Source organism: Chitinibacter sp. GC72 (assembly GCF_009760905.1).
GTDB lineage: Bacteria > Pseudomonadota > Gammaproteobacteria > Burkholderiales > Chitinibacteraceae > Chitinibacter.
This window is the reverse complement of record NZ_VIRW01000003.1, coordinates 169960-284587: the sequence shown is the minus strand read 5'-3', so window position 1 is coordinate 284587 and position 114628 is coordinate 169960. Positions and strand designations below refer to the sequence as shown.

Annotated in this window: 114 protein-coding genes, 1 tRNA gene, 1 pseudogene and 1 riboswitch (2 of these 117 running past the window's edge); of the genes and pseudogenes, 32 read left to right on the top strand and 84 right to left on the bottom strand. The window is 54.4% G+C overall.

Annotated elements, in window-relative coordinates:
* A protein-coding gene (locus tag FLS37_RS04765; RefSeq protein WP_157314796.1) for a fumarate hydratase crosses the window boundary here: on the bottom strand, nt 1-275 show its 5' end (the start). 1246 nt of this gene lie to the left of the window's left edge; only the first 275 of its 1521 coding nucleotides appear in the window; the start codon lies at nt 273-275; its stop codon lies off the left edge, out of view.
* 159 nt (nt 276-434) lie between these two features.
* Between FLS37_RS04765 and FLS37_RS04760 the strand changes: the two genes are divergently transcribed.
* The 4 genes from FLS37_RS04760 to FLS37_RS04745 all read left to right on the top strand — a co-directional run bounded on the left by FLS37_RS04760 (nt 435) and on the right by FLS37_RS04745 (nt 3815).
* Nucleotides 435-1253, top strand: a complete 819-nt coding sequence (locus FLS37_RS04760) for an NUDIX hydrolase family protein (RefSeq protein WP_157314794.1) — start codon at nt 435-437, stop codon at nt 1251-1253.
* A gap of 168 nt (nt 1254-1421) precedes the next feature.
* A complete protein-coding gene (yegQ, locus tag FLS37_RS04755; protein ID WP_157314826.1) occupies nt 1422-2792 on the top strand; it encodes a tRNA 5-hydroxyuridine modification protein YegQ in 1371 nt (456 codons plus the stop codon).
* A gap of 33 nt (nt 2793-2825) precedes the next feature.
* Complete coding sequence (locus FLS37_RS04750) at nt 2826-3065, top strand: hypothetical protein (RefSeq protein ID WP_157314792.1); 240 nt, start codon at nt 2826-2828, stop codon at nt 3063-3065.
* Nucleotides 3066-3182: 117 nt separating this feature from the next.
* Nucleotides 3183-3815, top strand: coding sequence for an SMI1/KNR4 family protein (locus FLS37_RS04745; RefSeq protein WP_157314790.1), 633 nt, complete (start codon nt 3183-3185; stop codon nt 3813-3815).
* Nucleotides 3816-4007: 192 nt separating this feature from the next.
* Here FLS37_RS04745 and FLS37_RS04740 read toward each other — a convergent pair whose 3' ends face one another.
* The 7 genes from FLS37_RS04740 to rmuC all read right to left on the bottom strand — a co-directional run bounded on the left by FLS37_RS04740 (nt 4008) and on the right by rmuC (nt 13989).
* The gene (locus FLS37_RS04740) at nt 4008-6077 is read right to left on the bottom strand and encodes a prolyl oligopeptidase family protein (protein WP_157314788.1); all 2070 of its coding nucleotides are present in this window, start codon (nt 6075-6077) and stop codon (nt 4008-4010) included.
* An 82-nt stretch (nt 6078-6159) separates the two neighbouring features.
* Complete coding sequence (locus FLS37_RS04735) at nt 6160-6987, bottom strand: hypothetical protein (protein ID WP_157314786.1); 828 nt, start codon at nt 6985-6987, stop codon at nt 6160-6162.
* A 114-nt stretch (nt 6988-7101) separates the two neighbouring features.
* Nucleotides 7102-7175 (bottom strand) — tRNA-Gly (locus FLS37_RS04730).
* A gap of 180 nt (nt 7176-7355) precedes the next feature.
* Nucleotides 7356-9941: a bifunctional aconitate hydratase 2/2-methylisocitrate dehydratase gene (gene acnB, locus FLS37_RS04725; RefSeq protein ID WP_157314784.1), complete on the bottom strand. Its 2586-nt coding sequence runs from the start codon at nt 9939-9941 to the stop codon at nt 7356-7358.
* A gap of 201 nt (nt 9942-10142) precedes the next feature.
* A complete protein-coding gene (locus tag FLS37_RS04720) occupies nt 10143-10997 on the bottom strand; it encodes a class I SAM-dependent methyltransferase (RefSeq protein WP_157314783.1) in 855 nt (284 codons plus the stop codon).
* Between the two features lie 10 nt (nt 10998-11007).
* Complete coding sequence (locus FLS37_RS04715; RefSeq protein WP_198314485.1) at nt 11008-12411, bottom strand: FAD-binding protein; 1404 nt, start codon at nt 12409-12411, stop codon at nt 11008-11010.
* Nucleotides 12412-12510: 99 nt separating this feature from the next.
* The gene (rmuC, locus tag FLS37_RS04710; RefSeq protein WP_157314779.1) at nt 12511-13989 is read right to left on the bottom strand and encodes a DNA recombination protein RmuC; all 1479 of its coding nucleotides are present in this window, start codon (nt 13987-13989) and stop codon (nt 12511-12513) included.
* 72 nt (nt 13990-14061) lie between these two features.
* On the opposite strand from rmuC, the gene flgA reads away from it, so the two are divergent.
* The 6 genes from flgA (at nt 14062) to FLS37_RS04680 (ending at nt 22104) form a co-directional block, all read left to right on the top strand.
* A complete protein-coding gene (gene flgA, locus FLS37_RS04705; protein ID WP_157314777.1) occupies nt 14062-14772 on the top strand; it encodes a flagellar basal body P-ring formation chaperone FlgA in 711 nt (236 codons plus the stop codon).
* Between the two features lie 209 nt (nt 14773-14981).
* The gene (locus FLS37_RS04700; RefSeq protein WP_157314776.1) at nt 14982-15902 is read left to right on the top strand and encodes a bifunctional riboflavin kinase/FAD synthetase; all 921 of its coding nucleotides are present in this window, start codon (nt 14982-14984) and stop codon (nt 15900-15902) included.
* 40 nt (nt 15903-15942) lie between these two features.
* Complete coding sequence (gene ileS / locus FLS37_RS04695; protein WP_157314775.1) at nt 15943-18825, top strand: isoleucine--tRNA ligase; 2883 nt, start codon at nt 15943-15945, stop codon at nt 18823-18825.
* On the top strand, nt 18818-19303 hold the full coding sequence (gene lspA / locus FLS37_RS04690) for a signal peptidase II (RefSeq protein ID WP_232522488.1): 486 nt from the start codon (nt 18818-18820) through the stop codon (nt 19301-19303). The genes ileS and lspA overlap by 8 nt, the downstream gene beginning before the upstream one ends.
* Nucleotides 19296-20228 (top strand): 4-hydroxy-3-methylbut-2-enyl diphosphate reductase, encoded by a 933-nt coding sequence (gene ispH, locus FLS37_RS04685; protein WP_157314773.1) that lies wholly within the window; start codon nt 19296-19298, stop codon nt 20226-20228. The genes lspA and ispH overlap by 8 nt, the downstream gene beginning before the upstream one ends.
* Nucleotides 20229-20328: 100 nt before the next feature.
* Entirely contained in the window at nt 20329-22104 is a 1776-nt protein-coding gene (locus FLS37_RS04680; protein ID WP_157314772.1) for a GGDEF domain-containing protein, read from the top strand.
* Between the two features lie 61 nt (nt 22105-22165).
* Here the strand turns inward: FLS37_RS04680 and rfaE1 are convergent, their stop codons facing one another.
* The 18 genes from rfaE1 to hemH all read right to left on the bottom strand — a co-directional run bounded on the left by rfaE1 (nt 22166) and on the right by hemH (nt 40113).
* On the bottom strand, nt 22166-23089 hold the full coding sequence (rfaE1, locus tag FLS37_RS04675; protein WP_157314771.1) for a D-glycero-beta-D-manno-heptose-7-phosphate kinase: 924 nt from the start codon (nt 23087-23089) through the stop codon (nt 22166-22168).
* 13 nt (nt 23090-23102) lie between these two features.
* On the bottom strand, nt 23103-23801 hold the full coding sequence (pyrF, locus tag FLS37_RS04670; protein WP_157314770.1) for an orotidine-5'-phosphate decarboxylase: 699 nt from the start codon (nt 23799-23801) through the stop codon (nt 23103-23105).
* Nucleotides 23802-23892: 91 nt separating this feature from the next.
* The gene (lapB, locus tag FLS37_RS04665; protein ID WP_157314769.1) at nt 23893-25068 is read right to left on the bottom strand and encodes a lipopolysaccharide assembly protein LapB; all 1176 of its coding nucleotides are present in this window, start codon (nt 25066-25068) and stop codon (nt 23893-23895) included.
* Nucleotides 25069-25371, bottom strand: a complete 303-nt coding sequence (locus tag FLS37_RS04660; protein WP_157314768.1) for a lipopolysaccharide assembly LapA domain-containing protein — start codon at nt 25369-25371, stop codon at nt 25069-25071.
* Between the two features lie 115 nt (nt 25372-25486).
* The gene (locus FLS37_RS04655; RefSeq protein WP_157314767.1) at nt 25487-25771 is read right to left on the bottom strand and encodes an integration host factor subunit beta; all 285 of its coding nucleotides are present in this window, start codon (nt 25769-25771) and stop codon (nt 25487-25489) included.
* Between the two features lie 22 nt (nt 25772-25793).
* Nucleotides 25794-27488, bottom strand: coding sequence for a 30S ribosomal protein S1 (gene rpsA / locus FLS37_RS04650; protein ID WP_232522487.1), 1695 nt, complete (start codon nt 27486-27488; stop codon nt 25794-25796).
* Between the two features lie 202 nt (nt 27489-27690).
* The gene (gene cmk / locus FLS37_RS04645; protein ID WP_157314766.1) at nt 27691-28359 is read right to left on the bottom strand and encodes a (d)CMP kinase; all 669 of its coding nucleotides are present in this window, start codon (nt 28357-28359) and stop codon (nt 27691-27693) included.
* 84 nt (nt 28360-28443) lie between these two features.
* Nucleotides 28444-29433 carry an L-glyceraldehyde 3-phosphate reductase gene (mgrA, locus tag FLS37_RS04640; protein WP_157314765.1) on the bottom strand — a complete coding sequence of 330 codons (990 nt, stop codon included), beginning with the start codon at nt 29431-29433 and terminating at the stop codon, nt 28444-28446.
* Between the two features lie 19 nt (nt 29434-29452).
* A complete protein-coding gene (locus FLS37_RS04635) occupies nt 29453-30331 on the bottom strand; it encodes a prephenate dehydrogenase/arogenate dehydrogenase family protein (RefSeq protein WP_157314764.1) in 879 nt (292 codons plus the stop codon).
* Nucleotides 30328-31008, bottom strand: coding sequence for an META and DUF4377 domain-containing protein (locus FLS37_RS04630; protein WP_198314484.1), 681 nt, complete (start codon nt 31006-31008; stop codon nt 30328-30330). The genes FLS37_RS04635 and FLS37_RS04630 overlap by 4 nt, the downstream gene beginning before the upstream one ends.
* A gap of 168 nt (nt 31009-31176) precedes the next feature.
* Nucleotides 31177-32193, bottom strand: coding sequence for a 3-deoxy-7-phosphoheptulonate synthase (aroF, locus tag FLS37_RS04625; RefSeq protein WP_157314762.1), 1017 nt, complete (start codon nt 32191-32193; stop codon nt 31177-31179).
* 67 nt (nt 32194-32260) lie between these two features.
* Nucleotides 32261-33409, bottom strand: a complete 1149-nt coding sequence (locus FLS37_RS04620) for an MFS transporter (protein WP_157314761.1) — start codon at nt 33407-33409, stop codon at nt 32261-32263.
* Nucleotides 33410-33484: 75 nt separating this feature from the next.
* Complete coding sequence (gene pgsA, locus FLS37_RS04615; RefSeq protein ID WP_157314760.1) at nt 33485-34054, bottom strand: CDP-diacylglycerol--glycerol-3-phosphate 3-phosphatidyltransferase; 570 nt, start codon at nt 34052-34054, stop codon at nt 33485-33487.
* A gap of 294 nt (nt 34055-34348) precedes the next feature.
* The gene (locus tag FLS37_RS04610; protein ID WP_157314759.1) at nt 34349-35683 is read right to left on the bottom strand and encodes a DUF3422 family protein; all 1335 of its coding nucleotides are present in this window, start codon (nt 35681-35683) and stop codon (nt 34349-34351) included.
* A gap of 180 nt (nt 35684-35863) precedes the next feature.
* Complete coding sequence (gene rlmB / locus FLS37_RS04605) at nt 35864-36628, bottom strand: 23S rRNA (guanosine(2251)-2'-O)-methyltransferase RlmB (protein WP_157314824.1); 765 nt, start codon at nt 36626-36628, stop codon at nt 35864-35866.
* A gap of 202 nt (nt 36629-36830) precedes the next feature.
* Nucleotides 36831-38195 (bottom strand): ATP-binding protein, encoded by a 1365-nt coding sequence (locus tag FLS37_RS04600; protein WP_198314483.1) that lies wholly within the window; start codon nt 38193-38195, stop codon nt 36831-36833.
* A gap of 43 nt (nt 38196-38238) precedes the next feature.
* Entirely contained in the window at nt 38239-38937 is a 699-nt protein-coding gene (locus FLS37_RS04595; protein WP_157314757.1) for a response regulator transcription factor, read from the bottom strand.
* A 69-nt stretch (nt 38938-39006) separates the two neighbouring features.
* Nucleotides 39007-40113: a ferrochelatase gene (hemH, locus tag FLS37_RS04590; protein ID WP_157314756.1), complete on the bottom strand. Its 1107-nt coding sequence runs from the start codon at nt 40111-40113 to the stop codon at nt 39007-39009.
* 189 nt (nt 40114-40302) lie between these two features.
* On the opposite strand from hemH, the gene pgk reads away from it, so the two are divergent.
* Nucleotides 40303-41535: a phosphoglycerate kinase gene (gene pgk, locus FLS37_RS04585; RefSeq protein WP_157314755.1), complete on the top strand. Its 1233-nt coding sequence runs from the start codon at nt 40303-40305 to the stop codon at nt 41533-41535.
* Between the two features lie 323 nt (nt 41536-41858).
* Here pgk and FLS37_RS04580 read toward each other — a convergent pair whose 3' ends face one another.
* The 6 genes and pseudogenes from FLS37_RS04580 to FLS37_RS04555 all read right to left on the bottom strand — a co-directional run bounded on the left by FLS37_RS04580 (nt 41859) and on the right by FLS37_RS04555 (nt 48191).
* Nucleotides 41859-42689 (bottom strand): RHS repeat-associated core domain-containing protein, encoded by an 831-nt coding sequence (locus FLS37_RS04580; RefSeq protein ID WP_157314823.1) that lies wholly within the window; start codon nt 42687-42689, stop codon nt 41859-41861.
* A 146-nt stretch (nt 42690-42835) separates the two neighbouring features.
* A complete protein-coding gene (locus FLS37_RS04575) occupies nt 42836-43138 on the bottom strand; it encodes a DUF2218 domain-containing protein (RefSeq protein ID WP_198314482.1) in 303 nt (100 codons plus the stop codon).
* 296 nt (nt 43139-43434) lie between these two features.
* Nucleotides 43435-43932: pseudogene (locus tag FLS37_RS17095) on the bottom strand (ABC transporter ATP-binding protein); the annotation flags it as partial.
* A 3-nt stretch (nt 43933-43935) separates the two neighbouring features.
* The gene (locus FLS37_RS04565; protein ID WP_157314753.1) at nt 43936-45018 is read right to left on the bottom strand and encodes an iron ABC transporter permease; all 1083 of its coding nucleotides are present in this window, start codon (nt 45016-45018) and stop codon (nt 43936-43938) included.
* Complete coding sequence (locus FLS37_RS04560; RefSeq protein WP_157314752.1) at nt 45015-46136, bottom strand: ABC transporter substrate-binding protein; 1122 nt, start codon at nt 46134-46136, stop codon at nt 45015-45017. Before FLS37_RS04560 ends, FLS37_RS04565 begins: the two co-directional genes overlap by 4 nt.
* 78 nt (nt 46137-46214) lie before the next feature.
* Nucleotides 46215-48191, bottom strand: coding sequence for a TonB-dependent receptor domain-containing protein (locus FLS37_RS04555; protein WP_157314751.1), 1977 nt, complete (start codon nt 48189-48191; stop codon nt 46215-46217).
* A gap of 160 nt (nt 48192-48351) precedes the next feature.
* On the opposite strand from FLS37_RS04555, the gene FLS37_RS04550 reads away from it, so the two are divergent.
* The 8 genes from FLS37_RS04550 to ntrC all read left to right on the top strand — a co-directional run bounded on the left by FLS37_RS04550 (nt 48352) and on the right by ntrC (nt 55264).
* Nucleotides 48352-49293, top strand: a complete 942-nt coding sequence (locus FLS37_RS04550; protein ID WP_157314750.1) for an AraC family transcriptional regulator — start codon at nt 48352-48354, stop codon at nt 49291-49293.
* A gap of 233 nt (nt 49294-49526) precedes the next feature.
* Nucleotides 49527-50207 carry a hypothetical protein gene (locus FLS37_RS04545; protein WP_157314749.1) on the top strand — a complete coding sequence of 227 codons (681 nt, stop codon included), beginning with the start codon at nt 49527-49529 and terminating at the stop codon, nt 50205-50207.
* Nucleotides 50197-50847, top strand: a complete 651-nt coding sequence (locus FLS37_RS04540; RefSeq protein WP_198314481.1) for a GGDEF domain-containing protein — start codon at nt 50197-50199, stop codon at nt 50845-50847. Before FLS37_RS04545 ends, FLS37_RS04540 begins: the two co-directional genes overlap by 11 nt.
* A gap of 122 nt (nt 50848-50969) precedes the next feature.
* Complete coding sequence (locus tag FLS37_RS04535) at nt 50970-51647, top strand: HAD family phosphatase (protein WP_232522486.1); 678 nt, start codon at nt 50970-50972, stop codon at nt 51645-51647.
* A gap of 24 nt (nt 51648-51671) precedes the next feature.
* Nucleotides 51672-51971, top strand: a complete 300-nt coding sequence (locus tag FLS37_RS04530; RefSeq protein ID WP_157314747.1) for a SelT/SelW/SelH family protein — start codon at nt 51672-51674, stop codon at nt 51969-51971.
* Between the two features lie 37 nt (nt 51972-52008).
* Nucleotides 52009-52500, top strand: a complete 492-nt coding sequence (locus FLS37_RS04525; protein ID WP_157314746.1) for a DUF4124 domain-containing protein — start codon at nt 52009-52011, stop codon at nt 52498-52500.
* 299 nt (nt 52501-52799) lie between these two features.
* Nucleotides 52800-53849, top strand: a complete 1050-nt coding sequence (gene glnL, locus FLS37_RS04520) for a nitrogen regulation protein NR(II) (RefSeq protein ID WP_157314745.1) — start codon at nt 52800-52802, stop codon at nt 53847-53849.
* A gap of 17 nt (nt 53850-53866) precedes the next feature.
* Nucleotides 53867-55264 (top strand): nitrogen regulation protein NR(I), encoded by a 1398-nt coding sequence (gene ntrC / locus FLS37_RS04515; protein ID WP_157314744.1) that lies wholly within the window; start codon nt 53867-53869, stop codon nt 55262-55264.
* A gap of 436 nt (nt 55265-55700) precedes the next feature.
* Here ntrC and FLS37_RS04510 read toward each other — a convergent pair whose 3' ends face one another.
* The 4 genes from FLS37_RS04510 to FLS37_RS04495 all read right to left on the bottom strand — a co-directional run bounded on the left by FLS37_RS04510 (nt 55701) and on the right by FLS37_RS04495 (nt 58611).
* On the bottom strand, nt 55701-56000 hold the full coding sequence (locus FLS37_RS04510) for an STAS domain-containing protein (RefSeq protein ID WP_157314743.1): 300 nt from the start codon (nt 55998-56000) through the stop codon (nt 55701-55703).
* Between the two features lie 130 nt (nt 56001-56130).
* Nucleotides 56131-56907, bottom strand: a complete 777-nt coding sequence (locus tag FLS37_RS04505) for a ferredoxin--NADP reductase (RefSeq protein ID WP_157314742.1) — start codon at nt 56905-56907, stop codon at nt 56131-56133.
* 19 nt (nt 56908-56926) lie between these two features.
* The gene (locus FLS37_RS04500; protein ID WP_157314741.1) at nt 56927-57865 is read right to left on the bottom strand and encodes an electron transfer flavoprotein subunit alpha/FixB family protein; all 939 of its coding nucleotides are present in this window, start codon (nt 57863-57865) and stop codon (nt 56927-56929) included.
* Nucleotides 57862-58611, bottom strand: coding sequence for an electron transfer flavoprotein subunit beta/FixA family protein (locus tag FLS37_RS04495; RefSeq protein WP_157314740.1), 750 nt, complete (start codon nt 58609-58611; stop codon nt 57862-57864). Before FLS37_RS04495 ends, FLS37_RS04500 begins: the two co-directional genes overlap by 4 nt.
* 151 nt (nt 58612-58762) lie before the next feature.
* On the opposite strand from FLS37_RS04495, the gene FLS37_RS04490 reads away from it, so the two are divergent.
* From FLS37_RS04490 to FLS37_RS04480, 3 genes are all read left to right on the top strand, one after another.
* Nucleotides 58763-60403, top strand: a complete 1641-nt coding sequence (locus FLS37_RS04490; protein ID WP_157314739.1) for an electron transfer flavoprotein-ubiquinone oxidoreductase — start codon at nt 58763-58765, stop codon at nt 60401-60403.
* Nucleotides 60404-60611: 208 nt separating this feature from the next.
* Nucleotides 60612-60842: a hypothetical protein gene (locus tag FLS37_RS04485; RefSeq protein ID WP_157314738.1), complete on the top strand. Its 231-nt coding sequence runs from the start codon at nt 60612-60614 to the stop codon at nt 60840-60842.
* A gap of 17 nt (nt 60843-60859) precedes the next feature.
* On the top strand, nt 60860-61999 hold the full coding sequence (locus tag FLS37_RS04480) for a DUF3616 domain-containing protein (protein WP_157314737.1): 1140 nt from the start codon (nt 60860-60862) through the stop codon (nt 61997-61999).
* A gap of 30 nt (nt 62000-62029) precedes the next feature.
* Here FLS37_RS04480 and FLS37_RS04475 read toward each other — a convergent pair whose 3' ends face one another.
* Nucleotides 62030-62263 (bottom strand): DUF1289 domain-containing protein, encoded by a 234-nt coding sequence (locus FLS37_RS04475; RefSeq protein ID WP_157314736.1) that lies wholly within the window; start codon nt 62261-62263, stop codon nt 62030-62032.
* Nucleotides 62264-62375: 112 nt separating this feature from the next.
* Between FLS37_RS04475 and FLS37_RS04470 the strand changes: the two genes are divergently transcribed.
* Nucleotides 62376-63206: a UDP-2,3-diacylglucosamine diphosphatase gene (locus tag FLS37_RS04470; protein WP_198314480.1), complete on the top strand. Its 831-nt coding sequence runs from the start codon at nt 62376-62378 to the stop codon at nt 63204-63206.
* The gene (locus tag FLS37_RS04465) at nt 63203-64261 is read left to right on the top strand and encodes a glycosyltransferase family 1 protein (RefSeq protein ID WP_157314734.1); all 1059 of its coding nucleotides are present in this window, start codon (nt 63203-63205) and stop codon (nt 64259-64261) included. The genes FLS37_RS04470 and FLS37_RS04465 overlap by 4 nt, the downstream gene beginning before the upstream one ends.
* 107 nt (nt 64262-64368) lie before the next feature.
* Here the strand turns inward: FLS37_RS04465 and FLS37_RS04460 are convergent, their stop codons facing one another.
* From FLS37_RS04460 to metE, 4 genes are all read right to left on the bottom strand, one after another.
* A complete protein-coding gene (locus tag FLS37_RS04460; RefSeq protein ID WP_232522485.1) occupies nt 64369-65070 on the bottom strand; it encodes a peptidoglycan DD-metalloendopeptidase family protein in 702 nt (233 codons plus the stop codon).
* 8 nt (nt 65071-65078) lie between these two features.
* Nucleotides 65079-65630 carry a DUF1415 domain-containing protein gene (locus tag FLS37_RS04455; protein WP_157314733.1) on the bottom strand — a complete coding sequence of 184 codons (552 nt, stop codon included), beginning with the start codon at nt 65628-65630 and terminating at the stop codon, nt 65079-65081.
* 122 nt (nt 65631-65752) lie between these two features.
* On the bottom strand, nt 65753-66247 hold the full coding sequence (locus tag FLS37_RS04450) for a GAF domain-containing protein (RefSeq protein ID WP_157314732.1): 495 nt from the start codon (nt 66245-66247) through the stop codon (nt 65753-65755).
* A 61-nt stretch (nt 66248-66308) separates the two neighbouring features.
* Complete coding sequence (gene metE / locus FLS37_RS04445) at nt 66309-68702, bottom strand: 5-methyltetrahydropteroyltriglutamate--homocysteine S-methyltransferase (RefSeq protein WP_157314731.1); 2394 nt, start codon at nt 68700-68702, stop codon at nt 66309-66311.
* Nucleotides 68703-68814: 112 nt separating this feature from the next.
* Between metE and FLS37_RS04440 the strand changes: the two genes are divergently transcribed.
* On the top strand, nt 68815-69735 hold the full coding sequence (locus FLS37_RS04440; protein WP_157314730.1) for a LysR family transcriptional regulator: 921 nt from the start codon (nt 68815-68817) through the stop codon (nt 69733-69735).
* Here the strand turns inward: FLS37_RS04440 and FLS37_RS04435 are convergent.
* From FLS37_RS04435 to FLS37_RS04420, 4 genes are all read right to left on the bottom strand, one after another.
* Nucleotides 69727-70605 carry a mechanosensitive ion channel family protein gene (locus FLS37_RS04435; RefSeq protein WP_157314729.1) on the bottom strand — a complete coding sequence of 293 codons (879 nt, stop codon included), beginning with the start codon at nt 70603-70605 and terminating at the stop codon, nt 69727-69729. The two genes, FLS37_RS04440 and FLS37_RS04435, sit on opposite strands and share 9 nt — an antisense overlap.
* A gap of 85 nt (nt 70606-70690) precedes the next feature.
* Nucleotides 70691-70861: a hypothetical protein gene (locus FLS37_RS04430; protein WP_157314728.1), complete on the bottom strand. Its 171-nt coding sequence runs from the start codon at nt 70859-70861 to the stop codon at nt 70691-70693.
* Between the two features lie 30 nt (nt 70862-70891).
* Nucleotides 70892-71599: a DUF502 domain-containing protein gene (locus FLS37_RS04425; RefSeq protein WP_157314727.1), complete on the bottom strand. Its 708-nt coding sequence runs from the start codon at nt 71597-71599 to the stop codon at nt 70892-70894.
* Nucleotides 71600-71743: 144 nt separating this feature from the next.
* The gene (locus FLS37_RS04420; RefSeq protein ID WP_374756830.1) at nt 71744-72280 is read right to left on the bottom strand and encodes a gamma carbonic anhydrase family protein; all 537 of its coding nucleotides are present in this window, start codon (nt 72278-72280) and stop codon (nt 71744-71746) included.
* An 81-nt stretch (nt 72281-72361) separates the two neighbouring features.
* On the opposite strand from FLS37_RS04420, the gene FLS37_RS04415 reads away from it, so the two are divergent.
* Together FLS37_RS04415 and FLS37_RS04410 are read left to right on the top strand one after the other, a co-directional pair.
* Nucleotides 72362-74419 carry a M3 family metallopeptidase gene (locus FLS37_RS04415; RefSeq protein ID WP_157314725.1) on the top strand — a complete coding sequence of 686 codons (2058 nt, stop codon included), beginning with the start codon at nt 72362-72364 and terminating at the stop codon, nt 74417-74419.
* Nucleotides 74420-74563: 144 nt separating this feature from the next.
* Nucleotides 74564-75112: a superoxide dismutase family protein gene (locus tag FLS37_RS04410; RefSeq protein WP_198314479.1), complete on the top strand. Its 549-nt coding sequence runs from the start codon at nt 74564-74566 to the stop codon at nt 75110-75112.
* Nucleotides 75113-75163: 51 nt separating this feature from the next.
* Here the strand turns inward: FLS37_RS04410 and FLS37_RS04405 are convergent, their stop codons facing one another.
* The 25 genes from FLS37_RS04405 to FLS37_RS04285 all read right to left on the bottom strand — a co-directional run bounded on the left by FLS37_RS04405 (nt 75164) and on the right by FLS37_RS04285 (nt 96138).
* Complete coding sequence (locus tag FLS37_RS04405; RefSeq protein WP_157314724.1) at nt 75164-75877, bottom strand: ABC transporter ATP-binding protein; 714 nt, start codon at nt 75875-75877, stop codon at nt 75164-75166.
* Nucleotides 75874-76644, bottom strand: a complete 771-nt coding sequence (locus FLS37_RS04400; protein ID WP_157314723.1) for an ABC transporter ATP-binding protein — start codon at nt 76642-76644, stop codon at nt 75874-75876. The genes FLS37_RS04405 and FLS37_RS04400 overlap by 4 nt, the downstream gene beginning before the upstream one ends.
* Nucleotides 76637-77791, bottom strand: a complete 1155-nt coding sequence (locus FLS37_RS04395; protein WP_157314722.1) for a branched-chain amino acid ABC transporter permease — start codon at nt 77789-77791, stop codon at nt 76637-76639. Before FLS37_RS04395 ends, FLS37_RS04400 begins: the two co-directional genes overlap by 8 nt.
* Before the next feature lie 15 nt (nt 77792-77806).
* Nucleotides 77807-78736 (bottom strand): branched-chain amino acid ABC transporter permease, encoded by a 930-nt coding sequence (locus tag FLS37_RS04390; RefSeq protein WP_157314721.1) that lies wholly within the window; start codon nt 78734-78736, stop codon nt 77807-77809.
* Between the two features lie 445 nt (nt 78737-79181).
* The gene (locus FLS37_RS04385) at nt 79182-80384 is read right to left on the bottom strand and encodes an aspartate aminotransferase family protein (protein ID WP_157314720.1); all 1203 of its coding nucleotides are present in this window, start codon (nt 80382-80384) and stop codon (nt 79182-79184) included.
* A gap of 249 nt (nt 80385-80633) precedes the next feature.
* Nucleotides 80634-81014 (bottom strand): hypothetical protein, encoded by a 381-nt coding sequence (locus tag FLS37_RS04380; protein ID WP_157314719.1) that lies wholly within the window; start codon nt 81012-81014, stop codon nt 80634-80636.
* Nucleotides 81015-81036: 22 nt separating this feature from the next.
* Nucleotides 81037-81681, bottom strand: a complete 645-nt coding sequence (locus FLS37_RS04375) for a site-2 protease family protein (protein WP_157314718.1) — start codon at nt 81679-81681, stop codon at nt 81037-81039.
* Nucleotides 81682-81768: 87 nt separating this feature from the next.
* A complete protein-coding gene (locus FLS37_RS04370) occupies nt 81769-82392 on the bottom strand; it encodes an L-threonylcarbamoyladenylate synthase (protein WP_157314717.1) in 624 nt (207 codons plus the stop codon).
* Between the two features lie 19 nt (nt 82393-82411).
* A complete protein-coding gene (locus FLS37_RS04365) occupies nt 82412-83275 on the bottom strand; it encodes a 3',5'-nucleoside bisphosphate phosphatase (protein ID WP_157314716.1) in 864 nt (287 codons plus the stop codon).
* On the bottom strand, nt 83262-83555 hold the full coding sequence (locus FLS37_RS04360; protein ID WP_157314715.1) for a SemiSWEET transporter: 294 nt from the start codon (nt 83553-83555) through the stop codon (nt 83262-83264). The genes FLS37_RS04365 and FLS37_RS04360 overlap by 14 nt, the downstream gene beginning before the upstream one ends.
* Nucleotides 83552-84430: a cysteine synthase CysM gene (cysM, locus tag FLS37_RS04355; RefSeq protein ID WP_157314714.1), complete on the bottom strand. Its 879-nt coding sequence runs from the start codon at nt 84428-84430 to the stop codon at nt 83552-83554. The genes FLS37_RS04360 and cysM overlap by 4 nt, the downstream gene beginning before the upstream one ends.
* A gap of 142 nt (nt 84431-84572) precedes the next feature.
* Nucleotides 84573-84827, bottom strand: coding sequence for a hypothetical protein (locus FLS37_RS04350; protein WP_157314713.1), 255 nt, complete (start codon nt 84825-84827; stop codon nt 84573-84575).
* The gene (locus FLS37_RS04345; protein ID WP_157314712.1) at nt 84817-85206 is read right to left on the bottom strand and encodes a phage holin family protein; all 390 of its coding nucleotides are present in this window, start codon (nt 85204-85206) and stop codon (nt 84817-84819) included. Before FLS37_RS04345 ends, FLS37_RS04350 begins: the two co-directional genes overlap by 11 nt.
* The gene (locus tag FLS37_RS04340) at nt 85206-85508 is read right to left on the bottom strand and encodes a YqjD family protein (protein ID WP_157314711.1); all 303 of its coding nucleotides are present in this window, start codon (nt 85506-85508) and stop codon (nt 85206-85208) included. The genes FLS37_RS04345 and FLS37_RS04340 overlap by 1 nt, the downstream gene beginning before the upstream one ends.
* 156 nt (nt 85509-85664) lie before the next feature.
* Nucleotides 85665-86432, bottom strand: coding sequence for an ABC transporter ATP-binding protein (locus FLS37_RS04335; RefSeq protein ID WP_157314710.1), 768 nt, complete (start codon nt 86430-86432; stop codon nt 85665-85667).
* The gene (locus tag FLS37_RS04330; protein WP_157314709.1) at nt 86429-87439 is read right to left on the bottom strand and encodes an iron ABC transporter permease; all 1011 of its coding nucleotides are present in this window, start codon (nt 87437-87439) and stop codon (nt 86429-86431) included. Before FLS37_RS04330 ends, FLS37_RS04335 begins: the two co-directional genes overlap by 4 nt.
* Nucleotides 87436-88302: a cobalamin-binding protein gene (locus FLS37_RS04325; protein WP_157314708.1), complete on the bottom strand. Its 867-nt coding sequence runs from the start codon at nt 88300-88302 to the stop codon at nt 87436-87438. The genes FLS37_RS04330 and FLS37_RS04325 overlap by 4 nt, the downstream gene beginning before the upstream one ends.
* Nucleotides 88299-89606: a cobyrinate a,c-diamide synthase gene (locus FLS37_RS04320; protein ID WP_157314707.1), complete on the bottom strand. Its 1308-nt coding sequence runs from the start codon at nt 89604-89606 to the stop codon at nt 88299-88301. The genes FLS37_RS04325 and FLS37_RS04320 overlap by 4 nt, the downstream gene beginning before the upstream one ends.
* Entirely contained in the window at nt 89607-90110 is a 504-nt protein-coding gene (locus FLS37_RS04315) for a DUF2867 domain-containing protein (RefSeq protein WP_157314706.1), read from the bottom strand.
* A gap of 9 nt (nt 90111-90119) precedes the next feature.
* Nucleotides 90120-90566, bottom strand: coding sequence for a YiiD C-terminal domain-containing protein (locus tag FLS37_RS04310; protein ID WP_157314705.1), 447 nt, complete (start codon nt 90564-90566; stop codon nt 90120-90122).
* 258 nt (nt 90567-90824) lie between these two features.
* A complete protein-coding gene (cobO, locus tag FLS37_RS04305) occupies nt 90825-91427 on the bottom strand; it encodes a cob(I)yrinic acid a,c-diamide adenosyltransferase (RefSeq protein WP_157314704.1) in 603 nt (200 codons plus the stop codon).
* Entirely contained in the window at nt 91424-92221 is a 798-nt protein-coding gene (locus FLS37_RS04300; RefSeq protein ID WP_157314703.1) for an ABC transporter substrate-binding protein, read from the bottom strand. Before FLS37_RS04300 ends, cobO begins: the two co-directional genes overlap by 4 nt.
* 17 nt (nt 92222-92238) lie before the next feature.
* Nucleotides 92239-93270, bottom strand: a complete 1032-nt coding sequence (gene cobD / locus FLS37_RS04295) for a threonine-phosphate decarboxylase CobD (protein ID WP_157314702.1) — start codon at nt 93268-93270, stop codon at nt 92239-92241.
* A 15-nt stretch (nt 93271-93285) separates the two neighbouring features.
* A complete protein-coding gene (cbiB, locus tag FLS37_RS04290; protein WP_157314701.1) occupies nt 93286-94305 on the bottom strand; it encodes an adenosylcobinamide-phosphate synthase CbiB in 1020 nt (339 codons plus the stop codon).
* Between the two features lie 3 nt (nt 94306-94308).
* Nucleotides 94309-96138 (bottom strand): TonB-dependent receptor domain-containing protein, encoded by a 1830-nt coding sequence (locus FLS37_RS04285; RefSeq protein WP_198314478.1) that lies wholly within the window; start codon nt 96136-96138, stop codon nt 94309-94311.
* A gap of 146 nt (nt 96139-96284) precedes the next feature.
* Nucleotides 96285-96542, bottom strand: a riboswitch (cobalamin riboswitch).
* 176 nt (nt 96543-96718) lie between these two features.
* On the opposite strand from FLS37_RS04285, the gene FLS37_RS04280 reads away from it, so the two are divergent.
* The 5 genes from FLS37_RS04280 (at nt 96719) to FLS37_RS04260 (ending at nt 100772) form a co-directional block, all read left to right on the top strand.
* The gene (locus tag FLS37_RS04280) at nt 96719-97303 is read left to right on the top strand and encodes a GbsR/MarR family transcriptional regulator (RefSeq protein WP_157314699.1); all 585 of its coding nucleotides are present in this window, start codon (nt 96719-96721) and stop codon (nt 97301-97303) included.
* Nucleotides 97304-97305: 2 nt separating this feature from the next.
* Entirely contained in the window at nt 97306-98637 is a 1332-nt protein-coding gene (locus FLS37_RS04275; protein ID WP_157314698.1) for a cytochrome ubiquinol oxidase subunit I, read from the top strand.
* A 2-nt stretch (nt 98638-98639) separates the two neighbouring features.
* Nucleotides 98640-99665 (top strand): cytochrome d ubiquinol oxidase subunit II, encoded by a 1026-nt coding sequence (locus FLS37_RS04270; protein ID WP_157314697.1) that lies wholly within the window; start codon nt 98640-98642, stop codon nt 99663-99665.
* Nucleotides 99666-99827: 162 nt separating this feature from the next.
* The gene (locus tag FLS37_RS04265) at nt 99828-100310 is read left to right on the top strand and encodes a DUF4231 domain-containing protein (protein ID WP_157314696.1); all 483 of its coding nucleotides are present in this window, start codon (nt 99828-99830) and stop codon (nt 100308-100310) included.
* Nucleotides 100311-100316: 6 nt separating this feature from the next.
* The gene (locus tag FLS37_RS04260) at nt 100317-100772 is read left to right on the top strand and encodes a hypothetical protein (RefSeq protein ID WP_157314695.1); all 456 of its coding nucleotides are present in this window, start codon (nt 100317-100319) and stop codon (nt 100770-100772) included.
* 37 nt (nt 100773-100809) lie between these two features.
* Here the strand turns inward: FLS37_RS04260 and FLS37_RS04255 are convergent, their stop codons facing one another.
* From FLS37_RS04255 to ispC, 14 genes are all read right to left on the bottom strand, one after another.
* On the bottom strand, nt 100810-101592 hold the full coding sequence (locus FLS37_RS04255; protein ID WP_157314694.1) for an RNA methyltransferase: 783 nt from the start codon (nt 101590-101592) through the stop codon (nt 100810-100812).
* A gap of 108 nt (nt 101593-101700) precedes the next feature.
* Nucleotides 101701-103083, bottom strand: coding sequence for an HDOD domain-containing protein (locus FLS37_RS04250; RefSeq protein WP_157314693.1), 1383 nt, complete (start codon nt 103081-103083; stop codon nt 101701-101703).
* Nucleotides 103071-103790, bottom strand: a complete 720-nt coding sequence (locus tag FLS37_RS04245; protein ID WP_157314692.1) for a class I SAM-dependent methyltransferase — start codon at nt 103788-103790, stop codon at nt 103071-103073. Before FLS37_RS04245 ends, FLS37_RS04250 begins: the two co-directional genes overlap by 13 nt.
* A 27-nt stretch (nt 103791-103817) precedes the next feature.
* A complete protein-coding gene (gene motB, locus FLS37_RS04240; RefSeq protein WP_157314691.1) occupies nt 103818-104711 on the bottom strand; it encodes a flagellar motor protein MotB in 894 nt (297 codons plus the stop codon).
* Between the two features lie 37 nt (nt 104712-104748).
* Nucleotides 104749-105609 carry a flagellar motor stator protein MotA gene (motA, locus tag FLS37_RS04235; protein ID WP_157314690.1) on the bottom strand — a complete coding sequence of 287 codons (861 nt, stop codon included), beginning with the start codon at nt 105607-105609 and terminating at the stop codon, nt 104749-104751.
* Nucleotides 105610-105714: 105 nt separating this feature from the next.
* The gene (gene rnhB, locus FLS37_RS04230) at nt 105715-106290 is read right to left on the bottom strand and encodes a ribonuclease HII (protein WP_157314689.1); all 576 of its coding nucleotides are present in this window, start codon (nt 106288-106290) and stop codon (nt 105715-105717) included.
* Nucleotides 106291-106292: 2 nt separating this feature from the next.
* A complete protein-coding gene (gene lpxB, locus FLS37_RS04225) occupies nt 106293-107468 on the bottom strand; it encodes a lipid-A-disaccharide synthase (RefSeq protein WP_157314688.1) in 1176 nt (391 codons plus the stop codon).
* Between the two features lie 6 nt (nt 107469-107474).
* Nucleotides 107475-108251 (bottom strand): acyl-ACP--UDP-N-acetylglucosamine O-acyltransferase, encoded by a 777-nt coding sequence (gene lpxA, locus FLS37_RS04220; RefSeq protein WP_157314687.1) that lies wholly within the window; start codon nt 108249-108251, stop codon nt 107475-107477.
* 13 nt (nt 108252-108264) lie between these two features.
* Entirely contained in the window at nt 108265-108681 is a 417-nt protein-coding gene (fabZ, locus tag FLS37_RS04215; protein ID WP_232522494.1) for a 3-hydroxyacyl-ACP dehydratase FabZ, read from the bottom strand.
* A gap of 13 nt (nt 108682-108694) precedes the next feature.
* Nucleotides 108695-109750, bottom strand: coding sequence for a UDP-3-O-(3-hydroxymyristoyl)glucosamine N-acyltransferase (gene lpxD / locus FLS37_RS04210; protein WP_157314686.1), 1056 nt, complete (start codon nt 109748-109750; stop codon nt 108695-108697).
* Complete coding sequence (locus FLS37_RS04205) at nt 109750-110256, bottom strand: OmpH family outer membrane protein (RefSeq protein ID WP_232522484.1); 507 nt, start codon at nt 110254-110256, stop codon at nt 109750-109752. The genes lpxD and FLS37_RS04205 overlap by 1 nt, the downstream gene beginning before the upstream one ends.
* Before the next feature lies 1 nt (nt 110257).
* On the bottom strand, nt 110258-112549 hold the full coding sequence (gene bamA / locus FLS37_RS04200) for an outer membrane protein assembly factor BamA (protein WP_232522483.1): 2292 nt from the start codon (nt 112547-112549) through the stop codon (nt 110258-110260).
* Between the two features lie 27 nt (nt 112550-112576).
* Nucleotides 112577-113917 carry an RIP metalloprotease RseP gene (gene rseP, locus FLS37_RS04195; protein ID WP_157314685.1) on the bottom strand — a complete coding sequence of 447 codons (1341 nt, stop codon included), beginning with the start codon at nt 113915-113917 and terminating at the stop codon, nt 112577-112579.
* Nucleotides 113911-114628, bottom strand: partial view of a 1-deoxy-D-xylulose-5-phosphate reductoisomerase gene (gene ispC / locus FLS37_RS04190; protein WP_157314684.1) — the 3' portion only. 503 nt of this gene lie beyond the right edge of the window; only the last 718 of its 1221 coding nucleotides appear in the window; its start codon lies beyond the right edge, outside the window — the gene reads right to left on this strand; its stop codon occupies nt 113911-113913. The genes rseP and ispC overlap by 7 nt, the downstream gene beginning before the upstream one ends.

Genomic DNA, 114628 nt, shown 5'->3' with positions numbered 1-114628 from the left:
GTCACGCTCATGGTCGCGCCTTCCCACTGCACATCCATACCTACGCGTACGAACACCGTTACGATGCCGGTGTCTTGGCAAATCGGGCGATGGCCTTCGGCACACATGCGGCTATTGGTCAGAATTTGCGCAATCGCGTCTTTGGCGGCGGGGCTTTCTTCCAGCTCGTAAGCGCGGCCCAAGGCCTGGATATAATCTTTCGGGTGGTAATAGCTGATGTATTGCAGGCTATCTGCGATACTGGCGATCAGATCGTCTTGGCGAATCTTGCTCATCGTGTAGGCTCCATCGGTGTAGTGGCGCGATTGTAGCAACAAGCGCGCGCAATCAACAGCGCCAATCGCAGCAAAATCGCGCAGGCGAAGGCCAAAACGAATACGCCCTGCTTCGCCTTACGGCTATTTTTAATCACTTACCCGCCACAGGTTTCGGATATGTCAGCCAACCCACCTCTGATTGCCAGCTATCTGCGCAGCCAGCCCCAGTTTGATTCGCGCCATCTGCTGCGGCTGATGGTGGATCAGCAGCAAATCGGCTGGCTGGAGCCACGTATTGCGCAGATTTTGCAGCAATTTGACGCCCGCTTTGCGATTGCGGCGCATACCATCACGCTGCAACTGCCGCCTCATGCACTGCAAACACTGATGAATGCTGCCGCGCTGCATTTGCGCGAGCTGGGCGAAATCCGCGTCTGGCGTGATGAGCTGTATGCGGTGCATCCGCACGTAGAATGCGGCGCATTTGGAATAGACACGGCGAACACGCTGTTTACGCTGGAGCGTGGTGCGTTTCGCCGCTTTGGTCTGTGCAGCCAGGCGGTGCACATCAATGGCCTAACGGATCGCGCCGGATTGCCCCAGATCTGGTTGGGGCAACGCGCAGCAACCAAGGGTATAGACCCCAACTGCTTGGATAATCTGGCTGCTGGCGGCATACCCCATAATGAAACACCCGCGCAATGTGTCATTCGCGAGCTGGCCGAGGAAGCTGGAATTAGCCAGCACATTGCACAGCAAGCAGTCTATATCGAGCAAATCCGCAGCACGCGCAATGAGATCGACGGCACGCACGACGAGATTTTGTATTGCTACGATTTGCAACTGCCTGCCGAGGTGATTCCGCGCAATACCGACGGCGAAGTCGCCGCCTTTCATCGCGTCAGCGTGGCCGAGTGTGCCGCGCGGCTGCCGGAAATGACCTGGGATGCCGGGCTGGTGACTGCGCGGCTACTGGCTCGATTGGCAAGCACCTAGCCCAGTAGCCACACCACTGATAAAGCATCGCATCGACCGCGCGTCTGAAGCCTTGGGCAAAACTTGATCTGGATCAAACTCCGGGAGTTTCACCAGTGGCTGGCTGGGTGATGGGCGATAAAATCGCGCCCATTACGATAAACCTGCCACCAGAGCCACACCACGATGCTGAAAGCCCCCGAACTCCTCCTCCCCGCTGGCACGCTAGAGCGGATGCGCGCCGCCTATGATTTTGGCGCCGACGCCGTTTACGCCGGTCAGCCGCGCTACAGCCTGCGCGCACGCAATAATGAATTTGGTCTGGAAGAAATCGCGCTCGGCATCGATGAAGCGCACGCGCGTGGCAAAAAATTCTTTGTCGCCAGTAATATCCTGCCGCACAACTCAAAAGTAAAAACCTACCTCGCCGACATGGAGCCGGTGATCGCGATGAAGCCCGACGCGCTGATTATGGCCGACCCCGGGCTGATTATGATGGTGCGCGAAAAGTGGCCCGAGCAGGTGATTCATCTGTCGGTGCAGGCCAATACGGTGAACTACGCTGGCGTCAAATTCTGGCAGTCGCTCGGTCTGGAGCGCGTTATTCTGTCGCGCGAGTTGAGCCTCGATGAAATCGAAGAAATCCGCCAGCTTTGCCCCGATATGGAGCTGGAAGTGTTTGTCCACGGCGCGCTGTGCATCGCCTACTCAGGCCGCTGCCTGCTGTCAGGCTATTTCAACCACCGCGACCCGAACCAAGGCACCTGCACCAACGCCTGCCGCTGGGATTACAAAACGCACGACACGGTGGAAGACGACGCTGGCGACGTACAACGACTGGATTCAAATAATGGGTCCCAAGTCATCCAGTTCGACTTCAATAAAGCCATGTCCGAGGGCAACCAGAACTTCGCGGCTTGTGGCGGAGCCGAGCGCCACCCGTTAGCCGACAAGACCTACCTGATCGAAGAAGGCAACCGCCCAGGCGAGCTGATGCCGATTATGGAAGACGAGCACGGCACCTACATCATGAACAGTAAAGATCTGCGCGCTGTGCAGCATATCGAGCGGCTGGTCAAAATGGGCGTTGATTCGCTGAAAATCGAAGGCCGAACCAAATCACTGTACTACGTCGCCCGTACCGCACAGGTATATCGCCAGGCGATTGACGACGCCGTTGCTGGCCGTCCATTCAACCCCGCCCTGCTTGCCGACCTGGATGGCCTGGCCAATCGCGGCTACACCGACGGTTTCTACCAGCGCCACTACACGCACGAAGCGCAAAACTACCTCGACGGCCATTCCAAAGCCAAACGCAGCCAATTTGTCGGCGAAATCATAGCCAATACCGATGGCTGGGCGCGGATTGAAGTGAAAAACAAATTCTCACTCGGCGACACGCTGGAAATCATCCACCCAAGCGGCAATATCGAAGTCAAGATTGAGGTTATGCGCGATAAAAACGGTAAAGAAATCACCGTCGCGCCGGGCAATGGCATACAGGTGCAGATTCCGCTTGAATCGCAGTACGACAAGGCTTTGCTGGCAAGGTTGTTTTGATCGTTAATTAAATGAAAAAGGCCATCCGCTTGGATGGCCTTTTTCAATTTTGGGTGTTTGGAAATGTTGGGCTGCGCAGGCTTAGCCCAACTTACCATGCTGCCCGCCAATGTGACCCCGCACAACACCGACGACGAAGTTGCCGCCTTTTATTGCGTCAGCATCGGCGAATGTACTGCGCGGTTGGCAGACGTGAGCTGGGATGCGGGGCTGGTGACTGCATGGCTATTAGCGCGGATATCAGACCTTCTTTTTTTATTGGATTTTGTGTAATATATTTGGCATCTTTATGTCAGAATTATTTGGGTAAGGTATACTGGGTCACAGAGCTAATTTACACTATTCAGCCTCGTCATAGCGGTGACCTCTTCTATTTGAAAGGTGAAAACAATGAAAATCAGCGAAATGCTGGAGAATTTCAATCAACGCCTTGTTGCAGAACTCGGCGAAGATGAGGCTGTATCGTTGCAATTGCATCCCTCTGCCCCCGCCACTGAGGCGCAATTAGCTCAATTACAAGGGTTTTCCAATCTGCCTATCCCTGCAGAGTTACTACAGTTGTACCGCCAGCTCGGCGGTATCACGTTTAATGATTATGAAGAATCGTACATTGAGATTTTCAGCCCTCCTGAATTACTGTCTTTACTTGTAAATCGCTCGCCAAAACTACCTGCGGACAGCCTTGGATTGATCGATACCATCCGCCGCTCTTGGGCTTATGATCGCAAGGAGCTAGATCCTGAGGCGTATTTTGATGAAGACACATTGCGCAGCCTGAACGAAGACTACAAATGCTTTGGTATTTACCGGGAAGATCTTGAAGCCGCTTACTATTTCTACTTCGACAAGAACGGCCAGTTTGGCGAGGTTTATTACCATCAGGATGAATTTAACGTTCTAGAATGTGCGTTGAGCCAAATGGTGGATGAAAGCGCCGCCGACAACTCACTAGCCACGCTGCTGGAACAAGGCTTTGAAGACTTGGCCGCCTTTCACATCGATGGCAAATATCGAGGGTGGTAAAGTTACGATAGCTAGGTTCAAATAATTTGGAGCAATGTGCCTGTTTTGTGTTGATGTTCTTGCTTTTGCTCCTCTTTTCGCCTGTACCCCTGTGGTATTGAGGGAACAGCGCCGTAGGGCGTAGTCGCCTTCGGCACTACGCCGCATAAGACCGCCACTTCCGGCGTATTGCCGCTACGCGTCGAATACGCCCTACACATCGCAAATACTCTGCCGCAAAAACACCAGCACTCGCACTAGCTCTTCGGCGGTGTGTTGCTGCCGAGTTTGCCCAGTGTGGCCGCCGCTTTGGCTTTCGAAAAACAGTGCATCGTGGCCGAGTTCCTGCAACCTCGCGGTCATTTTTCTGGCGTGCGCCGGGTGAACGCGATCGTCTTCCAATGAGGTGGTGAGCAATACTCTGGGGTAGTGTTGCTCTGTAGCTGGCTTTGCATTTTGGTACGGTGAATATACCCCAAGGTGTTCTTCGTCCGGCTTGCCATATTCGGCAATCCAGCTTGCACCAGCGCCGAGCTGGTCGAAGCGCAGCATGTCCAGAATCGGCACTTCGCACACCACCGCGCCAAATAGCTCCGGCCTTTGCACCATGCACGCGGCGACGAGCAGGCCGCCGTTGCTGCCGCCCTGAATTGCGAGCTTGCTTGGTTGTGTGATGCCGCGCGCGATCAGGTCTTCGGCAATCGCGATAAAGTCGTCAAAGCTGTTTTGTCGGTTTTTGCCCCGCCCGGCTTCGTGCCACGCCGGTCCAAATTCGCCGCCGCCGCGAATATTTGCGACAACATACGCGCCACCTTGTGCCAGCCAGTGTTCGCCCAGATTATCGAGATAGTACGGCAGCAGCGGAACAGCAAAGCCGCCGTAGCCATACATTAGTACCGGGGTATTGCCATCTAGATCAATGAGGGAATGACTTACAAGGAAATACGGTATGGTAGTATCATCCTTGCTGATGGCGTGATATTGCTGGACTTGCAGATGACTCGAATCAAACGCTGCTGGTTGTGCGCGCAGCAACTGCGGTGGCCGGGTGTCGCCAAGTTCATGGCAATACAAGCTGGCAGGTGTGAGAAAATCGCTGTACAGATAGTAAAACTGATCACTGCGCCACGGCTGCGCAACGATTTCGATCACCCCGCCGGTGTGGATGGCATTGCTGAGCTGTTGCCATTCTCCGCCCTCTTCACCGTCATTCCAGCGCATTGAGATAACGCGACTTGTCACATTATCTAGAATGATAATCAGCAAGCCATGCAGCGTTGCTTCCAGCATTTGGACTGATTGAGCTGGGGATTGCGTTGCAGTCGGCGCAAACAGCAGCTGTGCCCTGCCCAGCTCGCCAGCATCGCAAGCAAGCGCGATCAGGCTGCCTGCAGGGAAAGTTTCGCCTTCGTATTGCCATGCGGTGTCCAGCCGGATCAGCAGATCACCGTGGCTGTAGGCTTCGATGACGCAGCGCGTCGGCAACGGCAAATGCAGTGGCTCGGCTTCGCCACCCTCTAGCGAATTGAGATAAAAATAGCTGCGGCGGTAAAAATCCTGTGCGACTTCGATCAGATCAAATGGTGTAATCGCCTCGCCACCGGCTGCATCGAGAAAACGCCATGCGACCACTTTCAAAATCTGCGGAGGCAACACAATCATCGACGCGGCATCTTCCCACGCTTGCCCGCGCTCCAGTAGTACAACTTCGCGCGAATAGCCTGCAGTGCTGATCTGGTCTTCATCCCAAGCCGGGCAGACAAAAACGCTATCGGCGTCGCGCCAGCTGACCTGGCTTTTGCCGTAGGGAAAGGCAAAACCGTTGTTCACAAAGCTTTGCGTCGCTAGGTCGTATTCGCGAATCACGCAGGCGTCGCTACCGCCGATGTTCAGGCTGACCAGGCAGCGTGTCGGTAGCAAGGTGCAGTGGTCAACGCCAGCCAGGTACCAGTCATAGCCTTCAACTTCGGCCAGCGCATCAATATCCAGCAGGACTTGCCAGCCGGTTTCTGCTTGCGTGTATTCATTCAGCGTCGTCGCGCGATATACGCCGCGTGGCTGCGCGGCATCCTGATGAAAGTTGTACAGCACGTCGTCATGGACGGAAAAGAGCGGAATTTGCCGCGTGTCCTGCATATTGCGCAAAATGGCGTCGCGCAAGGGCGCAAAGCGCGGGTCGCTATCGAGTTTTTGTGCGGTGTGTGCGTTTTGCCCGGCGATCCAGTGTGCGACTTGAGGGGTTTCGCTGGATTCAAGCCAGAGATAAGGGTCCTGGTGTGACATGCGGTGTCTTGATTGGTGGCAATAAGGCGCGATTATAGGCCAATGCGCGATGACGGTTTGGATTGCGCCGGATCTCGGCTTTTTAGCGTGGCGATACAGCAGGCTCGAGGCCTTTGAGTATCCAGTCCGGGTAGGTGTTTTTGTATTGCTGCCAGAACGCAGGGGATTGGAATTGGCGGCTAAGGGCCGTGTGAAGTAGTGCGTGATCGGCTGGCACAAGGCGGGTTTTGGATAAATACGCCCCTGCCAGCACCGGTGGAATTTGCGTCAGCAAGGTGATCTGCACCAGTTTGGGGTCAAGGCGGTTTTCCAGCATGGCTTGATAAAATGTCGTTGGCGGCATAATGGCGGCGTGAATTCTGCCCGCCTGCAATTTGCGCGCAATAATATTGGGTTCGGCCACATCCTCCAGCGCGCCTTGCTGACGCAGTCGCTGGATCAGCTCGATATAGGCTGAGCTGGCATAAGGTGCGCCGCGCACGATATTGATTTTCAGCTCGCCACGTTCCATGGCATTGATGGGATCGGTGTGCGCGCTGCCGTAGGTGATGAGCGCAATGCGCGATTTGACGATCGGAATAAAATCGCCAGCCTGATCCAGCTGCGTGCGCTGGATGGCAATCGGAATCAGATCGACCTCGTGGCTAACGCCGAACATATGCAGAGAACGAACGAATGGCGCTTCAATAAAATCGAATTTGCAGCCCGTCTTGCGGCTCACCTCGCGTAGCGCATCAATATAGATGCCGCCCTGTACTTGCTCCTTGCTCACGATCAGCGACTGGGTAATTGGGCTAACCCCAACCTGAATAGTGCGCGAGCAGGCCTGCAAATCAGGCGGAAACAAGATCGCCCAGAGAGCAATAAGCGAAAAGTATTTAAGGGCGGAGCGACGGAAAATCAGGGGCATGGCGGAGGAGCGATCAGCTGGAGTACTCCAGCACAGCCAATCGGTGCGAACTTTGTGTGAATGCGGCTAAGGTGCAATAAAAAACGGCACATTGCTGTGCCGTTTTTTGCTATCTGGAGCGGGCGATGGGAATCGAACCCACGGCTCGTGCTTGGGAAGCACGGGTATTACCATTATACGACGCCCGCAGAGCCGCAACTATAACACGGTTTGCCATGGCAAATCAAAATACCTGCCTGTTGATTCAATGAGCACACCGCAGGGGTATTGCCCTGTAAGGCAATGGTGTCAAGTACTACAGAGCAATACCCTTCTGGTCAATAAAAAAGCCCCGCACGATAGCGGGGCTTTGCCTTGCAGCTAGACGCTTATACTTTTACCGAATCAGCTTCAGCTTGGTAAGTGTCGATCTGGTTGAAGTTCAGGTATTTATAAACTTCAGCCGATTTGCTATCGAGCACGCCGACGTCAGCCATGTATTCTTCAACCGTCGGGATGCGGCCCAGACGTGAAGCAATCGCCGCCAACTCAGCCGATGACAAGAACACATTGGTGTTTTTGCCCAAACGGTTCGGGAAGTTACGCGTTGACGTTGAAACCACGGTCGCGCCTTCACGAACTTGCGCCTGATTACCCATGCACAATGAGCAACCTGGCATTTCGGTACGCGCGCCAGCTGCGCCGAAGGTGCCGTAGTAGCCTTCTTCGGTCAGTTGCTGAGCGTCCATCTTCGTTGGAGGAGCAATCCACAATTTAGTTGGCAGATCACGTTTGCCTTCTAGCAATTTACCCGCTGCGCGGAAGTGACCGATATTGGTCATGCAAGAGCCGATAAACACTTCATCGATCTTGGTGCCAGCCACTTCAGACAATACTTTCACATCGTCCGGATCGTTCGGGCAAGCCAGGATAGGCTCTTTCACATCGGCCAAGTCGATTTCGATCACTGCAGCGTATACAGCATCGGCATCCGGCTCGATCAGGCTTGGATTAGCCAACCAGCTTTCCATGCTCTTCACGCGACGCGCCAAGGTTTTCGCGTCGCCGTAACCGTTAGCGATCATTGATTTAAGCAAGACGATATTCGATTGCAGGTATTCAATGATTGGTTCTTTGTTCAGACGAACTGAACAACCCGCTGCTGAACGCTCAGCAGACGCATCAGTCAACTCAAACGCTTGCTCAACTTTCAGATCTGGCAGACCTTCAATTTCGAGGATACGGCCAGAGAAAATGTTTTTCTTGCCGGCTTTAGCAACAGTCAACAGACCCGCTTTGATTGCGTACAACGGAATCGCGTTCACCAAGTCACGCAAAGTGATACCTGGCTGTAGTGTGCCTTTGAAGCGAACCAGAACCGACTCAGGCATATCGAGTGGCATCACGCCAGTCGCAGCAGCAAACGCGACCAAGCCGGAACCCGCTGGGAAAGAAATACCGATTGGGAAACGAGTATGCGAATCGCCACCAGTACCCACGGTATCTGGCATCAACATACGGTTCAGCCAAGAGTGAATAACGCCATCACCTGGCTGCAAAGAAACACCACCGCGGTTGCGGATGAATTCTGGCAATGTGTGGTGCGTTTTCACGTCAACTGGTTTTGGATACGCGGCAGTGTGGCAGAACGATTGCATTACCAGATCAGCCGAGAAGCCCAGACATGCCAAGTCTTTCAACTCGTCGCGCGTCATTGGGCCGGTGGTATCTTGCGAGCCAACCGAAGTCATTTTCGGCTCGCAGTATGTACCTGGACGAACGCCTTGGCCTTCTGGCAAGCCGCATGCGCGACCGACCATTTTCTGTGCCTGCGTAAAGCCTTTACTAGATGCGGCAGGATCTTGCGGCAGACGGAAGATCGTCGAAGCTGGCAAGCCCAATGCTTCGCGCGCTTTTGAAGTCAAACCGCGACCAATAATCAGGTTAATACGGCCACCGGCGCGCACTTCGTCGAGCAAAACTTCGGTTTTCAGGCTGAAAGTGGTAACAACTTGGCCGTCTTTTTCAACTTTACCGTCGTATGGGTAGATCGTGATCACGTCGCCCATGTTCAGGTTCGTTACGTCGAACTCGATTGGCAATGCGCCCGCGTCTTCCATTGTATTGAAGAAGATCGGAGCGATCTTGCCGCCAACGCAGTAGCCGCCAAAGCGTTTGTTTGGCACGAATGGAATGTCTTCACCCGTCCACCACAATACCGAGTTGGTCGCTGATTTACGTGATGAGCCAGTACCTACCACGTCGCCCACATAAGCGATTGGGTGGCCTTTTTTCTGCAGCTCGACGATTTGTTTCATTGGGCCGACTTGGCCTGGCACGTCAGCTTCAATGCCTTCGCGCGGGTTTTTCAGCATCGCCAAAGCGTGCAATGGAATATCTGGACGCGACCAAGCGTCTGGTGCTGGCGACAAGTCGTCGGTATTGGTCTCACCAGTTACTTTAAATACGGTCACAGTCACTTGTGCTGGTACTTCTGGACGGCTAGTGAACCACTCGGCGTCAGCCCAAGATTGCAGAACTGCTTTGGCGTTGGCATTGCCTGCGTCAGCGAGTTCTTTCACATCGTGGAAGTAGTCGAACATCAACAAGGTTTTTTTCAGGCCTTCGGCAGCAATGCCACCGACTTCAGCGTCACCGAGCAAGTCGATCTGTGGCTTAATGTTAAAGCCACCCAGCATTGTGCCAAGCAATTCAGTTGCTTTCGCGCGAGAGATCAAAGCACAGGCTTCTGTGCCATTGGCAACGGCAGCCAGAAAAGCCGCTTTGACTTTGGCCGCATCGTCCACACCAGCAGGTACGCGGTGAGTGAGCAGCTCAACCAGGAAGGCTTCTTCGCCAGCTGGCGGGTTTTGCAGCAATGAAATCAGATCGGCAGTCTGTTGTGCAGACAGTGGCAGTGGTGCGATGCCTTGCGCGGCGCGCTCGGCTACATGTTGACGGTAGGCTTCTAACACGGCGATACCCTTTTTTAGCTATGGATGGGGGCGTTACTCGACCAAATTCTTGATCAAAAGCAAATCCTAGCCATTTTACCCCCAGAAGGCCTTGCTGTGAACCAAGAAGTAAGTGGAAACACCAAGACTACATTCCGCTGCCATATGCAGTACAGCCTGGTGCCAGAGGCGCGCCCTGGAGATGGGGCCGCCGGATCACGATCAGATTCGCTGGCAGTGCACCAGATTCTCGCCTTCCAGCATGGACTCGGGATTGCTGGCCAATTGCCGTGTCGTTGCCGTTTCCAGCTGCTCAAATCCGCGTTCTGCCAGAAAATCAGCCATAGCTGCCTCAGGCAAAGCCCAGGCAAAGGGTTCACCCCGCCAGGCTAGCCAGCGCTCGACCCAGCGGCTACGCGGGCGAAAGCCCGCTTTGCCATCCGGCCACTGATTCATAAAACTGAACACAAACTGCAGGCGCTCGCCAGGGGCGCGCTGCAAGCAGGCAAATAGCTGCTCAATCGCCGCTGGCGACAAATACATCAGTACGCCTTCGGCAATCACCAGCGTTGCTTTGTTGCTGAAGATCGGCAATCCATCCAGACCATCAGCGTTTAAATCGCAGGCAATAAACTGGACCGACTGCGCATCCGGCCCCAGCGCTACCTGTTTGGCACTTTGCGTTGCCGGATGGTCGATCTCAAGCCAGCTGATCTGCGGCATTTCCAGCGACAAGCGCAATGCCAGCGTGTCAAATCCGGCGCCCAGCACAATTACACGCTCAAAGCCCTGAGCGATGGCCAGGCGGCAGCGCGCTTCAATCCAGCGTTTGCGCTGCCAGTAATGCAACAGAATACCGGGCAAGGTATGTTGCTCTAGCCATTTCCAGACCATTGCTGTGGGCCTATACCCTGCCGAGCTGGCCAGCAGCCGATCTGCCCACGACCTTGACAGCAGCCTTTTGCACCACATGGCGGCACCGGGCGCGACCCGATGCGCGGTAGCGGGCTCGCTGGCGAGCAAGATCGTGCTGGCGGCAATCAGTTTGGCGGTGCTGCTCGGGGTTTCTGCTTTCATTCGGTGCCTTTCAAAGGGCTGCATGCCGCGCAAATTCGTCGCGATAATGGCAATACCAGTCGCTGCGAAACAGCTCATCGGGGTCGTACTGTTTTTTGAGTTGCAGCCACTGCGCAAACTGCGGATAGGCGCGACTCACTTGCGCTGCCGAGGCGTAGCGGTGGTAGGTCAGGAAAAAACTGCCGTCCAGAGCGGAACTGGCGTCGATCAAGTCGCGAAACGCTTGTGCCGTGCGCTGCAAACCGGCTTCGCTGTGTTGGGTGCGCAGATTGAAAATCACGCAGGCGAAATCGGCCTTGGCCCACGGTAGAAACGACACTGTGTCGCGCATAATGGCGCGGATCGTGCCATACACCACTTCCACGCCCAGCCGGCGCAAAATGCCTTTGGCTTGCCGCATAAAAGCGAGCAAGTGCTCGCGCGGCACATAATGCTCGCCGATCACCAGACTTTCCGGTTCGGCGTCCGCTGCGCGCTCGCCCGCCAGAAACTCGGCATAACTCGGGATGTAGGTGCTGAGCTGCATGGTATCGGCCCAGTATTGCTGGCCGTCGGTGTTCAGATAGTGCTGCGAATAGAGGCGGAACGCCTGCTGCTTGTCATCGTGCGCGAGTTTGAGCAGCTTGAGCCACGCTGCAGGCGGCAAATCGGCACTCGGCTCGGGGGCGGTTGACGATGTAGCTTTGTAGCAGGCAAAGACGCCGCGCTGCAAAAAGCGCTCGTCGCTGTGGTCAATTGCAAATTGAAAATCGCCATACAAGCAGCCTTCGTCGGCTCGCCGAAAGACCGCATTGATGGCGTCGTCCAGATCGATAATATCGACGATGCGCTTGACGCACTGCCGCTGCATCAGCCGCAAAGTCGCCGCATAAATCACGCCAAACAAGCCATAACCGCCGACCACCAGCGCAAATAATTCGGCGTTCTGCTGACGGTTGCAAAAGAGCAATTCGCCGTGCGCGTTGATCAGGGTTAGGTCTTCAATATCATCCCCCAGGGGCTGCATTTGCAGGCCGCGACCGTGGGCATTGGCGGAAATCGAACCACCCAGCGTGACGCTATCGACACCGGTTTGTTTCTGCCGGATTGCCCAGCTGCCACCTTGCGGGTGAGGCATGGTGTGCGTCGCCGCGATAATCGCAGGCCAATCAGCGCCCGCTTCGATCTGCAGCAAGCCATGCTCGGCGTCGTGACTCAGTACGCGATTGAGGCCGCGCAAATCAAGATGCAGCGCCCCGCTCGCCATTTGCTGCCCGCCCATCGCATGCAGACCACCAGAGACGGAAATATAGCGCTGCTCGCGTCGTGCGCGGCGGATGATTGTTTGCAGTTGCGCGCAATCTGCTGGCTGCTCGATGGCGGCCAGCTGCGTCGGATTCAGTCGGGAATGCACGTCGTTCAGCAATGTCGTCATTGCATGCTCCTTGAGCTTGAGTCGGGCGGCAACACTGAACGAAAATAATTTAGGTATATGGCTACAGATCATATTTAAATTGGCCTGCAGCCATATACCCTACTCGTTCAATGCCAACGTTTCGATGGCTTCACCTTCAAGCCGCACCTGCTCGATATTGTTGAACTGTTTGGAGATTTTTTCACTGGTAATACTCACGTCCTGCGCGTCTTCATGCGCCTGGCGGATATGCGTGGCAAGTTTTTTCATTCGCGTGTCAAAGCGGTTAAATTCCTGCCCCAGCTTGCCCAGCGCCTCCTTGATAATATGCACCTGCTTGCGCGTTTCAACGTCCTTGATCACTGCGCGCGCGGTATTGAGCACGGCCATCAGCGTCGTTGGCGACACAATCCAGACCCGTCGCGCCATCGCGTGCTGCACCAGCTCGGGGTGGTAGGCATGAATTTCGGCAAAGACCGCTTCGGCCGGAATAAACATCACCGCGCCATCGGCAGTGACATTGGGCACGATGTATTTATTGGCAATATCGTCGATGTGTTTTTTAACGTCGGCTTTAAACAGCCGTGTTGCCTGTACTTTGTCGACTTCGGTGCTGAACATGCGGTGGTAGTTTTCCAGCGGGAATTTCGAATCGACCGCCACGGTACCGGTCGGCTCAGGCAATTTGAGCAGGCAGTCAACACGCACACCGCCGGGCAAGCTGGCTTGCAACTCGTAGACTTGCTGCGGCAGTACATTGCTGATCAGATGCTCCAGCTGCACCTCGCCAAAAGCACCACGACTGCGTTTGTCGCCCAGCAATTCCTGCAGACTCACGACATTAGTCGTCAAGCCGTCGATTTTTTTCTGCGCCTCATCGATGGTTGCCAAGCGCGCCATCACGCTGGCAAAGGTTTCATTGGTCTTTTTAAAGCCCTCGTCGAGCCGCTCGGTAACTTTGCCGGAAATCTCGCCCAGCCGCGTATCGGTGGCCTTGGTCAGCTCGCCCACACTGGCGGTCAGCGTTTGCGATGATTGCTGCAGTGCGGCTTGAAGTTGTTCCATTTCGCGCTTCGATTGTTCGGCGAGCATGGTCGAGAGTTTGAGCAGCATGTCTTCGCGCAGCGCGTCCTGCTTGCTTTGCAGTGCGCTGGAAATATCGCCGAGTTGTTTTAAAACTTGCTCTCGGGTGTCGCCCTGGCTGGCCGTCAGCGACAGACGCAGTGTGGCCAGCGCATCGCTTTGCGCGCTCTGCAGCCGCGCCATAGCTTCGCGGCTTTCTTTCATTTCACTGTTGACGCCGCTGCGCAGGCGCTCGAAGGACTCGCTCATACCGTCACGCAAACGGTCGCCCGAGCGATTCACCGCCTCGTGCAGCAAAGCACCATGCTGCGCCAGGCCGGAATTCAAGGCCTCCGCCTGTTTGCTCAACCCCTGATGCAGATCGGAGAGCATTTGCCGGTGCTTGGCTTCCAGCTCCTGCATTAAAGTGTCGAGCACTTCGCGCTGATTGCTGGCCAATTGCTGCAAACGGCTTACCACCAGCACCCCAGCCAGCAAGACCACTAGGGTAGAAATTCCAAACAGCAACTCCAGCATTGTGCAAATCCGCTTAGTTCTAACAAAACGCCGATTGTAGGCGATGCGGGCAGATGCGCATATAATTTGCGGATGCAAAAATTAATCGCACTCTTTCTGGCGCTGCTGCTCGGCTCGGCGGGGCTAGTGGTCTCGCCGCTGGCGCACGCCTCGTCTGGTAAGCAGGATTTGCAGCTATTGCAAAAAGAGCTGGCAAACTGGCTCGATCAGGCGCTGCTCAATAGCCCCGGCACGGCGTCATATACCATCAGCAAGCTCGATCCGCGTTTGCAGCTTGATGAGTGTGCTGCCATCGAGGTGAGTTTGCCCCAGGGCTATCGGCTGATTGGCAAAACCATGTTGCGAGCCAAGTGCATGCAAGGGGCCAACTGGAGCGTGAATACGCCGGTGCAAATCACCATGCTGGTGCAGTATCTGGTCGCAGCGCGGCCAGTGGGCGCCAATCAGACCCTCGCCGAGTCCGATCTGATGTTCCAGCGCGGCGATCTGGGTACTTTGCCCGGCTCGGTACTGATGGATGCCACGCAGGCCATTGGCCGTACGCTCAATACGGCAATTGCCGCCGGCCAGCCGATACGCAAAGAACATTTGCGCGCAGCAATGGTGATTCAGCAGAATCAGCGAGTGCGGATTGTATACCGCGAAGACGGCCTTGAAATTCGCAACGAAGGTATCGCGCTGAACAACGCAGCGGAAGGCGCTACTGTGCGGGTACGGGTGGGGCGTAATATGATACTGACCGGCATCGCCCAGGCTGGCGGTGTCGTCGAAGTCAGCCCCTGAGTAACAAGCTGGCCAGCGCCGGACTGCTTCGGGCCATGCAAGGCGGAAGGCAAAAACCCTCGCATGCGATTGCTACGGCTGATGTGAAAACTTTTGTTTAGCCACTCACCCCTTCTGGCGTTAGAATACGCGCTTGCGCAAGGCTGGCGATGCTGCCCGCCTTGCAATTATTTCACCCTAGAAACGGTTCGCTAGAGCACCTTATTGGCATGCAAGTTTTTCGTGGCACACCGCCTCAACCCCTTTCTCCTTCCGCGCTGACCATCGGCAATTTTGACGGCCTGCATCTGGGGCATCAGGCGATGCTGGCGCAGCTCAAGCAAGCGGCCAAAGCGCGTGGTCTGGCCAGTGTGGTGATGACGTTCGAGCCGCATCCGCGCGAAGTATTTACCCCAGCCACCGCGCCTGCCCGCCTGACCAGCTTGCGCGAGAAAATCGAGCTGCTCGCCGCCAGCGGGGTTGATTGCCTGATCGTGCAGCGCTTTAACACGGCCTTTGCCGCATCCAGCCCCGAGTTTTTCCGCGACCATATCGTTGCGCAGCAAATCAATGCCCGCTACGTGCTGGTGGGCGATGATTTCCGCTTTGGCGCCAAAAGAGCGGGTGATTTTGCGCTGTTGTGCCAGCACCCCGATCTGGAGTGCCACAGTCTGCCTACGCAGGATGTACAGGGTGAGCGTGTGTCTTCCACCGCCGTTCGCAATGCCTTGCAAGCCGGGCAGATGCAGCACGCTTCGCAATTGCTTGGCAGGCCATATTCAATATCTGGCCGCGTAGTCGGCGGCGATCGGCTGGGGCGGCAATTCGGTTTTCCCACCGCCAATATCCAGCTCAAACACAACCGCCCGCCACTGTTGGGGATATTCGTCGTTGAAATTCATGGGCTTGAGCGCACCTATCAAGGCGTGGCCAGCTTGGGATTTCGACCCACCATTCATGGCGGCGATTTAAGCCCGAAGCTGGAAGTGCATATTTTTGACTTCCAGCGCGAAATTTACCGTCAGCATTTGCGCATTGATTTTCTGCACAAATTGCGTGACGAAGAGAAATACCCCGATTTTGACACACTGATCGCACAGATTGGCGTCGATTGCCAGCAAGCCAAAGACTGGTTTGCGGCTCATAGATAACATCACTGAATACCGACATTAAATTAAAGTAGAGATTGCAATGAGCGACAAACCCGCAAATAAATACCCGGTTAATCTACTGGACACGCCGTTTCCAATGCGTGGCGATCTGGCAAAACGCGAACCGGGCTTTTTGAAACAATGGCAAGACGGCCAGATTTACCAGAAACTACGCGCCAAAGCGAAAGAACAAAATCGTCCGAAATTCATTCTGCACGACGGCCCTCCGTACGCCAACGGTGACATTCATATCGGCCATGCGATGAATAAAGTCCTCAAGGACATCATCCTCAAATCAAAATCGCTCGCCGGATTTGACGCTCCCTATGTACCGGGTTGGGATTGCCACGGCATGCCGATTGAGCACCAGATCGAAAAACTGGTGAAATCGGACAAAGACGCGATCAAAGCCAATCCGGTGATCCACTCGCGCATTGTTGAATATCGCAAAGCCAACGGTTTAGATGAAAAAGAAATCCATCTGCCAAGCAGCTTCATCCGCGAATTGTGCCGCGAATATGCGGCGATTCAGGTTGAGCGCCAGAAAGTCGACTTTATCCGCCTGGGCGTTCTGGGTGACTGGGATAATCCATACCTGACGATGAATTTTAAAACCGAAGCCGACATCGTTCGCACTTTGGGCAAAATTCATGGCAACGGTTACCTGGTAAAAGGCCAGAAACCGGTTCACTGGTGCGTGGACTGTGGCTCAGCGCTGGCCGAGGCTGAAGTTGAATATGAAGACAAAGTATCGGCAGCGATTGATGTCGGCTTTGAAGTCGTCGACAAAGCCGCACTATCCGCGGCCTTTGGTGGAGTAGCCGTTGGCGACTTGAGCGCCAAAGCCGTGATCTGGACGACGACACCGTGGACGCTGCCAGCCAATCAGGCGGTATCGGTTCATCCTGATTTTACGTACGATTTGATCGCAACCGAACGCGGCTTGTTGATCTTGGTGCGCGAGCTGGCCGAAGCTGCACTCAAACGCTACGACATCGACAGCAATGAAGTGATCGCGCAAGCCAAAGGCGCAGCGCTCAATGGCCTGTTGCTACAACACCCATTTTTAAATCGCCAGGTGCCGATTATTTGCGGCGAGCACGTAACCGCAGAAGCGGGTACTGGCTTAGTGCACACCGCTCCAGCGCATGGCTTGGAAGACTACCAAGTTGGCTTGAAGTATCACCTGCCAGTTGATAATCCAGTAGCGAACGATGGCCGCTATATCTCTACGACCGAACATTTCGCCGGTGAAACCGTATGGAAAGCCAATCCGAAAGTCGTAGCTTTGCTTGAAGAGCGCGGCGCCTTGCTGGCGAACAAAAAGTTGGAACACAGCTACCCGCATTGCTGGCGCCACAAAACTCCGCTGATTTTCCGCGCGACGACGCAGTGGTTTATCGGCATGGATAAGCAAGTTGGCTCTGAGACTTTGCGTGACAAAGCGAATCGTGCGGTGGATGCCACCGAGTTTTTCCCGGCCTGGGGCCGCGCTCGCTTGGAAGCGATGATCAAAAACAGCCCGGACTGGTGCGTTTCACGCCAACGGACTTGGGGCGTGCCGATGACGTTCTTTATCCATAAAGAAACGGCTGAATTGCACCCACGCTCGACCGAATTGCTCGAACAAGTTGCGCAGCGTATCGAGAAAGAAGGCATTGAAGCCTGGTTCAAGCTCGATGCGGCCGAATTGCTTGGCGATGATGCAGCTCACTACGAAAAACTGAAAGACACCATCGACGTCTGGTTTGATTCGGGCTCGACGCACTTTGCCGTGGTAAAACAGCGCGAAGACCTTAACCACGGTGATGACAGCCGCCCCGCTGCTGATTTGTATCTGGAAGGCTCGGACCAGCACCGTGGCTGGTTCCAGTCCTCACTGAAAACGGCCTGCGCAACGGTTGGCCACGCGCCGTACAAACAATTGTTGACGCATGGTTTCGTTGTTGATGGCAAAGGCATGAAAATGTCGAAATCCAAAGGCAATGTCGTTGCGCCTCAGCAAGTGATCAACCAAATGGGCGCGGATATGCTGCGCTTGTGGACGGCGAGCACCGATTACTCTGGTGAGGTATCGATCTCTGACGAAATCCTGAAGCGGACTGCAGACGCATACCGTCGTATTCGCAATACTTTGCGTTTCTTGCTGGCCAATCTTAGCGACTTCAACGCGAGCAATGCTCTGCCAGTTGAACAACTTGCCACGTTGGATCGCTATGCGCTGGTGCAACTGGCCGCGTTCCAGGAGCGTGTGACGGGTTTCTACGACAAGTACGAGTTCCACCTGGCCGTACAGGAAATGACGGCCTATGCGTCAGAAGAGCTGGGCTCTTTCTATCTGGACATCATTAAAGATCGTCTCTACACCATGGCCGCCGATAGCCAGGGCCGCCGCTCGGCGCAGACTGCGCTGTGGCATATCACGCAAGCGCTGGTGCGCCTGCTGGCTCCGATTACCTCATTCACCGCGCATGAGGTGTGGGAAATATTGAACGGCAAGGATGACAGCGTATTCCTTGACGCTTGGTACGATATCCCTGCCGTTAGCGATGCTGCAGCATTGAGCGCCCAGTTTGCGCTGGTACGCGAAGTACGCGCACAGGCACAAAAAGACATCGAAGTGCTGCGCGCAGCGGGGGCGCTGGGCTCCAGCCTCCAAGCCGAAATCACCATCAGCGCTGAAGGCGAGCAGTTCGCAGCGCTCAACGCACTGGGCGATGAATTGAAGTTTGTGATGATCACCTCGCAAGCCAAACTCAAACAAGGTGCATTTGACATTGAGGTATCGGCCTCTAGCGAACAAAAATGCGAGCGTTGCTGGCATTACCACCCTACCGTATCTACGGTAGTGGGCTATGAAACGCTGTGCGCACGCTGTGATGACAATCTACACGGCGCAGGCGAGGTTCGCTCGCATGCCTAAGCAATTTAAAGGCTATCTGGGTCTGGCTTTGATCGTTTTGATTCTTGATCAGATCACCAAACACTGGATTGAATTTGTGTTTGAAATGCATCAAATCAAACCGGTGATTCCAGGCTTTTTTAACCTCACTTTGGCGTACAACCCCGGCGCCGCGTTTTCCTTTTTGGCTGACGCGGGCGGCTGGCAGCGGCATTTCTTTACTGGTTTAGCGCTAGTGGTATCGGTTGTGATCGTGTTTTTGCTCAAAAAACACGAGGCCGAACCGCGCTATGCCACATCGTTGTCGTTGATTTTAGGTGGCGCGCTAGGCAATGCGATTGATCGCATCGTGTTTGGCCACGTGATCGATTTTCTGCAGTTTTACTATCAAAATTGGTACTACCCATCGTTCAATATCGCCGACTCGGCCATTTGCATCGGTGCCGCTCTGATGGTGATTGATAGCTTCAAAAAGGATAAACAGGCCAATCATGAATAAACCCATGAATATCATCCTCGCTCAGCCACGCGGCTTTTGTGCTGGCGTGGATCGCGCTATTGCGATTGTTGAGCGCGCCCTAGAAAAATTTGGCGCACCAATTTATGTCCGCCACGAAGTGGTACATAACAAATTTGTGATTGAAGATCTGAAAGCCAAGGGCGCGATCTTTATCGAAGATCTCAGCGATGTGCCTTCTGGTAATACGCTGATTTTTTCGGCACACGGCGTATCGCAAGCAGTGCGCGCTGAAGCTGCCGAGCGTGGCCTGCATATTTTCGATGCCACCTGTCCACTGGTGACCAAGGTGCACTTGGAAGTGAAACGTCTGCGCGAGCAAGGCTATGAAATCATCATGATCGGCCACAAAGGACATCCCGAAGTGGAAGGCACAATGGGACAAGCTGCAGGTGGGATGTATCTGGTCGAGGATGAAAAAGACGTGCTGGCGCTGCAAGTGCGTGATGAGCATAAGCTCGCTTACGTGACGCAAACCACGCTTTCCGTTGACGATGCACAAGTGGTGATCAATGCCTTGCGCGCACGCTTTCCTGAGATTGTCGGGCCGAAAAAAGACGATATTTGCTACGCCACACAGAACCGGCAGGATGCAGTCAAGCAGTTGGCTAAAGAGATTGATATTCTGGTAGTGGTCGGCTCGCCCAATAGCTCCAACTCCAACCGCCTGCGTGAAGTAGGTGCTGGCCTCGGCATTGATGCCTATATGGTCGACAATGAGACTGAACTCAAAGAGGAGTGGTTTGCCAGCAAAGGCAAAGTGGGTATTACCGCCGGTGCATCAGCGCCGGATGTACTGGTTCGTCGCGTGATTGCCAAAATTGAAGAATTTGGCGCCAAATCGGTCGAGTCCATGTCCGGAGTCGAAGAAAACGTGATATTTGCCCTCCCGAAAGGGCTGGTCTGAGCACTTTGAATATTCAGCCTGACGCCACATGATGTGGCGTTTTTTATATCTGCTTTTTCAACCTATACTCTGCATACTCTCTGTCTGCGTGATGTGAGCCATGGAAAAATTGACCAACCCCACCGATATTGCGCGTGAAACCCTAAAGCAGCTGGCGATGCGGCGTATCGTGCCCTCGCCCGATCATTACGAATCGATTTACCATGAAATTGCGCAAACCAGCGAAGCCGACCGTCAACACCCGGGGCTAAAGGAGCTGATCGCCGCTCTGGAGCGCACTACGCCGCAGTCGCACGAAGCCAAACGACAGCTGGAGCAACTCAAACGGGCCATCAAGCGTGAAGAATGGGCCGCCCTGTATGACCAGCTGATCCGCTGCATTCAAAGCCAGGGCACCACATCAGAGCTGAGTAAAAGCTGGGGCGAACTGATTCGTGAACTGATTTTACAGTGGGATTTACGCAACCCGGCTTACCCGCCGAGCCGGAAAAAAGAGGCTCTGGACAGAGTGCTGGCCAATTTTGGCAATAACGCCAACGAGCTCAATCAGAAGATGGTTGGCCTGATCAACTCCTGGTCGGAAACCGGAGTAGAAAATACCCAGATCAGCAGCCTGGAGAATATGTCCGCGGAGGCGATTACGCCAAGTGCACCCTCTCCAGCTGGCACAGAGTCGATTAATTGGCAAGATTGGCGTGATTCAACCGTAACGGCACTTGAGCTGGGTTTGGCCGCCCGCCTGTTGCACAATCCGGATTTGCAGCAGGAAACGCTCGTGATCGCCAGAGAAGCCAAGGCTGTCGGCAATCGGGCCGAGATGGAAAAATGGCTGCCGCGCTTGCGCAAATTCTGGCTCAAACTCGAGCTGCAGAACGATCAGGAAGACCGGCTTGCCGATGGCCTGATGAAACTGCTGCGCCTACTAACCGACAATATGGCGGAAATTGTCATTGACGATGAATGGGTGCGTGGCCAGATTGCCGTGGTGCAAACCATCATGTCACAACCCCTGGATATGCGGGTTTTATACGACGCCGAGGCTGGGCTCAAGGAAGTGATGTTCAAGCAAAGTCAGGTGAAACATAGCCTGGTTCAGGCGCAAACTGCCTTGAAAAACATGCTGGCTTCATTTATCGACCGGCTGGGTTTAATGTCGCAAAGTACGGACAATTACCACACCAAAATCACGCAGTACGCCGGCAAGATTGAAGAAGCCAACGATCTGGTCAGTATCCGCCACGTTATGGAAGACCTGATGCAGGATACGCGCAGCATGCAACTTGATGTGATGCGCTCGCGCGATGATTTGCTGGAGGCCAGAAAAAAAGCCGATCAGGCCCATTTGCGCGTGCTTGAGCTGGAAAAAGAGCTAACAGCTCTGAGCGATAAAGTGCGTGAAGATCAGTTAACCGGTGCTTTAAACCGCCGCGGGTTAGAGGACGCCTATCAGGTCGAGCTGGCACGCGCGCAACGCAGCAATGTGCCCTTCGCGGTCTCGCTACTCGATATTGATAACTTCAAAAAACTGAATGATTCACTAGGGCATGCAGCGGGTGATACGGCGTTGAAGCACCTGGTGCAGGTGGTCAAGGATTTGCTGCGCCCTACCGATACCGTGGCACGATACGGTGGCGAAGAGTTTGTCATTCTGATGCCGGGCACGGCAATTGAAGAAGGTTTGCAGGCCATGCAGCGCGTACAGCGCGAGCTGACCAAGCGCTTCTTTATGCATGAAAATGAAAAGGTTTTGATTACTTTTAGCGCTGGTTTGACCCTGGCGGGGCTGGATGAATCACGCGATGCGGTCATTACCCGTGCTGATGCGGCGATGTATAAGGCGAAAAAGAGCGGGAAAAACCGCGTAGAAACGGTGTAGAAAGTGCGTAAGCAAACTCAAAGGCTGGCATTAGCCTGCCTTTGAGTGGGGGTATAGTCCGCTAGAACAGCTCCTCTGCGCTCGCCACGGCAGTACCCAGCTTGGCAACGACAATGCCGGCCGCTTTGTTTGACCAGTCCATCGCCTCAGGCAAATCAAGTCCAGCCGCCAGCATCAACCCCAAAGTGGCGATCACCGTATCACCTGCCCCAGAAACATCAAACACTTCACGTGCCTGCGTGGGTTTGTGAACGACTTCGCCTTCCTTAAACAGCGTCATCCCCTCTTCGCTGCGCGTAACCAGCAAGGCAGTCAAGTCCAGCTGCTGGCGTAGTGCCTGTGCCTTTTCTGCCAGCTCGGTATCGCCTTTCCATGTGCCCGCCACTTGGCGGAATTCGCTGCGATTCGGGGTGAGCAAGGTCGCACCACGATAGGCCTGATACTCATCACCTTTGGGGTCTACCAGCACAGGTTTGCCTGCCGCTCGGGCGATCTGGATCATATCCTGCACATGGGTCAGGCTGCCTTTGCCGTAATCGGACAAAATTACAACGTCGGCATCAAGCAGTGATGTTTTGAACTCGTCCAGTTTGGCTGCCAGTATTTCGTGCCCCGGCAAGTCTTCAAAGTCAATGCGCAGTAACTGTTGCTGCCGGGCCAGGACGCGCAATTTCACCGTGGTTGAAATATCCGGATCGCGATGAAAGCCCGTTTCAACGCCTGCAGCCAGCAGTAGTCGTTCCAGACTATTTCCGGCTTCATCGGCCCCGATCACGGACAGCAATTTGGCTTGCCCACCCAGCGAGACGATATTACGTGCCACATTGGCGGCGCCGCCAGCACGCTCGTCGGTTTTATTGATTTTGGCTACGGGTACGGGGGCCTCGGGCGAGATGCGCTCCACATCGCCAAACCAGTAACGATCCAGCATCACGTCGCCTACCACCAGCACCCTGGCGGATCTAACTCGGTCTTTCAGTGACATTCAATTACCTCGATTAGCCATGCAAAGTGGCATTGATGGCCTGCAAGGTAGCGACCGGATCGGCGCTTTGCGTAATTGGGCGACCAATCACCAGATAATCCGATCCCGCCACGATGGCTGCTGCCGGCGTCATAATGCGGGTTTGATCGTCGGCAGCGGCGTCGGCAGGGCGAATTCCTGGTGTAATCAGCTTGAAATCCTGACCGCAGGCGGCTTTCAATAGTGCAGATTCTTGTGCCGAGCATACAACACCATCCAAACCGCAAGACTGGGTCAGGCGCGCCAGCCGCTCGACCTGCTGCGCTGGCGTTACATTCAAGCCCAATTCGGCTAGCTCGTCGCCGCCCATGCTGGTCAACACAGTAACCGCAATCAGCAGTGGCCGCTGAGGTAGCTTTTCCAGCGTCTCGCGCGTCGTTTCCATCATTTTTCGACCTCCAGAGGCGTGAACGTTCACCATCCAGACGCCCAGCTCAGCGGCCATTTTGCAGGCCTGAGCAACCGTATTGGGAATGTCGTGAAATTTCAAATCCAGAAAAACATCAAAGCCTTGTGCAACCAAAGCTTCAACCAGTTGCGGGCCTGAGGCCGTGAACAACTCTTTGCCCACTTTCAGGCGACACAATTGCGGCGTCACCGTTTTGGCAAAGGCCAAAGCAGCAGCGGCATCAGGATAGTCAAGCGCGACAACAACGCGTGGATCTAAAGACATACTCAATTACTCTTTTCAAATTTAATGAGCCAGACAAAATTGACCATGCACGGTTTGAGTAACACTGCCACAGAGCCGTGCAAAGCCATATTTATTCGCTTTGATTTCGACGTTTTCCGCGGATAGGCGCATACGTTTCCCAGCCATTGCAGCCGGGGCAGTGCCAGAAAAACTGCCGGGTTTTAAAGCCGCATTCACGGCAGTAATACATGCTGTGCTCGCGCGTATTATCGTGCAGTAGCTTGCCGATCAACTCGATTTCGGGTTTCTGATCATCCGGGGCAACCAATAAGTGGGCTTCAAGCAGCTTGCGCAAACCCGGCATCGACGGCGAATCACGCAGGCGCTCACGAACAAACAGATGCGCCGCTTCCACGCCGTTCGAGGCGATCAGATGCTCGTAGATCAAATCAATCACATCGAGTTCCGGGTAGCGCTGCAGATAGCGAATCAGTAGTGCGATACCCTCTTGCTGCTGGTCGAGCCTCTCGTAGGCGTTAAGCAGGTTACGGGCAACCAGTGACAAATAGCTGGCGTCTTGCGCCTCAATCAGTAGCCATTGATCAATCGCGCCCTGATAGTCCAGCTTGCCAAATAGGATTTCGCCCAGCATGAGTCGAGCCCTGACGCAGGGGCGATGCACGTTGAGTGCGTTTTCCAGATAATTCTGTGCCTGTTCGGTTTGATTGCGAATCAAAGCTGCAGCGGCAAGCTCGCATTTGAACTGCGCAATTTCATGCTGGTAGGTGTGACTTTCATCGCGCAGCTGCTCAGCAATCTCGATCGCTTTTTGCCACTCATGTTCCTGCTGATAAATCGCGAGCAGCTCAACACGGGCCGCTTTGGCGGCATTTGTACCTGATAGCTCGTGCAGCAGATTTTCCGCCCGATCAAACAGGCCTGACTTGATAAAATCAATCGCCAGATCAAGTTGCGCTTGCTCTTTTTGCGGAATGGTCAAATCTCTGCGTGCCAGAAGCTTTTGGTGCATGCGAATAGCGCGCTCGAGCTCACCCCGTCGCCGGAAAAGATGGCCCAAGGTAAATTGCAGCTCGATTGTTTCTTCGTGCTGTTTGGCGATATCAACATAGACTTCAATCGCCTTGTTGGTTTCACCCGATAATAAGTGATTCAGCCCTTTGAAATAGGCACTAGGCAGTGATTTACTCTGGGCAATGACGTGCTTGATATCGACCCGGGCAGCAAGCCAGCCCAGACCAAAAAATAGCGGCAGAATAATCAGCCACCAGAATTGAATTTCGATCATTTAAATAGCGTCTTTGGGTTGTTCAAGGGCTTGATCTGCTTGGACAGGGTGAGGATTCACCCGGCTTTTTAATTCTTTGCGCAATTGAACCAATTCGCGACGTAAGCGAAAAACTTGCCCTAGGCTGGCGAGCAAGCCAAAAGTGGCACCAACAACAAAAAACACCAGCAAAATCATTGCCAGTGGCGCATTCCAGGAATACCCCAGAAAAAAGTGCAAATCAATGGGCGCCGCGTTATGCATTGCAAAGCCAAATAGCATGGTAAAAATTAGAAATTTAAGAGCCCAGCCTAAATAATGCATTCGTCAAACTCCTGTTGTTTTGCCAATATTGTAGCTTATATTTGCTTTGCGCCTGAGTTAGAGCCAATAAAAAAGGCGACATCCAAGATGTCGCCTTTTTATTTAGCACTTGCGTTTACGCTTCCGAATCGACGCGCTCACGTAGTTCTTTGCCTGCCTTGAAGTGTGGCACAAACTTCTCAGGTACCGATACTTTGGTGCCTGATTTCGGGTTGCGCCCCACTCGTGGCGGGCGGTAGTTCAGGTCGAAGCTGCCAAATCCGCGGATTTCGATACGTTGACCCTGAGCGAGGCTACGCGCCATCGCATCGAGCATCGTCTTCACGGCTAACTCCGCATCTTTGGCTACCAGCTGTGGATAGCGTTCGGCCAGTTTTGCGATGAGTTCTGACTTGGTCATGTTCCGCTGTAATCCTTAAGAATTATTCAGCAGAGCCTGACAATTTTGCTTTCAACAATGCGCCCAGGCTAGTTGTGCCTGCGTTGCCTTCGATAGTCGAAGACAATTTGCTCATCGCCTCTGATTGATCAGCGCTGTCTTTTGCTTTGATAGACAGGTTGATTGAGCGAGTTTTGCGATCAACATTGATGATCAGCGCTTCAACTTCATCACCTTCTTTCAGAACGGTACGGATGTCTTCAACGCGGTCACGTGAAACTTCAGTAGAACGCAGGTAGCCTTCAACTTCTTCAGACAGTGTAACAATCGCGCCTTTAGCATCGAGAGACTTCACGATACCCTTAACGATTGCACCTTTGTCTGATTGAGAGATGAAGTTGTTGAATGGATCACCTTCCATCTGTTTGATGCCGAGGCTGATGCGCTCTTTCTCAACGTCGATAGACAGAACCATGGCTTCAACTTCGTCGCCTTTCTTAAAGTTGCGAACAGCTTCTTCGCCTGGAACGTTCCAAGACAGGTCAGACAAGTGAACCAGACCGTCGATGCCGCCAGCCAAGCCAACAAATACGCCGAAGTCGGTGATCGATTTGATCGCGCCTTTCAGTTTGTCGCCTTTCTTGAAGTTAGCAGCGAAATCATCCCATGGATTAGCCATGCACTGTTTCATGCCCAGGCTGATACGACGTTTGTCTTCGTCGATATCCAGGATCATCACTTCAACTTCGTCGCCCAAAGACACAACTTTAGATGGGTGAACGTTTTTGTTAGTCCAATCCATTTCAGAAACGTGTACCAGACCTTCGATGCCTTGTTCGATTTCTACGAATGAACCGTAGTCAGTCAGGTTAGTGACTTTACCGAACATGCGAGTGCCTGATGGGTAACGACGTGACAGACCCACCCATGGATCTTCGCCCAATTGTTTCAGGCCGAGAGATACGCGGTTTTTGTCTTGATCGAATTTCAGAACTTTAGCTTCAAGTTCATCACCCACTGCCAATACTTCAGATGGGTGTTTAACACGGCGCCAAGCCAGGTCAGTGATGTGGAGCAAACCATCAATACCGCCCAGATCAACGAATGCACCGTAGTCAGTGATATTTTTAACGATACCCTTAACGATTGAACCTTCTTTCAAGGTTTCCAACAGTTTCTGACGCTCTTCGCCCAGAGAATCTTCCAGAACGGCGCGACGAGAAACTACTACGTTGTTACGTTTGCGATCAAGTTTGATTACTTTGAATTCAACTTGTTTGCCTTCGTAAGGAGTCGTGTCTTTTACTGGACGAATGTCAACCAGTGAGCCTGGCAAGAAAGCGCGCAGACCGTTAACCATTACAGTCAAGCCGCCTTTAACTTTACCGGAAATAACGCCAGACATGATTTCGCCACGTTCCAGGCAGTCTTCCAATTCGATCCAAGAAGCCAGACGTTTGGCTTTTTCGCGAGAAAGCTTCGTTTCGCCGTAACCGTTTTCGAGGCTATCGATTGCAACTGGTACGAAATCACCGATCTTAACGTCAACTTCGCCGTTGTCGTTTTTGAACTCTTCCAGAGGAATCAGTGATTCAGATTTCAGGCCTGCATTTACAGTAACAAAGTTGCTGTCGATGCCTACAACCTCGGCAGTAATCACTTCACCCGAACGCATTTCTTGACGGGTGAGGCTTTCCTCAAACAGGGCTGCAAAGCTTTCCATAGTAGCGGTAGTCATTAGTGGAAAATTCCATTTGCTGTCGGACTTTAGTACCACAAGCCACAGCGGGTTAGTTAGTAAAAGCCAAACCACAAAAGGTGGATGGCCAAAGTAAAAGCCCGTCAGAACAACGGGCAAGCATCAAATTTAGCAAAAGCCAAATTTGAATTGGAGCATTCTAAAGAAAAAAACGACTTTGATCAAGCGCTTAAGTATTGTTTTACTTAAGTTTTTTCGTCCACCAGGTCAAAACTTGTTTCACCGCCGAATCAATATCCATTTCAGTTGTATCAAGTAAATAAGCATCGGGCGCCTGCGCCAACGGTGCAACGCTGCGCGCACGATCACGCGCATCGCGCGCCTCCAGATCGGCCGTGATCACTGCCAAATTAGCGGTTTCACCGCGAGCGATCAATTGCTTATAACGCCGCTCGGCACGCGCTGCGGCGCTGGCGGTCAGGAAAATCTTCAGCGGTGCCGCCGGAAAAACGACCGAAGCCATATCGCGTCCGTCGGCGACCAGACCCGGCACTTTGGCAAAGGCCTGCTGGCGCGCCAGCAATGCGGCACGCACTTTGGGTAAGGCGGCGATCTGCGAAGCGCCCGAGCCGATTTCTTCGCTGCGGATCGTGTTGCTGACATCGACGCCTGCCAGCAAAATGGCTTCCCCGTCAAATACTACATCTAGGTATTGCGCTACAGACGATACTGCATCTTCATCAGACCAAGATACCCCTTGCTGCTGAGCAGCTAATGCAGTCAGGCGATAAATTGCACCCGAATCCAGATAATGAAAACCTAGCGCATCTGCGACGCGCTGGGCAACGGTACCCTTGCCGGAAGCGGATGGGCCGTCGATGGCAATTACAGGAATCAGGTTCTGCGTCATATCGGTCTCGTCGTATTAAGTTCGTCGCAAATAAAAAGGCCGGAAAACATTCCGGCCGTCATTGTATCGATTTAAATGGCGCGCTTAAACCTGCTGCAGAATCAATTCAATCTGTTTTAGCTCGTCAGCATTGAAGTCCAGATTATTCACCGCCCCCACATTTTCCTCAATTTGTGCCACCCGGCTTGCACCAATGATCACCGATGTGACCGTTTGCAAAGCCCATGCCAGCGACATTTGCGCCAGCGACTGACCACGAGCAAGAGCAATCTCGTTCAGAGCCTTGATTTGCGCCAGTCGCAACTGGACTTTATCACTATTGAGAAAATGGTTTTGTGTGTCAGCCGCGCGCGAATCAGCTGGAATGCCGTTCAGATAACGATCGGTCAATAACCCCTGCGCCAAGGGGCAAAATGCGATGCTACCGATTTGCTCCTGGCGCAATACATCGGTTAAGCCATTTTCTATCCAGCGATCAAACATCGAGTACGAAGGCTGATGAATCAGGCATGGTGTGCCGAGCTCTTTTAAGACTTTGGCCGCAATTGCGGTTTCCTCGGCCGAGTAGGAGGAAATGCCAACGTACAGCGCCTTGCCTTGGCGCACCAGGCTATCAAGCGCGCCCATTGTTTCTTCAATCGGCGTATCCGGATCTGGCCGATGCGAATAGAAAATATCAACGTAATCGAGCCCCATGCGTTTCAGGCTTTGATCACAGCTGGCGATCAGGTATTTACGACTCCCCAAATCGCCGTAGGGGCCCGGCCACATTTCCCAGCCCGCCTTGCTGCTGATGATCAGCTCGTCGCGATAGCCAGCCAGATCGGTTTTTAGCAAACGCCCCATCGTTTCTTCGGCTGCACCGGGCCTGGGGCCATAATTGTTTGCCAGATCAAAATGCGTAATGCCCAGATCGAAAGCCTTAAGCACCATCGCGCGACTATTGTCGAATGGTTTATTGTCGCCAAAATTGTGCCACATGCCCAAAGACAGGGCTGGCAGTTTCAAGCCGCTGCGACCACAGCGACGGTAAGGCATCGTTTCATAGCGATTTGCAGCAGCTTGATAAGTCATCACAATCCTCGGTGGGTAGTCAAATGCGTTTTTTGCCCCAGGCACTACGCGCCTGACTGGCCTGATTGATGTATTCGGTTAATGCGCCCGCCTCACCCGCCTCAATGAGCGCAACCAGCGACTGCAGCTGAGCCACATTGGCGCGCAAATCAGCCAGGATTGCATCCCGATTGGCCAGTGTAATATCGCGCCACATTTCCGGGTGCGATCCAGCAATGCGCGTGAAGTCACGAAAACCGGTACCCGCAAAATCCAAACACTGCTCGCCATTATCCTTGCCCAGCACGGCATTCATATAGGCGAAAGACACTAGATGCGGTACATGGCTAACCGCAGCAAAAACGCCATCGTGCGTTGCGGCGTCCATTTCATAGACAATCGCCCCGCAGGCCTGCCATAGCGCACGCACTGTTGCCAGCGTCTCGGCCGAGGTTTCGGCCAAAGGCGTTAAAACAATGCGACGACCTTCATAGAGGCCGTAGGTAGCCGCGCTTGCGCCCGACAAATCAGAACCCGCAATTGGATGCCCCGGCACGCAGCTTGCCAGCTGATTGGGCAGAAACTGCCGGTAGAGCGCGCAAACATCCTGCTTGGTCGAGCCGCCATCAGTCACAATACAATGCGACGGCAAATGCGGCGCAATCTGTGCCATCAACGCGCCCATCTGGCCGACTGGGGTGCCCAGAAACACCAGGTCAGCGCCCTGCACTGCCTGCGCTGCGTCATGGCTGGCGACATCAATCACCCGCAACTCAATCGCACGAGCCAGATTAGCCGCATTGCGACCGACGCCGACCACTTCGCCAACCAATCGCGCCCGCTTAAGCGCCAGCGAGAAAGAGCCACCGATCAAGCCTGTACCCAGCAGAACCAGTTTGTTGATTTTTTGGGCGCTCATCGGCTGGATAACACTTTGACTAGACTGGTTTTGATGCTACTAGCATCGGCCGGTGGATTGGCAATCTGCTCTTCACGCACCTTTAGCTTGTAGCGCTTGCCTTCTTGCCAGTCAAAACCGGCGATCTCGCCATAAAAATTGAGCCACTGGCTATTCTTACTGGTTTTATATTGCAGACACTGCGTTTTCATCACGCCAGCGACACAATCTTTCTTGCGTGGCCCCACCCAGATTACCTTCTCAACAGGCTTGGCAAACAACATAAACTGCAGCGATTGATTCGCTTGGGCCCGCAAAATCAGGCCAGATGGCGCTATGCGCTCGAGCGCGCTGGCCTGATTTAAAGCATTCAGAAAAGCCTGCTCCTGCTGCATCACCGCCGGGTCAGCGCACAGCTTGCGCGTGCTGGCGACAGGGCCAATGCGCAGTGGCTCGGCAGTTAATTTTCCGTGAAATTGGTTGCAGCCGGCAAAACCGGACAGCTTGCCATCGGCCGAAATCGTGAGCGTAATGGCTGCTCGGTCAAATGATGAAACGGGCCGAGCATTTAGCTCGACCAATTGATAATCACCAGCCAGCCGAGTCGCCGCCGTTGCACTTGTGTCACCGGTAGTCTCGGCGGCATGCGCAAGATGAAAGCCGCCCAGCCCCACCAAAATCAATATTAATTTATTCATATGTTTTCCTTGCATATATTCAGAGCCTGTTCACAATCTGCTGCGCTTGAGCGATGCGGCGTTAAAAACGCCTTCGGCATTCTCATTGACAATGCGTAAGTCTCGCTTCCTTCGCCGTTTTGGCCTTGCCTCGCTCTAGCTTCGCTAGATCGTGAACACTTCTTCGGCTTAGATGCAACGTCCCACGGCCTGCGCAATGGCGCCCAAAGTAGTTATCAGCTCGTTCAGTTGCGGCGGCGACAGCGCCTGATCGGCGTCGCACCAGGCCTCGGCCGGATTGGGGTGCATTTCGATCAGCAGCCCATCCGCACCAGCAGCAACCGCGGCTTGCGCCAGCGCAGGCACCATCCACGCCTTACCGCCCGCATGGCTTGGGTCAACAATCACCGGCAGATGCGTTTCGCGCTTTAAAACCGGTATCGCGGTGACATCGAGGACATTACGGTAGGCCGTTTCAAACGTGCGGATGCCGCGCTCGCAGAAAATGATATTGTGATTGCCCCCCGCAGCAATGTACTCGGCGGCCATCAGCCATTCGTTAATCGTTGCCGACAGGCCGCGCTTCAAAATAATGGGTTTATTAACGCGCCCGACTTCTTTGAGCAAGTCAAAATTCTGCATATTGCGCGCGCCGATCTGAATGACGTCAACGTCGTACTCCATAAAAGTGTCGAGCATGCGCACGTCCATCAGCTCGGTCACGATAGGCAGATTGTGTCGCCTGGCGGCAGTCTGGAACATCTCCAGCCCTTCAACGCCCAAGCCCTGAAATGCATACGGGCTCGTCCGCGGCTTGAAAGCACCGCCGCGCATCAACCGGCAGCCTGCCGCGGCCACACCCGCCGCCGCTTCGTCCATTTGCGCCTGCGTTTCAATCGAGCAAGGCCCGCCAATCACCTGAATCTGCTTGCCACCTAGCGGGATGCCGCGAATCTGGATAATCGATCCCGCCGGATGCGTGTCACGCGACACGATTTTGTACTGCTTCATGATCCGCGTTACACGCTCGACACCGGCCAGAATTTCAAAGCGCGATGCATCCAGCAAATCTTCGTCGCCCATCGCACCAATAATCACCAGCTCCGAGCCACGCGAAACGTGCTCTTTGAGGCCGGACTCACGAATCAGCCCCACCACGGCGGCTACCTGTGCGTCGGTCGCCGAAAGTTTCATTACGATAATCATTGTACGTCCTTTTTCCGGAGTATATGCCGCTAGCCTAGGCCTGATCAGCCACGCAAGCCAATACCGTTTACTCAATCTTTGGCAGGCCGCGCCAGGCAATTATGCAACCCAGAAGACACGATAGTGCGGCCAAACTAAACACCCATTCACCACCCAGTGGCTGCCAGGCCAGCCCTGCCAGTATGCCACCCAGACTGCCACCAATGCCAAACGACATCGCAATATACAGCGCCTGCCCTTTGGCCTGATGTCGGCCGGCAAAGTAGCGGTGAATATAGGCCATATTCACCGCGTGATTACTACCAAAAGTGAAAGCATGTGCCAATTGGGTCAGCAAGAGCAATGGCAGCGAGGCAATCCCCCACGCAATGACCCCGAAGCGTGCCGCACCAATGGCCAGACCAAACAGCAGGATCAATTTCTGACTAAAGCGCAGATTCAGCCGTGGCATCAGCCAGAAGATTGCGATTTCAGCCAGTACGCCCAGCGTCCAGAACCAGGCGATGGTGCTCTTGCTATACCCCTGATCGGCTACGTAAATCGAGTAAAAGCTGTAATAAGGTCCGTGTGCCAAGGCCATCAGAAAGCACGAGGCCAGCAGCGATTGCACTTCACGCTGACGCAAAATCTCGCCAAACCCGGTCTGTGCATACTGGGCGGCTGGCGTGGACGGCGCCTCGGGCACCCACCAGCAATACAGCGCCAGACTGGCCATAATCGCAATCACCGATATGGGCAATACGGCAACGCCTTGCGCCTCGATCAGATAGCCCGCCGTCATGGTGGCGACCACAAAGCCGATCGAGCCCCAGATGCGCAAGCGCGAATACAGGCCCGAATCGCCTTTGAGCAAGCTCATCGCTGTGGCTTCAACCAGCGGCAGCGCGGCGCTCCAGAAAAAGCTACCTAAAAAGACGGCGATAAAAATCGGCCAGAAGCTTTGCGCCACCAGCAGCGGAATAAAAAACAGCAGCCCACACGCGCCCGCCAGCCGCAAAATCAGCTGCCGTTTGCCGCTACGATCGGCCAGCCAGCCCCAGAGGGCGGGCGCATAAATCCGGTTGATTTGCGTCAGGCTGGTCAGAATGCCGATCTGCCAGGCAGGAAAAGCCAGCCCCGCCAAATACAGCCCCCAGTAAGGGGAAAAAATGCCGTTAAATGCGAAATAGCAGAAGTAAAAGCCGGCAATAGCCAGCAAGGCAAAGTTTTTGGCCATTTATACCCTATGGGGTATCTTTATCAAGCTCAATCTGTGTATTGCCAGCAGGGCAATACATCAAATATCAGCGGTTTACTGATTTTTAAATTGCTCGGCAGCGACGCGCAGATAGTAAAACATCGACACAATGGTCAGAATGCCAGCCAGATACAGCGCGATGGTGCCCAGGAGTGGCGTTGAAACATGCGGCACCAGCGGCTCCCACCACAACAAGAGCAAAATGGCGACCATTTGTGCAGTGGTTTTCAGCTTGCCAATCATATTGACCGCGACGGATTTGGATTTGCCCAGTTGCGCCATCCACTCGCGCAACGCCGAAATGGTGATTTCGCGGCCAATAATAATCACCGCCAGCCACGATGGCGCGCGATCGATTTCAACCAGCAGGATCAGGGCGGCGGCGACCATCAGCTTGTCAGCAACCGGATCAAGAAACGCGCCAAACTGGCTGGTCTGATTCCAGCGTCGCGCCAGAAAGCCATCAAACCAGTCCGTGACTGCCGCCAGCGCAAACAGTAGCGTGCCAACGATATTTTGCCAAACCAGCGGATATTCGGCTTGCGGCAGATAAAACACGCCAACAAACACGGGAATCAGCGCGACGCGCAGCCAGGTTAGAATGATCGGTAAATTTAAAGGCATAGTTGGCTACTGTTGGGGCCGCAGCGCGGCGCGGTATGAATATCGTGGCCAGCCCCGAGCAGCAGGGTGACAAAAGCCGGATTGTAACTGTTTTCGCCTGTTCTTGCTCCGGGCATTTGCGGTATTTGAGTCGTAGGAGTGAGCTTGCTCGCGAACAGCAAGGCTTCGCGAGCAAGCTCGCTCCTACGGAAATTCAATCTTCAGAAAGCCGGATCAATAAGCAGCCCGCTTCTGGGCAGGAGCCTGCTTCGCTGATGTCGGTGACAATCAGATACACCCAAGCCACGGTGGTGGTCAGCAATGCGTATCTGAAGAGCTTGAGTGATGAACCAGTCGCCGGACCCGGCGCATTCCCAACACAAGCACGCCCACCACCACGGGAATCAATAGCGCGCTGCTCAGCTCGACATTCAGATGCACACCTGCCGCTTTTAGCCCTTTCAAGCCATATACCAGCAGCCCGATGACGTAGTAGCTGATGGCGGCCACCGACAAGCCCTCCACCGTTTCCTGCAAGCGCAATTGCAAATCGGCGCGTTGCGACATGGCCGAGAGGATGCCCTGATTTTGCTGCTCCAGTGTCACATCGACGCGGGTGCGTAGCAGCAAGGTGGCGCGGCTAACACGCTCGGCCAGCTCACGTTGCCGCCGCGCAACCACCTGGCAATGCTCAAGTGCCGGCGTCAGCCGTCTTGTTAGAAACTGTGTAAAAGGCTGCAAGCCCTGAATGCGGAACTCGCGTAATTCACCCAGCCGCCGCAGCACAATTTCGTAATAAGCGTGCGAAGCGCTAAAGCGATAGTCGGTTTGCGACAAAGCGCTTTCGATTTGCGCCGAGAGCTGCGTCAGGCGATCGAGCAATTGCGGCTCGTCTGCGGCTCTGGCGTGCGAAATGCTACTGGTCAATTCGGCCAGCTCGCGATCCGCCGCCATCAGTTCAGGCGCAATGCTGTCAGCCAAGGGCGGCGCCAACATGGCCAGGCTGCGATAGCTTTCAATATCAAACAAGCGCTGCAGCATGCGCCCGGCTTGACGTCGCCCCATAAAGCGATCAGCCAGCAGATAGCGGACAAAACCGTTTTCATCTTGCTGGAAATCGCTATACACCCTGCCCGCGCCGTCGCCAATCTCTGCGCCAATAAGCTCATTGCCAGCAAAATAATGCCTAGCCAGCAATGGCAAAGTGGGGGGCAAAGCCGTATGTGGTAACACCAGTGCATGGATTGCCACCAGCGTATTGCCCGGCAGTTGCCCCAGCCAGTCGGCGGGCAGCTCGGCGAGCGCCGGGCACGCAAACGGCACCTCGCCTTCAGGGAGTGCTGCGCTGACACTCAGGCTGGAAAACTCGCTATAGCGCATCCACAGCAAGCGGCAATGACCCAGATCAAGGGTGAAATGATTAGCATGCGGTTCTGGCGACGACTGGCCATAATGCCGCGCCAACTGGCCGATCAGCCATTGCTCGTTGGCCAGACTTAAGTGGTGATTCAAGTAAGCCAGATGACTGATGCGCCCTGGTGTAGGCAAGTGCGGATAGGGCGAGGCATGCGTTTCGCGTGCCATGGCGCGCCGTTGCGAATGCTCGCGCACGCGAAATTCAAATCGGGTGCTTGCAGTGGTGCTTGGCATCTTACCCTCCAGAATGGTGTAGTGCTGACAATCTGGATTTAGCACAAGGCATGCCAAGTTATAACTAAGGGGTATTTCCATGTAGATCAATATCCAATTGAGCTACAGGGCAATACCCCTTTATTATAAACTGGATGAAATTGCTTGCGCACCGAGTTGGCGCGCCAAAGTGAAACAATATTACGTAGTTGGTGCGCTTTTCTTCGCCGCCGCGAGGCGTTGACGACGGCTTTCCGACAGTACAATCCCCGTCGCCACTGACACATTCAGGCTTTCAACCGAACCGAACATCGGAATCGACACCAGCGTATCGCACAATTCGCGCGTCAGGCGGCGCATGCCGTCACCCTCGTTACCGAGTACCCACGCCACTGGGCCAGTCTGATCATAACTAAAGAGATCGCAAGAGCCTTCGGCATCGGTGCCGACAATCCAGATGCCGCGCTCTTTCAGATCACGGATCGTCCGCGCCAGATTCGTCACCATCACATACGGAACGACTTCGGCAGCACCGCAGGCCACTTTCGACACCGTTGCGTTAATGCCGACGCATTTGTCTTTCGGTGCAATCACCGCGTGCACGCCCATTGCATCCGCAACGCGCAGGCAGGCACCCAGATTGTGCGGATCAGTAATGCCGTCCAGAATCAGCAAAAATGCCGGTTCGTCCAAATCGTCGAGCACATCTTCAATCGACAGATAGCTGCGCTCGGTATCGATCATCGCCGCCACGCCCTGATGGCGCACGTGGCCAGCCAAACCATCGAGACGGTCGGACGACATTGGTGTGACTTTCTGGTCAGCGTCTTTGGCGGCTTTGAGCAGATCTTTCATCCGCGGATCGGTACGCTCGCTGCTGACATACAACTCCAGCACGCTATCGGGAAAGCGGCGCAAACGGGCGGTAACGGCGTGAAAGCCGTGGATGATTTTCTTTTGCATAATGGACAAAGCCGGACATTCTAAAAGCTGCGATTTTACGAGGTTTTAGCCAAAAAATCCTGAATAGATTTGGATCAGAGCCAATAAGCTGCTGGCGTTCAACCGAGTGCCAGCACTTACAGGGGCGCGGCAGGCTGGCATGGCACGTCAAATCAAGCGCAGCACTGAGCCCCACTGAAAACTTTGATGCACCAGCCGATGTGGGTCAAGCCGTGGCGAGATTTTTTGGCAGAACGACGTGGACAATCAGGCCATGCGGCACCGCATCTTTCAGCTCGACCTTGCCGCTGTGGCGCTCGACAATCTCGCGCACAATCGCCATCCCCAAGCCGCAACCGTTGCCGGTTTGTTCACGGCGGAAGAAGCGCTCGAAAACCCGTTGCTTGTCGGCATCGGGAATGCCGGCGCCATTGTCTTCCACGTCAACGATATACTGCTGCTCGTTTTCTGTTAGCCGCACTGTCACACTGCCATCGCGCGGGATATATTTGATGGCGTTTTCCACGAGATTGATAAATAGCTCACGCAGCAAGGCTGAATTGCCTTCAATCCACGCTTCGCTGACCAGGCAATCGCAACCCAGATCGATGCGCGCAGCCAGCGCGCGCGGCACCAGCTCGCCAGTCAGATCACGAATCAGGCGCGCCAGATCCATTTTGACTTTCGGAATACCATTGAGGCTGCCAGGCTCGGAGCGCGCCAGTGTGAGCAACTGATTCACCAGATGAATACTGCGTGTTGCACTGGTGTGCACCATATTCAGCCGGTCGCGCAGCCCTTCTGGGCTGTTCTCACGCATGGCCAGCTCGGTCTGCGATTTCAAACCTGCCAGCGGTGTACGCAGCTGATGCGCCGCGTCGGCAATAAAACGACGCTGGCGATTCATGCTCTCTTCAGTGCTGGCCAGCAATTGATTGAGCGCGCTGGATAATGCGTTTAATTCTTCGGGCGCATTGTCCAGCGACAAAGGCGATAAATCCTGCGCCTGCCGGGTTTCCACCAGCAGCTTGAGGGTGCGTAGTGGTTTTAGACTGTGGCGAACACCAAACCAGACCAGCACGCTGACCAGTAAGAGCATCGGCACCAGCGGCAGCGCCATATTCAGCAGGTAGCGCTGAAAAGCCTTCGACTGGGCGGCGGTATCTCTGGCGATTTCGATCTGTATAGCGGGCAGATTGCGGTTAGCGAGTTGCTGGATATGCAGTACACGATGCGGCTCATTCGCAACGGTCACTTCATGAACTTCATGAATAGTAGCGGTGTTTTCGCTCACTTCGCTGGCAAACGCGTGCAGCGGCTGCCCCAGAATCGTCTCCTCGCCCACTTTTACGGCCAGATGTACATTTTCATCGGCTACGGCAGCAAAGAGCTGGCGACTTTGTGCAGTCAGCGCTGCAAGATCTAGGCTCTGTTGCTTGTCGGGAGCTGATTGTGCAATTTGTAGCGATTGTGAAATCTGCTGGGCGATGACGCGGCCAAGGCGCATCAGCGCCGCGTCATTGCTTTCATTGGCAAAATGAAATGAGGCCAGATAAATGACCGCTGCCCCTGCTGACCATAAGGCAAGCAAGGGCAACACGGTCCATAACAAAATCTGGCGCTGTAAAGATTGCTTAGTTACTTGCATCCGCGGCCAAAGGTTGCTGTTTTTCAAGGAGGTAGCCCAGACCACGAATTGTGCGGATTACAACACCACATGGTTCCAGTTTCTTGCGCAAGCGGTGTACGTACACCTCGATAGCATTCAGACCCACTTCGGCATTTTCATTGCCCAGCTCGCTTACGATTTGTTCTTTGGTCACGACACGGTCGATATTGGACATCAGAATTTCCAGTACCGTTAGTTCGCGAGCGGACAAATCGAGCGGAGAATCATTGCACCATGCGCGCTGACCTGCGCGATCCAGGCGCAGATTGCCCAGCTGCTGTACCGATTGCGGCAAGATCTGGCTACGGCGCAACAAAGCACGCAGACGCGCTTCCAGCTCGGAAAACTCGAAAGGTTTGGTGAGGTAATCGTCCGCACCAGCATCCAGGCCTGCAACGCGCTCGTCCAGGCCATCCAGCGCCGTCAAGATCAGGATAGGCAAGGAAGGTTTATGCTGGCGCACATTGCGCAATACAGTCAGACCATCCATATTGGGTAGGCCAATATCGAGCACCACGGCGTCGTAGTCGTTGTGCAGCAAGATTTGCAGGGCCAGAGCGCCATCATTCACGCAATCGCACTGAAATTCGGCTTGTGACAAGCTGGTTTTCAGCGCATCGGCCAGAATCAGATCGTCTTCAGCCAGAAATAGACGTGTAGCCATTGGTAATTCCCCTTTTTGTAAGAATAAACTTACCGCAGAGTGTAGCGTTAATTTCTGTAAAGCCCAAGATCATTTTTGTAAGCCTAAAGACCTGGCTGCGATATCCCTTTGTTCCAAAAGGGTTTTGTCATTTCTGGTAGATTTACCGTTTGTCAGCCAACTTGTCAGCTCGCGGGAAATCAGCCCGGAAAGACCGGAAATCCACGCGGGATGATCATTCAAACACGGAATGAAAGCATACTTCTGCCCACCAGCGGCCAGATAATCGTCGCGCCCTTCCATGGCAATTTCTTCCAGCGTTTCTAGACAATCGGCTACAAAGCCGGGGCAAATGACGTCAAGCTGACCCAATTTCTGTTTGGCCAGCTGGTGCAGCACGGCGCTCGTATAGGGCTTTAACCATTCGGCCTTGCCAAAGCGCGACTGGAACGCCACCGTGTACTGCCCTTTTTCCAGCTGCAGCGCCTCTGCGAGTAAGCGCCCTGTTTTGTAGGCGTGGCAATGGTAAGGGTCACCCTTGTCCAGCGTATAGCGAGGAACACCATGAAAGCTCATCAGCAAATGATCGCCCCGGCCATTACGCTGCCAATGCTCGCGTACGCTTTGCGCCAGCGCATCAATATAAGCCGCATCATCATAAAATGGTGCAACCATGCGCAGAGCGGGTTGAAAACGGGTTTTCTGCAATACGCGCGCCACTTCGTCAAACACACTGGCGCTGGTACTGGCCGCGTATTGCGGATACATCGGCACCACGACCAGATGCTGGCAGTTTTGCGCCTTCATTTTCAGAATCTGTGCTTCAATCGATGGATTGCCGTAACGCATTGCGTAATCAACGAACAATTCGCCTTTGAATTGTTCGCCCAAAGTCCCTTTGACCAGCTTGGCCTGCTTTTCAGTCCAGACGCGCAGCGGCGAGCCATCCTTGGTCCAGATACTGGCGTACTTGGCTGCGCTTTTTTTGGGGCGGATATTCAGAATGATGCCATTCAGAATCAGCCACCAAATCGGCCTGGGGATTTCAACCACGCGCGGATCGGATAAAAACTGCTTTAAATACGGACGGACAGCTTTGGCCGTGGGCGCGTCGGGCGACCCCAGATTCACCAACAGGACGCCAATCTTGCTTGGGTTGGCGTGCGAAAATTCCGGCTCAGGATAAAAACGGGGCATAAAGCGTCTCGGGGCAAGTCAGAAGTGTTCGCTATCATAGTGGATTTTAAGGCTTGGGTTTTCAGTCCACGCCGTTTTTGCCCGCAATAAAAGCCAAAACACTGCAGAAACTTTAATCCGCGTCAGCTTCAATCCCTGCAGACACGGTACAATTGGCTTTTGTTCACTTCACCATTTTTTGGGGACTCTATGGCTAAGCTGTTTATTGAAGATCTCGATCTCGCAGGCAAACGTGTACTGATTCGTGTTGACTTTAACGTGCCGGTAAAAAATGGCGTGGTGGAAAGCGACAAACGTATCCGTGCGGCGCTGCCAACGATTCGCTACGCCCTTGCGCAAGGCGCCTCTGTGGTTCTGATGTCGCATCTGGGCCGCCCAAATGGTCAGAAAGTAGAGAAATACAGCCTGGCTCCGGTTGCCACCCGTCTGCAAGAATTGCTCGGCAGCCCGGTCACTTTCCTGGCCGATTGTGTGGGCGCCGAAGTGGAAGCCGCTTGTGCCAATCTGGCTGCGGGTCAAGTAGTCTTGCTCGAAAACGTGCGTTTCCATATCGAAGAAGAAGGCAAAGCCAAAGATGCAGATGGCAACTCGGTGAAAGCCAACCCAGCCCAAGTCGCCGCTTTCCGCGCAAGCTTGTCAAAACTGGGCGATGTGTTTGTGAATGATGCCTTTGGTACGGCGCATCGTGCCCACTCTTCAATGGTCGGTGTAGATCTGCCGCGCGCGGCTGGCTACTTGCTGAAAAAAGAGCTCGACTTCCTTGGCGAAGCAGTGAATAAGCCAGTTCGTCCATTGGTGGCGATTATTGGCGGCTCAAAAATCTCCGGCAAAATCGACGTAATTCAAGCCCTGCTGCCTAAAGTGGACAAGCTGATTATCGGCGGCGGCATGGCGTTTACTTTCCTGAAAGCGCAAGGCTATGAAATCGGCCAATCGCTGTGCGAAAACGACAAAGTTGATCTGGCGCGTGAATTGATGGCGCAAGCGGGCGACAAACTCGTTCTGCCAAGCGACACCATGGTGACGCGCGCGCTGAATTTTGATGCACGTACTTTGGATGGCTTGGTAGAAGTAAAATCCACCGCAATTCCAGCCGATCAGGAAGGCGTTGATATTGGCTCAGCCACGCGCGCTGCGTATGCTGAGATCATCAAATCAGCTAAAACTGTGTTGTGGAACGGCCCGATGGGCGTGTTTGAGATCGACGCATCTGCTGAAGGCACATTCGCGGTAGCACACGCACTGGTGGATGCGACTGCCAATGGCGCGATCACCGTGGTCGGTGGCGGTGATTCAGTCGCTGCAGTTGAAAAAGCCGGTCTAGAAGATAAAGTCAGCCATGTTTCAACTGGCGGTGGCGCTTCGCTGGAATTCCTGGAAGGCAAGGCGTTGCCAGGCGTTGAAGCGCTGAGCGAAAAATAATCACCATCACTCGTCTTCAATCCGTCGTAGTAAATAGCAATGAAAAACCTCGCCAATGCGATAATGCCGTTCACTTAAGGTCTGTTTTTATGATTTTTCGTGCCGGATAGCGCTTCGCTAGGGCTTTGACAACACGGGGGCATTTACGCTCCCGTCGTTGTTTGGGTAGTAATAATTCCCCCAGACGTTCACGAAGATGATGCAATTGTTTCGGAATCTTGCCCGGACTATTGGTCGCCAGCCAACCCCATTCATCCTTCTGTTGGCTTCCACCCCTGTTGTGGCGCATACGGATCAGGCAGCCCACTACCACCACCATGCACTCATCTGTATCGAGTACCTGTCGTACGTAATTTGGCGGTTCCAAATGGATTACCAAGTTTGCCTCGCTGGCAGTATGTAACTTGCCCATGGTATGGCGTATCTGCATTTTTTGCATGAGCAGCTCTTGTAACATCGTTACGACTTGGAATCTCCAAATAGGACGATGGATTTTGAGGATCATAGAATGTTGTTTTACCGCCGCCCATATCTGTAAGTACAACAGCTGGGCCTGTAGCTTGGCGATCTAGCCCCAAAGGATCTGTGTAGCCAATCGGATCTCCACCCACATAGGCATACGTATTAATCCCCCCCGCCAGCCCAATCGGATCTGACTGCACATACCTTCCCGTCGCTGGATCGTAGTCGCGGTAGTAGTTGTAATGCTTGCCGGTTTCCTTGTCAAAGTACTGGCCGGGGAAGCGCAGGTTGTAGACGTATTGGCCTTTGCCGCTCGGGTTTTCATTGGCGAGGTCGGCGCCAAAGGGTTCGCCGTCCCAGCGCCACAGGATGGCTTGGCTGGCGGGGTCGCTGATCTGGCGCGGGGTGTTCAGGTGGTCGGCCCAGATATAGCCGATCTGCGGGTTGGCCGGGTCGGCGGTGGGCTTGACGACCGCAACGGGCGAGTCACCCAGCCAGACGGTTTCCTGAATGGCTTTGCCGTCGGTGTAGTATTCGCCGAGCAGGTGGCCTGCGGTGTCGTAAACAAAGTAGGAGGTGACGCCGCCGCTGGTTTTGCTGACGCGCTGACCGAGCGCGTTGTAGCGATACGTTACAGTGGTATTGCCCTTCACGCTTTGAATCAAGCGGCCTGCATTGCTATACGTCTGCACCCAGCTATTGTCATTGCTGCGATTACCAGCGGCATCGTAGCTGTAGCTGGCCGAACTGGCCTCGGTGCTACTACGTAGATCCGAATTCGCTACGCTCTTTCGGACCTACGAGCTGGTGCGGATTTTCAATTGCCCGGATTTTTCAGTTAATCGGCAATAATCGGCGCATCGCCCACCACCTGCCATGGCAATGCAGGATCGGTGCTGCGGGTCATCAGTTGCAGATGATGCTCGACGACGCTTTTCAGTATTTCCAGCTGGGCTGCCTCCTGGGCACAGAGGCGCAAACGCAGCTGGTTTTCGCTGGCGGCCAGCTGCAGCTCGCCGAAGTCAAAATATGCCACGCCGTGTTCGGTATCAAAATCGACGCGGATTTTGCGGGCAAAGTGCTTGCACAGTTTAAAAAGGTATTGCTTCGCAAGGCTTGTATCTACTTGGGTTTCAACCATTACCATATCTGGGTATCTCATCATTAAGCCCGAACCAGCTGGTCGAGCACAAAAATTGGGCGGCCTTGCGAGCATTGCTCGACCCGGCCAGTAATGCCATACACTTGCGCGAGCAAATCCGGCGTGAGTACCGCCAGCGGCGCACCATCGGCGGCGCATTGGCCGTGATGCAGCACGATAATGCGGTCGCAACAGCGCAGCGCCAGATTCAGATCGTGCAGCGCCAGCAGTGCAATGCTGTTGCGCTCGCGCACATCGCGGCGGATGGCCTCCACCAGCGCTAGCTGCCAGTGCAGATCAAGCGCACTATTGGGCTCGTCCAGCAGCATGAGCTCGGGTTGGCGGGCCAGCAATTGCGCCAGCGCCACCATCTGCCGCTGCCCGCCCGACAAGGTAGAGAGCGGCCGCATTGCCAGCGCGCTCAGTTGCAATTGCGCCAGATAGCTGGCGATCCGCGCTTCAGCCTCGCGCAGTGGCAAACCCAGCGTGAGCAAACCGCCCAGCAGCAACTCGTACACCGTGAGCCCCGCAGCCTGCGGCAAGCTCTGCGGCAGCAAGGCGATACGGCGGCAGCGCTCGTCGTGCGACAAACCGGCAATGGCCTGCCCGTGCAGACTGATCTGCCCTTGTGCGCGCAGCAGGCCAGCGATGGCATGAATCAGTGTTGATTTGCCCGCGCCATTGGGGCCGATCAGCGCCGTGACGCTGCCGGGTGCCAAAGGCGCGAGTGTCAAGCCGGGAATAACAGGGGTATTGCCGCGCAAGACCTTAATATTATTGATTTGCAGACTCATACCCTAAGCCCTCCGATTCAAAATCAGTGCAATCAGTACCGGCACTCCCACCAGCGCGGTGACAATGCCAATCGGGATCAGCAGCCCCGGCACCAGCGTTTTGCTAGCAATCGATGCCAGCGAGAGCATCAGCGCGCCACAGAGCAGGCTGGCGGGCAGGAAAAACCGGTGCTGCTCGCCCACCAGCAGACGTGCGATATGCGGGCCAACCAGCCCGACAAAACCAATCGTGCCGACAAAAGCCAGTGCTACGGCGGTGAGCAGGCTCACTTCGATCAGCACCCGCCAGCTAAGCCGCTCGACCTGCACGCCCAGGCTGGCGGCATGCATAGCACCACCGCGCAATAAGGTAAGCGCCCAGGCGCGGCGCATCGCCAGCACAAAACACAGCAACAGCACCGCCGACACAATCGCCACATGCAGCAAAGTGGCACGCCCCAGATTGCCCATCGACCAGAACACAATCTGCTCCAGCGCATTGGCATCGGCCAGAAATTGCAGCAGCCAGACCAGCGCTTCCAGCGCAAACAGCAAGGCAATGCCAAACAGCACCAGCGTATCGCTCCCGCCACCATGGGCGCGGCTCAGCAGCAAAATCAGCCCGGTGGCGGCCAAAGCCAGCGCAAAGGCTCCCAGCGGCAGCAAGATTTCGTGCGGCAGGGCAAAACTCAGGTGCTGCTCGAACACAATCACCAGCGAAGCGCCCAAAGTTGCAGCGGCGGCTACGCCCAGCGTAAACGGGCTGGCCAGCGGATTATTGAGCACCGTTTGCAGCTGCGCGCCGCCCAAGCCCAGCGCACCACCAACCGCCAGCGCCATCAGCGCGTACGGCAAGCGCACGTCAAAAATCACCACGCGCAAGCTGTCGTCCATCGCCGCCGGATTAAGCAAGCCCGCCAGCACGACAGACAGGGGAAAACTGGCGCTACCGCTGGCCAGATCGGCGGCCAGACTCAGCACCAGTAGCAAAAGCAACCCAAGCAGGCACAGCACCCGCCAGCGATTTTGCTGCCGGTATTGCCGCGCTAACATGCCTTGCTCTGCATCAGCGTGCGCATCCAGCACTGCGGAATGTGTCGCACTCATAAGCCCGCCTCAATCCAGAAAGTGCCAGCCAGTGGCACCGGCTGAAAGCGCTGGTAAAACTGCTGCAGGCTGGCTTGCGGGTTTAACTGGGCAAATTGCTGCGGGTACAGCCATTTGGCCATCACCTGCACGGCAATCACATTGGCGGCGCTGTAATTAAACTGATGTGACACCGCGTAGGCGCGGACGCTTTGCACGGCTTTGAGCTGGGCAAACCCCGTGCGGCTCAGTGCGTGCCGCAAGCTGGCCTGCGCCGTGGCACGGTCAATGCCCGCGCCCAGTGCAATACGCGGGCTGCGCGGATCGCGCGCGGTGTTCGGGTTGCCAATGCCGGTGCCGATATACACTTCGGGCTGTTGCTGCAGCAAAAATTCCAGGCTCACCGTCCCGTGTGCACCGGGCACGATGGCATTGGCGATATTGTCGCCACCTGCCGCGGCGACAAAAGTGCCGAGCATGCCGTGCGTCAGCGTTTCGCAGCAGCTATTACCCAGCCCGACGCGGCTTTCCAGAAACACCGTGGTTTTGCGCGGCAGCTTAGCCAGCCCTGCTGCCACCTTGGCCATTTCGCTACGATAAAATGCCAGGTATTGCTCCGCAGCCTTCTGCCTACCTAGCACTTGACCCAATACCCCTATACTTTTTTCTGTATTGCGTAGCGGGTCTTTATTAAAATCCACATACACCACGGCAATACCGGCCTTGGACAAACGCTGCATCGTGGCCTGATCGTTCAAATCCGGCCCATGCCCGCCCAGACTGAAAATTGCCAGCTGCGGCTTGAGCGCAATGGCTTCTTCAACGCTAAAGCTCTGGCTGCTGCGCCCCAGCCGGGCAATCTGATCCAGATTCGGGTAAACCTTGCGATATTGGGCATAGCTGCCCGGGTCGAGCTGCTCAAAATCACCCAGCATGCCCACCACCCGCTTGGCCGGTAATTCCCGATCCAGAATCGCCAGACTCGATAGCATGCGCCCCTCGCCCAGAATAATGCGCTCGACCTTGGCCGGAATCGGCACCGTGCGCCCGGCCAGATCGACCACCGTAGCGGCCTGCGCCATCGTCGCAGCGAGCAATAGGCTGACCAAGGCCAGCCAGCGGTTTATTTTCAATTTCATCTTTTTGGGTTCCCAACAATGCACAAACAGGAAAGCCACCGGCACACCGGTGGCATTAGGCCAGCTTCACATCAGCCCTTAGAACTGCCAGCTCGCCTCAAGGCGCACATCACGCCCCGGTTCGGCATAGCCCAGTACCTTGCCTTGCCAGCCGTTGTAGGCGTAGGTGGCCTGATCGTAGTAATGCTGATCAAACAGATTTTTTACCGTTAGATTCAGGCGCAATGTGTCTTTGGCCAGCGGTTTCCAGCTGATAAATACATCGTGTACACCGTAGCCGGCTTTGGTTTGCTCAAGCTGAGCCCCCACCGGCAGGTAGCGCATCGATTCGACAAATCGCCCCAGCCAGCCCAGCTCGACGCGCTGCGCAGGCAGCTGATACGCCACTTTGCTCACCCAAGTACGCCCGGTGCGTGTACCCAAGCCCAGATCGGCATCGCTGAATTTGCGGCCATCAAGCTCGGGGCGGCTATCGGCCACGCTTAATCCCAGCGTGAGATCACCCCATTGGTAGCCGGCCGCCAGCTCATAGCCATCAATCGTGGCCTTACCCAGATTGCCGCGGCAGCCGCCGCGTGCGCTGGCGCAACTAAACGTCGTGATGAAGTTGTCGATCGCCTGGCGATACACATTCCCGCTCACACTCAGGCCACCCTGGCGGTAGGCAAAGCCTAGCTCGGCGTTATCGGCTTCTTCGGCCTTGATATTCGGCTGATTTTTCCACTGCGCAATATCGAGCATAAAGGCCTCTTTCAAACCCACGCCGCGCAAGGCTTTGGCGTAGCCGGCCCGCAATTGCAGCGCATCGCTCGCCTGCCAGCGCAGGCCGACGCTAGGGCTAACGCCACCACTGGCAAATTGCTGCAGATGATTATCGGTGTACTGGTAGTCGTCGTAGCGCACGCCACCGGTGAGCGTGAGTGTATTGAAATTGAGCTCACCCTCAACATAGCCACCCCAGACGCGCAAGTTTTCCCGCCCGTTTCCGGTCAGTCCGTACGGATTAGTGATGCGCTGCGCGGCCGATTTTTCCTCGCGCCAGTTCACGCCGTATTTAAGCAGGTGCTCGCCCAGCGCTTGCTTGAGCTGCAGATCGGCGCCGGTGGTGGTGAGCGTTTCGCCCCAGTTGCGGCCTTTTTTATTGGTGCGCTCGCTGTCGACTTGCGAGCGGTATACGGTGGCATTGAGCGCATCAATCCAGCCCAGCTGCTGCGCCTGATAATTGAGCGTGGCGGTATCACGATCCAGACTTTGCGGGATGGCGTCATTGGGCAGTACCGGATGGGCAAAGCCCACCATATTGGCGCGCGCCGTGCGTACGCCTTCGTCACTACTGCGCTGGAAGCTGGCCACCAGGCGCTGCTGCTCGCTCAATTGCATCCCCAGTTTGGCCAGATAATTGGCTTGCTCGGTGGCCGAGCTGGCGACAGTGTTGCCATTGCCAGCCTGATAGTCTTGCGTGCGCATCGTGGTGGCCGCCAAAAGCGCATCGACCTTGCCCACCTTGCCGTAGACATTGGCGCTACTGCGCCAGCCTTCATTGCTAAACATACTGGCAGTGACGCTGCCGCCCACTTGCTGACCTGGGCGCAGCATATCGAGCGTCGAGACGGTTTCGTAGCGGATTGCGCCACCCAAAGCACCGGGACCGGCGCTGGCCGAGGCCGTACCTTTTTCCACTTCAACACGTTTGATCAACTGCGGGTCCAGAATCAGCGCGGTCTGGTGGTGATACACCTTGCTATTGATTTGTGCGCCATCGACGCTCAGATTGAGCAAAGATTCTTCCATGCTGCGGATATACATTTTCTGCGCAATCGGATTGCCACCGCCGCCGACGCTGATTTCGGCATCCGACCGGAACACATCGCTCAGGTCTTGCGCCTGCTGGCCAATCAACGCGTGCCGAAGCAGCGTGTCATCCTGCGTTGGCGTGCTGGCACTCACCTCCACCGGAGCCAGCTGGGCTTCGTCCTGCGCCCAGGCCGGGGCGGCCAAACCCAGTGCAATGGCCAGAGTCAGCAAATGGCGGGGGAACGGCGGTTTTTGCGGCATATCAAGTCTTCCTAAAAAACGGGGTATTACGGCTAACCCGACTATCAGTTGAGAATAATTATCAATACAATGACGTCATTGTCGCAATTCCGAAAACCGCGCGCTTTTGCGAACGACAATTTTTTGTTTGCAAATTGTTTACATAAAGATCAATCAGCTCATGGGAAAACGAGAAGACGTACTGGATGCAGCCAATCTGCGCTGGCATCAACAGGAACACCGTTATTCGGTGTGGCATGACAAAGAAGCCGTGATGGAAGGCACTATCATCGAGCAGGAATTGCGGCCCGGCTTATGGCTGCACGGCACCGAGGTGGATTTTCATCGCAAAATGAGCGGCGGCGGCCAGATCAACCCGGGCTTGAAGCTGATCATCATGCTGCAAGGCCAGGTTGAGGCGCGTTTTGACCGACGCGCTGTGCAGCTGGGCGGCGCGCAGAGTAATTGCGTCTTGCTCAATATCGGCCAATCAGCCCTACCCTACGAGCGCGTAACAACAGACACCGGGCTGCACCGACAACTGGTGCTCACGTTCAGCCCGCAGTGGCTGGCTCAGTCCGGGCTGGACAATATTGCCGACGCGACTGATTTGCAGGCCTGGCCGCACAACACGCTGGCTAGCCGCAGCACAGCGGCATCACCGCAGATGCTGGCTTTGGCAGCACAACTGATAGCCCCGGAGGCTAAAAAACAGCCTTTGCAGCAGCTGGAGCGCGAAAATCAGGCGCTCTCGCTCTTGCTGGCGGTATTGCAAGGTCATACAAGCCCACAGCGCAAACTGGCGCCGCGCGCCCGGCACAGAATCACCCAGCTGCTGGAGTTGCTGCACGCCGATCTGGCGCAGGAATGGAGTCTGTCGCAGCTGGCGCAAACGCTGGGCAGCAATCCAACCACATTGCAGCAACAGTTTCGTCTGGTCACCGGACACAGCATTGCCAGCTATATCCGGCGTCAGCGCATGGAGCAAGCCTGCACGCAGTTGCGCGATGGGATGTCGGTGACCGATGCGGCGCTGAACGCGGGCTATAATTCGCCAGCCAATTTTGCCACTGCGTTCAAGCGCCTGTTTGGCTTTAATCCCAGCCAGATTCGCAAGGAGTAAATGCAGTTCAATGTCATGCCTTGCCAAATCAGGCTTGCGCTGGGGCAAAAAACCAACAATTGCTACTGCAGCAACAAGACAAAGCGGCTTCTCCCTTCTAGTATGGCAATGAAGAGCCGCCCCAAAGTAAGCAGCACACAAAACAAGTAGCAAACAGTACAAACGGGGCACTCCTTACCTTGCGACAAGCCCGGACTGATAGCGATACACCGCCGGCAAAACACTGGCCAACCATGAACCTCATTCACTCCATTCGCACTTCACTCATCCTGATGCTGATGTACATCGGCGCAGGCTTGTGGAGCATTCATCTGGGTAGCCTGAATGGTGGCAACCTGGCCGTGGTGTGGCTGGCCTCGGGCATTGGCCTGATCATCATGATACATATGGCGCGTATTGCTCCCTACCTAGTATTTCTATCGAGCTTTGCAGTCAATACCCCCTTTTATATTGGCAAAGCCACGCTGGACTTGCAGGCAGCACTGCTGATCGGGCTGGCCACAGCCCTGATCGATATGTCGCAATCACTGATCGCCCGACACTACTACCAGCAATTTGCACGGAGTTACCCACAGGACACCGTCATCCCGACTACTGTACTGCCCCGCTACTGGCTGCAGATCAGCCTGATTCCAGCCGCGCTCACTTCGCCACTGCTGGTGCTGCTGCAGCAGTACACCGGATTGATGCACCATGCGAGCACGCAGGAGCTGTTACGTACCATGTTCTCGCTCACGCTGAGCGACACCGCAGGCATTTTGCTGCTGCTGCCGGTCTACCAAAGCTGGCGGGCAAATCGCATCATCAGCACCCTCAAACAGGCCTGGCTACCCTTGCTGGGCCTACTTCAATTTGCAGGTTTTCATCTTTGCCACGATGCTGACGCTGCAATACCTGGCCAGCATGCAACGTGAACTCAAACAGCGCCATCAGGCGCTGGAGGGTGAAATCGCCTTGCGCACCGAAGCGCTCACCGAAGCGAATGGCCGCCTGCTGGAGCTGGCCACCACCGACGAGCTGACGCAAGTACCCAACCGACGCGAATGGCAACAGCGCAGCTCAGAAGCGATTGTGCGCAGTAGGCGCTACAAAGACCCGCTATCGATCATCATGCTTGATATTGATCACTTCAAACGCATCAACGACGAGCACGGGCATCTGGTTGGCGATGTAATTCTGAAACGTCTCAGTCAGCGGTGCAGCAAGAATTTGCGTGAAATCGATACCTTCGCCCGCTGGGGCGGCGAAGAATTTGTCATTCTGTTACCGGAAACTGACGAGGCCCACGCGCTAATCGTGGCCGAGAAATTGCGCCATGCAGTCTGCGCCGAGCCAATACTGAGCGAGGGGCAAACGCCGATCTCGCTAACAATCAGTCTGGGTGTCACCTCGCTGAGCATGATTGATCTATCACTGGACGATCTGCTGCGCCGCGCCGATGAAGCGCTATACGCGGCCAAGGCGGCCGGTCGCAATTGCACCATCAGCTACGCCCAGCTGCGCACGCACTTTCTGCACTCCGACCCGGATGCAGGCAAAAAGCCTGCGGCATAAAACATCACCTTGGCTGGCAAGCGTTTTGAATCCGGCCAGCCCCATCAATCCTCAATCCTCAGCAACCGTAACAGCAGCGGTCATCGCCAAAACTCACGTACGGCAAGGCAGCAAAAGGACGCGTGAAAACTTTTACCTTTGCACTTAGAATCGGGTTTTCATTTGCCGATGCCCAGACCATGCAAGCGATTATTGTTTTCGATTTTGGCGGTGTTCTGTTTGACTGGAATCCGGATTACCTTTATCAAAGCCTGATTCCCGATGAGGCCGAACGCGCCTGGTTTCTGGCGCATGTGTGCAATCCGGCGTGGAATATCGAGCAGGACCGAGGCCGACCGATTGCCGAGGCGATTGCGCTCAAGGCTGCCGAATATCCACACTACGCCGAGCAGATTGCCGCTTTTTACCAGCGCTGGCCCGAAACATTGCGCGGCTTGCTGCCAGAGGGCATGGCGCTGTATCAGGCACTCAAGCGGGCTAGCTACCCGATTTTCGGCCTGACCAACTGGTCCGATGAGACTTTTCCCTACGCCTGGGCGAATTATCCATTTCTGCATGAGATCACCGACATCGTGGTATCTGGCCGCATCGGTTTAATCAAGCCGGATCCAGCGATATACCATGCCATGTATCAACGTATCCTGCAGCACTACCCGGAGGCCAAACCTGAGCAGCTGATTTTTATCGACGATGCTGCGCACAATGCGCAAGGCGCACGCAATGTGGGCTGGCAGGCCATTCACCACACCAGCGCAAGCGAAACAGCTACCCGTCTGCGCGAACTGGGATTGGCGTTTTAATCAACACAGGGCCAAAAATTTAGCATGTCGAACGAACACATCAACAAACCACGCATCACCATTCACTACTGCACCCAGTGCAACTGGATGCTGCGCAGTGCCTGGCTGGCGCAGGAACTTTTACATACCTTTGCCTTCGAAATCGGTGAAGTGGCTCTGCAACCGGGCACTGGCGGCATTTTTGTCATCCATTGTGACGGGCAACTGATTTGGGACAGACAAATCGACGGTGGCTTTCCGGAGGCCAAGGTACTAAAACAACGTGTGCGAGATCACATTGCCCCTGAAAAACCATTGGGTCATTCAGACAGTGTGCCGCAGTAATTTCAAACTCCCCTCCAGACTGTGATACCTTACGGGCATGTACGCAAAATCGCTTTTTACCCTGTTGATCGCCTGTGCCAGCCTGCCAAGCTGGGCCGACATATACAAATATGTCGATGAAAACGGCCATGTCACCTTTACCAATACACCGATTAAAGGTGCAATGCGCATCATGTCCGAGCCCAGCGCACCACGCCGCAGCAGTAGCGAAACCACGGTGCGCTCCAGCCAGCCGCGATCACCGTCGGTTTCAGTGCCTTCACCCGTTAATTTTCCGCGTGTTGACGCAGCCACCCAAAGAAGCCGCGACAGCAATCGCAAACAGATTCTGAGCGATGAGTTGGCCAGCGAGCAGGCTTCGCTGAACGCCGCGCGCAAGGCGCTGCAGGAGGCCGACAGCAATCGCAGCGCGGAAGAAAAAAGCAATCCCAAACTTTATCTGGAGCGGATTGGCCGCCTGCGCGAAACCATTGTCATGCACGAAAAAAATACCGCGGCCTTGCAGGCCGAGCTATCGCGAATGCGCTAAAGCAACACAAACCAAAACAAAACGCACCTTTATGGTGCGTTTTTTGTATGCTTAAGTGCTGTCGCCGTGCATCTGAAGCATCAAGTGGTAGCGAATTTTGCACTCAAAGCAATTGCAAGCAGCGCCACGCAAAACTGCACAGCACGTTCATGCAGAAATTCGCTATCAAAGCAGTAACTTAAGGGCCAATCGCCATAACAAAGCCAAGCCGGCTCATTCGCGTGCAAAATAGTTGGCCTGACTTTTGCTAATTAAAAAATCAACTGCACACTCACCCTCATTCTGCCGTGGAGCCTCCCATGAGCCACCCTGCTTTTGCCGGCCTGGATTTTATCGACGCTGCAGTGATCGCGATCGATCAGGATTGCCTCGTCTGCTATGCCAATTCGAGCGCAAAAAGCCTGTTCAATCTGCGCAGCGTTGAAGGCAACCACCTGGTGCACTATTTTGGCCACGACAGCGCGATCAGCACCGCTGCGCAAGCAGCATTGCAACAGAATATCTCGATTATCGAGCACGAGCTGATCGTCTTTGGTGCCGAGGGCGAAATGTATGTCACGCTCGAAGCCAGCCCGATCGAGTCACCGGCTGCCGCCTTGCTGCTGGAAATTCGCCGCATTGATCAGCAGCGCCGCATTGTGAACGAAGAGCGGCTGCAAGCGCAGCAACAGGCCAATCGCGAGCTGATCCGCAATCTGGCGCACGAGATTAAAAATCCGCTCGGCGGTATACGCGGCGCGGCGCAATTGCTGGCGCACGAACTGCCTGACCCGCAGCTCAAGGAGTACACGCAGGTCATCGTTGATGAAGCTGTGCGCCTGCAAAGCCTGCTCGATCGCCTGCTCACACCACATCGCCTGCCGCAGCTCAATCCGCTCAATATTCATGAAGTGCTCGAGCGCGTGCGCAGCCTGGTGCTGGCAGAAACACCCAACGGTCTGGCCGTGCGGCGTGACTACGACACCAGCCTGCCCGATCTGATTGCCGATAAAGAGCAGCTGATCCAGTCGGTACTCAATATCACCCGCAACGCAATTCAGGCAATGAGCGGCATTGGCGAAATCATCCTGCGCACCCGAATTGCCCGCCAGGTGACGCTCAATCGCCGTCGTTACCCACTAGCCTTGCGCGTTGAAATTGTCGATAACGGGCCGGGCATTCCCGATCACTTGAAAGAAACGCTGTTTTATCCGCTGGTTTCCGGCCGTCCGGGTGGCACCGGCATCGGGCTGCATCTGGCCCACACCTATGTGGCGCAGCACCATGGCACGATTGAATTTGACAGCCGGGCCGGCCAGACCACTTTTACGATTATTCTGCCGCTTAACGCCTGGCAAAAACACGATTAAGAACGGGACATACCACCATGAATACAGTCTGGGTTATTGACGACGACCGCTCGATTCGCTGGGTTTTTGAAAAAGCCTTAAGCCGCGAACAAATTGCGCACGCCACCTTCCCTTCGGCGACCGAAGCGCTAAACCGCCTGACAGTAGAACAACCACAAGTGATTGTCAGCGATATCCGCATGCCGGGCGAATCCGGTCTGGCCTTGCTGGAGATGGTTAAGCGCGACTGGCCGCAGATTCCGGTCATTATCATGACCGCGCACTCGGATCTGGATAGCGCCGTATCGGCATTTCAAGGCGGCGCTTTTGAATACCTGCCCAAGCCTTTTGACGTTGATCAGGCCATAGCACTGATCCGCCGTGCACTGCAGGAGAGCGAACAGCTCAGCGAGCAGAGCGAACCAGCGGCCAATGTGCCCGAGATGCTGGGTCAGGCTCCGGCGATGCAGGAGGTATTTCGCGCTATTGGCCGCCTGAGCCAATCGGCGGCCACGGTGATGATTACTGGCGAATCGGGCAGCGGCAAAGAGCTGGTTGCCCGTGCCCTGCATCGCCATAGCCAGCGCGCCAACAAGCCCTTTGTCGCGATCAATAGCGCGGCCATTCCGAAAGATCTACTGGAATCCGAGCTATTTGGTCACGAGCGTGGCGCATTTACCGGCGCCGATGCGCGCCGCGTCGGGCGTTTCGAGCAGGCTGAGGGCGGCACGCTATTTCTGGATGAAATTGGCGATATGCCGCTTGATCTACAAACGCGGCTACTGCGCGTGCTGTCCGACGGCTTTTTCTACCGGGTTGGCGGCCATCAGCCGATCAAGGCCAATGTGCGCGTCATCGCTGCCACACACCAGAACCTGGAAGACCGCGTCAAAGCGGGGCAGTTTCGCGAAGACCTGTTTCACCGCCTCAACGTCATTCGTCTGCGCCTGCCTGCATTGCGCGAACGCAGCCAGGACATTCCCTTGCTCGCCAAGCATTTTTTGCAAAAATCGGCGCAGGAGCTGGGTGTGGAGAGCAAACGGCTTTCGGATGCGGCCATGGCCTGGCTAGCCAGCTTTCCTTTTCCCGGCAATGTGCGCCAGCTGGAAAACGTCTGCCACTGGATTACCGTGATGGCGCCGGGGCAAGTGGTTGAAGCGGCCGATTTGCCACCCGAATTGATCCAGACCGAAGGACACATCAATCTGCCGCTGGGCGATTGGCGGCAAGCACTAAGTCAAGAGCTGACGCTGCGCCTGACCCGTGGCGATGCGCGTATTTTGGACGAAATCATGCCAGCCTTTGAACGGACCGTGATCGAAGCCGCCCTGATACATACCGGAGGTAAACGCATAGAGGCTGCAGAATTATTAGGCTGGGGACGCAATACCCTTACTCGAAAAATTCAGGAGCTGGGCATGGACGAAATAATCTAACGCTCATGGCCGCGAAGTAAAATATCCCAGTTGTTTTAATTGGGGCAAGAAAAAACAGCGAAAAATGACCGCACCGGGCATAAATGAACATAAATACGCGAAAGCGACCCAGCCATGCAAAAGAAACTCATTTGAGGCATTAAGCTCAGCTTGCCAAAGTTTGATTGCGTAAAGCAGTGGAGTGACGAAACCTATAGAAAACACGATCCATAGAATGATTGCCAACATTGTTTTTAGCCAAGTGTATTTGACCTTTGAGCAGACAAGAAGTAATTTGGCATAAAGGATGAACCAAGCAATGGTTGGCAGAACTGATATCACGAAGTACACGCCAACACTCAAGAACATACGAAGTCCCTTCGGGGTTAATAAAAAACCGGCCAAAGCCGGTTTTTTATGCTTAATAGACTGCACCTATAAACAGTGCAAATCTAACTTATCTAATCTCGAAAATCTTGCCAAAATTGGCGATATCGAGCACCGACTTCACCGTGCCCTTGCAATTGATCAAGGTCACTTTGCGGCCACTGGCGCGCTCGTTCAGCAGCAGCAACATGCCCAATGCAGCCGAATCCATGTATTCAACGGCGTCAAAGTCGAGCTCGACCTCGGCCACACCTTCGTGCTCCAGCACTGTTGTCGTCGCCTGTTTGAATTCGCGATGAGATTCAAAAGTAAAATTACCCACCATCGCAATCCGGCCACGACCCTGGTCAAAACTGATTTCTGTTTGCATTGCTTGCCCCACCGACCCAAATATTCCGCAGAATGAAAGTCTAGACATGCCCGCTTGCAAGCGCAAACTCTATTGCATTGTGGGCACAAGCGTACAACAGAGCTGCGTTTGGGCACCAGAACGCTTGCGTCTATTTCTCGACAAAAGCGCGCTCGATCACATAATCACCCGGCTCGCCAATCCGTTTGGAGACCTGAAAGCCTCGTGCGTCGAGCATTTTGCACGTGTCTTCCAGCATCGCCGGGCTGCCACACAACATTGCGCGGTCGGTTTCCGGATTTAGCGGGGGCAGGCCGATGTCATCGGTCAGTTTGCCAGACTCGAACAAATCGGTCAGTCGACCCATATTGCGGAATGGCTCGCGCGTGACTGTTGGGTAGTAGATCAGCTTGTCTTTGACCATATCGCCAAAGTATTCGTTGTTTGGCAGATCGTGCTCGATATAGTGTGAATAAGCCAACTCGCTCACCGTGCGCACGCCGTGCACCAGGATGATCTTGTCAAAACGCTCATAGGCTTCCGGGTCTTTGATCAGGCTCATGAATGGTGCCAGACCAGTTCCCGTGCTCAGGTAATACAAATGCTTGCCCGGTTTCAAGTCCGACAGCACCAGCGTACCGGTGGGTTTGCGGCTCACCAGCAATTTATCGCCCTCCTGCAAATGCTGCAGGCGCGAAGTCAGCGGACCATTGGGCACTTTAATACTGAAAAATTCCAGATTTTCTTCGTAGTTGGCGCTGGCAATCGAGTAGGCGCGCACCAGCGGTTTCTCGTCGACTTCCAGACCAATCATTACAAATTGGCCATTTTCAAAGCGCAGCGATTCATCGCGCGTGGTGGTAAAGCTAAATAGCGAGTCATTCCAGTGACGCACACTCAGGACAGTTTCATGGGCAAATTTGGACATTTTTTTTACCTTGATTGATTTATTGCTTTAAGGCGGCAGTCAGTTCAGGCACGACATCAAACAGATCGGCCACCAGACCATAATCGGCCACTTTAAAAATCGGCGCTTCGGCATCATGATTCACCGCCACAATCACTTTGGCATCCTTGATGCCGCCAACGTGCTGCGCGGCACCCGAGACGCCAAACGCAATATACAAATCAGGCGCGATCACCGTACCAGTCTGCCCCACTTGCGCGTCGTTCGGCGCCATACCGCTGTCCACCGCCGCACGCGTTGCGCCGATGGCCGCGCCCAATTGCGCTGCCAGTGGCGCTAAGGTGTCGTGGAATATTTCCTTGCTACCCAGCGAGCGACCGCCTGAAATCACCACTTTCGCCGTCGCCAGCTCTGGGCGATCTGACACGGCCAATTCACGGGAAATAAATTGCGTTTTACCCAGCTCACCCGTCGCTGCAATTGCCTCCACAGCCGCATCGCCACCTGTTTCCGCCGCCGCTTCAAATACCGTCGGGCGAACGGTGATCAGCGCCAGCCCGGGGGGCACTGCAACCGTCGCGTTCAGATTGCCCGCATAAATCGGGCGGACAAAAGTGCGCTCGCCGATGATTTGCGTCACTTCCGACACCATCGCCGCATCAAGCAAGGCCGCTGCGCGCGGTAGCAGGTTTTTACCAAAGCTCGTGGCTGCCGCCAGTACCGTACTGTAGCCGGGAGCCAGTTTCACCAGCAGCGGCGTCAGGTTTTCGGCGATGCCGTGCGCGTACTCGGCCGAGTCAGCAAGCAGTATTTTGCTCAAGCCCTTGATGGACTTGGCCTGCAGAGCAATACCCTCAAGGCCACTACCCGTCAATAGTAAATGTACATCGCCACCCAGCTGACCCGCCGCCGTAATGGCAGACCGCGTTGCGGCCTTGATGCCGTGGCTATCGATTTCAGCAATCACAAGAATACTCATGGCAGCACCTTCTCTGCGCGCAAGGCGGCAACTAATTCAGCAACATTATTCAAAATCCGTCCGGCTTTGCGCGCTGGCGGCTCGGCCACATTCAGCAAGGTCAGACTTGGCGCGGCGGTATTGCCCAGCTCGGCCAGCGCAATCGTTTCTAGCGGTTTTTTCTTGGCCATCATCAGCGCGGGCAATTTGATAAAGCGCGGTTCGTTCAGGCGCAAATCGGCGCTAATCACCGCAGGCAAAGCCAGCAGCAAGGTCTCCTGACCACCATCAATCTCGCGCACCACCGTCGCCTTGCCATCGGCAACCTGCACATTCGAAGCAAAAGTAGCCTGTGGCCAGTTGAGCAAGGCGGCGAGCATTTGCGCGGTTTCCGCCGCATCATCATCAATCGCCTGCTTGCCGCTCATCACCAATTGTGGTGCTTCGCGCTCAACCAGTGCGCGATAGATTTTGGCCGTTTGCAACGATTGAACCACGGCGTCGGTTTCCACCAGCAGCGCCCGGTCTGCGCCCATCGCCAGCGCATGACGCAACACATCCTGGTTGGCCGCACTGCCAATGGCCACTGCCAGCACTTCAGTGGCCACGCCGGCTTCTTTCAACCGCACCGCCGCTTCCAGTGCATTTTCATCAAAAGGGTTGATACTCATTTTGACGCCCGCAGTTTCCACGCCCTTGCCATCGGCAGTGGATCTAACCGTGACCTGATAATCGACCACGCGTTTAATACCGACCAATATTTTCATTTTTCGCCCCTCAGGCTGCTCTGGGCTGGCCGGGGTAATCGGCAGCAGCACAGTGTGTTTAAACTTTGCAATGATTCTATATAGGCGTAGAATATCTGTAAATCAGATTAATTAAATTATATTTATCCAATTTATCTATATAGGATCAATCATGAGCAATCGCGATCAAATGCAATACGATGTCGTCATCGTCGGCGCGGGGCCGGCCGGTTTGTCTGCCGCCATCCGGCTCAAACAGCTCAATAGCGAATTGAGTGTCTGCATTCTGGAAAAAGGCGCGCAGGTGGGCGCGCACATTATGTCGGGCGCAGTGATAGACCCTATTGGTTTAAATCAATTGCTCCCCGACTGGCAAAGCCAGCAACCCCATCTGGCGACGCCCGTCAGCGCCGATGAATTTCTACTACTGGACGAAGATGCCAGCTACCGCCTTCCGCATGCCCTGCTGCCACCACCGCTACGGAACGAGGGCTGTTTCATCGTACGTCTGGGCGAAGTGTGCGCATTTCTGGCGCAAGAGGCAGAAAAGCTCGGCGTTGAAATCTACCCGGGCTTTGCCGCCAGCGAGGTTTTATACAATGCGCAAGGTGCAGTCTGCGGCATTGCCAGCGGCGATATGGGCATTGCCAAGGACGGCAGCCATAAAGGCGACTACACGCGCGGCATTGAAATTCTGGCCAAATACACGCTGATCGGCGAAGGCGCTCGTGGCTCACTCACCGGCGAGCTGGAAGCGCATTTTGGCCTGCGCGGCCAGAGTGATCCGCAGCACTACGGGCTGGGCATTAAAGAAGTCTGGCAAGTCGCGCCCGAGCAGCACCAGCTGGGCAAAGTTCAGCATGCGCTGGGCTGGCCGCTTGATCACGATGCACAAGGCGGCGCATTTATCTATCACCTGCCCAACCATCTGGTTGCAGTCGGCTATGTGGTTCACCTCAATTACCGCAACCCGAGCATGTCACCTTTTGACGAGCTGCAGCGCTTTAAAACCCACCCCAGCATTCGGGCACTCTTCAAAGGCGGCAAACGCATTGCCTATGGTGCACGCGCCATTGCCGAGGGCGGCTGGCAATCATTGCCACAGCTGACTTTCCCCGGCGGCCTATTGATGGGCTGTGCGGCGGGCTTGCTGAATTTTCCACGCATCAAGGGCGTGCATAACGCCATGCTATCGGGCATGGCGGCGGCGCAGGCGGTGAACACCGCTATCAGCGCCGGGCGCGAACACGATGAGTTGAGTGATTACCAAATCCTGCTGGACAGCAAGGGCGTATTGCCCGAGCTACACAGCGTACGCAATATCAAGCCCGCGCTGGCCAAACTGGGCACCTGGGCCGGTACTCTGTATGCAGGCACCGAGCTGTGGCTGGCTCGTTTCGGCATGAACCTGCCGTGGACGCTGCGTAGCTCAACCCCTGATCATGCCACATTGAAAACAAGCCGCTACAGTACGCCCATCCAGTACCCCAAACCGGATGGCATTCTGACTTTCAGCAAACTCGATTCGCTCATGCTCGCCAATGTCTCGCACGAACACGATCAACCCAGCCATTTGCAATTGCTCGATGAAAGCAAGGCATTCACGGTCAATTTCGCTGAATATGACAACCCGGAAACCCGCTACTGCCCGGCGGGTGTGTATGAAATGCTTTCGCGGCGCGAAGATCAGGTTTTTCAGATTAATGCGCAAAACTGCCTGCACTGCAAAACCTGCGACATTAAAGACCCAAGCCGGAATATCCGCTGGGTCACCCCCGAAGGCGGCGGCGGCCCCATGTATACAGGCATGTAGTATCTGCTTGTAGACTTCATTGAATATATCTCACAGGGATATACTCTACAGCTCGTCATGATTGACGAGCTTTTTCTTGCACCGAAAAAATGCAACCAGTCTTCGCCACCCCACCTTACAGGGCTGCGTTGTGGCGCAACTTTTGCCCAGTGACTTGTGTAATTTCAGTCAATAATGGGTTTACAAACTGTCATGCCGAGAACATGCCATGATTAGCGAAAAACAAACGGTTAAAATCCGCCGTGACCGGATGCAAATTTATCCTGCCGCCACCGGCAGGCTGCTCGATGGCCGCAAAGGCCGTGTTCTTGAAGTGTATGTGCCGCTGGGAGCCAAGGAAGCCGTAGTGAAAGTACGCTGGTTTGCCCGCCGCCCCAGCGAAACCGACGTCACCATGGAACACCCAATGAGCGATCTGGAAGTCATCCCCAACCCGTAAACCAACCCGAGTCCACCATGAAAACCCTGCTTGAGCCTCACGCAGTACGCCTTGAATTTGACGAAGAATTGCTAGTCCACGCCAATCTGTCCGGCGCAGCCTTTGTGGGCAATGAACTCTGGGGCGCTGGCGACGAAGCCTGTGGCCTTGATCGCCTGCAAGCGCTACCCCGGCTGGGCGCAGAACAATTGCGATTTGGTCAGGGCATTCACTTTCCGCTGGGCGACTATCTGGATCTGCCCGACGCTGCTGACATTGAAGCGGATATTGAAGGGCTGGATTTTCACGGCGGCTACCTCTGGCTGGTCGGCTCGCACGGACTGAAGCGCAAAGCACCGCGCGCGGGCTATAGCGAGAAGAAAAACCTGGAACGATTAGCCACGGTCAGTAGCGACGGCAATCGCTGCCTGCTGGCGCGCATTCCGGTGATTGCGGGTAAAGATGGCAATACCCTCAGCAAGCATACGCCTGAAGGACTCTCTGCAGCTAGGCTACGCGGCGATACACTTGAAAATGACTTAAGCAAACTACTAAAAAAAGATCGCCACTACGGCGCTTATCTGGCCATACCAGGCAAAGACAATGGCTTTGATATTGAAGGGTTGGCAGTTTGCAACGAGCGGATTTTGCTCGGTTTGCGCGGCCCCGTGCTACGCGGCTGGGCCGGGCTGCTGGAAATTCGCATCAGGGAGCAAAAAGGCGAATTGCGACTGGATGACATCGAGCAGTCGGACGAAAAACTGCGCAAGCATTTTCTGAATCTGGCCGGGCTAGGCATCCGCGATTTGCACTGGTCGGGCGATGATCTGATTATTCTGGCCGGACCCACGATGGCGCTGGACGGGGCGATTCGCGTGTTTCGCTGGCAGGGTGCCGCACAGGCGATGGCCAATGTTGACCCCAGCGCCAGCGAAGTGCTGTGGGAAACAGGCCCAGAGACAGGCTCGGAAACAGGCTCGGAAACTGGCTCGAAGACCGGCCCGATCGAAATGCTGAGCCTGCCTTATGGTGTCGGGCAAGATCGCGCCGAAGCCATCACCGCCCTGCCCTCAAGCCAAGAGCAGCAATGGCTGGTGCTGTACGACGCACCATCAGCACAGCGCAAGCTGAGCGAGCAAACCGTGCTGGGTGATCTGATTTCGTTCAAACAGGATTAATCAGCCACTCGCAACCCCCATTAACAAGCCTTAGCGATCACGCGCCAGCCACGGTGGTGGCAAGCCCCGGCTGGCCCAGTGCTGCTCCAGCCGCTGCCAGATGATTTCTTTATGCTCGGCGGGCAAAGCCACCCACATCGCCACTTCCTGCATGCTGCGCCCGCAGCCGCGACAAACCTCATCACCCAGCGCAGTTGAGCACACGGCGATGCAGGGGGAATCCGGACGATTGCCCGAATTGCTTTGATTACTCGTTATCGCCATTGTTGTTCCGCCATTTAAAAATCAAGGGTTGTCATATTTCATTCATTTTTCAGTCGCACTACTGTCATGTGACAGCGGCAAGATGGTTTTACACCCTCGACGGAGTGCGATTATGGCTAATGAATTACGCTTTCGCAGCATCTGGATTTCCGATGTCCACCTGGGCACTTCGGGCTGCCAGGCCGAGTATTTGCTGGATTTTCTCAAGCACACCGAATGTGATCATCTGTATCTGGTCGGCGACATTATCGACGGCTGGGCTTTAAAAAGAAACTGGTACTGGCACCAGAGCCATAACGATGTAATCCAGAAAGTGTTGCGTAAAGCACGCAAAGGCACGCAGGTTACGTTCATCCCCGGCAATCACGATGAAGCCGCCCGTCAGTTTATTGGCCTGATGTTTGGCGAAATCAAAATCGAAGACGAAGTGATTCACACCACGGCCAATGGCAAACGCTATCTGGTACTGCATGGAGATCAGTTTGATGCGGTGGTGCAATGCGCCAAATGGCTGGCAATTGTCGGTGATCGGGCCTATGGCATCACGCTCAAGCTCAATCACTGGTTCAACCGCGCCCGCGCCCGCATGGGGCTGGGCTACTGGTCACTATCGCAATACCTGAAACACAAAGTCAAAAAGGCCGTCAACTTTGTCACCGACTTTGAAGAAGCCGTCGCCGCCGAGGCCAAAAACCGAGGGCTCGATGGCGTGATTTGCGGCCATATTCACAAAGCTGAAATGCGTGAAATCAACGGCGTGATGTATTGCAACGACGGCGACTGGGTGGAAAGCCTGACGGCACTGGTCGAGCTGCCCAATGGCGAACTCAAAATTATTAACTGGCAAAAGCTTTACGGCGAACAGGCTGAGCAATTAGCAGCCCTGCTGCCGAGCCCATCTTTAACTCCTGTCCTTCAATTGAACAAAGGAAATGCGGCATGAAGATTTTGATCGTTACCGACGCTTGGGAGCCCCAAGTCAATGGCGTGGTACGCACCCTCAAACAAACCCGCGCCGAGCTGCAAAAAATGGGCCACACCGTGGATTTGCTCACGCCACTGGAATTCAAAACCGTCCCTTGCCCGACCTACCCTGATATTCGCCTGTCCATTCTGCCGGGCAGCAAGGTCAAACAGCGCATCAGCGAATTTGCCCCCGATGCAATCCACATCGCCACCGAAGGCCCGCTGGGCTTGGCTGCACGCAAATACTGCCTGAAACACAAACTGCCCTACACCACCGCCTACCACTCGCGCTTCCCGGAGTATGTGCAGCTGCGCTTTGGTATTCCTTTGTCGTGGACCTATGCCTGGCTGGCGCGTTTTCACAACTCCGCACAAGCCGTCATGGCGCCAACACGCGTGGTGGTGGAAGACCTGGAAAAACGCGGCATCAAGAATGTTGTACTGTGGTCGCGTGGCGTTGATCTGGAAGTGTTCAAACCCGGACGGCGCGACAAACTGGCCTCGCGCTCACCGATTTTTGTCTATGTCGGCCGCGTGGCGGTGGAAAAAAACGTGCAGGCATTTCTGGAGCTCGATTTGCCCGGCAGCAAATGGATCGTCGGCGATGGCCCGGCTGCAGCGGGGCTGAAAGCACAATACAAGGATATGCCCAATATTCACTGGCTGGGCGTACTCAACCAAACCGAGCTGGCCGAAGTGTATAGCAGCGCTGATGTGTTTGTTTTCCCGAGCAAAACCGATACTTTTGGCCTGGTATTGCTCGAAGCAATGGCCTGCGGTTGCCCTGTAGCGGCATACCCCGTCACCGGCCCGATTGATGTCATAGGTCAGGATGGTCCGGGCTCGCTCAATGAAGACCTGCGCGAAGCGTGCATTGGCGCGCTGCATATCGATCGCGACGAAGTACGCCGCTTTGCCGAGCGCTACTCATGGGCCGCTGCCAGCCGCCAGTTTGCCTCACACCTGCATCCATTCACCCCGCACGCACAGCAGGAATTGCGTCTGGCCGAGCAAGGCGCGGGCGGCGAATAATCCGGCCCAGTCTTTATCCGGTCCCGCCGCTACCAAGCGAAAGGCCACACCCGCCATGAGTTTATGGCTGCGTGTGGCCTTCTGCGACTGCAAAATCAAACGGGCTATCAGCGCTCGGGCAGCTGCACCAGCGGATTGGTCGGCTGGCCTTTAAAGCGCAATTCAAAATGCAGCTTCACCGTATCGGTACCGCTTTTGCCCATTCTGGCAATCGGCTGCCCCTGGCGCACTTGCGCGCCCTCAGCCACCAGCAGCACCTGATTGTGCGCATAGGTTGTCAGATAGTCTCCGGCATGACGCACAATCACCATATTGCCGTAGGCACGGATGCCATCGCCCGCATAGACCACCTTGCCATCGGCGGCGACCAGCACCGGGTCGCCCTCTTTACCGGCAATATCAATCCCTTTATTGCGCGGCGGCGCGTATTTGCCGACCAGATTGCCCGCGTGCGGCCAGACCAGCGATAAGCTGACCTTGGGTGCTGGCGTCGCGCTCGCGGTGGGCTTGCTCGCCGGCGGCTTGCTACTCACAGGTACAGGCTGCTTGCTTGCACCATCGGCGCGGACACGCAAAAGCTGGCCCACCACAATCTGGTTGTCGCTCAGTTGATTCCAGCTTTTGAGATTGGCAACGGACTGATTGTGCGCCCTGGCAATCCGGTACAGCGTATCTCCGGTCTGCACCCGGTAAAAACCGGGCGCAACGCGGGTACTCCCCGAGCCCGAACCCGTGCTGCCACAGCCAGACAAGCCGGTGCCCAGCAGCACCATCAAGGCTATGCAACAGCTGAAAAGTCGGGGTGACATTGGCACGCTCAGGCCTTGCCTTGCGACAGGCCCAGCGCCAGCCAGCCACTCAGGCCGATTTTTTCCAGTGTGGCGATATTGCGCTCGAAAATTGCTTCAGGATTTGGGAAGGCCGCGACCGCCTTGGCGATACTCTCTTCGCGCAGCAAGTGCAAAATCGGAAACGGCGCACGATTGGTGTAATTGCCAATATCGCCCGGCTCGGTATCGGCAAACTGGAAATCAGGGTGAAAGCTGGCAATTTGCAGTGTGCCTTCCAGCTCGTGCTCGGCCACCACTTCGTCGGCAATGGCCAGAAAATCATTGAAGACTTCAAAGTCAGGAAACAGCGTTGGATGAATCAGCAGCGTGGTATCAACTTCATCAGCGCTAACACCGGCCAGAAAATCAAGCTCGCGATCCAGATCATCCAGAAAACCATCCAGATGCCGGGCGTGCGAGACGACAAAACGGATCTGGTTTTTCACATACACCGCCTTGGCAAACGGGCACAAATTAAGCCCGATGACTGCCTGTTCCAGCCAGTGCCGCGTTTTTTCGATGACCAGTTCGTCCGACATGCCTTTTGCCTTGTTGATATTGCGAATAGTGCGATTTTACCGGGCTTTGGACGCAAGGCGCAGCGTTAATACCAGAAATAAAGAGCGCGCCTGTTGGTAAAACTGCAGCTATGACGAAGAAATTAACGTGCAGGTAGTTTTTCCAGCTCGGCGACCACCAGCTTGGCCATGTCTTGCAACATTTCAACTTCAAATGGCGCAAGGCTTTTGGGCTGGCGATCGATCAGGCACAGCGTACCGACGTTGCAGCCATTGGCAGCCTGCAGTGGCGCACCCGCATAAAAGCGGATTTGCGGCTCGCCAGTGACCAGCGGATTGTCGGCAAAGCGACTATCCAGCAAGGCATTTTCAACAATCATGACGTCGCTTTGCAAAATGGCGTGCCCGCAAAACGAAATATCGCGTGCGGTCTCGCTGGCATCAAGACCGCAGGCCGATTTAAACCACTGCCGGTTCACGTCCACCAGGCTAACCAGCGCAATCGGCACGCGAAAAAAACTCGCCGCAACGCGGGTCAAATTGTCAAAACGCTCCTCGGGTGGCGTATCGAGGATTAAAAAATTGCGCAAGGTGGCAATACGAAGCGCTTCATCACTGGCTACTGCGGGTGCTTTCATTCTGGGTCAGCCCTCCATCTGAGCGCTGATTATAGATAGAGACGGCCCCGCAGTGCAGCAACTAATTGCAGGCGCAGCTGCCAGTGTGCGCAGGTGTCAATACGCGCGCGGCATCGATTGCAATGCTTTGCCCCTGAGCGATTGCAGCGCGTGCGGCATGCGTGGCGGTCAGCATATTGGCCAGCGCCGCCTCGGTTTCCGGCCAGCCGCGCGTTTTCAGGCCGCAATCGGGGTTGATCCACAGCCGTTCAGCCGGAACAACTTCGAGCGCCTTGGCGATCAGCCGCAACATCTCATTCACCTGCGGCACACGCGGGCTGTGAATATCGTAAACGCCGGGGCCGATTTCATTTGGATAGCTGAAATGACCGAAAGCTTCGAGCAATTCCATATCCGAACGGCTGGTTTCAATCGTGATCACATCGGCGTCCATCGCCGCAATGGCGGGCAGAATGTCGTTAAATTCCGAATAGCACATATGCGTGTGAATCTGCGTGTCATTGGCAACGCCCGAGGCCGAAATCCGGAAAGCGCGCCCAGCCCAAGCCAGATAGCTCGCCCAATCGGCTTGCTTGAGTGGCAAACCTTCGCGGAAAGCTGGCTCGTCAATCTGGATAATGCCGATGCCAGCGCTTTCCAGATCACACACCTCATCACGAATCGCCAGCGCGATCTGATCGCAAGTGGTCGAGCGCGGCTGATCGTCACGTACGAATGACCATTGCAAAATCGTCACCGGCCCGGTCAGCATGCCTTTCATCGGCTTTGTGGTCAGGCTTTGCGCGTAGCTCGACCAAGCCACGGTCATTGGCTTATTACGTGACACGTCACCAAACAAAATTGGTGGTTTGACGCAGCGACTGCCGTAGCTTTGTACCCAGCCAAATTGCGTAAACGCAAAGCCCGCCAGCTGCTCGCCAAAATACTCAACCATATCGTTGCGCTCGGCTTCGCCGTGCACTGGCACATCAATGCCTAATGCGTCCTGCTTTTGCACCACCAGCGCGATCTCGGCCTTCATTGCTGCTTCGTACTGCTCAACCGAAATTTCACCGCGTTTAAATGCCGCCCGCGCAGCGCGAATTTCCTTGGTTTGCGGGAACGAGCCTATCGTCGTCGTTGGCAGCACCGGCAGATTAAAGCGTGCGTGCTGCGCTGCCTGACGCGTTGCAAACGGCGCCAGACGCTGATCGATCTGCCCATCCAGATTGGCCAGCCTTGCCGCCACCGCCGGATTATGAATCCGCTGCGAGGTGCGACGTGCATGCTGCGCGGCCTGGTTTGTTGCCAGCTCGGCGCTGACATCCTGCCCGTTGAGCGCTTGTTTCAGAATGCTCAATTCAGCCAGTTTTTGCTTGGCAAATGCCAGCCACGATTTCAACTCGCTATCAAGCTGCGCCTCCTTCGTTTCTTGTTCCAGATCAACCGGCGTATGCAGCAATGAGCAACTAGGCGCAATCCACAGCGCAGCTCCCAGGCTGGCGTGCACAGCTTGTAATTGTTCCAGCGCCTGCTCCAGATCTGCAGCCCAGATATTGCGACCGTCAATAATGCCGACCGACAGTATTTTTGGCGTTTTTTGCGCAGCCCAGACATCGGCAAACTGTGCGAGCTGCTCTGGCGCACGCACAGCATCAATATGCACGCCAGCCAGCGGCAAATCGGCCAGCAATTGAGCGTGCTCGGCAACCGAATCAAAATACGTCGCCAGCAAGATGGGCACGCCCGCACCAGCCAGCGTGCGATAAACCGGCTCAAATGCACTCACCCACTCAGCAGGTAGCGACAAAGCCAGAATCGGCTCGTCCAGCTGCAGATGCGCCACGCCCAGACTCGCCAGCCGACCAATAACACGGGTATAGGCTGCAACAATAGCAGGGATAAGCTCTAGCTTGCTATACCCATCCTGTTTGCATTTGGATAACCACAAGAAAGTCAAAGGCCCCGGCAGCACCACTTTAGCCTGATGGCCTTGCGCCAGCGCGTCTGCAATATCGTCAAACAACCATTGCACACCGCCGTCAAAGCGGGTCTGGCGACTGAGCTCGGGCACCAGATAGTGGTAGTTGGTATCGAAATACTTGGTCATTTCCATCGCAAACTGCTCGGTATTACCGCGAGCGAGTTCGAAATATTGCGGCAGGCTCAGGGTCTGGGCGTCAAAGCCGAAACGCGGTGGAATCGCGCCCAGTAGTGCCGCCGTATTTAGTATCTGGTCGTACCAGGCAAAATCACCCACGGTGACAAAATCCAGCCCTGCTGCGGCCTGCCAATCCCAGTGACGGCGGCGTAGCGTCTGCCCGGTTTGCGCCAACTTGGCCTCACTGATTTCGCCACGCCAGAATTTTTCCAGCGCAAATTTGAGCTCGCGCTGCGCGCCGATACGCGGAAAACCCAGAATATGCGCTTTCACGCCCAAATCATTGACGCCACTTAATTCATTAATCGCACTCATTGCAAAACACCTCATCCATGAAAGTGATTTGCATAGTACGCCGCGCAGCGATATGATTACAGCTCATTATTTTTGCAATCAACGTGAAAATAACTAATCAATCGGAATAAGCATGCAATCCCTACTCGAACTTCGCCACCTGAAAACCATTACCGCCATTAGCGAAGCGGGCAGCCTGACGCGCGCCGCTGAACGCCTGCACCTGACGCAATCGGCGCTCTCGCATCAGGTACGTCTGCTGGAAGACCACTATGGGCTGCCGCTGTTTGCACGCAAATCCAGCCCGCTCAAGCTCACCGCGGCAGGCGAAAAACTCGCGGCACTGGCCAACGAAGTGCTGCCCGCGATTGCCGCCACCGAACGCGATATTGCGCGGCTGCGCGAGGGTCAAGCTGGCCAGCTGCGCATTGCGGTGGAATGCCACACCTGTTTTGACTGGCTGATGCCAGCGATGGATCAGTTTCGCCATCACTGGCCGGAAGTGGAGCTGGATATTGTGTCGGGCTTTCACGCCGACCCGGTGCAGCTGCTGTATGAAGATCGCGCCGATATTGCAATTGTGTCCGAAGTCGAGGCGCAGCCCGAACTGACGCACCTGCCGCTCTTTAGCTACGATATGGTCGCGCTGCTGGCACTTGACCACACGCTGGCCGCCAAGCCGTACCTGGAAGCGACCGACTTTGCCAGCGACACGCTGATTACCTATCCGGTGCCCGACGAGATGCTCGATCTGCTACGCAAAGTGTTGAAACCGGCTGGCATCAACCCCAAACGCCGCCCCACCGAGCTAACGGTGGCCATGCTACAGCTAGTCGCCAGCCGCCGCGGCATCGCCGCGCTACCGCGCTGGAGTGTGCAATCGTATCTGGATCGCGGCTATGTACTGGCCAAACCAATTACCGCGCAAGGACTGAAAAGCGAGCTGTATGCCGCGCTACACAGCGAACGCAAACAGGCCGCCTATCTGCTCGATTTTGTCGAAACCATGCGTCAGGTCAGCGTGCAGAATCTGCCGGATGTGGTTTTACTGTGAATGCTGCGCAGCCTCGGCTAGCACAGGCGAGCGCTGGCGCAAAAACTCGCGCAAGACGGCCTGCTCGACCTTGGCGCGCTGACCTAGCGGCACAGGCAATTGCAGCTGGAATGCAATCGAGTCGAGTTCTTCCAGATCGATTCTGACGCGGGGTTCCAGCACCAGCGCATTGAGCACCTGCATGTTTTGCTGCTCTTGCGCGTGCAGCGCCAATTCCCGCTCGTAGCTCACAATCGCCTGCTGGCCTGCGGCAAGCAACACTGATTCGGCAGCCTGCCAATCGTCATAGCGGGCAATGCGCACATGGACTGTGTGCATGACAAACTGCCCCAGCCGCGTTTCATTGAATACCGGATTGGCCAGCAACAGGCTATTGGGGATCGTCACCACCCGCCCTACCGTGCCCTGCTGGGCGCTGGCATAGCTCGATTCGGCCACTGTAAACGACAGCACATTGGTATCGACCACCTGGCCTTTGAGTTTATTAAACTCGATGCGATCACCCACGCTGAACGCATGCGTGCTGGTGCGGTAGATCGAGCCCATCAGACACATGATCATTTCCTTGGTGGCCAACACCAGCGCGGCGGCAATGGCAACCAGCGATACCGCCAGCGTTTGCAGTTCGCGCCCCCAGATAAACAGCAAGCCGGCCAGAAACAGCAGCAGCCACATATTGCGCAAAGTCACCAGCCAGCGGCGTTTGACTTCGACACTCAAATCGCTGCGCCTTAGCACCGAGCGCTTGACCAGAGCACGCGCAATCACCAGCAAGACCATGAAAATCAGCGTGGCGGCAACATCGTGTTGCGTGGGTTTATCCACCGCCGAGGGCAATAAATCATTCAACCATTGTGGCGGAAAGAACATTGATTTTTCTCCCGAATCAGCTCAGAAAGCAGTCTTGCCAATAAAAAAGCCCTGCAGTGCAGGGCTTTGGCGGGCACCATACGGATTATGACTTGATCAGAATCTCGTTGTAACGCACCGATACCGCTTGCTCCAGTTGCTCAGCGCTAGGCAGTGATTTATTGGCAATCAGCAGATTTTGCAGGACTTTTTCGGCTTCACGCAACAAGTAGCGTTTTTGCTGACGTTTGCTCAGGCGTTTGATTTTGGCGTTCATGGTAAACCTCGGTGGACTGTGTAGCTGCGATTATACATTGATCTCTTGTGATTCAGCCTGCTTGTGCTGCGGCACGATCACCGGCTCACCTTGCGCCATTTTCGCCAGATTCGGCGGCGGCGTAATGCCCATCGAGACATAAATACTGGTCAGTTTATCGACACCGATATTGGCCGGGCGTATCCATTCCTTGGGCACATAGAGCAAACCGCCACCAATCGGCACGGGCGCGGTGGGCACCAGAATCACCTGATATTCACGCCCTTCAATTTCCACCGGCTCGGGGTTAGGCATCAGCGCCAGCACGGCAATACCGTCGCCACCAAAGATACACCACACCGGGCTCATTGCACCAATATCGGCGTCCTGCTTTTGATCGAGCAGGCCGACAAAGCGATCAGCCAGATTATACAGACTGCCAATCACCGGAATGCGGCGCACCGTGCGATCAACCAATCTGGCCAGCGGCTTTTTAAGTCTGGATTGCACCACGATGCCCAGCAGATAAATCGCGCCAATCAGCAGCAAAGTACCCGCCAGATATTGCAAGGCCGGGTTTTTGACAAACGATTGACCAAAAAATGCAAACAACCGCCCCACCAGACTACTCGGTCCGATATAGCTATTGAGCAAATTCAGCGCCCAGGCCAGCAGCGACACCGTCACCATTAACGGTAACAGCGCCAATAATCCGGCCAGCCAGGTACTCAATACACTTTTCAAACTGCGTTTAACCATACATCCTCTTTATATACATGCCATGGTATTGAGCCACAGAGCAGACCACTACTATTTCTGTGAGCAATACCCATTAGGTGCAATTCGCTACGCTCAGTGCATCCCACATAACCTTCCAATCGGGCTCCAATTGCGCAGCGCAGATTAAATCGCATCTCGATATTTACTCATCAGCCGCACATAGTGCGCCGCCGAATAATTAAAGTGCGCCACTTCTTCTGCCGTCAGTGCGCGCACTTCCTTGGCCGGACGCCCCATATACAGATGACCGGACTTCAGTACTTTCCCCGGCGGCACCAGCGAACCCGCACCAATCATCACATGGTCTTCGATCACGACGCGATCAAGCACAATCGTTCCCATCCCGATCAGGCATTCATTGCCAATCGTGCAGCCATGCAGCATCACGCCATGACCAATCGTGACGCGCTCGCCGATCACCAGCGGCGCACCGAGCGGATCATCGGGGCGTTTATGCGTTGTATGCAGCACGCTGCAATCTTGCACATTGGAATCTGCGCCGATATGAATATGATTCACATCGCCGCGCAGCACCGCGCCCGGCCAGATCGACACATTGCTGCCGAGTTTCACTTCGCCAATCACACTTGCTTGCGCGTGCACCCAGGCACCATCACCGATTTGCGGCGCGATACCGTCGAATTGTTCAATTGCCATAATCTGTCTCACTACCTTGAAATTAGTCGCGCAAGCGCCCATTTAAATTGCATCTGATCAATGCGATTCTACCTGAGAGCAACCATGACCACGACCACAGAAAACAATCCGCTGCTCGACTTTTCTACCCTACCCCAGTATGCGGCTGTAAAGCCCGAGCATATTAACCCAGCGCTCGATACCCTGTTGAAAAACGCCGCGGCCGCGATTGCTGCTGCCGAGCAAATTGCCAATCCAAGCTGGGATAGTCTGGCCGTACTCGAAGAGCCACTCGAACATCTGGGGCGGGCCTGGGGCGTGATTGGTCATCTGGAGTCGGTGGTGAATACGCCCGAGTTGCGCGATGCGTACAACAGCAATATCCCGCGCATCTCGAACTTCTTCACCGAATTGGGGCAGAACGAAAAACTCTATGCGCTGTACAAAGCGGTGAAAGAGCGCGAATACGAGCAGCTGACTCCAACGCGCAAAGTGATTATCGACGATGCAATTCGCGGTTTTGTTCTCTCCGGCGCTGAATTGCCAGTCGAACAGAAACAGCGTTTCAAGGAAATTGAAGAAAAGCTTTCCGAGCTGACAACGCGGTTCTCACAGAATGTCCTCGATGCCACCGATGATTTTGCGCTGTATGTGAGCGCCGATGAACTTAACGGCCTGCCCGATGACAACCTAGCTGCCGCCGCAGCGCAAGCGGACGCCGATGGTCATGATGGGCGGTATAAAATCACGCTTAAAATGCCAAGCTATTTGCCGGTCATGCAATACGTACAAAACCGCACACTGCGCGAGCAATTGTATAAAGCTTATTCAACGCGAGCGTCCGAATTTGGCAAAACCGAGTGGGACAACGGTGTGCTGATTCCCGAAATCCTCGCCTTGCGCCAGGAAAGCGCCACCCTGCTCGGCCACGAGAATTTTGGCGAAACCTCATTGATCACCAAAATGGCCGATAGCCCTGAGCAAGTGATCGCCTTTTTGAAAGATCTGGCCGAACGCGCCAAGCCCTATATGCTGGCTGATCGCGCCGAGCTGGAAAGCTTTGCCAAGGCCGAATTCGGTATCGAAAAACTGGAAGCATGGGATGTGGCACTGGTGTCCGAGCGCCTGCGCGAACAGAAATACTCGTTTAGCGAGCAGGAAGTGAAGCAGTATTTCACCGAGCCGACTGTACTTACTGGCCTGTTCAAGCTGATTTCCGAGCTGTATGGCTTGCAATTCGTCCCTGCGCAAGCGCCAGTCTGGCACGACGACGTGCAATATTTCGAGCTAAAAAATAATGACGGTTCGCTGGTTGGTGGCCTGTATATGGATTTGCACGCGCGCGAAGGTAAGCAAGGCGGCGCGTGGATGAACGATGTGCGTGGCCGCAAGCTGCGTGCCGATGGCACGGTGCAAACGCCAGTGGCGCTGATTGTGTGCAACTTCGCCAGCGGCGTCGATGGCAAAGACGCCATGCTGCCGCACGACGATGTGATTACCTTGTTCCACGAAATGGGCCACGCGCTGCATCACTTGCTGACCGAAGTGGACGAGCTCGAAGTTTCTGGCATTAGCGGCGTCGAGTGGGATGCAGTTGAATTGCCTAGCCAGTTTATGGAAAATTTCTGCTGGGAATGGCAGGTATTGCCAGCTTTGACCCGCCATATCGAGACTTTGCAGACTATACCCCATAGTTTGTTCGATAAAATGCTGGCGGCGAAAAACTTCCACAGCGGTTCAGGCCTGCAACGCCAATTGTATTTTTCGATTTTCGATATGGCGCTGCACCAGAAATCCGAAGCGATTTCAGCGGGCGATCTAACTGCCTTTGCGCAAGCGGTGCAGCAGGAATTGGCGCTGCCACTGCCACCGGAATACAACCGCTTCCCGCAATCGTTCAGCCATATTTTCGCTGGTGGCTATGCGGCGGGTTACTACAGCTATAAATGGGCCGAAGTACTGAGCGCTGACGCTTACGCTGCGTTTGAAGAAGCCGCCGACCAAACCGGGTGCAGCGTTGTTAATCCGGCTGTTGGCGCGCGTTTCCGCAAGGAAATCCTCTCAGTCGGCGGCTCACGCCCGGCTGCCGAGTCGTTCGCCGCCTTCCGTGGCCGCGCGCCAGCCATCGACGCGCTGCTGCGCCATAACGGTCTGAGTGATTAATTCAACCGCTACTGACGATTGAGATTCCAGACCCTGCTTCGGCAGGGTTTTTTTTATGACCTTTTATCAACTCATCGGCCAATGAGGCATTGCGCAATCTGCACGCAAACTTAGGCTTAAACCTCCCCAAGCAGGAGTTGCATCATGATTAAGCCTCTTTGCCTTACATTATTCATCGTATTTCTGGGTGGATGTACAACCCAGACCAGCAGTCATTCCAAAGGAATGATGCAGCATGGGCCCAAATATGGCGCTCATTTTAAATCCGCTCAAGATCAGCAAGTCATGGGCATGCTGATGGTGCACGAAATGAATGGCCATCTAATGCTCAAGGGCAAGATCTCCGGGCTAAAGCCCAATGGCGAACATGGTTTTCACATCCATGAAACCGGCGATTGCAGCAAAATGGACTTTAGTAGTGCTGGCGGGCATTTTAATCCGGGTAAAGTGAAGCATGGTCAGCAAGATAGTGAACATCATCTGGGCGATCTGGCCAACCTGAAAGCCGATGCCAACGGTCGGGTAATGGTGGAGATGATGTTGATGGACTTCAGCCTAAATCCGAAAGCCGATCATTCCATTATTGGGCGGGCTGTTGTTATCCATGCCAACCCGGACGATTACATGAGCCAGCCAGCGGGTAACTCCGGCCCACGGATTGCCTGTGGCGTGATAAGCGAAATGATGAAATAAAAAATGCCACTCCCCGAATACCAGGGAGTGGCATTTTGCTGTGATGCGTTATCACTCACCCAGATAGGCTTGCTGCACTTTCTCGTTCGCCAGCAAGGCCGAAGCTTTGTCGCTAAAAGTGACTTTGCCCGACTCCATCACATAGCCGCGATCTGCGGTTTGCAAGGCAAGCTTGGCATTTTGTTCAACCAGCAGCATGGTGACGCCTTCGGCAGCGATCATTTTGATGATTTCAAAAATCTTCTGCACGATAATCGGCGCCAGCCCCATTGATGGCTCGTCCAGCAAGAGCAGTTTGGGGCGGCTCAGCATGGCGCGGCCAATGGCCACCATTTGCTGCTCGCCACCAGAGAGCGTACCGGCCAGCTGCTTGTAACGCTCTTTCAGGCGCGGAAACAGGTGATAAACGCGTTCCATATCGTGCAGGATGTCGGCTTTATCGTTGCGGCTGTACGCACCCATCAGCAGATTTTCTTCTACCGTCAGGCGGCTGAAAATGCCGCGCCCTTCCGGCACCATCACCAGACCCTGTTTCACATAATCGTGCGCAGCCAGCTTGGTCGTTGATTTGCCATCAAAGACAATCTCACCACCAGCGGGTTTGACCATGCCCATCAGCGTTTTCAGCGTCGTGGTTTTGCCAGCACCATTGGCCCCGATCAGTGCCACCAGCTCGCCTTGCTTAACCTCCAGATCAATCCCTTTCACCGCATGAATGCCACCATAGGCAACTTTCAGATCTTTAACTTCTAATAAGGTACTCATTCGGGCGCAACTCCAAGGTAGGCTTCAATCACGCGTGGATCATTTTTCACTTGCTCTGGCACGCCTTCGGCGATTTTTTTGCCATAATCGAGCACTGCAATCCGGTCACACAGGCCCATCATCAGCTTGACATCGTGCTCGATCAGCAAAATGGTCACGCCATCGGCGCGAATTTTTTCCATCAGCTTTTTCAAGTCGTCGGTTTCTTTCGGGTTCATCCCGGCTGCAGGCTCGTCCAGCGCCAGCAGCGTCGGGTTGGTGGCCAGCGCGCGCGCGATTTCCAGGCGTCGTTGATCACCATACGATAGATTGCGCGCCAGCTCTTCAGCACGGTCGGCAATGCCAACATAGGCCAGCAGGCCTTCGGATTTAAGGCGAATTGCCTCCTCTTCAGCCTTGGCTTTCGGATGGCGCAGCACCGCACCCAGCACGCCGGTTTTGGTGCGGACATGCTGGCCAACCATCACGTTTTCAAGTGTGGTCATATTGGCAAACAGGCGGATATTCTGGAATGTCCGCGCAATCCCCGATTCGACCACCACATTGGGTTTTTTGCGGAACAGGTCTTTGCCTTGGAAGGTAAATTTGCCCTCATCCGGCTGATAAAGCCCGGTCAACACATTAAACAGCGTGGTTTTGCCCGCGCCATTGGGGCCGATCAGGCCATAAATTTCACCTTTGTTGATCGTCAGCCCTACGCCGCTCAGTGCATGCAGGCCACCAAAACGCTTGTTGATCCCTTCAATACTTAACAACACTTCAGTCATGATTGCGCTCCGCATCTTGCAAGCTGTCTTTTTCTTGCAGGGCAATATCTTTGGTTTTCGGTTTCAATTCGGCACGGCGGCGCTTGGAAGGCCACAGACCAGCCGGGCGCACCAGCATGATAACAATCATGGCCAGACCGAAAATCAGCATGCGCAGGTTTTCCGGATCAACGACCCGCTTGCCCGCAATCGCCATTTGCAGCGGATTGATAATGTCGCGCAGCAATTCAGGGGTAATCGACACAATAATCGCCCCAAGAATCACGCCGGGGATATTACCCATCCCGCCGAGCACGACCATGCACAAGACCATGATCGATTCCATCAGCACAAATGATTCTGGCGATACAAAGCCCTGAAAGCTGGCAAACAGCGCACCAGAGACACCACCAAAGCTGGCACCCATTGCAAAAGCGAGCAATTTGACATTGCGCGTATTAATGCCCATGGCATTGGCGGCAATTTCATCCTCGCGGATGGCCACCCAGGCCCGGCCGATACGCGAATTTTGCAAACGGACTGAAACAAAGATGATCAGTACGCAAAACGCCAGAATCAGGTAGTAATACAGATGGATTTTTTCAAAGGTCAGGCCCAAAAACTCGATGGGACGACCAAAGTCATAGCCGCCAATCTGCACCGGATCGATATTATTGATGCCTTGCGGGCCATTGGTGATATTGACCGGGCGGTCCAGATTGTTCATGAAAATACGCACAATCTCGCCAAAACCCAGCGTGACAATCGCCAGATAATCACCGCGCAGTTTGAGCGTGGGCGAACCGAGCAGCACGCCAAAAATCCCAGCGACCACCGCTGCCAGAATCATCATCACCAGAAATGGCGGGTGGCTCAACCAGGCGGGCAAAACAGCCTGCAAGTGCGGCGAATTAAGGATGGCAAACAGGTAAGCACCAACGGCATAAAACGCGATATAGCCCAGATCGAGTAAACCGGCGTAGCCAACAACGATATTGAGCCCCAGCGCCAGCATGATATAGAGCAAGGCAAAATCGACTGCGCGCAGCCATGAATTGCCGTTTTCAAAAAAACCACCCAGCGCCCAAGGCAACACCGCCAGCACAACGGCCAATACCGCCAGCAAGATGGTGTTTTTGCGATTGTTTTCCATTAATAATGCATTCATTGTCGTGATCTCCGGTTAAGCGCGTTCAGCCACACGCTCGCCCAGCAAGCCGGACGGACGGAATACCAGAACAATAATCAGCACGACAAAGGCAAAAATGTCTTTGTAGTGGCTGCCCAAAACACCGCCAGTCAGATCACCCAGGTAACCCGAGCCCAGACTTTCGATAACGCCGAGCAAAATACCGCCCAGTACCGCACCACCGATATTGCCAATCCCGCCCAGCACCGCCGCCGTAAACGCTTTCAGCCCGATCATAAAACCCATATAGGCATGGGCCTGATCGTAATTGGCCGCGACCATCACACCGGCCATGGCACCGAGCGCCGAGCCGATCACAAAGGTCATCGACACAATCGTATTGACGTTCACGCCCATCAGTTTGGCCACTTCCGGGTTTTGTGACGTTGCGCGCATGGCACGACCGAGCTTGGTTTTCTCGATCATAAAGAACAGCCCGCCCATCAATAGCAGCGCCAGCGCGATAATGGCAATCTGCAGATCGGTAATCGCCGCGCCACCGATAATATGCACCTCAGACGGCAGTATTTGCGGGAACGGGCGGTAATTGCGGCCCCAGATCAGCATTGCTGCCTGTTGCAGCACAATTGAAACACCGATTGCGGTAATCAGCGGCGCCAGACGCGGTGCTTTGCGCAAGGGCTGGTAAGCAATCTTTTCGATTGAGTAACCCAGAAACATCGACACCGGAATCGCCATCATCAGGCCGACGAGCAGCAAGGCCGGGCCGGGTAATTGCACGCCAGCGCCGACGAGCAAATTAATGCAGGTAATCGTCACCATCGCGCCAATCATCACAATTTCGCCGTGGGCAAAATTGATCAGCTGCATAATGCCGTACACCATCGTATAGCCCAGTGCAATCAGCGCATAAATGCTGCCGACCACCAGGCCATTAATCAGTTGTTGTAAAAAGATATCCACGCTAGCCACCCTTGAGGAGGTTTATAAGTACGATTCAGCCCAAACTTGTGTTCGTGTGCGTTCGTGCCGACCGTTTTATGTGCAATCCATATCAGATCGATGTGAATTTTACCGTTACAGTTCGGTATTCACGCAAATTACCTGTTTGCTGTTGCGCGGAACACTGTGTTTTTCCCTTACGTGGAAAACCCTTATTGAACTGTCTACCTCAAAATGCATTCGCCACGCGGCAAAAACCGGCCAAAAGTCATAAAAAAACCCGCCATAAAGGCGGGTTCAGGCTGCTAACAAAGTGGGAAATCACTATTTTAAGTCTCGGCAAAGCCGAGCCTAAGAAATAAGGCATTAAATCTGCAGCCTTTATGTTCTATTCCCACCCCTCCCGTCCCCTCCTTGAGGGGAGCCTCGCTTCGCGAGCAGGGTTAATTTACTTCAAACTTCAAACTCAAGCACTCAACGTGGCAAGTGCCAGATCCAGCCGCGCTAGTGCGGTGACGATTTCTTCATCGTTAATCACCAGTGACGGCGCAAAACGCACCACATTGGTGCCTGCCATTAGCACCATCAAGCCCTGTGCAGCAGCCGCGTTGAGTACATCTTTGGCGCGATCCTTATATTGATCCGCCAGCACGCAGCCCATCAGCAAGCCCATGCCGCGCACTGCTTTGAATACGCCGTACTTGGCATTCAGCGCCTCAACGCCTGATTTGAGCTGCTGATGCTTGGCGCGCACCCCGGCCAGCACTTCGGGGGTGTTGATCACTTCGAGCACTGCACCCGCTACCGCGCACGCCAGCGGATTGCCACCGTAAGTGGTGCCATGTGTTCCGGCGACCAGATGCTTGGCGATGTCGGCCGTAGTCAGCATCGCACCGATCGGAAAACCGCCGCCCAGACTCTTGGCGCTAGTCAGAATATCCGGCGTGACCTGATATTCCTGATAAGCAAACAGCGAGCCAGTGCGGCCCATGCCGGTTTGCACTTCGTCAAAAATCAAAAAGGCATTGTGCTGATCGCACAGCTCGCGCACGCCTTGCAAGAAGGCCGGATCGGCTGGCAACACGCCGCCTTCTCCCTGAATCGGCTCGATCACTACACACGCGGTGTTGTCGTTGATCAGTGCCTTGAGGCTATCGAGATTATTGTATTCAAAGTATTCAATCCCCTGCGGTTTCGGGCCAAAGCCGTCGGAATACTTGGGCTGGCCGCCCACGGTGACGGTGAAAAAGGTCCGGCCATGAAAGCTGTTCAGCGTTGAGAGCACCTGATGCTTGTGCTCGCCAAAGCGCTCAATCGCCGCCCGGCGTGCCAATTTGAGCGCCGCTTCGTTGGCTTCGGCACCCGAATTGCAGAAAAACACCTTGTCGGCAAACGTCGCCTCAACCAGCTTTTTGGCCAGCGCCAGCGCTGGCTCGTTGGTAAATACATTGGAAACATGCCATAGCTTATTCGCCTGCTCGGTCAGAGCCTGCACCAGCACCGGATGGCAGTGGCCAAGCGAATTAACGGCAATGCCGCCAGCCAGATCGATGTATTCCTTGTCGTTCTGATCCCAGACCCGGCTACCTGCACCTCGCACGGGTACAAAATCGGCTGGCGCGTAATTGGGAACCATATATTGATCAAAATCGGAGCGGGTCAGAGACATTTTTCATCCTTCAAAGTCAAGAAACAGGGACTCAACAACAGCCCCATCTTAGCAGTTAGCTTTGTGCACAATAAATACCGAAGTAGCGAACTGATTGTTCATCAATAAAAACAATCCGTCGCAAAACCTGGCTTAAATCAATCGCAGTACAATCGAAAAAAATCGGGGTATATTAATCTAGGTCAACCTAGCATTGCCCTAGCTAAATATACCCTGTCAATATTAAAATCCGGCATCAGCACCAGGCCATTATTCTTCCAGATGCGAGCGTGACTGCTTATCTCGCTGCTCGCGCTGCCACGGCTTTTCCGGCGCCGGACGGATCAGATCCGAGCGCGCCAGCAGCATCAGCACGCCGCACAGAATCAGCAAAATCGGTATTTGCACCGAGCGAGCCAGATCATATTGCTGCTGAATAAACGTCGTTACGCCGCCTGCGATCAGCATTGGGCCAACCACCACGGTTGATTTATTAATGCCTTCAAGCAATAAGACCGCCACACCCGAAACCAGCAAGGCCAGAATCACGATCCAGTTCACGCTGGGAAAAATATCCAGCCGGTGCATCAACCAGCCCGAGCCAATCACAATCAAAGCCACAGGCAACCAAATACCGGAACGCTGCTTCATCAGAATAATCTCCTCGATCGCTTTATAAAATCAGCCCGATCAGCCGCATCACCAGATGCATCAAGGGCGCCAGAATCTGCCCCAGCAAGCCGCTAACCAGCAGGCCGATCAGAATCAGAAAGCCATAAGGCTCAATCCGCGACACCTGCGCAGCCTGCTGATTGGGCAACAGGGAAACCAGAATCCGCCCGCCATCGAGTGGTGGCAAAGGCAGAAGATTGAGCACCATCAGAATCACATTGATCTGGATACCGGCCTCGGCCATCAAAGCCAACGGCAGCTGGAACGAGCTACCGTCCATACCGGAGAGCGCAAAGCGGTACACCAGTGCCCAGAGCATGGCCATCACCAGATTAGCCAGCGGCCCAGCCGCCGCCACCCAGCGCATATCACGCTTGGGATTGCGTAGCGCATCAAAATTAACCGGCACCGGTTTGGCATAGCCAAATAGAAAACCGCCGGGCATCAGCAGGCAAATCAGCGGCAACACGATGGTGCCGACCGGATCAATGTGCTTGAGCGGGTTAAACGTCATACGCCCCAACAAAAACGCCGTAGGATCACCCAGCTTTTTCGCCGCATAGGCATGCGCAGCTTCGTGGGCGGTAATCGCAAACAGCACCGGCAAAGCCCAGACGGCAATTTGCTGAATCAGAGTGAGTTCCATTTTTTCCTTTTAGCCAGCGCAGCAAGAAAATCATCAGGGTATTACACTACAGGTCATACTAGATAAAGCCTACAGAGCAATACCCAATTACAAACCAAATGGCGTCAACACGCCCTTGCCTTCGCGCAACACTAGCGGGTAATCATCCGATAAATCAACCACGGTCGTCGGCTCGGTGCCGCAATAACCGCCTTCGATTACCAGATCGACATCACGCTCCAATCGATCACGAATTTCCCATGCGTCGGTCATTGGATATTCTTCACCGGGCAAGAGCAGCGTCGTCGACAACATCGGCTCGCCAAGCTCTTCAAGCAGCGCCAAAGCGACCGGATGATCGGGAACGCGCAAGCCGACGGTCTGCTTTTTCGGATGCCAGACGCGACGCGGCACTTCCTTGGTGGCCTGCAAAATAAAGGTGTAGCTGCCCGGTGTCGCCGCCTTGAGCATCCGGAAAGTACGGTTATCCACCTTGGCATAGCTGCCCAATTGCGACAAATCGCTACAGGCCAGCGTGAAATGATGCTTGTCGTCGAGCGAGCGAATGCGGCGAATGCGCTCCAGCCCGTCTTTGTTGTCGAGCGAGCAACCGAGCGCATAGCATGAATCGGTCGGGTAAACGACCAAACCGCCACCACGAACGATGTCGGCCGCCTGCTTGATCAGGCGCGCTTGCGGGGTTTCGGCGTGAATTGAGAAAAATTGTGACATGGTTTCTTCTGTAGTTGATTTAGTTTGCGGCAGGAATCGGCTTCAAATCGGGCGCCCAGCGCGTCCAGACTGGCTCACAGCCGATCGGTAAGTCAGCGTTCACTCCCGGCTCGCGGGCGCCTTCGCCGGTGGCGTGATAATCGCTGCCGCTCGAGCATAAATAACCGAACTCTTTGGCCAGATGATTAAAACGCCCGACGTCGGCGTGGCCGTGGCTGCCGGATACGACTTCAATGGCTTCGCCGCCCAGGCGTTTGAATTCGGTGAGCAACACGCGCATTGTTTCATTGCCCATATCGTAACGCCCCGGATGTGCGAGCACCGCAACGCCGCCTGCGCCGCGTATCCAGTCAATTGCATCGTGCAGGCGCGCCCATTCGTGTTCGACAAAGCCGGGCTTGCCGCGCACCATGAATTTTTTAAACACCGATTTCATGTCTTTGCAGCGGCCGGTTTCGATCAGAAAGCGCGCAAAATGCGAGCGGCTAATCATTTCGGGGTTATCGGCGTGACGCCGCGCGCCTTCCAGTATGCCTTCGATGCCGAGTTTTTCCAGTGCCGCCGCCATGCGTTCGGCGCGCTCGATCCGGCCTGATCGCACATACGCCAGGCCTTCGAGTAGCGCCGGATTATTGGCGTCAAAACCCAGGCCGACGATGTGCAGCGTGTGCTTGCCCCAGCTGACCGAGATTTCAACGCCATTGATAAAGGGCATGCCCAGTTCATCAGCAGTGGCTTTGGCCATCGCCAGCCCGCGCGTGTCGTCGTGATCGGTCAGCGCGAATAATTGGCAACCACGCGCGTGCGCCTTGCGCACGACTTCATCGGGCGGCAACAGGCCGTCGGAAATATTGGAATGGCAATGCAGGTCAACGGGCGTCATGACCTTCCTTTTTATCGCGGCGATCAAAAATCACTTTCATCACCAGCACGGCACCAGCCAGGATCAAAGTGACAGTATTGGCCAGATACACAGGCGCAGAGCCAACTAGCAGCCCATACCCCAGCCACATGGCAACACCGGCGACAAATATCGCATACATGCCCAGCGAAATATCCTTGGCCGATTTGCTTTTCCACACCTGCCAGACTTGCGGCACAAATGAAATCGTCGTCAATGTCCCAGCCAGCAGGCCGAGCAATTCAATGGCGGCCGGGGTCATGCGGGAAACACCCCGGTGGACAGGTAACGATCACCCCGATCGCACACAATGCTAACAATCACTGCGTTTTCCAGCGTGCTGGATAAGTGCAGCGCGGCAGCCAGTGCGCCGCCCGATGAAATACCGGCGAAGATGCCTTCCTCGCGCGCCAGACGGCGGGTCATTTCTTCGGCCTCGGCTTGCCCCACTTCCAGCACCTGATCAATCAGCGAGAAATCGCAAATTTTGGGCACATACTCGGCTGGCCATTTGCGGATACCCGGAATTTGCGCGCCATCGCCGGGCTGAACGCCGACGATCTGAATGGCCGGATTTTGCTCTTTCAGATAGCGGCGCGTGCCCATGATTGTGCCAGTGGTGCCCATGCTGGAGACAAAATGCGTGATCGTGCCTTCGGTATCGCGCCAGATTTCAGGGCCGGTGGTTTCATAATGCGCCAGCGGATTATCGGGGTTGGCAAACTGGTCCAGAATCAGCCCCTGCCCAGCCTTGGCCATCGCTTCGGCCTGGTCGCGGGCTTGTTCCATCCCCTCGGTTAGAATCACCTGCGCACCGTAGGCTTTCATCGTTTGAATGCGCTCGATACTGGAATTTTTAGGCAGCAACAGCACCATGCGGTAACCCATCATGGCCGCAGCCATCGCCAGCGCAATGCCGGTATTGCCGCTGGTGGCTTCGATCAGCGTATCGCCAGGCTTGATGGTGCCGCGATGCTCGGCATGCGTAATCATTGATAATGCAGGACGGTCTTTCACCGAGCCGGCCGGATTATTGCCTTCCAGCTTGAGCAAAATGGTATTCGAGGTATGGCCGGGCAAACGCTTGAGCTTGACCAGCGGGGTATTTCCGACAAAATCTTCCAGATACTTGTACATGCAGCAATCACTCCCTAGGTCGCATGATTATACGCATCCGCGACCAATTCGGTACTAGGGGCTGTTGAGGTTTGGTTTGCATTTACAAACCAAACCTCAACAGCCCCAGCGAATTAGGAGTTTGCAGTGCAATCTTGCCGCGCTATTTGCCGCGCAGCAACTTGGCGACCGAAATAATGACCCCAAGTAGCTTCAGACTTTTGACCGCCCGTGATAGCGCTGGCGAGAAATGGGATAGCACCGCCAGCAGCGTGGAAACCGAGCGCCAGCGGGCAAACACGCCACCAGCCTGCGGCTGTGTTGATTCGCGCAAAATGGTTTCCAGCTGCATACGGTGCAGCTGCGAGCGATACAGCAGATGCAGTTTTTTCTGCTCACGCGAATGATTAATCAGCATGAGGGGCTCCGGATGATTTGAGCTTGGCCAGCGCAAGCTCCAGCAATTGCTTATCCTGCGCAAACTCTGCTGCCGTCAGTGCAAACGGGGCACTGGCCATTTCCAGCAACTGGCGTGCCTTGCGCCAGGCCAGCCATCCCACCAGCGCAAACATCAGCGCCAGCAGCAAACACACCCAGATGCGGTACACCCAGAAACCGAATAGCAGCGACAGGCTCAGAAAGCTCATCGCCATGAGCAGAGCAAAAGCCACCGTCATCGCCAGACCAGCCAGCAGCGCAGCCCGATCCACCTCGTCGCGCAACTCCAGGCCGAGCAAAGCAAAGCGGGCGGCAATCAAGCCACCCACCGCTTCACGCAAGGATTGAGCCAAAGCCATTAGCGGCGCGCCACCAGAAAGCCAACCAGCAAGCCCACCGCCGCACCAATCCCGACCGCCTGCCACGGATGATTATGCACATATTCATCGGTTTGTTTGGCCGCCACTTTGGCTTTTTCCAGCGCATTGCCTTCAAGCTCGAGCAAACGGTGCTTGGCACCACGCAGGCGATCAGCGATTTTGGCATACAGTACCTTGGCCTCTTCACCCTGCGCATTGGCCGCCGCTTCGATCAGCTGTGCGGTTTCTTTTAGTGCATCTTTGGTTTCATCGATCAGTACGGAATCCAGTTTTTCAGACATCTTGTCGCCCCTCAGGATTGGAAAGAATGGAAAATCTCAGACCCATGTCAGCGATGCGACATGCAAGTTGAAATTCATCTTATCAATACATGCTGCACTTGCACAGTAAATATGCCACACCCTGACAAATACCCGGCACTGAGTGCATTTACAGTTTCAGTGCATAGGAACAAACCAACACATCCCCCCCTGCTCAATCACCGATACAGGATGATGGTATAGCTTGCTAAGACAATCTGTATTTAGCACTTCATTCAATACCCCTGCTTGCCATTCCCCGTTACCAAACAACAGCAAGGCGTGCGTGGCAAATTGGGCTGCGTGGTTCGGGTCGTGGCTGACCATCACAATACTGCGCCCTGCCGCCCGTTCAGTGCGCAGCACTTGCAAGGCTTGTTGCTGATGGCGCAAATCAAGCTGCGACAAGGGTTCATCCAGCAACAGCAACGGCGCTTGTTGCGTCAGCGCGGTAGCCAAAGCGACCCGACGGCGCTCGCCACCCGACAGGCTGGCCAAATCGCGTTTGTCAAAACCGCGTAAATCCAGCCGTGCCAATTGCGCCAGTGCAAGCGCCAAATCATGCTCGCCCTCCCATTCCCAGCGCGATAAATGCGGGTGGCGGCCGGTGAGCGTTTTTTCCAGCACCGTCAGTGGAAACGGGCATTCGTCGTGCTGCGTTTGCCATGCCACAGATTTGGCGCGCTGAGCGGGTGCCACTTCAGGTAAAGACTGACCATTGAGTAAAATTTGCCCGTGCAGCGGCTTAAACCAACCCGCCAAGGCCGAGAGCAGCGTACTTTTGCCGCAGCCGTTTTCACCGAGCACGATCCACGCTTCGCCCGCGCCGATCTGTAAGCTTAAATCGTCGATCAACAGCCGCTCGCCTTGTTTGAGACTGAGGTTTTTGACTTGCAATAAACTCATCGTCGGCCTCGGTGTGATAGCAAATACAAAAACACCGGCACACCAAGCAAGGCCATCACGACGCCGACTGGCAATTGCTGTGGCGCAATCAGCGTGCGCGCCAAGATATCGGCCAGCAGCAGCACAATGCCACCCGCCAGCGCAGCCGCCGGTAGTAGCAGACGCAAATCCTGCCCGATGATCAGCCGCAATGCGTGCGGCACAATGAGGCCGACAAAACCGATCATTCCTGCGGTGGTCACCGCCAGCGCACACGCCAGCGCAGCGGCGAAATATAAAATCCAGCGCAGGGTATTATGGTTTAAGCCTAATGAATATGCGGCCTCTGAACCCATACCCATGATGTTTAGCTCACGCGCCAAGGGCCACAGCAGCACCAGCAATATCGCCAGCAGCGCTAAGGCGCTTTGCCAGTGCGCGCCAGCCAGATCGCCCATCAACCAGAAAATCATGCCACGCAGCAAACCATCGGGCGCCATGCTCAGCAGCAAAGACGACAGCGCGCCGCAAAACGCCGCCAGCGCCACGCCGGTTAGCAACAATCGCGTTTGCGTGGAGGAATGGTCGCTACCTGCGAGCAGAAACACAATGATGATACTGATCAGCGCACCACTGCCCGCCGCCAGATTAACGCCCAAAGTACCCACCCCCAGTAATAGCGCCAATAGCGCACCCACACTGGCGCCGCCGGAAGTACCCAGGATGTAGGGATCGGCCAAGGGGTTGCGCAGCAGCACTTGTTGCAAGGTACCCGCCAGCGCGAGCAAGCCGCCGACGGCAATCGCCGCCAACGTGCGTGGCAGGCGTAGCTCTAGCACCACATCGCGCGCCAGCGCCGCTTCATCCGCCCCCCCCCACAATTGCCACGGACGATAATTGGTCGAGCCAAAACACAGGCTGGCGGTCACTGCGAGCAGCAGTAGTAGTGCAAGCAGACCCATGGTGGCAGCGACTTTGCTCGGGATTAAACGGGCGGTGCCAAGCGCTGCGGGAATCACAACGCTCATCGACGCGCCTTCTCCAGTGCTTCGCACATCGCCTTGCCGCCTTCAACCAGGCGCGGCCCCATGCGATTCACGCTGTCTTTAGGCAAGATATAAAACTGATTATTTTGCGTGGCTTTCAGGTTTTTCCATTTTTTCCAGCCCGCTAGCCAATCGGTTTTAACACCCGGCTCGCCGCTAGTCATGATGACATCGGGGTTGGCCGCCAGCACCGCTTCCACGTCAACTTTGGGCGTTAAATCGCTTTGCGTGCCAAACACATTCACACCGCCACAGATGCGCATCACATCGGAAATAATCTGCGTGTTATTAATCGTCATCAGCGGCCTATCCCAAATCTGATAAAACACGCGCACCGGTTTGCGGCCGGCGTAGGTTTTCTCCAGCACCGAGAGCTGATCGCGGTATTGCTTGGCCGCTTTGCCCGCGCCCGCTTGCAGCGCCGTCATTTCACCCATGCGCTCGAGCACCGTGGGCACGTCGGCCATTTTTTTCGAAAAAGTTAAAAACACCGGAAAACCCAGCGCCTTGATTTGGTCGAGCTGACGCTGCGGGTTGCCGGTCGCCCAGCCGATAATCAAATCAGGTTTCAGCGCGCGGATGCGCTCCAGATCAAAACCGTTGTAGCCGCCGATGCGCTCGATTTGATTGGCTTCAGGCGGGTAATCGCTGTAGTTCACCGCGCCCACAATCAGCTTGCCCGCGCCGATGGCGAACAAGTCTTCCGTCACATGCGGCGCCAAGCTGATAATGCGCTTGGCTGGTTGGGCCAAAGTGATCGTGTTGCCGACGTCGTCTTTGACGGTGATCGCGGCATTCGCCGTCACGCTGGCGAGCAAAACGCACGCCGCAATTGCAAACTTCATACTGCAACTCCAAACAAGGCAGCGCTGGCCGCCGGATTACTCATCAACCACGCGTGAATATACGATGCCCGTATATACCCATGCTCGTATAGTGCCTCACCATTAGACCCTAAGCGACATGGCGAGCCATACCCCACAGGGGTGATTTCTGTACTTAAGGTTGAATAATGAAAAGTGTGGCCGCGAATTTCACCAGCCGCGTCTGCGGTCAGATTAAAACTTTGCGAGCCTAAAGCCGCCAAGCGTTGCTGCATCGTCGCCTGCGCAGGCAGCAAGCCCCACATCGCTTTAACACTGCCGTCGAGCAAAGTCAGCGACTCGCACAGCGCCAACATGCCGCCGCATTCAGCCCAGATTGGCTTCTTGTCCGCCAAATGCGCGGTTAAATCGGCGCGAATTGTTGGATGCGCGACCAAGGTATCGGCATGCAATTCAGGGTAGCCGCCGGGCAAGTAAATCGCATCGCACTCGGGCAAGGCTTCGTGCGCGATTGGTGAGAAGAATTTTAATTCTGCACCCAGCATTTCCAAGCAACGCAAATTGGCTGGATAAATAAAGCAAAACGCCGCGTCGCGCGCGATGGCGATGCGCTTACCTGCCAATAAGGGCTTAATTTCTGTCGCTACAGGCGCAGCCATTTCAATCGGATTGGCTAATTGAGCGATGGGTTGATTTGCTAACGCGTCGGCAATCGCATCAAGCTTGGCGGCGAGATCGGGAATTTCTTCGGGCAGCGCCAAGCCTAAATGACGTTCTGGCAAAGGTTCTACTTTACCAACCCAACCCATCCAGTGTTCAGACTTGGCCGACTCTTTGAGCATCTGCGCATGGCGCTCGCCCGCCACTTTATTGGCCAGCACCCCATAAAATGGCAAATCGGCGCGGTAATTCGCCAAGCCAAACGCCAGTGCGCCAAAAGTTTGCGCCATCGCGCCCGCGTCGATCACCGCCAGTACCGGCAAGCCAAATTTCACCGCCAAATCCGCCGTACTCGGCTCGCCATCAAACAGGCCCATCACCGATTCGATCAACACCACATCGAAATCGCGCGCAGCTTCGGCGAGCATCTGACGGCACAGGTCTTCTCCGACTAACCATAAATCCAGATTATCGACCGGCGAGCCGCTAGCAAAACCGAGCAATAGCGGGTCGAGAAAATCCGGCCCGCATTTAAACACTTTAACGCGCTTGCCTTGGCGGCGATACAGCCATGCCAAGCCTGCGGTAATGGTGGTTTTGCCCGAGCCGGATGAGGGCGCGGCGATCAGCAGAATATGGGCGCTACTTTGATTTTGTTGCGACATTTATTGTCCAAGTTTAGCCAGCGTGGCTGGCGCAATCAGTTTATGCATCGGGCCAACGAACAGCATATACACCCGCCCTAGCCAATTGTGTTGATGAACAACTGTTGTGATGGCTATTGCGCGCCGCTCTGAGGTGGCGATGCGTTGTACAGCCAGCTGCACGCGTAGATGCTTGTCGACATCGCTCAGCACCAGCTCGTTCTGCGCAATCGAAACAATCGTAAAAATCCCGAGCCGCTCGCCAACCCGATACTCAGCGAGTGGTTTTTGCTGCTCCAGATCTCCCAAAGTGCCTAAATCCTTCAGCCCTAGCAACTTCACGATGCGATTGCGCAAACTCATCATCGCGTTCACCCAAGCTGGCGTTTGCTGCACCATTTGCACAAAGGCCGCCAAGGCCGATTCGGGCAAAGGATCAACTGCCACCCAATGCGAATCGGCAAAGTCGGCGTTATGGTAAGTTGCACTGATGGCACTATCTTGCGGTAAAGCTTGCTCTGGCATCACACACTCCTAGTTATGAATCACATACTGACCACGAAACTTCACCGCCACGCCCTGCTGCGTGACGATCTGCACGTCGAGCGCAATCCGCCCGCGCCCTTTGCGATTAAATAGCTTTAGGCAGCGGTCAAAATCGGCATCGCTAGGCAATTCGCAGCGCGCGTTGATCGTTTCAACCACTGGCAGCAGGTATTCAATCTGTGCATCCTGAATCACGATATGCGCGTGCAGACCTGCTGCGTGTAGCCGCGCAAACACCATACTCCAACCCGCCAACACTGCCACCGCGTACAAGCTGCCACCGAATGCCGTGCATTTATGGTTGATGTTTGGCGCGAGCGGAGCGGCTAGCTCGATGAGTTTCGGGTTGGCGGTGATGACTGTGATACCTATTTCGCGCGTTAGCGGGATTTCTTCGTGCAGTGTTTTTTCCAGTAGCTGTGCTAATTCGCTCATTCGATTTAATTACCCAGCAATTTTTAGTGCCTTCGGCACGGCTATTTTCAGTCGCAATCCGCGACGGGGACTTCCTTTCTTTGCTTCGCCAAAGAAAGGAAGCATTGAGCGGCGACCCGGGCGAAAAGCGCTCCGCGCTGCCCTTGCCGCGTCGTGAGCCAAACGATGAAACTGTTTGTCTCTCTCCTTGCTGCGGTTTTCGCTACACGGGAGATGAAGCCCCAAATCAACCAGCGCATTTCGTATTGAAGTGTATTCTCACCATTCCAAGCCTTTTTGTGCGCGAATACCGGCCTTGTACGCATGTTTTTCATCGTTCAATTCGGTAATCGTGTCGGCAATCTCGCGCAATTCTGGCACTGCCGCGCGGCCGGTGACGACGACGTGTTGCATTTCGGGACGAGATTCAATGTCGCGAATCACGGTGGCTTTATCCAAATAGCCGTACGATAGGCAATAGGTAAGCTCGTCGAGCACGACCACGTCGTAGCTTGGATCGTTCAGCATTTTGGCGGCCAGCGCCCAGGCTTGTTCTGACTTGGCTTTATCAGATTCGAAGTTTTGCGTTTCCCACGTAAAACCATCGCCCATCACATGCCAGTCGCAATGTTTACCGAGCAGCGCTTCTTCGCCGGTGTCGGTGCGGTTTTTAATAAATTGCACCACGCCTACTTTCATGCCATGGCCGATGCTGCGCGCGACCATACCAAAGGCCGACGATGATTTACCTTTGCCGTTACCGGTGAGCAAAATCATGATGCCGGTGTCGATATTCGCCTCGGCGATGTGGGCGTCGATAATGGCTTTTTTACGCGCCATGCGCGCGGCGTGGCGTTCGTTGCGGGTGGTTTCTTGGCTCATGGCGTTATATTCCGGTTATATGATTGAATAAATGACTGGATCAAGGGCAAACCGCGCGTAATCGCGGTAATGCCGGGTACCAGCAGATCTTCGCTGGCGATTTCAAATACTTGGTGCTGTGCGATGGCAGGAATAGCTTGCCAGCCTGCCCGCTGCTGCACCGCTTGCGTGTCAAACTTTTGCCCGCACCAGCTACCCAAAATCAGCTCGGGCGCGGCGGCAATCACCTGCTCAGGCGTCACAGTGCGATCTGCCGCGCGCACCGCGTGCGAGACATCGGTAAAGACATCAACACCGCCAGCAATCTCGATCAGCTCGGATACCCAACGAATACCGGTGTACAGCGGCGTGTGCCATTCTTCGAAATACACTTTGGGGCGGTGCGTAAAGGTCGCGGCGACAAAGCGGGCATTGTCAAGCTGGCTTTGCAGCTGGGCGATCAATGTTTCAGCTCGTTCGCTGCAATCGAGAAGCAGGCCCAGCGTGCTGATCATATTGAAAATGCCCGCGATGGATTTCTGATTGAAAAAATGCACTTCAAAACCGGCCAGAATGCACTCTTTGACCATTTCACCTTGCAAGCTGGAATACGCCAGAATCAGATCGGGCTGAACGGCGAAGATTTTCTCGGCTTTGGCACTCGAAAAGCCGCAAATAATCGGGTGATTTTTGGTGACGCCTGCCGGATGGCGCGCAAAAGCGGTAATGCCAGCGATGCGATGCTGCTGACCAAGTGCGTACAGCACTTCGACGGTTTCACTACTCAAACAGGCAATGCGTTGCGGGCCTTTCATTGATACTTCCTTGTGATTTAGACGACTTGGCTGGCTGCGAGGCGCAGGCGCTGTGCAAACGTCGCGCGTTGCTCAACTGCAAGCGCGCCAAAGCGGATTGCATCCAGACCAATATCCAGGGTATTAAATGGGCGGGCATATATTCTGTTGCTTGCCAGTGCATACCCCCACTGATCAATCGCTTGCACCGGGCAAAACTGCATTAGCGGATGGCTACCGCTTGGCGGCAAGCCGACCTCAGTGAGCAAAGCGGCCAGCCATGCGGCATCGGCGGCCAAACGAGCGCGCTGCGCCGCCTGCCAGCTGTGATCAGCCAAGGCCAATTGCCCGGCCCATAGCGCGGGGCCGCTGACATTCCACGGCCCGATTTGCTGCACGAGTCGTTCACGCAGTGCCGCGTGGGCAAAGACAAAGCCCAGCCGTACACCGGCCAGGCCAAAAAATTTGCCCACCGAGCGCAGCACAATCAGCCCTTCTCGCTCAGCATCCGCGCATAAACTCTGCGCGCCCACGCCATCACAGTCGCCATCAATCGCATCGATAAATGCTTCGTCAACAATCAACCAGCCCCCACGCGCGGCCAAGGTTTGGTGTAAGGCCAATAGGGTCTCGCGTGACCAAATCAGCCCATCGGGATTATTTGGATTCACCAACACCAGCACATCCAAATGCTGGGCGGCGTATTCGACTTCGTTTGGATTGAGCGACACCACCGTGTGACCAGCCAATTGCCAGCGCCACGAATGTTCGGCGTACGAGGCGCGCAACACGCCAACTTTACCTGCGCTGCGCAACGTCGGCAGTGCTGCAATCGCGGCTTGCGAGCCGGCGACGGGCAAAAATACGCGACTACCGTAATAGTGGGCAACAACTTGTTCAAACTCGGCAGTGGGGTGTGGCAGACGCTGGACGACGTTGACCGGCAGATTGGGCAGCGGGTAGCTATACGGCGCAATGCCGGTTGAGCAATCGATCCAATCGGCCAGTGTGCCGCCAAAATTGGCCATCAAAGTGCGTAAATTGCCGCCGTGTCGTGGTGCGCTATGCATGAATTTCCCTTTCCATCAGCTGATCGCATGGGCGATGAGCAGCAAGACTACGCAAGATAGCAGCCACAAAGCCAGCGTTTTTTGCACCAGTACGATGCTGCGGGCAATATCGGCTGCTTGCGGTACAGGCCCGGCACCCAAATCGGTGCGCTGCTCGATCTGCCCGTGGTAAATCGCATTGCCACCCAGCATAATGCCCAAGGCGCCCGCCCCCGCTGCCATCACCGGCCCGGCATTCGGGCTATCCCAGCGGGGAGCCTGGCTGCGCCAGCATTGCCATGCAGTACGAGTCTGGCCGAGCACGGTGTAGGACAAGGCGGTTAGGCGCGCCGGAATAAAATTGAGCACATCATCAAGCCGCGCGGCGCAGCGACCAAAACAATTCAAACGCGGCGTGCGATAACCCCACATGGCATCCAGCGTATTAGCCAGCCGATGCACAATCGCGCCCATCCCGCCGAGCAGCATAAACCAGAACAAGGTTGAGAAAATCGCGTCAGCGCCGTTTTCCAGATTGGATTCGATCGCGCCCTTGGCGATCTCGGTTTCATTAAGCTGGCTGCAATCGCGGCTCACTATCATGCTCAGCGCCAGGCGCGCAGCGGGTAGATCGTTGGCCAGGAGTGGCGTCGCAATTGCACGCACATGTGCGAGCAGGCTATTGGCCCCCAGCGCAAACCACAGCGCCCCGCCATTGAGCAGCACAAGGCCGATTAAATTGGCGTTCAAGGTAGCGCTTAAGATAGCGGCCTCGCTGCCGAGTAAATGCGGCTGAATATACTGCAGGTACAGAGTGTGAATAACCCAATAAATACCACAGGGTATTGCCAGCAAGAGCAGCACAGACAAAAACCCCATGGCAATACCCATGGATGTATTGTATCGCCAAGGAGGGTTAAGGCGCTGCTCCAGCCATTTCGCCCACCGGCCAAACCCCACCAGCGGGTGAAAACGGCGCGGCTCGCCGACGCACCACTCCAGCGCCAGCCCGAAGGCCAGCGCCAGCAGTAGTATCAGTGGCGAGCACAGCAACATCGCTTACTTGGGCGACCAGCGTACATTGAGCATGCCATTCACGCCCAAAGTGCCGTAGTCGTACACCTGCGTGTACGTTTTATCAAAGACATTGTTGACCCGCGCAGCAAGCGTCCAGTCCTTGCTGAGCTGGTATTCGGCCAGCAGATGGGTCAAGGCATAGCCGCCCAACGTCACGCGGCCCACGCCATACACATCGTCATAACGCTGGCCTTGCAGCTGAACCTCGGTACGCACCCGCCACGCCGACTGGCTAAAGCCCGCGTAAATCAGGCCACTCTGGCGCGCGCGCAGCTCAAGCTGGCGATCGGCTTTCTGATCCAGCGCATCCAGATAATCAAAGCTCAAGCCCGCCTCGAAACCATCGCTGGCCCAATCTGCCGTCAGCGTCAGGCCGGAAAGTTTGACCTTATCCACATTGGCAATGTGATTTTGCTGATTCAGGATGAAGTTTTTCACCTGATTGCGATACACCGTTGCGCCCAGTTGCAGGCTGCTGGTCTGATAACGGGCAAACAATTCGCCGCCAGCTGATTCCTGCGGCTTCAGATGCGGATTACTCCAGCCTGGGTAGTACAGCTGATTGAAGGTCGGCGCCTGATAGCCCGTGCCATAGCTGCCGCCCAGCTGCAGGCCGTGATTCACCTGCCAGGACGCGCCCAGCGTGCCGGTGGTCTGACGACCGAATTGCGAATTGTCATCGCTGCGCACATTGGCTTGCAGTGTAACCGCGCCCAGATTGGCCAGATAGCCACCGAGCACACTATTGATGCGTCGCTGCGTCACGTCGTATTTGGTAGTGCCCGCCACATTTTGCGCCAGCGTTTCCAGCGCCAGCGTCAGCACGCCGGGGCCAGCCTGCAGATTGTTTTGCCATGAAAGTTGGGTTTGCCGTGTTTTAAAGCGGCTTTCTTCCTTGGCCCAGGCGCTAGGCGGCTGATAGCTGTAGCTATCGTCAATGCTGGTGCCAGCCAGCAATTTGCTCTGCCAGGCATCAGTCAGCTGATGCTCGCTCCAGACGCTGGCGGCCAGATTGGTGCCATGATCGCGGTAATCGTAGTATTTGCTGGTTGACGTATTGTCGTACTGATTGGCCACTTTGGCGTACAGCAGGTTGGCACCGAAAGCGTTGGCAGCATTGAGCTGATGGCTGGCGCTCAATGACAGGCTGTTGTTTTCATAGCCGTCGTCGTCGGCGTTGAATTTCTGGTATTTGGGCAAGACCAGCGCGCTGCCGCCATCGGTCTTGCTGTGTGCTACGCCAATGGCGTAACGCGTTTGCTCGTTACCACCAGAGAAGCTGGCGCTGGCTTCAACGCTGTTTTGCGTGCCATAGCCCACGGCCATACTGGGCGTAAAACCTTTGCCGCCGCGCTTGGTGAAAATCTGGATCACGCCGCCGATGGCATCTGCGCCATACAAGCTGGCTGCCGGACCACGCAGAATCTCGATCCGGTCCACTTGTGCCAGCGGAATATGCTGTAGTGCAGCGCCGCCCGAGGTGGCCGAGCCATAGCGCACGCCGTCGATCAGCACCACGGTCTGACTGGAATTGGCACCGCGGATAAACACGGCCATATTTTTGCCCGCGCCGCCGTTGCTCATCATTTGCAAACCGGGCTGTCTGGCCAGCAATTCGGGCAGGCTGGCGCTGGCTTGGGTTTCAATCTGCGCGCGCTCGATCACTGTCACATCGCCCACCACTTCACGGGCGGGCTGCGCAATGCGGGCTGCGGTGACGACAATTTCGTCGAGCTGGGTGATTTCAGCGTGCGCCATGGCCGAAAGAGCCGACAAACATACTAGGTATAGCTTGGAAAAACGCGTATTCATTAGAGCCTCCGGCAATACACCCTCAGTGTATTGCATCAATAAAACGGCAGGAGACTCGGAAAAAGGAAACAGCAGGCAGGCCGCGCGGCCACCGGATCTGTCGCCACGGTCACCCTGCCGCAGGAATCCGCCACGCACCCATAGGCAGGCACGCTGACGAGCAAGGCCGGTATCCGGACTGATCAGTGGCCACAGCAGCGCATTGCGCCAACTGAATGGACAATCATTCGCCTTCCCATTTCATCGCCTTGAACAGGCCGAAACAGTGGCTGCGCCTGATACACGCAGGAATGATCTTGACTGATTTACCGTTGCAGGGGCAGTACAGGCTTTTCACCTGTTTCCCGTTTAAAGGTGCCGAAAGTCATGCTTTCGCCCACCTCACCATTGCTGGCGCGCATTGTAGCCCAAAGCCTGCGCCGATACCTGTCTTGAATATGACATGGCGCACCGGCAGCGATTTAGATTTTCTCTATCGAGCACATAGCCAAATACAATCAGCGCCGCCCATTGCGGGCAATGAGCAGTAAGAATATGATCCATATCAAATTTCACAAATTACTGTAAATTCAAAATCTACATGAACCTCACACCACTCATTCAATCTTTTGTGCTGCACTTTGGCGAAATGGGCAGCCATTGGGGCATTAACCGCACCGTCGGCCAGATGTATGCGCTGCTATTTGTCAGCGAAAAGCCGCTGAACGCCGACGAAATGGCCGAGGCGCTGGGCTTTTCGCGCTCGAATATTTCGATGGGACTTAAAGAACTGGTGTCGTGGCGGCTGGTGAAACTGCAGCACCTGCCGGGTGATCGGCGCGAATACTATTCAACGCCCGACGATGTGTGGGTGATTTTTCAAACGCTGGCCGAAGAGCGCAAAAAGCGTGAAGTCGACCCCACGCTGACCATGTTGCGCGGCGCATTGCTGGAAACGCCAAGCAACGACGCCGACAAACACGCGCAAGCGCGAATGGCGCAAATGCACGATCTGATCGATTTGACCACCAGCTGGTTTAGCGATATTCAGCGCCTGGACGTCGAAACCCTGCAAAAGCTGATGAAGCTGGGCGCGCAGGTGCAGAAATTTCTCGAACTCAAGCAAAAGCTGCCCGCTTTTCTGGGCGGCACCGATTCCAGTAACAGCCCAGAGAGCAAGGACTAATCATGTCGCCCGATGCTTTAACCCTACTTGATCCTGTGGTGCTGGCGCGCATCCAGTTTGCCGCCAATATCACCTTCCATATTTTATTCCCGACCATCAGCATTGCCATGGGTTGGGTGCTGCTGTTTTTCAAGCTGCGCTTTAACGCCACGGGTGACGAAAAATGGCTGGCGGCATATGGCTTCTGGGTGAAAATCTTTGCGCTGACCTTTGCGCTGGGCGTGGTCAGCGGCATCACGATGAGTTTTCAGTTTGGCACCAACTGGCCCGGCTATATGAAAACGGTGGGCAATATTGCCGGGCCACTGTTGGCCTATGAAGTGCTGACCGCGTTTTTCCTTGAGGCCACTTTCCTGGGCATTATGTTGTTCGGCCAGAAAAAGGTGAGCAACCGGATGCATACATTGGCTACGGTGCTGGTAGCGGGCGGCACGACGCTGTCGGCATTCTGGATTATTGTGCTCAACTCCTGGATGCAAACGCCAACCGGCTTTGAAATGATCAATGGCCAGGCACATGTTACCAGCTGGCTGGCGGTGATTTTCAACCCGTCGATGCCGTATCGCCTCACGCATATGCTGCTCGCCTCTGGCCTGACCGTGGCGTTTCTGATTGCCGGTGTGTCGGCATTTCAATGGCTCAAAGGCCAGCGCCAGGCCGCCGTGCAGGCGGCGCTGAAAACCGGTGTTTTTCTGGCTGCGGCGCTGATTCCGCTGCAAATCTTAGTTGGCGATATGCATGGTCTGAACACCATGCAGCATCAGCCGGCCAAACTGGCGGCCATTGAAGGCGTGTGGCACACCGAACGTGGCGCGCCGCTGCTGCTGTTTGCGCTGCCCAATAGCGAAACACGCAGCAATGATTACGCCATCGGCATTCCCAAAGTGGCCAGCCTGATTCTGACTCATGAGCTGGACGGTGAAATCAAAGGCCTGAACGAGTTTGCCGAGCACCCTCCCGTTGCCAAAGTATTCTGGGCTTTCCGCGTGATGGTGGGGGTGGGTATGTTGATGCTACTGGCGAGCTGGCTGGCCGCGTGGCAGATACGTCGCAATGGCGAACCACAGCCGCTGGTGAGCAAGCTGCTGATCGGCATGACCTTTAGCGGCTGGATTGCCACCGTGGCAGGCTGGTACGTCACCGAAATTGGCCGCCAGCCGTGGCTGGTGCAAGGTGTACTGAAAACCGCCGATGCGATTTCCAGTGTGCCTAGCGGCATGGTGCTGAGCACCTTGCTGATGTATCTGGCGCTGTATGTGTTCTTGCTGGCGTCCTATATCTCGGTCGTCTTTTATCTAGCCAAAAAAGCTGGTCAGCCAGCTGGGGAGCACTAATCATGCTGACAACGATTGATCTGGCCCACTGGCTACCCGTGATTTTTGCCGCATTGATGGTGATTTCGATGTTCGCCTATGTCATTCTCGATGGGTATGACCTTGGCGTAGGCATTCTGCTTGAGCTTGAGAGCAATACCCACGAGAAAGACAAAATGATTGCCGCCATTGGCCCCTTCTGGGATGCCAATGAAACCTGGCTGGTGCTCGGCGTGGGCCTGCTGCTGGTGGCTTTTCCGCTGGCGCATGGCGTGATTCTCACGGCGCTGTATCTGCCGGTGGCGCTGATGCTGCTCGGGCTGATTTTGCGCGGTGTGGCGTTTGATTTTCGCGTTAAAGCGCAAGCGCATCATCAACCACTGTGGAATCGACTGTTCTTCGTCGGCTCGCTGCTGGCCACGGTTTCCCAAGGCGTGATGCTGGGGCGTTATCTCACCGGCTTTGCCCCCGGCTGGGGCGCGTGGGGCTTTGCGCTCTTGGTCGGCGCGAGTCTGGCCGCTGCGTACGCGCTGATTGGCGCGAGCTGGCTGATCATGAAATCGACCGGCGCATTGCAACAACGCGCAGTCGTATGGGCGCAACGCAGCGTGTGGTTTGCCGCTTTGGCGGCGGTGCTGGTGTCCATTGCAACGCCTTGGGTCAGCCCACGCGTATTTGATTTGTGGTTTTCGCTGCCCAATGTTTTCCTGCTCGCGCCCGTGCCGATCATGAGCGCCGCGCTATTTGGCGTGATCGCCTATTCGCTACCCAAACTTGCGCAACGTCAGCGCAATGGCAATGATAATTTCTGCTGGATTCCCTTCGCCGCCACGGTAGGGATTGTGCTGCTGTCGTTCTTTGGCTTGGTGTACAGCATCTTCCCACATCTGGTGATTGACCAGCTCACCATCTGGCAAGCCGCCAGCAGCACCGAGGCACTGCTGATTATGTTCTTCGGCGCAGCACTGGTACTCCCCACCATCATCGGCTACACGATTTATTCGTACCGGGTGTTCTGGGGTAAGGCGGGCGAGTTAAGTTACCAGTAACGACCAACAACACGCACTGCAAGGGCGGCTGATTCGCGGCGCCAATGCAGTGCTAGGCGCCCCACAGTTTCTGACAAGTTGCGCACATAAGACGACATCAGCGCGTAACCATCCTCACCCCTAGCAGGCTGGTATGATGCGGTTTTCCCATATATCTGAACGATGATGGATCGCGACATTACTCTGAATATTCAGCAACAGCACCCCGATATGCGGGTGCGATTTTTATTGTCGAAAATACTCAAGCACCAGAGTTATTCGGAGCGAAAAAGCCGGCGTCTTAAGCGCACGACCTATGTGCTGAAGTTTTCCATGCTGGCACTGGCGGCAGCATCCACGGTGGTGCTGGGGCTGGATGTGGCCGTTTTGCTGCCGTATGCCAAAAATATTGCGCTAGTACTGGGCGCGATCATGACTTTGCTGGGCGGGATTGCCAGCTTTTTGAATATTGAAGAATATTGGATGCGCAATAATGCGATTCACTTGCGGCTCAAGGGATTGCATGATCGGCTGGTGTATCTGTCGGCTGATCTACAGCGCATTGAAGAGGACGCATTGCAAAGCCTAATCAATGATTATCAGGCCATTACCGAGAGCAATATCAACTACTGGCATGAAGCGATTGCCGAACGCAATGCAGCGTAATTCAGAATGACCGCGATTTATTACCAGCCGCGCCGCCACTATCGCTACACCCTGGCGAAGTCTTGCGAATTTGAGCTTGGCTGGCAGTTGCCGCAGCCGGTTGAATCGCCTTTTATTAGCCTTAGTCGCGATGGCAGACTGCGTCTGGCCGAGCGCTACGCCTGGGACGGGGCGAGCGGGCCTATGCCCGACCTACCCAGCATTATGCGGGCTTCATTACTACACGACGCGCTGTATCAGCTGATGCGCGAGGGCCACCTGGATCGCCAGCGCTTTCGCCGCTCTGCCGATCAATTGCTACTGCAGGCGTGCCGGGCTGACGGAATGAATGTGCTGCTGGCCTATTGGGTGTATGCCTGCGTGCGGCTGTTTGGCGAGCGCCATGCTCGCAGCAATATGAAGACGCTTGCCAACCCATCGCTGCACGATACCCAGCAAAGTATTGCCACAGAGCGCAATTAATGATTATCCTGCAAGCATATACCCCACCACTACAATATTAGCGCCGTTGGCGAACAATTTCATAAAGACAGATCGCTGCGGCGTGGCCCACATTGAGCGATTCGATCCCCGCCTGCATCGGAATCAGGATTTTGGTGTCGGCCAGTTGTGCCATCTGTGCTGAAACCCCGAGGCCTTCCGAGCCCATCACCAGAGCCAGATCACCCCGCAAATCGCTTACGTATAAATCCTGCGCCGCCTCATCGAGCAGACTGGCCGCAATCTTGCCGCAAAATTGCTGCGCCAGCGCGGGCAAATCGACGTTTTCAATGCAGGGCAAAACCACCTGCGCCCCCATGCCCGCGCGCAGAACCTTGGGCGACCAGATGTCGGCGCAAGCGGCCGATAACCACACCTGATCGACGCCTGCGGCATGGGCAGTACGCAAAATGGCACCGACATTGCCGGGGTCCTGCACCCCGTCGAGCAAGAGGCACAGGCCATCGTGCCGTGGCACTTGCGGCGCGGGAATGGCCACCAGCGCCAGAATGCCGCTGTGGCTGGGCAATTCGCTTAATGATTCAAACAGCGCATCGGCCAGCATAAGACATTTCATGCCTTGAGACTCACAGCGCGCTAGCAGCGTGGCGATTTCTGGCTTTTGCGCGCCAGCAGCAGTCACAAACACCGTTTGCAGGGCCTGCCCGGCGTCAAGCCAGGCCGCTAGTAAATGCGCGCCATCGAGCAGGGTCAGCCCGGATTTGCTGCGCTCGCGCCGAGACTGGCTGAGTTTCAGCGCGAGCTTGTATTGAGGATTTTGCAAAGAAGTGATTGTTTCCATAATGCCCGATGTGCGGTAAACCGATGTGCAAAAAACCTACCCCAATTGCTCCTGCGCTCAGTGTTGAAAGTGCGTTGGCACGACGTACGAACCTGGAGCCGGGCAGGCTTATTTATGATGGCGGGCATTATGCGCCAAAGCGCGGCTGGTGAGGGTGCTGATTTGCTTGAAATGCTGATATTGATAGTCGGACACCTGGCCTGTGCTGCCCGGATCGGCGTACAGAATGCCCAGCGGCTTGTCGGCGACAAAAATCGACATCGCGCAAAAACCGTCGGCCAATACCTGCTCGCGAAACTCGCTGGGTAAGAGTGGCCGGTATTGCGCGGCATTACCTGCGTTAAGCCAGATGCTGCTGGGCTTTTGCAGCAAGCGGGTAAAGAGGTGCATCTCCTGCAGCGAAATCACCATCTTGCGCAGCGCATCGGTATCGCTGCCTTGCACATAGCGTGAGCGCAAGGTATTTTCACCGGCCATAAACAGGGCGAAGACAATACGCTGCATGCCCAGCCCGTCGGCAATGGCCTTGATGCTCAGCGACATCACCTGATTGGTTGGTGCGCCCTGAATACCAGCCAGATGCAGCGCCTGCATTCTTTCAACCAGGACGTCTTTTTCCACTTTTTCCGGCTCGGCCACCGCAGAAGCTGCTTTTTTGACCACCGGAACCGGCCAGTCACCAGGCTGCATCACCAGCCAGCGCGCAGGGCTGAAAAAAGGCCCCTGCTCGCCCAGCTGCCGGGTGAGGCGTAGTAAATATTTGGTCAAGGTGCGCCAGACATCGCCGACTTCCTGCCCCAGAATCAGCGCCATAGTCTGCAAATGGCTTTGTAATTGCGGCTGCCACCAGCCCTGTTCAAGCAGCTCGACCGCGGCGAGCAATGCTTTATGCAAAGCGTAGCGTGGCGTCGGCTCGGCCATGATGCCAAGCAAATCGGTCACCGCCACCGGATACTGCCACGCCTGCAAGAGCTGGCTGACATTAACACTCGCATCAGCAATCCCGATGGCTGGCGCGCGCGCCAATATGGGCAAAATCTGCTGCAAGGGCTGGAGTAAGGCCGCAATCTGCACCACATCCACTTTGGAGTCATAGCGCTGGGTGGCCAATTCATGCGCCAGCTTGCGCTGAACCCGGGCTTGAAAAACCCACTTCAATAGTTGCGAATATTCCTGCTGCAACGCGGGCAGCATGACACTCTCCACCGTGGCATGCCTCGCAAAGCGATCCAGAAACGGGACAACACCAATGAGCAAAATAGCGCTTTCAATCGCCGCAATATCGGCGGTTAATGCCGTTTTATTGCGGTGATTGACCGTGCGCAGCAACTGGGCAGCCAGCAAAGGGTCTTGCAACACCACCTCAGCGATTTCTGCCGGCTTGATCTTGTCTGCACGGCGCACCATATTGATGATCTGGTTGCGCGAGGCCTGCAAAATCGGCAAGGGCTTGTTCAGCCAGGCTTGATATCCGGTGGCTACATCTGCCATATCAGTAACTTCCCGTTTTTCCAGTCGTGCAATGGTAGGGTTTGTGTGGGTTCTTGCTCATCGATCGCAAAACTATTGCTGATCAAAATAGCACCTTCTTTCATTTCGGCTCTGGCTTTGCGCCATAAATCCGGCATCGCCGCAGGCGAGAGGTAGGCGTAAATGCAATCGTAGTCAGCAAAATCGAGTGTCTGGTAATCGGCACGCAACCAGCCAATGTGCGAATCCAGCGTGCAGCGCCCCATCAGCCAGGGCAGCAACGCCATCTCGACGCCGGATAATTGCAAATCCGACCTATGCTGCGCCAGATAAGCCAGCACCCGCCCAGTCCCTGCTCCTACATCGAGAAAGCGCTGCCTGGGTTTGATAGTTTTCGCCAGAGCTTCCAAAGCTTGCTGCTCGGATAAAAACAAGGGCACTCTGGACGCTGAAATCCGGCCAAAAATCAGCCAGGTCAAAACAAAAGCAAGCAAAAACCAGTAACTATCAATCTGCAATTGCGTGGTGAGAAATACAGCAGGTAAAAAAGCCAGATGAATCCATGACCACCAGACTTCCTCATGCCAAACACGCGCCAGCGTAAAAGCAGCTACTGCTGCCAGGCCAATTGCAATTGGTAAAGGCCATTGAAAATATAGCCCCGCCAACAAAGGGGTGACAGCAAGGGCTTGAATCAGCAAGAACAAACGGGCAGGCTTGGCAAACATGGGACTGCACTTATTCGGTTGGCGCACTTATTCGGCTGGCGCAGGCGCAGGATCAACAGGCTGGGCTTCTTGCTCGCCCGCCTGCTCGCGTATATCGGTTTCAGCTTCTTTATTGAGCACTACAATGCTGATTCGGCGATTAATCGGGTTATAGATATTGTCTTTATCAAGCGGAATGACATCGCCAAAACCGTTGACCCGCAATATCTTGCCCGGATCCAGCCCACCTAGAATCAACTCGCGCCGCGATGAATTGGCTCGCTCAGACGATAGCTCCCAGTTGGTAAATCCCGCAGCTCCGCCAGCAAACTTGCTACTGTCGGTATGTCCAGAGAGCGAAACGGCGTTAGGCACTTCATTGAGCAGCTGGGCGATTTCTTGCAAAATACCATGCGCGAAGTCTTCCAGCTCGGAGCTGCCCGATTTGAACATCGGGCGATTCTGTTCATCAACGATCTGGATTCGCAGCCCTTCAGCGACCATATCCAGCTTGAGCTGATTTTTATATTTGGCCAGCGTTGAGTTTTCCTTGATTTTATTATCCATCAAGGCCTCAAACTTCTGCTTGAGCGCCGAAAGGCGTCGCTTGTCTTTGGCGGCTTCTGTCTGCGTTGGCGGATCACCTTTTTTGACTTGACCAGACTCTTTCGTCAAATCATTGCCACCACCCTGAATAACCGTATCGGACTCACCCGCGCCAGAACCACCTGCATTGGCAATTTTGACCGGATTGGAAAAATAATCGGAAACGCCTTTTAAATTGCCTTTCGACACCGAGCCCAGCAGCCACATCAATAGAAAAAAGGCCATCATTGCCGTTACAAAATCGGCATAGGCAATCTTCCATGCACCACCATGGTGACCATGCCCACCTTTCTTGATTTTTTTAACAACTATGGGGCGCTGGGAATCGTCGCTCATTATTCATCCATCATGCAGGTAATGTTGATTGGCTTACTTACTTGCCTTTAGCATTTTTGACAAAATCTTCCAGCTCTTTAAACGATGGCCGCTCGGTTGAAGACAATGCTTTCCGCCCAAATTCGACAGCCACTTGCGGCGCATAGCCATTCAGACTGGCAAGCAAGGTCACTTTGATTGTTTGTAGCACTTGATGCATTTCTGCATTTTTCGTTTCCATGACCTGAGCCAAAGGACCAAAGAACCCATAGGCAAGCCAGATACCCAAAAATGTACCTACCAAGGCGGCACCAATCAATTTACCTAATTCTGTCGGTGGCAGATGAAGTGAACCCATCACATTCACCACCCCCATAACAGCAGCAACAATACCGAATGCAGGTAGACCATCCGCCAGTTTGGTCATGGCCGATGCCGGTGCCTCTGCTTCATGGTGATGGGCATCAATCTCGACATCCATCAGGTTTTCGATCTCAAACGCGTTTAAATTACCCCCCACCATCAGGCGCAAATAGTCGCAGATAAATTCTGTGACGTGATGATCGTGGGAAATTTTGGGATATTTGGAGAAAATCGGACTAGCATGAGGATCTTCAACATCGCCCTCAATCGACATCAAGCCTTCCTTACGAACCTTGGCCAGCAGCTCGAAAAGGCAGGCAAATAAGTCCATGTAGAAGGGCTTACCATAGGGTGAGCCTTTAAAAATCGGTGGAATGGCTTTCAAAAAAGCCTTCATGCCCTTGCCGCCCTGCGCGGCAATCATGCCGCCGATAGCGCCGCCGAAAATAATCACAAGCTCAAGCGGTTGCCATAAAATCTTCAAATTACCGCCGTGCGCGGCATATGCACCCAAAATACAAGCGCACATGAAAATGTAGCCAATAATTACGAACATGGAGCCGTGCCCTATTTTTCGTTATCAAACCCACCACCAGCGTATCTGATGTGGCTTCAAAACCATCTTAATTGATACATAAATCGAGTAACAACCTAAATCGGACTAAAACAGCTTGGTTTGCATTAATGCTGCACGAACCGGTGCAAACGATCTCCGATGACACGCAGTTGCTCCTAGGGCTTTCAAATTAGCCAGATGCAAAGCTGTACCATAGCCCTTGTGCTGTGCAAACCCGTAGCCTGGATATTGGGCTTCCAATTCTTGCGCTTCGGCATCTTTGGCAACCTTTGCCAATACTGAAGCAGCTGATATTTGCAGCACTTTGGCATCCCCCTGAACAATAGCCTGAGCAGGAATAGCGAGCTGAGGTATGCGATTACCGTCGATCAAAGCCTGATCGGCAGCCACTGACAAACCAGCTATCGCGCGCTGCATTGCCTGCATGGTCGCCTGCAAAATATTAAGCCGGTCAATTTCTTCCACCGAGGCCGACGCGACACACCAGGCAATCGCATCCCGCTTGATGGCGATGGCCAGTTGCTCGCGTTTGCTTGCACTTAGTTTTTTTGAATCTGTTAACCCTTCACACAGCCAATACTCAGGCAAAATCACTGCCGCAGCAAAAACAGAACCCGCCAAAGGGCCCCGGCCTGCCTCATCAACGCCGCAAATATGCATAGCTATGCCCTCTTCTGCAAAAGACTCTGGATTGCAGTTGCAGCACGCTCACTGGCAGAGCAGCGCATACTCAGGTGCAAATCGGTAAATTTGTCAGCAATTTTGCTTCGCAGTGCTTTATCAGATAAATAGTTACTGATGGCCAATGCCAGATTTTCACTATTTGCATCGGACTGCAAGAATTCAGGGACCAAGAACTGCTTGCTAATAATATTGGGCAAACTGACATAGGGCAGCAAATATTTGCGTTTAACGATTCGGTACGTCATATCGGAAACACGATATGCCACTACTGTCGGACGTTTTGCCAGCATGGACTCCAAAGCAGCAGTTCCCGAAGCCAGCAGAACGACATCAGAAGCAGACATGGCATCGTGCGAATGACCAAACATCAGACGCCAATTCAAATGCTGCACGCCTTGCCGCCAGATTTCCTGCTCAAAAATCTGGCGCGTCTCACGGGTAATAAAAGGCACAAGAAAAACCAGACCTGGGTACTGCTGCTCGAGCTTGCTGCAAGTTTCAATAAACAAGGGCGCAAGAGCCAAAACTTCACGCTGGCGGCTGCCCGGCAACACAGCAAGCACTTGGGCATTCTGGGCAATATTCAGGATTTCCCGGGTTTGGGTTGCATTACTCTGCACAGGCATCTGATCAGCCAATGGATGACCGACATAAGTTGCAGGAACGCCAGCCTGCTCATAGATAGCCTTCTCAAACGGCAGAATCAACAGAATATGATTAACGGCGGCCTTGATTTTTTTGATACGCTCAGGGCGCCAGGCCCAAATAGACGGGCTAACATAATGAACAGTGGGAATCCCCATCCGTTTGATTTTCCGCGCCAAACCAAGATTAAAATCAGGGGCATCGATTCCAATAAACAAATCTGGCTTACTGGCCTTGCAACTGTCCACTAGTCGGGCGCGCAAATGCAGCAAGACAGGAAGATGCTTGATGACTTCCACAATTCCGCCTACTGAAAGCGTTTCCATCGGTTCGATTGTTTTGGCGCCAGCGGCTAGCATTTTGGGGCCTGCGACGCCGATAAACTCAGCGGTGGGAAATCTTGCTTTCAATTCTGCAATTAATGAAGCCCCAAGTAAATCTCCGGATGCTTCACCAGCTACGATTGCAATTTTTGGCCAAGAGGATGGATTAAAATTGAATTCCGACATTAGCAATTAGCGAACAATGCCACGGTTAGAGAGTGCGAAAAACCGAACGAAGGCCATCAAAGCAGCATCTGATTGTGCTTGCTCTTGAATTTGAGCAACTGCGTCATCGTATGAAATACCAGAACGATACAGCAAGCGATAAGCCGATTTAACCGCTTTGATATCTGACTCATTGAAACCCCGACGCTTCATTCCTTCGGCATTAAACCCACGAGCAATCGCCCTGTTTCCTTCGCACATCACAAAAGGGGGTAAATCCTGAACGATAATTGAACCGCCACCAGCCATGGCATGTTCACCAATTGTGCAAAATTGATGTACCGCAGTTAAACCGCCCAGAATGGCATAGTCACCTACCGTGACATGACCTGCCAAAGTGGCACTATTAGCCAGAATAACATGATGGCCCAGTACGCAGTCATGCGCAATGTGCGCGTAGGCCATAATCCAGTTGTCATCGCCAACCCGTGTTATACCGTTGTCTTGTGCAGTGCCTGTTGATACGGTGACATTATGGAAAAAAGTATTGCCATGACCAATCTCAAGCAGAGTTGGTTCATTCGCGTACTTTTTGTCCTGAGGATCACAGCCAATTGCGCAGTAAGGATAAAACCGGTTATTTTTGCCGATCTTTGTGTTTCCTGTAATCACGCAATGCGAATCAATCACAGTCCCGGCGTCAATTTGCACCTTAGGTCCAATAATCGAAAATGGGCCGACAGTAACATCCTCGGCCAAAACAGCTTGTGGATCGATAATCGCACTAGGGTGAATATTTGCCATCAGTAAATTCCTGTCAAACTTCGCGCTGGGCACACATCAAATCAGCTTCACAAGCCAATTCATCGCCGACATAGGCCTTTGCCGAATATTTCCAGATGCCACGTTTTGACGCTGTAATTTCAGCTGTCAAAATTAGCTGATCACCCGGAATAACTTGCCGCTTGAATCGGGCATTATCGATTCCGGCATAGAATAAAATGGTGTTTTTTGATGGTGGTGGATTAATACTCTTAAATGTCAGTACTCCAGCCGCCTGTGCCAAAGCCTCCAGGATCAATACGCCAGGCATTACAGGATAACCGGGGAAATGTCCCTGAAAAAATGGCTCATTCATTGATACATTCTTGATTGCCTTCACTGACTTTCCAGCTTCCAACTCGAGCACGCGGTCAACCAACAGGAATGGGTAGCGATGTGGCAAATGCTCCATAATTCCTACAATTTCAATTGGTGTCACAACTCTCTCCCTGTTCTGTCTGTTGTTCAATACATTTTTCTAAATATCTTATTCGCTTGGCCAATTGATCCAATTTTCGCAAGTGAACCATATTTTTAAGCCAAGTATTATGCGGGACAATTGGCACTCCGGATGCATAAACGCCACTTTCTTCAATCGAGGATGGCACTGCACTGGCAGCAAGCAATGTCACTCTATCAGTGATCGTGAGATGCCCACCAATCAGAACGCCACCGCCAATCAAACAATTTTCGCCAATTACTGCAGAACCCGCGACCCCCGTACAAGCGGCAATCGCAGTATGCCTGCCCACTCTCACATTGTGCGCAATTTGAATCTGGTTATCCAAACGAACACCTGATGCGATAACCGTATCGTCCAGAGCTCCGCGATCAATTGTGGTGTTTGCTCCAACTTCAACGCAATCACCGATAATAACACGGCCAATTTGTGGAATTCGCTCCCAATGGTCACCTGCCCAAGCGTTGCCAAATCCATCAGAACCGATCACTGCACCGGCATGGATAACGCAGTCTTGCCCAATCTCTGATTCTGAATAAATCACCACATTGGGCATAATGATCGAATGAGCACCTATTGTGGATTCGCGCCCCACAAATACACCCGCTTTGAGCTGCGCGCCATCGGCAATCCGCACATTCTCCTCAATTACAACATTGGGTCCAATCTCTACACCTTGACCAAGGATGGCAGAGTCGGCAATCACCGCACTGGCATGGACTGAACCATTTGATTTGGGAAGGGGGTGGAACAAATTCGAAACTCGGGAAAAAACCAAGGCTGGGTCATTGCAAACCAGATACGATTTCGTTTCAGGCAAACCATCTGCGTTTTTGACGATAACGGCAGAACACGAACTTTCGAGCAAGCTACTGGCCAATTTTGCATTCGCGAGATAACAAATCTCACCTGCATTCGCCGATTTTAATGATGAAACGTCATGAATAAGTTGATCTTCACCGACCAAAACAGCAGAAAATTGACCTGCCAACTCAAGCAAGCTGATTTTTTTCCCTGACATTATTTATCCACCAACTGACGTAACACCTTATCGGTAATATCTAATTTGGGGTTTCTATAAACTGCGTCTTGCAAAATGACGTCAAATTTCTCTTGTTCGGCAATATTGCGAATTGCGATATTTACGCGATCCTGCAGCCCTGATAACTCCTCATTTCTTCTGGAGTTCAAATCCTCATTAATTTCACGCTGAATACGCTGGAAATCCTGATTGAGCTTTAACAGCTCCCGCTCTTTTGATCGGCGCTCGCTTTCGGAAAGACTGCCTTTATCAAGTAACTGTTGCACTGCCTTTCCCTGCATGGAAACTCGTTGAAGCTCAATACGGCGAGGCTCGAATTCTTTTTCCAGTTTCTTTGATGCACGAACAGCAGGTGCGGCCTCACGCAAAATACGCTGTGTATCAACAAAGCCGATACGCATATCTGCCAAAGCAACTTGTGACAAGCCAAATGAAACCATCAGAGCACAAAAGATGTATCGAATACCCATCAGTTTTTTTCTCATATTAAAATACTTGACCAAGCTGGAATTGAATACTTTGAGTTTTGTCACTCTGCTTCAAGTTAAATGGCTTGGCCCAGACAATTTTCAATGGGCCAACAGGAGAAATCCAGGTAAAGCCAAAACCGACTGAGTATCGCAGAGAGCCCACGTCAATTTTCTCTCCTTTGCCCCAAATATTACCAGCATCTGCAAAAACACTCAGGCGCATGGATTTATCATCTTTAACACCTGGAAAAGGTGCATATAATTCGAAATTATTTACGAAACGAACTACGCCCCCTACTGCATCCCCATTTTCATCTTTAGGACCCAATGAGCCTGACTTATAACCGCGAACGGAGTTTACACCACCCGCAAAATAATTCTTATAGAACGGAAGATCATCACCTGCATAGCCTCCGCCATAGCCTAATTCGACATTCCATGCAAAAGTGATCGGCGATTTCTGACGGAATGAATAGAAAAACTGACTCTGTGCCGAAAGCTTATAAAAAGTAAGATCGGATGGTGGGGTTGCTACTTCAGAGTTTAAGCGTTTATACCAGCCGCTAGTCGGAAACACCGCGGAATCACGATCATCCGCAGACCAGTTAGCTGTCAGTGAGTAGGTATCAGAAATATTGCCATATTTTTTGACATGATCTTTAACATAACTAGGCGAATTACTATTCGTAATCAACTTAAGGTTTTCATAATTAATCCCTAAACCAATTGTATTGTAATCACTAGTTGGCATTCCAAAATTAAAATTCAGCCCCTTAGACTCAGTAGAGTAATCACCTAACTCTAACTCATTTGGATCTGTTTTCCGCATATACAGACTCCAGCCAAATGAAATACCATCCGTTGTTGCATATGGATTATTCATTGACAAGGCGTAAGTCTTAGCAGCTGAACTATTATTCAATTCAGCTGAAAATCTTTTTCCAGTCCCTAGAAAATTAGCTTGCGAGACCGAAGCTTGAAATAATGCGCCTTCACTTTGACCATAGCCAACACCAAAGTTAAAATTACCCGTTTTTTGTTCAACAACTGAAACATTCATATCAACCTGATCGATGGCTTCGGGCACGATTGGTGTTTCAATATTCACTTCAGAAAAGTAACCTAATTGCTGCAAGCGCTGCTTTGAGCGTTTAATTTTTGACAAGTCGTACTCAGCAGATTCTATCTGCCTTAACTCGCGCCGAATCACCTCATCACGAGTCAAACTATTGCCGGCAATATTAATTCGGCGAACGTTAGTTTTTTTTCCCGGATCAACCATAAAATTAACAGAAACCAAATTTCCATTCTCATCAATCTCAGGAACAGGATTGATGTTGGCAAACGCATAGCCCTGCTCACCTAATAATTTGGACATTGCTGCGGCTGTTTTATTTATTTCTTCACGGGAATACACATCACCCGATTTGACACTAGCAAGCGCCAACAGCTGATCTTTATACTCGGGAAGGGCTGTAATAACATCAACAGCCCCTACTTTATACAAACCACCTTCACGCATATTGATGCTAAGATATATTTCACTTTTATCTTCAGACAACGCCACGCTAGTTGATTCAATCGCAAACTTGATATATCCATTATCAAGATAAAGTGATTTGATTGCTTCAATATCTGCGGAAAATTTCTGTTTGGAATATTGGTCTGCCTTGGTATACCAAGTCATCCAATTACTGGTACTAGCGCTCATAGCGTCAAGTAAATCAGCATCGCTGTAAACAGTATTCCCTACAAAATTAATCCCTTTGATTTGCGCAACGTCACCTTCAGAAATATCAATCTGCAAACCAACGCGATTACGATCCAGCTTGGTGACCGTTGCTTTGAGATCAACCGAATAGCGTCCACGGGAGTAATATTGCTGTTTTAATTCATTAACAGCAGAATCCAGCACTTCTTGCTGGAAAATCTGGCTTTCTGCCAGATTTTGTGATTTGAGCGCAGCTTTGACCTGATCTTTATCGATCAATTTCGCGCCATTGACATTGATCTGTGCAACTGTAGGTCTTTCGTCCACAGTCACAACAATCACATCCTGATCCGCCTCAATCCGCACATCATCAAAAAAGCCGGTCGCAAACAGATTGCGGATTGCAGTACTGGCTTTTGCCTGATCAAACGGCTCACCCACTTTAACACCCAGATAATTGAAAACCGTACCGGCATCGGTACGCTGCAAACCTTCTACGCGAATATCACGCACGGTGAATGAATCAAAAGCCAAAGCATTGATGCTCAGACTTGCAAGTGCTGCGCTAAGCAGCAGGTACATAGGCTTAAATTTCATTTTTATCGGCTGTTTAAAGTTGAGTGATTAGCCCAGAAGAAAGCGACTGGTATCGTTATATAGAGCCAGCGCCATCAGCATGAGCAAAAGAGAAAGGCCAATTTTCTGTAACCATTCCGTTACGAAATCGGGCACGATTCTACCTGTGACTAGTTCGTAGCTATGATACAGCAAATGACCGCCATCCAGAATCGGTACCGGCAACAGGTTCAGCACGCCAAGGCTAATACTGATTAGCGCTAGAAACTGCACATACGTCATCCAGCCTATTGCAGCGCTTTGCCCGGCATAATCAGCAATGCCAATCGGGCCACTAATCTGCTTGGGTGAAAGCACGCCAGTTAGCATTTTGCCGAACATCCGTAATGTCATCAGCGACATTTGATAGGTTTTCATTACCCCCATCTGGATTGCCGCAAGCGGATCGAGCTTGATCGTCATGACTTGCTGCTGGTCACGCAGCAAATCTGCTTTTGGCACAATACCCAGACGCGCGACCTGCTGCCCATTGATCGCTTCAAGCGCAGGTGCTGCACGCAGTGTAAGCACTTCAGCCCCACGTTTAATCGTCAATTCGAGATTGCGCCCTGACGATGCCACGACCCAACGCTGAACATCCTGCCATGTATTTACCGCCTGATGATTAATCGCAACGATTTCGTCGCCAATCCGCAGCCCCGCTTGCTGGGCTGGACTATTTTCCTGAACGACACCGATCACATTCAGACTGGAAAATGGGGAAATGCCCACCCTGGCCAGCATCTGCTGATCGAACTGTTCGGGCTTCAGCTGACCCAGTGGCAACTGACCATGGCGGATAGAGCCATCCTGTTTTTGCAATACAAAAGGGACCGACGCCTCGCCCGCCTGCGCAAGCAACTCCAGCTGCAGTTGATCCCAGCTCTCGACTGCAGTATTGGCAATCGATAAAACCTGGTCACCCACCTCAAAACCTGATCTGGCCGCCATACTCTGCACTTGCACGCTGGCAATATGCGGTTTTAGCGTTGGCACGCCAGCGCCGTAGCACAGCGCAAATGCTATGACAGCAAAGATGAAATTGGCTAACGGACCGGCAAAGACGACGGCTATTTTTTTGAGCGGATGTTGGCGATTAAAAGCACGCTGACGCTCGTCAGCGGTCAATGCCTGCTCGTTTTCATCCAGCATCCGAACGTAACCACCCAGTGGAATCATGGCAATCTGCCAGGTAGTTTCCCCGCGCTGCCATTTAAAAACCGGTTTGCCAAAGCCAATCGAGAAGGTTAATACCCCTACCCCGCATTGCCTTGCAACCCAATAGTGGCCGTACTCATGGATAAATACCAGCAAGGATATTGCAAAAACAAAGGCCAGCAGCGTTAGCATGCGATTGCAGTTCCCCACTTGGCAACCAAGGCCTGCGCATGAGTGCGCGCCTGATGATCGGCGGCGAGCAATTCATCCAGACTGCCCGCTGCAAGCCCTGCTTTGGCCATCAGTGTTGATTCGATCAATTGCGGTATCTGGGTAAAACGGATCTGTTCGGCAAGAAATGCGGCCACAGCCACTTCATTGGCAGCATTCAAAATCGCCGGCGCAGCGCCGCCCTCACGAATTGCCGCATAAGCCAGCCCCAAACAGGGAAAGCGCTGCTGATCCGGTGCTTCAAAATCAAGGCGGGCGATGGCAAACAGATCAAGGGGTTTCACTCCCGCGCTAATGCGTTCCGGATAGGCCAGGCCATATGCAATCGGCGTGCGCATATCAGGCGAGCCCAACTGCGCCATCACCGAACCATCACGATACTGCACCATCGAGTGAATCACACTTTGCGGATGCACAACAACATCAATTCGGTCGATCGGTGCATTAAACAGCCAGTGCGCTTCAATGACCTCCAGCCCTTTATTCATCAAGCTAGCTGAGTCCACTGAGATCTTTTTGCCCATCGACCAATTGGGGTGTTTGATCGCCTGTGCAGGCGTGATTTGCTCAAGTTGCGCCAGTGTGTGCGAACGAAATGGGCCACCTGATGCGGTAAGCAGCAGCTTCTCAATACCCGCCTTGGAAAAACTGCTGCCATACGGCTGCTCACGA

Bases quoted from the DNA above. Each gene is read 5' to 3' on its own strand.
- FLS37_RS04375 (WP_157314718.1), bottom strand. From the start codon at position 81,681: ATGGAACTCACTCTGATTCAGCAAATTGCCGTCTGGGCTTTGCCGGTG.
- FLS37_RS04470 (WP_198314480.1), top strand. From the start codon at position 62,376: ATGGCTAATGAATTACGCTTTCGCAGCATCTGGATTTCCGATGTCCAC.
- FLS37_RS04425 (WP_157314727.1), bottom strand. From the start codon at position 71,599: ATGGTTAAACGCAGTTTGAAAAGTGTATTGAGTACCTGGCTGGCCGGA.
- FLS37_RS04550 (WP_157314750.1), top strand. From the start codon at position 48,352: ATGGGAAAACGAGAAGACGTACTGGATGCAGCCAATCTGCGCTGGCAT.
- FLS37_RS04245 (WP_157314692.1), bottom strand. From the start codon at position 103,790: ATGTTTGCCAAGCCTGCCCGTTTGTTCTTGCTGATTCAAGCCCTTGCT.
- FLS37_RS04500 (WP_157314741.1), bottom strand. From the start codon at position 57,865: ATGAGTATTCTTGTGATTGCTGAAATCGATAGCCACGGCATCAAGGCC.
- FLS37_RS04525 (WP_157314746.1), top strand. From the start codon at position 52,009: ATGTACGCAAAATCGCTTTTTACCCTGTTGATCGCCTGTGCCAGCCTG.
- FLS37_RS04405 (WP_157314724.1), bottom strand. From the start codon at position 75,877: ATGAGTACCTTATTAGAAGTTAAAGATCTGAAAGTTGCCTATGGTGGC.
- ntrC (WP_157314744.1), top strand. From the start codon at position 53,867: ATGAATACAGTCTGGGTTATTGACGACGACCGCTCGATTCGCTGGGTT.
- pgsA (WP_157314760.1), bottom strand. From the start codon at position 34,054: ATGCCTTTAAATTTACCGATCATTCTAACCTGGCTGCGCGTCGCGCTG.
- FLS37_RS04275 (WP_157314698.1), top strand. From the start codon at position 97,306: ATGTCGCCCGATGCTTTAACCCTACTTGATCCTGTGGTGCTGGCGCGC.
- FLS37_RS04575 (WP_198314482.1), bottom strand. From the start codon at position 43,138: ATGGTTGAAACCCAAGTAGATACAAGCCTTGCGAAGCAATACCTTTTT.
- FLS37_RS04360 (WP_157314715.1), bottom strand. From the start codon at position 83,555: ATGACCCCGGCCGCCATTGAATTGCTCGGCCTGCTGGCTGGGACATTG.
- glnL (WP_157314745.1), top strand. From the start codon at position 52,800: ATGAGCCACCCTGCTTTTGCCGGCCTGGATTTTATCGACGCTGCAGTG.
- FLS37_RS04205 (WP_232522484.1), bottom strand. From the start codon at position 110,256: ATGAGAAAAAAACTGATGGGTATTCGATACATCTTTTGTGCTCTGATG.
- FLS37_RS04700 (WP_157314776.1), top strand. From the start codon at position 14,982: ATGCAAGTTTTTCGTGGCACACCGCCTCAACCCCTTTCTCCTTCCGCG.
- rmuC (WP_157314779.1), bottom strand. From the start codon at position 13,989: ATGCTGGAGTTGCTGTTTGGAATTTCTACCCTAGTGGTCTTGCTGGCT.
- FLS37_RS04280 (WP_157314699.1), top strand. From the start codon at position 96,719: ATGAACCTCACACCACTCATTCAATCTTTTGTGCTGCACTTTGGCGAA.
- FLS37_RS04505 (WP_157314742.1), bottom strand. From the start codon at position 56,907: ATGTCCAAATTTGCCCATGAAACTGTCCTGAGTGTGCGTCACTGGAAT.
- lpxA (WP_157314687.1), bottom strand. From the start codon at position 108,251: ATGGCAAATATTCACCCTAGTGCGATTATCGATCCACAAGCTGTTTTG.
- FLS37_RS04255 (WP_157314694.1), bottom strand. From the start codon at position 101,592: ATGGAAACAATCACTTCTTTGCAAAATCCTCAATACAAGCTCGCGCTG.
- metE (WP_157314731.1), bottom strand. From the start codon at position 68,702: ATGAGTGCGATTAATGAATTAAGTGGCGTCAATGATTTGGGCGTGAAA.
- FLS37_RS04720 (WP_157314783.1), bottom strand. From the start codon at position 10,997: ATGAAAGCAGAAACCCCGAGCAGCACCGCCAAACTGATTGCCGCCAGC.
- FLS37_RS04620 (WP_157314761.1), bottom strand. From the start codon at position 33,409: ATGGCCAAAAACTTTGCCTTGCTGGCTATTGCCGGCTTTTACTTCTGC.
- FLS37_RS04480 (WP_157314737.1), top strand. From the start codon at position 60,860: ATGAAAACCCTGCTTGAGCCTCACGCAGTACGCCTTGAATTTGACGAA.
- FLS37_RS04490 (WP_157314739.1), top strand. From the start codon at position 58,763: ATGAGCAATCGCGATCAAATGCAATACGATGTCGTCATCGTCGGCGCG.
- mgrA (WP_157314765.1), bottom strand. From the start codon at position 29,433: ATGACTTATCAAGCTGCTGCAAATCGCTATGAAACGATGCCTTACCGT.
- FLS37_RS04750 (WP_157314792.1), top strand. From the start codon at position 2,826: ATGGCCTTTTTCAATTTTGGGTGTTTGGAAATGTTGGGCTGCGCAGGC.
- FLS37_RS04300 (WP_157314703.1), bottom strand. From the start codon at position 92,221: ATGAAAGGCCCGCAACGCATTGCCTGTTTGAGTAGTGAAACCGTCGAA.
- pyrF (WP_157314770.1), bottom strand. From the start codon at position 23,801: ATGTCTTTAGATCCACGCGTTGTTGTCGCGCTTGACTATCCTGATGCC.
- FLS37_RS04565 (WP_157314753.1), bottom strand. From the start codon at position 45,018: ATGAGTGCGACACATTCCGCAGTGCTGGATGCGCACGCTGATGCAGAG.
- cmk (WP_157314766.1), bottom strand. From the start codon at position 28,359: ATGACGCAGAACCTGATTCCTGTAATTGCCATCGACGGCCCATCCGCT.
- FLS37_RS04330 (WP_157314709.1), bottom strand. From the start codon at position 87,439: ATGAGCGTTGTGATTCCCGCAGCGCTTGGCACCGCCCGTTTAATCCCG.
- FLS37_RS04510 (WP_157314743.1), bottom strand. From the start codon at position 56,000: ATGCAAACAGAAATCAGTTTTGACCAGGGTCGTGGCCGGATTGCGATG.
- FLS37_RS04555 (WP_157314751.1), bottom strand. From the start codon at position 48,191: ATGCCGCAAAAACCGCCGTTCCCCCGCCATTTGCTGACTCTGGCCATT.
- FLS37_RS04460 (WP_232522485.1), bottom strand. From the start codon at position 65,070: ATGTCACCCCGACTTTTCAGCTGTTGCATAGCCTTGATGGTGCTGCTG.
- ileS (WP_157314775.1), top strand. From the start codon at position 15,943: ATGAGCGACAAACCCGCAAATAAATACCCGGTTAATCTACTGGACACG.
- FLS37_RS04465 (WP_157314734.1), top strand. From the start codon at position 63,203: ATGAAGATTTTGATCGTTACCGACGCTTGGGAGCCCCAAGTCAATGGC.
- FLS37_RS04455 (WP_157314733.1), bottom strand. From the start codon at position 65,630: ATGTCGGACGAACTGGTCATCGAAAAAACGCGGCACTGGCTGGAACAG.
- lpxD (WP_157314686.1), bottom strand. From the start codon at position 109,750: ATGTCAGGGAAAAAAATCAGCTTGCTTGAGTTGGCAGGTCAATTTTCT.
- bamA (WP_232522483.1), bottom strand. From the start codon at position 112,549: ATGAAATTTAAGCCTATGTACCTGCTGCTTAGCGCAGCACTTGCAAGT.
- flgA (WP_157314777.1), top strand. From the start codon at position 14,062: ATGCAAAAATTAATCGCACTCTTTCTGGCGCTGCTGCTCGGCTCGGCG.
- FLS37_RS04410 (WP_198314479.1), top strand. From the start codon at position 74,564: ATGATTAAGCCTCTTTGCCTTACATTATTCATCGTATTTCTGGGTGGA.
- FLS37_RS04715 (WP_198314485.1), bottom strand. From the start codon at position 12,411: ATGACGACATTGCTGAACGACGTGCATTCCCGACTGAATCCGACGCAG.
- FLS37_RS04400 (WP_157314723.1), bottom strand. From the start codon at position 76,644: ATGACTGAAGTGTTGTTAAGTATTGAAGGGATCAACAAGCGTTTTGGT.
- lpxB (WP_157314688.1), bottom strand. From the start codon at position 107,468: ATGTCGGAATTCAATTTTAATCCATCCTCTTGGCCAAAAATTGCAATC.
- FLS37_RS04370 (WP_157314717.1), bottom strand. From the start codon at position 82,392: ATGTCACAATTTTTCTCAATTCACGCCGAAACCCCGCAAGCGCGCCTG.
- ispH (WP_157314773.1), top strand. From the start codon at position 19,296: ATGAATAAACCCATGAATATCATCCTCGCTCAGCCACGCGGCTTTTGT.
- FLS37_RS04365 (WP_157314716.1), bottom strand. From the start codon at position 83,275: ATGACGCCCGTTGACCTGCATTGCCATTCCAATATTTCCGACGGCCTG.
- FLS37_RS04250 (WP_157314693.1), bottom strand. From the start codon at position 103,083: ATGGCAGATGTAGCCACCGGATATCAAGCCTGGCTGAACAAGCCCTTG.
- FLS37_RS04340 (WP_157314711.1), bottom strand. From the start codon at position 85,508: ATGTCTGAAAAACTGGATTCCGTACTGATCGATGAAACCAAAGATGCA.
- cobO (WP_157314704.1), bottom strand. From the start codon at position 91,427: ATGAGCCAAGAAACCACCCGCAACGAACGCCACGCCGCGCGCATGGCG.
- motB (WP_157314691.1), bottom strand. From the start codon at position 104,711: ATGAGCGACGATTCCCAGCGCCCCATAGTTGTTAAAAAAATCAAGAAA.
- aroF (WP_157314762.1), bottom strand. From the start codon at position 32,193: ATGATTATCGTAATGAAACTTTCGGCGACCGACGCACAGGTAGCCGCC.
- FLS37_RS04450 (WP_157314732.1), bottom strand. From the start codon at position 66,247: ATGAAAGCACCCGCAGTAGCCAGTGATGAAGCGCTTCGTATTGCCACC.
- FLS37_RS04345 (WP_157314712.1), bottom strand. From the start codon at position 85,206: ATGGCTTTGGCTCAATCCTTGCGTGAAGCGGTGGGTGGCTTGATTGCC.
- motA (WP_157314690.1), bottom strand. From the start codon at position 105,609: ATGTTCGTAATTATTGGCTACATTTTCATGTGCGCTTGTATTTTGGGT.
- cbiB (WP_157314701.1), bottom strand. From the start codon at position 94,305: ATGTTGCTGTGCTCGCCACTGATACTACTGCTGGCGCTGGCCTTCGGG.
- FLS37_RS04270 (WP_157314697.1), top strand. From the start codon at position 98,640: ATGCTGACAACGATTGATCTGGCCCACTGGCTACCCGTGATTTTTGCC.
- FLS37_RS04335 (WP_157314710.1), bottom strand. From the start codon at position 86,432: ATGAGTTTATTGCAAGTCAAAAACCTCAGTCTCAAACAAGGCGAGCGG.
- lapB (WP_157314769.1), bottom strand. From the start codon at position 25,068: ATGATCGAAATTCAATTCTGGTGGCTGATTATTCTGCCGCTATTTTTT.
- cysM (WP_157314714.1), bottom strand. From the start codon at position 84,430: ATGTACAAGTATCTGGAAGATTTTGTCGGAAATACCCCGCTGGTCAAG.
- FLS37_RS04415 (WP_157314725.1), top strand. From the start codon at position 72,362: ATGACCACGACCACAGAAAACAATCCGCTGCTCGACTTTTCTACCCTA.
- FLS37_RS04630 (WP_198314484.1), bottom strand. From the start codon at position 31,008: ATGAATAAATTAATATTGATTTTGGTGGGGCTGGGCGGCTTTCATCTT.
- FLS37_RS04660 (WP_157314768.1), bottom strand. From the start codon at position 25,371: ATGCATTATTTAGGCTGGGCTCTTAAATTTCTAATTTTTACCATGCTA.
- cobD (WP_157314702.1), bottom strand. From the start codon at position 93,270: ATGCATAGCGCACCACGACACGGCGGCAATTTACGCACTTTGATGGCC.
- FLS37_RS04610 (WP_157314759.1), bottom strand. From the start codon at position 35,683: ATGCCAAGCACCACTGCAAGCACCCGATTTGAATTTCGCGTGCGCGAG.
- FLS37_RS04530 (WP_157314747.1), top strand. From the start codon at position 51,672: ATGTCGAACGAACACATCAACAAACCACGCATCACCATTCACTACTGC.
- fabZ (WP_232522494.1), bottom strand. From the start codon at position 108,681: ATGGAGCATTTGCCACATCGCTACCCATTCCTGTTGGTTGACCGCGTG.
- FLS37_RS04350 (WP_157314713.1), bottom strand. From the start codon at position 84,827: ATGCTGATTAATCATTCGCGTGAGCAGAAAAAACTGCATCTGCTGTAT.
- FLS37_RS04320 (WP_157314707.1), bottom strand. From the start codon at position 89,606: ATGTCGCAACAAAATCAAAGTAGCGCCCATATTCTGCTGATCGCCGCG.
- FLS37_RS04395 (WP_157314722.1), bottom strand. From the start codon at position 77,791: ATGAATGCATTATTAATGGAAAACAATCGCAAAAACACCATCTTGCTG.
- FLS37_RS04325 (WP_157314708.1), bottom strand. From the start codon at position 88,302: ATGAAGTTTGCAATTGCGGCGTGCGTTTTGCTCGCCAGCGTGACGGCG.
- rseP (WP_157314685.1), bottom strand. From the start codon at position 113,917: ATGCTAACGCTGCTGGCCTTTGTTTTTGCAATATCCTTGCTGGTATTT.
- FLS37_RS04495 (WP_157314740.1), bottom strand. From the start codon at position 58,611: ATGAAAATATTGGTCGGTATTAAACGCGTGGTCGATTATCAGGTCACG.
- rnhB (WP_157314689.1), bottom strand. From the start codon at position 106,290: ATGCATATTTGCGGCGTTGATGAGGCAGGCCGGGGCCCTTTGGCGGGT.
- FLS37_RS04760 (WP_157314794.1), top strand. From the start codon at position 435: ATGTCAGCCAACCCACCTCTGATTGCCAGCTATCTGCGCAGCCAGCCC.
- FLS37_RS04260 (WP_157314695.1), top strand. From the start codon at position 100,317: ATGACCGCGATTTATTACCAGCCGCGCCGCCACTATCGCTACACCCTG.
- FLS37_RS04635 (WP_157314764.1), bottom strand. From the start codon at position 30,331: ATGAGCGCCCAAAAAATCAACAAACTGGTTCTGCTGGGTACAGGCTTG.
- FLS37_RS04735 (WP_157314786.1), bottom strand. From the start codon at position 6,987: ATGCCCCTGATTTTCCGTCGCTCCGCCCTTAAATACTTTTCGCTTATT.
- lspA (WP_232522488.1), top strand. From the start codon at position 18,818: ATGCCTAAGCAATTTAAAGGCTATCTGGGTCTGGCTTTGATCGTTTTG.
- FLS37_RS04475 (WP_157314736.1), bottom strand. From the start codon at position 62,263: ATGGCGATAACGAGTAATCAAAGCAATTCGGGCAATCGTCCGGATTCC.
- FLS37_RS04435 (WP_157314729.1), bottom strand. From the start codon at position 70,605: ATGTTCTTTCCGCCACAATGGTTGAATGATTTATTGCCCTCGGCGGTG.
- FLS37_RS04385 (WP_157314720.1), bottom strand. From the start codon at position 80,384: ATGTCTCTGACCCGCTCCGATTTTGATCAATATATGGTTCCCAATTAC.
- pgk (WP_157314755.1), top strand. From the start codon at position 40,303: ATGGCTAAGCTGTTTATTGAAGATCTCGATCTCGCAGGCAAACGTGTA.
- FLS37_RS04540 (WP_198314481.1), top strand. From the start codon at position 50,197: ATGCAACGTGAACTCAAACAGCGCCATCAGGCGCTGGAGGGTGAAATC.
- FLS37_RS04655 (WP_157314767.1), bottom strand. From the start codon at position 25,771: ATGACCAAGTCAGAACTCATCGCAAAACTGGCCGAACGCTATCCACAG.
- FLS37_RS04545 (WP_157314749.1), top strand. From the start codon at position 49,527: ATGAACCTCATTCACTCCATTCGCACTTCACTCATCCTGATGCTGATG.
- rpsA (WP_232522487.1), bottom strand. From the start codon at position 27,488: ATGACTACCGCTACTATGGAAAGCTTTGCAGCCCTGTTTGAGGAAAGC.
- rfaE1 (WP_157314771.1), bottom strand. From the start codon at position 23,089: ATGTCACTGAAAGACCGAGTTAGATCCGCCAGGGTGCTGGTGGTAGGC.
- FLS37_RS04745 (WP_157314790.1), top strand. From the start codon at position 3,183: ATGAAAATCAGCGAAATGCTGGAGAATTTCAATCAACGCCTTGTTGCA.
- FLS37_RS04315 (WP_157314706.1), bottom strand. From the start codon at position 90,110: ATGCCAGAGCAAGCTTTACCGCAAGATAGTGCCATCAGTGCAACTTAC.
- FLS37_RS04740 (WP_157314788.1), bottom strand. From the start codon at position 6,077: ATGTCACACCAGGACCCTTATCTCTGGCTTGAATCCAGCGAAACCCCT.
- FLS37_RS04285 (WP_198314478.1), bottom strand. From the start codon at position 96,138: ATGAATACGCGTTTTTCCAAGCTATACCTAGTATGTTTGTCGGCTCTT.
- FLS37_RS04310 (WP_157314705.1), bottom strand. From the start codon at position 90,566: ATGAGCGAATTAGCACAGCTACTGGAAAAAACACTGCACGAAGAAATC.
- FLS37_RS04485 (WP_157314738.1), top strand. From the start codon at position 60,612: ATGATTAGCGAAAAACAAACGGTTAAAATCCGCCGTGACCGGATGCAA.
- FLS37_RS04680 (WP_157314772.1), top strand. From the start codon at position 20,329: ATGGAAAAATTGACCAACCCCACCGATATTGCGCGTGAAACCCTAAAG.
- FLS37_RS04265 (WP_157314696.1), top strand. From the start codon at position 99,828: ATGATGGATCGCGACATTACTCTGAATATTCAGCAACAGCACCCCGAT.
- hemH (WP_157314756.1), bottom strand. From the start codon at position 40,113: ATGCCCCGTTTTTATCCTGAGCCGGAATTTTCGCACGCCAACCCAAGC.
- FLS37_RS04380 (WP_157314719.1), bottom strand. From the start codon at position 81,014: ATGAAGCAGCGTTCCGGTATTTGGTTGCCTGTGGCTTTGATTGTGATT.
- FLS37_RS04430 (WP_157314728.1), bottom strand. From the start codon at position 70,861: ATGAACGCCAAAATCAAACGCCTGAGCAAACGTCAGCAAAAACGCTAC.
- FLS37_RS04560 (WP_157314752.1), bottom strand. From the start codon at position 46,136: ATGAAATTGAAAATAAACCGCTGGCTGGCCTTGGTCAGCCTATTGCTC.
- FLS37_RS04440 (WP_157314730.1), top strand. From the start codon at position 68,815: ATGCAATCCCTACTCGAACTTCGCCACCTGAAAACCATTACCGCCATT.
- FLS37_RS04595 (WP_157314757.1), bottom strand. From the start codon at position 38,937: ATGGCTACACGTCTATTTCTGGCTGAAGACGATCTGATTCTGGCCGAT.